109 protein-coding genes, 1 other RNA gene and 1 pseudogene (2 of these 111 running past the window's edge) are annotated in these 110,841 nt (G+C 66.2%); 56 read left to right on the top strand and 55 right to left on the bottom strand.

What is annotated here, in order from left to right:
* Positions 1-1,144 carry the 5' portion of an efflux RND transporter permease subunit gene (locus tag A9513_RS29335; RefSeq protein WP_024766224.1) on the bottom strand. 2,000 nt of this gene lie to the left of the window's left edge, so 1,144 of the gene's 3,144 nt are visible here — the first part of the coding sequence; its start codon is at positions 1,142-1,144; its stop codon lies off the left edge, out of view.
* A 15-nt stretch (positions 1,145-1,159) separates the two neighbouring features.
* A complete protein-coding gene (gene mexA, locus A9513_RS29330) occupies positions 1,160-2,317 on the bottom strand; it encodes a multidrug efflux RND transporter periplasmic adaptor subunit MexA (RefSeq protein ID WP_065086251.1) in 1,158 nt (385 codons plus the stop codon).
* Between the two features lie 270 nt (positions 2,318-2,587).
* On the opposite strand from mexA, the gene A9513_RS29325 reads away from it, so the two are divergent.
* Positions 2,588-3,022 (top strand): MarR family winged helix-turn-helix transcriptional regulator, encoded by a 435-nt coding sequence (locus A9513_RS29325; RefSeq protein WP_037013774.1) that lies wholly within the window; start codon positions 2,588-2,590, stop codon positions 3,020-3,022.
* Positions 3,023-3,073: 51 nt separating this feature from the next.
* Here the strand turns inward: A9513_RS29325 and A9513_RS29320 are convergent, their stop codons facing one another.
* The 3 genes from A9513_RS29320 to A9513_RS29310 form a co-directional block, all read right to left on the bottom strand.
* Positions 3,074-3,649: a YceI family protein gene (locus A9513_RS29320; protein WP_017520144.1), complete on the bottom strand. Its 576-nt coding sequence runs from the start codon at positions 3,647-3,649 to the stop codon at positions 3,074-3,076.
* 28 nt (positions 3,650-3,677) lie between these two features.
* Entirely contained in the window at positions 3,678-4,232 is a 555-nt protein-coding gene (locus tag A9513_RS29315) for a cytochrome b (protein ID WP_024766226.1), read from the bottom strand.
* Between the two features lie 176 nt (positions 4,233-4,408).
* A complete protein-coding gene (locus tag A9513_RS29310) occupies positions 4,409-5,896 on the bottom strand; it encodes a flavin monoamine oxidase family protein (RefSeq protein ID WP_024766227.1) in 1,488 nt (495 codons plus the stop codon).
* A 191-nt stretch (positions 5,897-6,087) separates the two neighbouring features.
* Here A9513_RS29310 and A9513_RS29305 point away from each other — a divergent pair, with 191 nt between their 5' ends.
* A complete protein-coding gene (locus A9513_RS29305) occupies positions 6,088-7,491 on the top strand; it encodes an adenosylmethionine--8-amino-7-oxononanoate transaminase (protein ID WP_065086250.1) in 1,404 nt (467 codons plus the stop codon).
* A gap of 67 nt (positions 7,492-7,558) precedes the next feature.
* Positions 7,559-8,278, top strand: a complete 720-nt coding sequence (locus A9513_RS29300; RefSeq protein WP_065086249.1) for a 16S rRNA (uracil(1498)-N(3))-methyltransferase — start codon at positions 7,559-7,561, stop codon at positions 8,276-8,278.
* Between the two features lie 161 nt (positions 8,279-8,439).
* On the opposite strand, the gene A9513_RS29295 is transcribed toward A9513_RS29300, so the two are convergent.
* The 10 genes from A9513_RS29295 to pilG all read right to left on the bottom strand — a co-directional run bounded on the left by A9513_RS29295 (position 8,440) and on the right by pilG (position 24,377).
* Positions 8,440-9,051, bottom strand: coding sequence for a LysE family translocator (locus A9513_RS29295; RefSeq protein WP_024766230.1), 612 nt, complete (start codon positions 9,049-9,051; stop codon positions 8,440-8,442).
* Positions 9,052-9,125: 74 nt separating this feature from the next.
* Complete coding sequence (locus A9513_RS29290) at positions 9,126-9,926, bottom strand: AraC family transcriptional regulator (RefSeq protein ID WP_065086248.1); 801 nt, start codon at positions 9,924-9,926, stop codon at positions 9,126-9,128.
* Positions 9,927-9,933: 7 nt separating this feature from the next.
* Positions 9,934-10,419, bottom strand: a complete 486-nt coding sequence (locus A9513_RS29285) for a chemotaxis protein CheW (protein WP_065086247.1) — start codon at positions 10,417-10,419, stop codon at positions 9,934-9,936.
* 11 nt (positions 10,420-10,430) lie between these two features.
* On the bottom strand, positions 10,431-11,465 hold the full coding sequence (locus A9513_RS29280; RefSeq protein ID WP_054907836.1) for a chemotaxis protein CheB: 1,035 nt from the start codon (positions 11,463-11,465) through the stop codon (positions 10,431-10,433).
* On the bottom strand, positions 11,458-19,884 hold the full coding sequence (locus tag A9513_RS29275; protein WP_065086246.1) for an Hpt domain-containing protein: 8,427 nt from the start codon (positions 19,882-19,884) through the stop codon (positions 11,458-11,460). Before A9513_RS29275 ends, A9513_RS29280 begins: the two co-directional genes overlap by 8 nt.
* Before the next feature lie 24 nt (positions 19,885-19,908).
* The gene (locus tag A9513_RS29270) at positions 19,909-20,772 is read right to left on the bottom strand and encodes a CheR family methyltransferase (RefSeq protein ID WP_024766235.1); all 864 of its coding nucleotides are present in this window, start codon (positions 20,770-20,772) and stop codon (positions 19,909-19,911) included.
* A gap of 62 nt (positions 20,773-20,834) precedes the next feature.
* Positions 20,835-22,883, bottom strand: coding sequence for a methyl-accepting chemotaxis protein (locus tag A9513_RS29265; RefSeq protein WP_024766236.1), 2,049 nt, complete (start codon positions 22,881-22,883; stop codon positions 20,835-20,837).
* An 83-nt stretch (positions 22,884-22,966) separates the two neighbouring features.
* The gene (locus A9513_RS29260) at positions 22,967-23,503 is read right to left on the bottom strand and encodes a chemotaxis protein CheW (RefSeq protein ID WP_017520132.1); all 537 of its coding nucleotides are present in this window, start codon (positions 23,501-23,503) and stop codon (positions 22,967-22,969) included.
* Positions 23,504-23,557: 54 nt separating this feature from the next.
* Complete coding sequence (gene pilH, locus A9513_RS29255; protein WP_024766237.1) at positions 23,558-23,923, bottom strand: twitching motility response regulator PilH; 366 nt, start codon at positions 23,921-23,923, stop codon at positions 23,558-23,560.
* A 46-nt stretch (positions 23,924-23,969) separates the two neighbouring features.
* Positions 23,970-24,377 (bottom strand): twitching motility response regulator PilG, encoded by a 408-nt coding sequence (gene pilG, locus A9513_RS29250; RefSeq protein WP_015475142.1) that lies wholly within the window; start codon positions 24,375-24,377, stop codon positions 23,970-23,972.
* A 282-nt stretch (positions 24,378-24,659) separates the two neighbouring features.
* On the opposite strand from pilG, the gene gshB reads away from it, so the two are divergent.
* From gshB to A9513_RS29215, 7 genes are all read left to right on the top strand, one after another.
* Positions 24,660-25,622: a glutathione synthase gene (gene gshB / locus A9513_RS29245; RefSeq protein WP_024766238.1), complete on the top strand. Its 963-nt coding sequence runs from the start codon at positions 24,660-24,662 to the stop codon at positions 25,620-25,622.
* A gap of 56 nt (positions 25,623-25,678) precedes the next feature.
* Positions 25,679-26,572 (top strand): energy transducer TonB, encoded by an 894-nt coding sequence (locus tag A9513_RS29240; protein WP_024766239.1) that lies wholly within the window; start codon positions 25,679-25,681, stop codon positions 26,570-26,572.
* Between the two features lie 75 nt (positions 26,573-26,647).
* On the top strand, positions 26,648-27,217 hold the full coding sequence (locus A9513_RS29235) for a YqgE/AlgH family protein (RefSeq protein WP_024766240.1): 570 nt from the start codon (positions 26,648-26,650) through the stop codon (positions 27,215-27,217).
* Positions 27,214-27,651: a Holliday junction resolvase RuvX gene (ruvX, locus tag A9513_RS29230; protein ID WP_089285805.1), complete on the top strand. Its 438-nt coding sequence runs from the start codon at positions 27,214-27,216 to the stop codon at positions 27,649-27,651. The genes A9513_RS29235 and ruvX overlap by 4 nt, the downstream gene beginning before the upstream one ends.
* A gap of 118 nt (positions 27,652-27,769) precedes the next feature.
* The gene (gene pyrR, locus A9513_RS29225) at positions 27,770-28,282 is read left to right on the top strand and encodes a bifunctional pyr operon transcriptional regulator/uracil phosphoribosyltransferase PyrR (protein ID WP_024766241.1); all 513 of its coding nucleotides are present in this window, start codon (positions 27,770-27,772) and stop codon (positions 28,280-28,282) included.
* A gap of 45 nt (positions 28,283-28,327) precedes the next feature.
* A complete protein-coding gene (locus A9513_RS29220; RefSeq protein WP_037013504.1) occupies positions 28,328-29,332 on the top strand; it encodes an aspartate carbamoyltransferase catalytic subunit in 1,005 nt (334 codons plus the stop codon).
* Positions 29,329-30,600, top strand: a complete 1,272-nt coding sequence (locus A9513_RS29215) for a dihydroorotase (RefSeq protein WP_065086245.1) — start codon at positions 29,329-29,331, stop codon at positions 30,598-30,600. Before A9513_RS29220 ends, A9513_RS29215 begins: the two co-directional genes overlap by 4 nt.
* A 218-nt stretch (positions 30,601-30,818) precedes the next feature.
* On the opposite strand, the gene A9513_RS29210 is transcribed toward A9513_RS29215, so the two are convergent.
* From A9513_RS29210 to pilT, 5 genes are all read right to left on the bottom strand, one after another.
* Complete coding sequence (locus tag A9513_RS29210; RefSeq protein WP_065086244.1) at positions 30,819-31,988, bottom strand: PLP-dependent aspartate aminotransferase family protein; 1,170 nt, start codon at positions 31,986-31,988, stop codon at positions 30,819-30,821.
* A complete protein-coding gene (locus A9513_RS29205; RefSeq protein ID WP_065086243.1) occupies positions 31,985-33,358 on the bottom strand; it encodes a cystathionine beta-synthase in 1,374 nt (457 codons plus the stop codon). The genes A9513_RS29210 and A9513_RS29205 overlap by 4 nt, the downstream gene beginning before the upstream one ends.
* A 223-nt stretch (positions 33,359-33,581) precedes the next feature.
* Positions 33,582-33,986, bottom strand: a complete 405-nt coding sequence (locus tag A9513_RS29200) for a TM2 domain-containing protein (protein WP_024766756.1) — start codon at positions 33,984-33,986, stop codon at positions 33,582-33,584.
* A gap of 69 nt (positions 33,987-34,055) precedes the next feature.
* A complete protein-coding gene (gene pilU / locus A9513_RS29195; protein WP_024766757.1) occupies positions 34,056-35,201 on the bottom strand; it encodes a type IV pilus ATPase PilU in 1,146 nt (381 codons plus the stop codon).
* Between the two features lie 104 nt (positions 35,202-35,305).
* Entirely contained in the window at positions 35,306-36,340 is a 1,035-nt protein-coding gene (gene pilT, locus A9513_RS29190) for a type IV pilus twitching motility protein PilT (protein WP_024766758.1), read from the bottom strand.
* 73 nt (positions 36,341-36,413) lie between these two features.
* Here pilT and A9513_RS29185 point away from each other — a divergent pair, with 73 nt between their 5' ends.
* The 13 genes from A9513_RS29185 to A9513_RS29125 all read left to right on the top strand — a co-directional run bounded on the left by A9513_RS29185 (position 36,414) and on the right by A9513_RS29125 (position 46,609).
* Positions 36,414-37,103: a YggS family pyridoxal phosphate-dependent enzyme gene (locus A9513_RS29185; protein ID WP_037013506.1), complete on the top strand. Its 690-nt coding sequence runs from the start codon at positions 36,414-36,416 to the stop codon at positions 37,101-37,103.
* 17 nt (positions 37,104-37,120) lie between these two features.
* Positions 37,121-37,951 carry a pyrroline-5-carboxylate reductase gene (proC, locus tag A9513_RS29180; protein ID WP_024766760.1) on the top strand — a complete coding sequence of 277 codons (831 nt, stop codon included), beginning with the start codon at positions 37,121-37,123 and terminating at the stop codon, positions 37,949-37,951.
* Positions 37,952-37,964: 13 nt separating this feature from the next.
* Positions 37,965-38,558 (top strand): YggT family protein, encoded by a 594-nt coding sequence (locus A9513_RS29175; protein ID WP_024766761.1) that lies wholly within the window; start codon positions 37,965-37,967, stop codon positions 38,556-38,558.
* Between the two features lie 50 nt (positions 38,559-38,608).
* Positions 38,609-38,899, top strand: a complete 291-nt coding sequence (locus A9513_RS29170; protein WP_024766762.1) for a DUF167 domain-containing protein — start codon at positions 38,609-38,611, stop codon at positions 38,897-38,899.
* 118 nt (positions 38,900-39,017) lie between these two features.
* Positions 39,018-40,985, top strand: a complete 1,968-nt coding sequence (locus A9513_RS29165; RefSeq protein WP_065086242.1) for a dynamin-like GTPase family protein — start codon at positions 39,018-39,020, stop codon at positions 40,983-40,985.
* 97 nt (positions 40,986-41,082) lie between these two features.
* Complete coding sequence (locus A9513_RS29160; protein WP_038803496.1) at positions 41,083-42,222, top strand: homoserine O-acetyltransferase; 1,140 nt, start codon at positions 41,083-41,085, stop codon at positions 42,220-42,222.
* A 10-nt stretch (positions 42,223-42,232) separates the two neighbouring features.
* Positions 42,233-42,853 carry a methionine biosynthesis protein MetW gene (gene metW, locus A9513_RS29155; protein WP_024766763.1) on the top strand — a complete coding sequence of 207 codons (621 nt, stop codon included), beginning with the start codon at positions 42,233-42,235 and terminating at the stop codon, positions 42,851-42,853.
* 34 nt (positions 42,854-42,887) lie between these two features.
* Positions 42,888-43,310, top strand: a complete 423-nt coding sequence (locus A9513_RS29150) for a DUF4426 domain-containing protein (RefSeq protein ID WP_037013512.1) — start codon at positions 42,888-42,890, stop codon at positions 43,308-43,310.
* A complete protein-coding gene (gene rdgB, locus A9513_RS29145) occupies positions 43,307-43,900 on the top strand; it encodes an RdgB/HAM1 family non-canonical purine NTP pyrophosphatase (RefSeq protein WP_037013514.1) in 594 nt (197 codons plus the stop codon). The genes A9513_RS29150 and rdgB overlap by 4 nt, the downstream gene beginning before the upstream one ends.
* Positions 43,897-45,087, top strand: coding sequence for a radical SAM family heme chaperone HemW (gene hemW / locus A9513_RS29140; RefSeq protein WP_065086241.1), 1,191 nt, complete (start codon positions 43,897-43,899; stop codon positions 45,085-45,087). The genes rdgB and hemW overlap by 4 nt, the downstream gene beginning before the upstream one ends.
* A 5-nt stretch (positions 45,088-45,092) precedes the next feature.
* Positions 45,093-45,932, top strand: coding sequence for a glycosyltransferase (locus A9513_RS29135; RefSeq protein WP_065086240.1), 840 nt, complete (start codon positions 45,093-45,095; stop codon positions 45,930-45,932).
* A gap of 56 nt (positions 45,933-45,988) precedes the next feature.
* A complete protein-coding gene (locus A9513_RS29130) occupies positions 45,989-46,312 on the top strand; it encodes a DUF3392 domain-containing protein (protein ID WP_017520106.1) in 324 nt (107 codons plus the stop codon).
* Positions 46,313-46,354: 42 nt separating this feature from the next.
* Positions 46,355-46,609: a hypothetical protein gene (locus tag A9513_RS29125; protein ID WP_017520105.1), complete on the top strand. Its 255-nt coding sequence runs from the start codon at positions 46,355-46,357 to the stop codon at positions 46,607-46,609.
* A gap of 145 nt (positions 46,610-46,754) precedes the next feature.
* Here A9513_RS29125 and A9513_RS29120 read toward each other — a convergent pair whose 3' ends face one another.
* The 5 genes from A9513_RS29120 to A9513_RS29100 all read right to left on the bottom strand — a co-directional run bounded on the left by A9513_RS29120 (position 46,755) and on the right by A9513_RS29100 (position 50,744).
* Positions 46,755-48,101, bottom strand: a complete 1,347-nt coding sequence (locus A9513_RS29120) for a DUF1329 domain-containing protein (protein WP_065086239.1) — start codon at positions 48,099-48,101, stop codon at positions 46,755-46,757.
* A 171-nt stretch (positions 48,102-48,272) separates the two neighbouring features.
* Complete coding sequence (gene trmB, locus A9513_RS29115; protein ID WP_217284487.1) at positions 48,273-48,944, bottom strand: tRNA (guanosine(46)-N7)-methyltransferase TrmB; 672 nt, start codon at positions 48,942-48,944, stop codon at positions 48,273-48,275.
* A 263-nt stretch (positions 48,945-49,207) separates the two neighbouring features.
* Entirely contained in the window at positions 49,208-50,014 is an 807-nt protein-coding gene (locus tag A9513_RS29110; RefSeq protein WP_065086238.1) for a thiazole synthase, read from the bottom strand.
* 60 nt (positions 50,015-50,074) lie between these two features.
* Complete coding sequence (thiS, locus tag A9513_RS29105) at positions 50,075-50,275, bottom strand: sulfur carrier protein ThiS (RefSeq protein WP_024766770.1); 201 nt, start codon at positions 50,273-50,275, stop codon at positions 50,075-50,077.
* 100 nt (positions 50,276-50,375) lie between these two features.
* Positions 50,376-50,744 carry a DUF423 domain-containing protein gene (locus A9513_RS29100; RefSeq protein WP_024766771.1) on the bottom strand — a complete coding sequence of 123 codons (369 nt, stop codon included), beginning with the start codon at positions 50,742-50,744 and terminating at the stop codon, positions 50,376-50,378.
* Between the two features lie 32 nt (positions 50,745-50,776).
* Between A9513_RS29100 and mtgA the strand changes: the two are divergent.
* Positions 50,777-51,500 (top strand): annotated as a pseudogene (mtgA, locus tag A9513_RS29095) (monofunctional biosynthetic peptidoglycan transglycosylase).
* On the opposite strand, the gene A9513_RS29090 reads toward mtgA, so the two are convergent.
* The 5 genes from A9513_RS29090 to ftsY form a co-directional block, all read right to left on the bottom strand.
* Positions 51,497-52,114 (bottom strand): hypothetical protein, encoded by a 618-nt coding sequence (locus tag A9513_RS29090; RefSeq protein WP_065086237.1) that lies wholly within the window; start codon positions 52,112-52,114, stop codon positions 51,497-51,499. The pseudogene mtgA and the gene A9513_RS29090 sit on opposite strands and share 4 nt — an antisense overlap.
* 94 nt (positions 52,115-52,208) lie before the next feature.
* On the bottom strand, positions 52,209-53,063 hold the full coding sequence (rpoH, locus tag A9513_RS29085) for an RNA polymerase sigma factor RpoH (RefSeq protein ID WP_024766773.1): 855 nt from the start codon (positions 53,061-53,063) through the stop codon (positions 52,209-52,211).
* A 110-nt stretch (positions 53,064-53,173) separates the two neighbouring features.
* Positions 53,174-54,184 carry a permease-like cell division protein FtsX gene (gene ftsX / locus A9513_RS29080; protein ID WP_024766774.1) on the bottom strand — a complete coding sequence of 337 codons (1,011 nt, stop codon included), beginning with the start codon at positions 54,182-54,184 and terminating at the stop codon, positions 53,174-53,176.
* The gene (ftsE, locus tag A9513_RS29075) at positions 54,184-54,855 is read right to left on the bottom strand and encodes a cell division ATP-binding protein FtsE (RefSeq protein ID WP_017520095.1); all 672 of its coding nucleotides are present in this window, start codon (positions 54,853-54,855) and stop codon (positions 54,184-54,186) included. The genes ftsX and ftsE overlap by 1 nt, the downstream gene beginning before the upstream one ends.
* A complete protein-coding gene (ftsY, locus tag A9513_RS29070) occupies positions 54,852-56,276 on the bottom strand; it encodes a signal recognition particle-docking protein FtsY (RefSeq protein ID WP_065086236.1) in 1,425 nt (474 codons plus the stop codon). Before ftsY ends, ftsE begins: the two co-directional genes overlap by 4 nt.
* Before the next feature lie 191 nt (positions 56,277-56,467).
* Between ftsY and A9513_RS29065 the strand changes: the two genes are divergently transcribed.
* From A9513_RS29065 to rsmD, 3 genes are read left to right on the top strand one after another with little or no spacing between them, the layout of a single operon-like run.
* A complete protein-coding gene (locus A9513_RS29065) occupies positions 56,468-57,838 on the top strand; it encodes a pitrilysin family protein (protein WP_037018245.1) in 1,371 nt (456 codons plus the stop codon).
* The gene (locus tag A9513_RS29060) at positions 57,831-59,348 is read left to right on the top strand and encodes a pitrilysin family protein (protein WP_065086235.1); all 1,518 of its coding nucleotides are present in this window, start codon (positions 57,831-57,833) and stop codon (positions 59,346-59,348) included. The genes A9513_RS29065 and A9513_RS29060 overlap by 8 nt, the downstream gene beginning before the upstream one ends.
* On the top strand, positions 59,348-59,956 hold the full coding sequence (rsmD, locus tag A9513_RS29055; protein WP_065086234.1) for a 16S rRNA (guanine(966)-N(2))-methyltransferase RsmD: 609 nt from the start codon (positions 59,348-59,350) through the stop codon (positions 59,954-59,956). The genes A9513_RS29060 and rsmD overlap by 1 nt, the downstream gene beginning before the upstream one ends.
* A 5-nt stretch (positions 59,957-59,961) precedes the next feature.
* Here rsmD and A9513_RS29050 read toward each other — a convergent pair whose 3' ends face one another.
* On the bottom strand, positions 59,962-60,315 hold the full coding sequence (locus tag A9513_RS29050) for a hypothetical protein (protein ID WP_065086233.1): 354 nt from the start codon (positions 60,313-60,315) through the stop codon (positions 59,962-59,964).
* Positions 60,316-60,422: 107 nt separating this feature from the next.
* On the opposite strand from A9513_RS29050, the gene A9513_RS29045 reads away from it, so the two are divergent.
* Positions 60,423-61,418, top strand: a complete 996-nt coding sequence (locus A9513_RS29045) for a hydrolase (protein WP_176707299.1) — start codon at positions 60,423-60,425, stop codon at positions 61,416-61,418.
* A gap of 82 nt (positions 61,419-61,500) precedes the next feature.
* Positions 61,501-61,917 carry a GNAT family N-acetyltransferase gene (locus A9513_RS29040; protein ID WP_037008099.1) on the top strand — a complete coding sequence of 139 codons (417 nt, stop codon included), beginning with the start codon at positions 61,501-61,503 and terminating at the stop codon, positions 61,915-61,917.
* Positions 61,918-61,924: 7 nt separating this feature from the next.
* Here A9513_RS29040 and A9513_RS29035 read toward each other — a convergent pair whose 3' ends face one another.
* A complete protein-coding gene (locus tag A9513_RS29035; protein WP_024767431.1) occupies positions 61,925-62,578 on the bottom strand; it encodes a TetR/AcrR family transcriptional regulator in 654 nt (217 codons plus the stop codon).
* Between the two features lie 266 nt (positions 62,579-62,844).
* Between A9513_RS29035 and A9513_RS29030 the strand changes: the two genes are divergently transcribed.
* The 6 genes from A9513_RS29030 (at position 62,845) to A9513_RS29005 (ending at position 69,422) form a co-directional block, all read left to right on the top strand.
* Entirely contained in the window at positions 62,845-64,275 is a 1,431-nt protein-coding gene (locus A9513_RS29030; protein ID WP_065086232.1) for a coniferyl aldehyde dehydrogenase, read from the top strand.
* Between the two features lie 35 nt (positions 64,276-64,310).
* Positions 64,311-64,856 carry a twin-arginine translocation pathway signal protein gene (locus tag A9513_RS29025; protein WP_065086231.1) on the top strand — a complete coding sequence of 182 codons (546 nt, stop codon included), beginning with the start codon at positions 64,311-64,313 and terminating at the stop codon, positions 64,854-64,856.
* A 39-nt stretch (positions 64,857-64,895) separates the two neighbouring features.
* On the top strand, positions 64,896-66,485 hold the full coding sequence (locus A9513_RS29020; RefSeq protein ID WP_024767000.1) for a GMC family oxidoreductase: 1,590 nt from the start codon (positions 64,896-64,898) through the stop codon (positions 66,483-66,485).
* Positions 66,486-66,729: 244 nt separating this feature from the next.
* Entirely contained in the window at positions 66,730-67,209 is a 480-nt protein-coding gene (coaD, locus tag A9513_RS29015) for a pantetheine-phosphate adenylyltransferase (protein WP_024767001.1), read from the top strand.
* A 134-nt stretch (positions 67,210-67,343) separates the two neighbouring features.
* Positions 67,344-67,595, top strand: a complete 252-nt coding sequence (locus tag A9513_RS29010) for a YfhL family 4Fe-4S dicluster ferredoxin (RefSeq protein WP_024767002.1) — start codon at positions 67,344-67,346, stop codon at positions 67,593-67,595.
* 123 nt (positions 67,596-67,718) lie between these two features.
* A complete protein-coding gene (locus A9513_RS29005; RefSeq protein ID WP_038803492.1) occupies positions 67,719-69,422 on the top strand; it encodes a gamma-glutamyltransferase family protein in 1,704 nt (567 codons plus the stop codon).
* Positions 69,423-69,433: 11 nt separating this feature from the next.
* Here A9513_RS29005 and A9513_RS29000 read toward each other — a convergent pair whose 3' ends face one another.
* From A9513_RS29000 to nudE, 6 genes are all read right to left on the bottom strand, one after another.
* Complete coding sequence (locus A9513_RS29000) at positions 69,434-71,281, bottom strand: Na/Pi cotransporter family protein (RefSeq protein WP_065086230.1); 1,848 nt, start codon at positions 71,279-71,281, stop codon at positions 69,434-69,436.
* Between the two features lie 73 nt (positions 71,282-71,354).
* Positions 71,355-71,693: a hypothetical protein gene (locus tag A9513_RS28995; RefSeq protein ID WP_024767004.1), complete on the bottom strand. Its 339-nt coding sequence runs from the start codon at positions 71,691-71,693 to the stop codon at positions 71,355-71,357.
* A gap of 83 nt (positions 71,694-71,776) precedes the next feature.
* Positions 71,777-72,355, bottom strand: coding sequence for a lysophospholipid acyltransferase family protein (locus tag A9513_RS28990; protein ID WP_024767005.1), 579 nt, complete (start codon positions 72,353-72,355; stop codon positions 71,777-71,779).
* Positions 72,356-72,450: 95 nt separating this feature from the next.
* Entirely contained in the window at positions 72,451-73,263 is an 813-nt protein-coding gene (mutM, locus tag A9513_RS28985; RefSeq protein WP_054907793.1) for a bifunctional DNA-formamidopyrimidine glycosylase/DNA-(apurinic or apyrimidinic site) lyase, read from the bottom strand.
* 33 nt (positions 73,264-73,296) lie between these two features.
* Positions 73,297-74,115: a 3'(2'),5'-bisphosphate nucleotidase CysQ gene (cysQ, locus tag A9513_RS28980; RefSeq protein WP_141678545.1), complete on the bottom strand. Its 819-nt coding sequence runs from the start codon at positions 74,113-74,115 to the stop codon at positions 73,297-73,299.
* Positions 74,115-74,681: an ADP compounds hydrolase NudE gene (gene nudE, locus A9513_RS28975; RefSeq protein WP_037015903.1), complete on the bottom strand. Its 567-nt coding sequence runs from the start codon at positions 74,679-74,681 to the stop codon at positions 74,115-74,117. The genes cysQ and nudE overlap by 1 nt, the downstream gene beginning before the upstream one ends.
* A gap of 126 nt (positions 74,682-74,807) precedes the next feature.
* Between nudE and yrfG the strand changes: the two genes are divergently transcribed.
* The gene (yrfG, locus tag A9513_RS28970) at positions 74,808-75,470 is read left to right on the top strand and encodes a GMP/IMP nucleotidase (protein WP_065086229.1); all 663 of its coding nucleotides are present in this window, start codon (positions 74,808-74,810) and stop codon (positions 75,468-75,470) included.
* A 46-nt stretch (positions 75,471-75,516) separates the two neighbouring features.
* Here yrfG and lysM read toward each other — a convergent pair whose 3' ends face one another.
* On the bottom strand, positions 75,517-75,954 hold the full coding sequence (lysM, locus tag A9513_RS28965; protein ID WP_065086228.1) for a peptidoglycan-binding protein LysM: 438 nt from the start codon (positions 75,952-75,954) through the stop codon (positions 75,517-75,519).
* Between the two features lie 148 nt (positions 75,955-76,102).
* Between lysM and A9513_RS28960 the strand changes: the two genes are divergently transcribed.
* The 5 genes from A9513_RS28960 to A9513_RS28940 all read left to right on the top strand — a co-directional run bounded on the left by A9513_RS28960 (position 76,103) and on the right by A9513_RS28940 (position 81,768).
* Positions 76,103-77,002: a LysR family transcriptional regulator gene (locus tag A9513_RS28960; RefSeq protein ID WP_065086227.1), complete on the top strand. Its 900-nt coding sequence runs from the start codon at positions 76,103-76,105 to the stop codon at positions 77,000-77,002.
* Between the two features lie 93 nt (positions 77,003-77,095).
* Positions 77,096-77,932, top strand: coding sequence for a formate dehydrogenase accessory sulfurtransferase FdhD (fdhD, locus tag A9513_RS28955; RefSeq protein ID WP_083196249.1), 837 nt, complete (start codon positions 77,096-77,098; stop codon positions 77,930-77,932).
* 14 nt (positions 77,933-77,946) lie between these two features.
* Positions 77,947-80,268 (top strand): FdhF/YdeP family oxidoreductase, encoded by a 2,322-nt coding sequence (locus A9513_RS28950; protein WP_065086226.1) that lies wholly within the window; start codon positions 77,947-77,949, stop codon positions 80,266-80,268.
* A 430-nt stretch (positions 80,269-80,698) separates the two neighbouring features.
* Positions 80,699-81,205 carry a hypothetical protein gene (locus tag A9513_RS28945; protein WP_038803491.1) on the top strand — a complete coding sequence of 169 codons (507 nt, stop codon included), beginning with the start codon at positions 80,699-80,701 and terminating at the stop codon, positions 81,203-81,205.
* Positions 81,206-81,327: 122 nt separating this feature from the next.
* The gene (locus A9513_RS28940; protein ID WP_065086225.1) at positions 81,328-81,768 is read left to right on the top strand and encodes a glycine zipper domain-containing protein; all 441 of its coding nucleotides are present in this window, start codon (positions 81,328-81,330) and stop codon (positions 81,766-81,768) included.
* 59 nt (positions 81,769-81,827) lie between these two features.
* Here the strand turns inward: A9513_RS28940 and A9513_RS28935 are convergent, their stop codons facing one another.
* Complete coding sequence (locus A9513_RS28935) at positions 81,828-82,367, bottom strand: DUF2087 domain-containing protein (RefSeq protein ID WP_024767395.1); 540 nt, start codon at positions 82,365-82,367, stop codon at positions 81,828-81,830.
* A gap of 275 nt (positions 82,368-82,642) precedes the next feature.
* Here A9513_RS28935 and A9513_RS28930 point away from each other — a divergent pair, with 275 nt between their 5' ends.
* Positions 82,643-83,008 carry a hypothetical protein gene (locus A9513_RS28930; RefSeq protein ID WP_024767394.1) on the top strand — a complete coding sequence of 122 codons (366 nt, stop codon included), beginning with the start codon at positions 82,643-82,645 and terminating at the stop codon, positions 83,006-83,008.
* A gap of 97 nt (positions 83,009-83,105) precedes the next feature.
* On the opposite strand, the gene A9513_RS28925 is transcribed toward A9513_RS28930, so the two are convergent.
* The 3 genes from A9513_RS28925 to A9513_RS28915 all read right to left on the bottom strand — a co-directional run bounded on the left by A9513_RS28925 (position 83,106) and on the right by A9513_RS28915 (position 85,809).
* A complete protein-coding gene (locus tag A9513_RS28925; RefSeq protein WP_037016398.1) occupies positions 83,106-83,540 on the bottom strand; it encodes a thioesterase family protein in 435 nt (144 codons plus the stop codon).
* A gap of 7 nt (positions 83,541-83,547) precedes the next feature.
* Positions 83,548-84,705: an iron-containing alcohol dehydrogenase gene (locus A9513_RS28920; RefSeq protein WP_065086224.1), complete on the bottom strand. Its 1,158-nt coding sequence runs from the start codon at positions 84,703-84,705 to the stop codon at positions 83,548-83,550.
* Between the two features lie 309 nt (positions 84,706-85,014).
* Positions 85,015-85,809, bottom strand: coding sequence for a thymidylate synthase (locus tag A9513_RS28915; RefSeq protein ID WP_065086276.1), 795 nt, complete (start codon positions 85,807-85,809; stop codon positions 85,015-85,017).
* Between the two features lie 210 nt (positions 85,810-86,019).
* Here A9513_RS28915 and A9513_RS28910 point away from each other — a divergent pair, with 210 nt between their 5' ends.
* The 7 genes from A9513_RS28910 (at position 86,020) to A9513_RS28880 (ending at position 93,052) form a co-directional block, all read left to right on the top strand.
* Positions 86,020-86,526: a sugar dehydrogenase complex small subunit gene (locus A9513_RS28910; RefSeq protein ID WP_024767390.1), complete on the top strand. Its 507-nt coding sequence runs from the start codon at positions 86,020-86,022 to the stop codon at positions 86,524-86,526.
* Between the two features lie 2 nt (positions 86,527-86,528).
* Positions 86,529-88,118: a GMC family oxidoreductase gene (locus A9513_RS28905; RefSeq protein WP_065086223.1), complete on the top strand. Its 1,590-nt coding sequence runs from the start codon at positions 86,529-86,531 to the stop codon at positions 88,116-88,118.
* Complete coding sequence (locus A9513_RS28900) at positions 88,115-89,395, top strand: cytochrome c (protein WP_065086222.1); 1,281 nt, start codon at positions 88,115-88,117, stop codon at positions 89,393-89,395. Before A9513_RS28905 ends, A9513_RS28900 begins: the two co-directional genes overlap by 4 nt.
* 122 nt (positions 89,396-89,517) lie before the next feature.
* Positions 89,518-91,905 carry a tetratricopeptide repeat protein gene (locus A9513_RS28895; protein ID WP_065086221.1) on the top strand — a complete coding sequence of 796 codons (2,388 nt, stop codon included), beginning with the start codon at positions 89,518-89,520 and terminating at the stop codon, positions 91,903-91,905.
* 74 nt (positions 91,906-91,979) lie between these two features.
* Positions 91,980-92,297, top strand: a complete 318-nt coding sequence (locus A9513_RS28890) for a DUF2388 domain-containing protein (RefSeq protein ID WP_024765732.1) — start codon at positions 91,980-91,982, stop codon at positions 92,295-92,297.
* Between the two features lie 111 nt (positions 92,298-92,408).
* Positions 92,409-92,735 (top strand): DUF2388 domain-containing protein, encoded by a 327-nt coding sequence (locus A9513_RS28885; protein ID WP_024765733.1) that lies wholly within the window; start codon positions 92,409-92,411, stop codon positions 92,733-92,735.
* A 95-nt stretch (positions 92,736-92,830) separates the two neighbouring features.
* Positions 92,831-93,052, top strand: a complete 222-nt coding sequence (locus A9513_RS28880) for a hypothetical protein (protein ID WP_024765734.1) — start codon at positions 92,831-92,833, stop codon at positions 93,050-93,052.
* Between the two features lie 97 nt (positions 93,053-93,149).
* Here the strand turns inward: A9513_RS28880 and gcvP are convergent, their stop codons facing one another.
* From gcvP to A9513_RS28860, 4 genes are all read right to left on the bottom strand, one after another.
* Positions 93,150-96,026 (bottom strand): aminomethyl-transferring glycine dehydrogenase, encoded by a 2,877-nt coding sequence (gcvP, locus tag A9513_RS28875; protein ID WP_065086220.1) that lies wholly within the window; start codon positions 96,024-96,026, stop codon positions 93,150-93,152.
* Positions 96,027-96,101: 75 nt separating this feature from the next.
* Positions 96,102-96,491, bottom strand: coding sequence for a glycine cleavage system protein GcvH (gcvH, locus tag A9513_RS28870; protein ID WP_024765736.1), 390 nt, complete (start codon positions 96,489-96,491; stop codon positions 96,102-96,104).
* Positions 96,492-96,543: 52 nt separating this feature from the next.
* The gene (gcvT, locus tag A9513_RS28865; protein WP_024765737.1) at positions 96,544-97,626 is read right to left on the bottom strand and encodes a glycine cleavage system aminomethyltransferase GcvT; all 1,083 of its coding nucleotides are present in this window, start codon (positions 97,624-97,626) and stop codon (positions 96,544-96,546) included.
* 112 nt (positions 97,627-97,738) lie between these two features.
* Positions 97,739-99,358, bottom strand: coding sequence for an iron ABC transporter permease (locus tag A9513_RS28860; protein WP_065086219.1), 1,620 nt, complete (start codon positions 99,356-99,358; stop codon positions 97,739-97,741).
* Positions 99,359-99,534: 176 nt separating this feature from the next.
* Between A9513_RS28860 and A9513_RS28855 the strand changes: the two genes are divergently transcribed.
* Positions 99,535-99,873 (top strand): hypothetical protein, encoded by a 339-nt coding sequence (locus A9513_RS28855; RefSeq protein WP_024765738.1) that lies wholly within the window; start codon positions 99,535-99,537, stop codon positions 99,871-99,873.
* Between the two features lie 16 nt (positions 99,874-99,889).
* On the opposite strand, the gene A9513_RS28850 is transcribed toward A9513_RS28855, so the two are convergent.
* The 6 genes from A9513_RS28850 to A9513_RS28825 form a co-directional block, all read right to left on the bottom strand.
* Positions 99,890-100,891, bottom strand: a complete 1,002-nt coding sequence (locus A9513_RS28850; protein WP_065086218.1) for an extracellular solute-binding protein — start codon at positions 100,889-100,891, stop codon at positions 99,890-99,892.
* Between the two features lie 293 nt (positions 100,892-101,184).
* Positions 101,185-102,402, bottom strand: coding sequence for a 2-octaprenyl-3-methyl-6-methoxy-1,4-benzoquinol hydroxylase (locus tag A9513_RS28845; protein WP_065086217.1), 1,218 nt, complete (start codon positions 102,400-102,402; stop codon positions 101,185-101,187).
* A gap of 50 nt (positions 102,403-102,452) precedes the next feature.
* On the bottom strand, positions 102,453-102,935 hold the full coding sequence (locus A9513_RS28840; protein WP_024765741.1) for a DUF4442 domain-containing protein: 483 nt from the start codon (positions 102,933-102,935) through the stop codon (positions 102,453-102,455).
* Positions 102,936-102,939: 4 nt separating this feature from the next.
* Positions 102,940-104,124, bottom strand: a complete 1,185-nt coding sequence (ubiH, locus tag A9513_RS28835; RefSeq protein WP_065086216.1) for a 2-octaprenyl-6-methoxyphenyl hydroxylase — start codon at positions 104,122-104,124, stop codon at positions 102,940-102,942.
* A gap of 1 nt (position 104,125) precedes the next feature.
* Positions 104,126-105,460 carry a Xaa-Pro aminopeptidase gene (gene pepP, locus A9513_RS28830; RefSeq protein ID WP_024765742.1) on the bottom strand — a complete coding sequence of 445 codons (1,335 nt, stop codon included), beginning with the start codon at positions 105,458-105,460 and terminating at the stop codon, positions 104,126-104,128.
* An 8-nt stretch (positions 105,461-105,468) separates the two neighbouring features.
* Complete coding sequence (locus tag A9513_RS28825; protein WP_024765743.1) at positions 105,469-106,023, bottom strand: UPF0149 family protein; 555 nt, start codon at positions 106,021-106,023, stop codon at positions 105,469-105,471.
* Between the two features lie 182 nt (positions 106,024-106,205).
* On the opposite strand from A9513_RS28825, the gene A9513_RS28820 reads away from it, so the two are divergent.
* From A9513_RS28820 to A9513_RS28805, 4 genes are all read left to right on the top strand, one after another.
* Positions 106,206-106,415: a TIGR02449 family protein gene (locus A9513_RS28820; RefSeq protein ID WP_017521390.1), complete on the top strand. Its 210-nt coding sequence runs from the start codon at positions 106,206-106,208 to the stop codon at positions 106,413-106,415.
* A complete protein-coding gene (locus A9513_RS28815; RefSeq protein WP_024765744.1) occupies positions 106,412-106,741 on the top strand; it encodes a cell division protein ZapA in 330 nt (109 codons plus the stop codon). The genes A9513_RS28820 and A9513_RS28815 overlap by 4 nt, the downstream gene beginning before the upstream one ends.
* 32 nt (positions 106,742-106,773) lie before the next feature.
* Positions 106,774-106,952, top strand: a non-coding RNA gene (gene ssrS / locus A9513_RS28810) — 6S RNA.
* A 9-nt stretch (positions 106,953-106,961) separates the two neighbouring features.
* Positions 106,962-107,591 carry a 5-formyltetrahydrofolate cyclo-ligase gene (locus A9513_RS28805; RefSeq protein ID WP_065086215.1) on the top strand — a complete coding sequence of 210 codons (630 nt, stop codon included), beginning with the start codon at positions 106,962-106,964 and terminating at the stop codon, positions 107,589-107,591.
* A gap of 24 nt (positions 107,592-107,615) precedes the next feature.
* Here the strand turns inward: A9513_RS28805 and A9513_RS36665 are convergent, their stop codons facing one another.
* Positions 107,616-107,750, bottom strand: coding sequence for a hypothetical protein (locus A9513_RS36665; protein ID WP_141678543.1), 135 nt, complete (start codon positions 107,748-107,750; stop codon positions 107,616-107,618).
* Positions 107,751-108,058: 308 nt separating this feature from the next.
* Here A9513_RS36665 and A9513_RS28800 point away from each other — a divergent pair, with 308 nt between their 5' ends.
* Positions 108,059-108,520: an EVE domain-containing protein gene (locus tag A9513_RS28800; protein WP_037013444.1), complete on the top strand. Its 462-nt coding sequence runs from the start codon at positions 108,059-108,061 to the stop codon at positions 108,518-108,520.
* 44 nt (positions 108,521-108,564) lie between these two features.
* Positions 108,565-110,457 (top strand): diguanylate cyclase, encoded by a 1,893-nt coding sequence (locus A9513_RS28795; protein WP_065086214.1) that lies wholly within the window; start codon positions 108,565-108,567, stop codon positions 110,455-110,457.
* Positions 110,458-110,540: 83 nt separating this feature from the next.
* Here A9513_RS28795 and A9513_RS28790 read toward each other — a convergent pair whose 3' ends face one another.
* On the bottom strand, positions 110,541-110,841 hold the end of the coding sequence (locus A9513_RS28790; RefSeq protein WP_024765748.1) for an ABC transporter permease. 824 nt of this gene lie beyond the right edge of the window; the window shows 301 of its 1,125 coding nt (coding positions 825-1,125); its start codon lies beyond the right edge, outside the window; it ends in the stop codon at positions 110,541-110,543.

The raw sequence follows: 110,841 nt of genomic DNA, 5'->3' as shown, positions 1-110,841 counted from the left end.
CGCCGAAGGTGCCCAGCAGCACCACCGGCACGGCGATCGTCGGGATCAGCGTGGCGCGGAAGTTCTGCAGGAACAGGTACATCACCAGGAACACCAGCAGGATCGCTTCGCCCAGGGTCTTCACCACCTCATGGATGGAGGCGGAGACCACCGGGGTGGTGTCGTACGGGTAGACGATCTTCATGCCCTGCGGGAAGAACGGCTCCAGCGTGGCCAGGGTGGCGCGGATCGACTTGGCGGTGTCCAGCGCGTTGGCGCCGGTGGCCAGCTTGATCGCGATACCGGAGGCCGGCTTGCCGTTGAACTGGGCGTTGATGCTGTAGTCCTGGCCGCCCAGGGCCACGTCGGCAACGTCCTTCAGGCGAACCTGGGAACCGTCGGCGTTGACCTTGAGGAGGATTTCCTTGAACTGCTCGGCGCTCTGCAGGCGGGTCTTGCCGATGATCGTGGCGTTGAGCTGCTGGCCCTTGACCGCGGGCAGGCCGCCCAGCTGGCCGGAGGAGATCTGCACGTTCTGCGCCTGGATCGCCGTCTTCACGTCGCCCGGAGTCATCTGGAAGCTGTTGAGCTTCGCCGGGTCCAGCCAGATACGCATGGCGTACTGCGAACCGAACACCTGGAAGTCGCCCACACCGGCAGTCCGCGACAGCGGGTCCTGGATGTTCGAGACGATGTAGTTCGACAGGTCTTCCTTGGTCATGCTGCCGTCTTCGGAGACGACGCCGACCACCATCAGGAAGTTCTTCACCGCCTTGGTCACGCGGATGCCCTGCTGCTGTACTTCCTGCGGCAGGAGCGGGGTGGCCAGCTGCAACTTGTTCTGCACCTGGACCTGGGCGATGTCAGGGCTGGTGCCCTGGTCGAAGGTCACGGTGATGGTCATGCTGCCGTCGGAGTTGGACTCCGAGGAGATGTAGCGCAGATGGTCGAGACCGTTCATCTGCTGCTCGATCACCTGCACCACGGTGTCCTGCACCGTCTCGGCGGAGGCGCCCGGGTAGCTCACCTGGATGGCGATGGCCGGCGGGGCGATAGCCGGGTACTGGTTCACCGGCAACTTGAGGATCGACAGACCGCCCGCCAGCATGATCACCAGGGCGATTACCCAGGCGAAAATGGGCCGGTCAATGAAAAACTTCGACATGACGAATCCCCTTGATTAACCCTGCTTGGCCGGTTCAGCGGCGGCGGGCTTGTCGGCGGCACCAGCGGTGGGCGCCACGTTCTTCGCGGGTACGGCCTTGGCCTGGGCGCCCGGCTGGACGTACTGCAGGCCTTCGGTGATCAGGCGGTCGCCGGGCTTGAGGCCATCGCTGACCAACCAGTAGGCGCCAACGGTGCGCTCGGCCTTGATGGTGCGCAGCTCGACCTTGTCTTCGCCATTGAGCACCAGGGCAGTCGCCATGCCACGGAAGTCACGGGTGACGCCCTGCTGCGGCGCCAGGATGGCCTGCTTCTTGATGCCCTCCTCCAGCTGCGCATGGACGAACATGCCCGGCAGCAGTTCCTTCTTCGGGTTGGGGAAGATGGCGCGCACGGTCACCGAGCCGGTGCCCTGGTCGACCGAAACCTCGGAGAACTCCAGCTTGCCCTCGATGGGGTATTCGGAGCCGTCTTCCAGGTACAGCTTGACCTTGGCGGCATTGTCGCCGGCCTTCTCCAGTTGCCCGGCGGCCATCTCGCGGCGCAGGCGGATCAGCGCGGTGGAAGACTGCGTGACGTCGACATAGATCGGGTCCAGCTGCTGCACGGTAGCCAGCGCGGTGGCCTGGCCGTTCTGCACCAGGGCGCCCTCGGTCACGCTGGAGCGGCCGATGCGGCCGGAAATCGGCGAATACACCTTGGTGTAGCGCACGTTAATCTTGGCGGTGTCGACGGTGGCCTTGGCCTGCAGATAGGCGGCCTGGGCGTCGGCGTATTGCTGCTTGCTCACCGCCTCGTCTTTCACCAGTTCCTTGTAGCGCTCGGCCTGCTGCTGGGTGGACACCAGGTTGGCCTGGGCACTCTGCAGGGTAACGTCATAGGTGGCCGGGTCGATCTGGTACAGCTGCTGGCCTTCCTTGACGTCGCTGCCTTCCTTGAACAGGCGCTTGAGGATGATGCCGTTCACCTGCGGGCGAACTTCGGCGATGCGATACGCAGTGGTGCGACCCGGCAGTTCGGTGCTCAGGGTCACTTCCTGCGGCTGCAGGGTTACCACACCGACTTCGGGGATCTGCTTCTCCTGCGGGGCCTGGGCTTTGTCGCAGCCGGCAAGAGTGGCCATGGCGACGAGCAGGGCCGGGACCAGGGCGCGCATGGCTGGCTTTCGTTGCATATCGTTGTCCTCGTGAGCAAAGCATCCGGTTTGGCTGTGGGCTTGCCGGTCCGGAAAAGCTGGCAAAAATACTTACATTCAGCTGTGTTTGTAAACGTCCGAAAGCCCTGAGGGAAAACTACTGAAACGTTTTAGCCAAAGGCCGATATCGCAGTAGGTTTCCCGCAAGGCAGTCGCGGCGACGAACAAAGTTGATAACATCAACTAAAATACGAAAAAATGGTTGAGCTGATCAACCTGATTTACACAAGGTTTACCGTGACCGAGCCGATGACCCATACCCTGAATCCCGACCTGCCACAGACCCTGATGAAGGTGCTCGATCATTTGCGTGAGAGCCTCCAGGACGAACTGTGCGCCGAGGGCATCGACCTCACCCCGCCGGACATCCGCCTGCTCGAGCTGATCGGCGCCGATGCGGGCCAGAGCCTGCAGAGCCTGGGGCGCAAGATGTGCCGCGACAAGGCGCTGGTGACCCGCAAGATCCGTGAAATGGAGACGCTCGGCCTGGTTCGCCGCGAGCGCAACCCGGACGATCAGCGCAGCTTCCAGCTGTTCCTCACCGAGGCCGGGAGCCGCATCGACGAGCGCACCCAGGCCATCCTCGCACGAACCCATGACAGTCTGTTCGCGCCGCTGGACGACGAAGAACAGCGCACCCTCACCCAGCTTCTGCGGCAATGCCTGCAAGGCCGGGGAGACTAAGGCCACAAACGAAAACGCCGGCATTCGCCGGCGTTTTCGCAGTCCTGCGTCTTACTGACGCACCCCTTCGACCGACAGGGTCAGCTCGACTTCCTGGGAAGCCGGGCCGAGGTCGCGCTGGATATTGAAGTCCTTCAGCTTGAGGGTGGTGGTGCCGAGGAAGCCGGCGCGGTAGCCGCCCCACGGATCATCGCCCTGGCCGATCAGTTCAGCCTTGATGGTGACCGGCTTGGTCACGCCATTGAGGGTCAGGTTGCCGGTGATCTCGGCATTCTTGCCATCAGCCTTCACGGCGGTGGATTCGAAGGTTGCAGTCGGGTTCTTCGAGACGTTGAGGAAGTCCGGGCTGCGCAGGTGCTTGTCACGCTCGGCGTGGTTGGAGTTCACGCTGTTGGTGTTGATGGTCACCTTGACCTTGTCGGCGGACGGGTTCTTCTCGTCGAAGGTGAAGGCACCGTCGAAATCGTCGAAGCGGCCGTACAGCCAGCTGTAACCCAGGTGCTTGATGCGGAATTCGATGAAGGCATGCTGGCCTTCCTTGTCGATCTTGTAGTCCGCGGCCATGGCCTGGCCAGCGGAGAACAGTGCGGTACCCAGCGCCAGCGCGGCGAACGTCTTCTTCAGCATTGAAGCAATCTCCCTTTGGGGTGAGGTGTTATTTCGCAGCACGACCGAGCATGCGCACCAGCGTGGCATCGCGGTCGAGGAAATGGTGTTTGAACGCCGCCAGGGCGTGCAGCACGGCCAGGACGACCAGGGCCCAGGCCAGGTACAGGTGGATCGCACCGGCGATGTCGGCCTGGTCGGTGATACCGCTCAGGGTGGCGGGCACGTCGAACCAGCCGAACACGCTGATGGGTTTGCCTTCGGCGGTGGAGATCAGGTAGCCGGCGATGATCACGGCGAACAGCAGCGCGTAGAGCGCCAGGTGGCCGAGCTTGGTGGCCAGGCGGGTGAGATTGCCGTGGTTGGACGGGGTCGGCGGCGACGGGCTGATGAAGCGCCAGAGCACACGCACGATCAGTGCGATGGCCAGCAGGATGCCGATGCTTTTGTGGATTTCCGGGGCGCGGTGGTACCAGGTGTCGTAGTAGTCCAGCTCACGCATCCACAGGCCCAGGCCGAACAGGCCGAAGACCACCAGCGCGCTGCCCCAGTGCAGGAACAGGCTGACCAGTCCGTAGCGTGCGGGGGAATTACGCCATTGCATCGATACACATCCTTGAAAATGGGAATTCAAGACTAGCGGCTAATCCATCGAAGAAAAGCAGAAAAATCTGCTTTGAAACATCGACTGACAAGATAGGTCATCTCCTGAAACGGCCGTGCCAGAGCCAGAAACGACAATGCCGGCTTTCGCCGGCATTGTGGATGGAGCGCGCTGGATCAGAACGGCAGCCAGGACATGATGCCCTTCTTCTCGCCCTTCTCGGCCGGTTTGTCGCTGGCCGCCGGCTTGTTGTCGGCAACCAGCGCCGCACCTTCGAGCACCGGAGTCTTGCCGGCGTACAGGTCGCGGACCTGGCTGGCGGCGCGCTTGCCGCTGCGCAGGGCGCCTTCGATGGTGCCCGGATAGAGCGCGTCGGTGTGCTCGCCGGCGAAGGCGACGCGGGAAACCGGGGTTTCCCAGACGCGCCAGAAGCGACTGATCTGGCCCGGACCATAGGCCAGGTAGGAGCCGCCGGTTCCGACGTCGGTGCTGTAGCGGCGCATTTCATAGCCGTCGTACGCGCCGCGCATCTTCGGGTAGTACTTGTTCATGCGGATCAGCACCTGCTCCGACAGCTGGCGGTCACCGAAGGCCTGCATCACGCGGGCATTGTCGCCGGACAGGTTGATCAGCACGTTGGCGCCGCCCTTGGTCGCGGGCTCGACCCAGATCATGCCCAGGCCCTGGTCGCTGTAGATCTCGCCGGACAGGCGCGACTTGTCGTCCCACACCGGGCGCTTGAACTTCATCAGGATCTGGTCGCGCCAGCCGTAGTTGGTGCCCTTGAGCGCCGCCAGCTGCTTCTCGTTCAGGCCCGGGGTCAGGGTGATATTGCCCAGGGCGCGCAGCGGTACGGCCAGTACCAGGTAGTCGGCGCTGTAGCCGGTGGGGCCGACCTTGACGGTCACGCCGTCCTTGTCCTGGCTGATCGCGGTGACCTTGGCGTTGGTCTTGATGGTCTTGATCTGCTTGACGAAGGCCTGGGCCAGCACCTGGCTGCCGCCGGGCAGGCGTGCCGCGCGCAGATCACGGTCGTCGACGCCGCGGTACACACGGCCCTGCTGGGCGAGGTAGAGCAGCGACAGGCGCGACGGTTCGTCGTAATGCGAACGGATGCGCTGGTTGACCAGCAGGCGCGCGGTCGGCGACAGGTTCAGCTTGTCCAGCCAGCGTGCGGCGGTGAGCTGGTCGAGGGCGAACAGGGTCTTGTTCGCCAGCGGGTTGAGCGGGTCGTCGATCGAGGCGGACAGATCGTTCAGCGACTTCTCGAAGCGCTCGAGGTCCGCGGCGACGGCCGGCATCTTGGTCTTCAGGTCGGCGCTGCTGTAGTAGAGGCCGTCGATCAGGTAGCTCGGGGTACGGACGAATTCCGGCGCCGGCACCGAGTTCACTTTCAGGGTGTCCAGGTAGCCGTTGAGGGTCGGCTGGGCCTTCTTGTTGCCGATCCACTCGCTGGTGGCCAGGCCCGAGCGGCCACCCACCTGCGGCTTGGCTTCCAGCAGGGTCACCTGCCAGCCCGCCTGCTGCAGCTCGTAGGCCGCGGAGAGGCCGGCGAGTCCGCCGCCGACCACGATGGCGGTCGGTTGTTTGTCCTTGCCCAGCGCCACTACGCTGAACACGCCCAGAGCGAGCAGCGCGGCAGCGCGCAGCCATCCCATTTTCATCGCCAGACTTCCCCGAATTGGTGCAAAGGCGCGAAGCATACGTCAGCGCCCGAAAGCCGAATAGCTGTCTTGGTCGGCTGCCTACAACATGTGTCGTAGGACGTGTCCTTGTTCATCTCAGGAGCATTGAATAGGCTTGCCGACCAGAGCGAGCCGACCGTCAGAAGAGCCATCAATTTAAGGAGCCGGCCATGGGCCTGAATGCCGAGTGGATGCAGCGCGATCTCGAGGTGCTGTGGCACCCCTGCACCCAGATGAAAGACCACGAGCGCCTGCCGGTCATCCCGATCCGCCGCGGCGAAGGCATCTGGCTGGAGGACTTCGAAGGCAAGCGCTACCTCGACGCCGTCAGCTCCTGGTGGGTCAACGTCTTCGGCCACGCCAACCCGCGCATCAACCAGCGCATCAAGGACCAGGTCGACCAACTGGAACACGTGATTCTCGCCGGTTTCAGCCACCAACCGGTGATCGAGCTGTCCGAGCGCCTGCTGCGCCTGGCGCCATCCGGACTTTCCCGCGTGTTCTACGCCGACAGCGGCTCGGCCGGCATCGAAGTGGCGCTGAAAATGAGCTACCACTACTGGCACAACCTCGGCCAGCCGGAGAAGAAGCGCTTCATCACCCTGACCAACAGCTACCACGGCGAAACCGTGGCGGCGATGTCGGTGGGCGACGTGGCGCTGTTCACCGAGACCTACAAGTCGCTGCTGATGGACACCATCAAGGTGCCGACTCCCGACTGCTACCTGCGCCCCGAGGGCGTGAGCTGGGAAGAGCACTCGCGGACGATGTTTGCCGCGATGGAGCAGGCGCTGGAGCAACACCACAAGGAAGTCGCGGCGGTGATCGTCGAGCCGCTGGTGCAGGGCGCCGGCGGCATGCGCATGTACCATCCGGTCTACCTCAAGCTGCTGCGCGAGGCCTGCGACCGCTACGGCGTGCACCTGATCCACGATGAAATCGCCGTCGGCTTCGGCCGCACCGGCACCATGTTCGCCTGCGAACAGGCTGGTATCACCCCGGACTTCCTCGTCCTCTCCAAGGCGCTGACCGGCGGTTATCTGGCAATGAGCGCGGTGCTGACCACCGACAAGGTCTATCAGGCGTTCTACGACGACTACAGCACCCTGCGCGCCTTCCTCCACTCGCACACCTATACCGGCAACCCGCTGGCCTGCGCCGCCGCCCTGGCGACCCTGGACATCTTCGAGCAGGACAACGTCATCGAGGCCAACAAGGCCCTGGCGGCGAAGATGGCCAGCGCCACCGCGCACCTGGCCGACCACCCACACGTTTCGGAAATCCGCCAGACCGGCATGATCCTCGCCATCGAGATGGTCCAGGACAAGGCGACGAAAACCGCCTATCCCTGGCAGGAGCGTCGCGGCCTGCAGGTCTTCCAGCACGGCCTGGAACGCGGCGCGCTGCTGCGCCCGCTGGGCAGCGTGGTGTACTTCCTGCCGCCGTACATCATCACCCCCGAGCAGATCGACTTCCTTGCCGAGGTCGCCAGCGAAGGCATCGACATCGCCACCCGCGACAGCGTGAGCGTGGCGGTCAGCGAACGCTTCCCCGATCACCGCGATCCGGGCTGATCGGCTACAAGCGGCAGGCCGAAAGCTTTAAGCTTGCCGCTTCCCCCTTTATCTGCCCGATATCGCCATGCGCCTCTCCCGCTTCTTCATCGACGCCCCGCTCTCCCTCGGCCAGCACGAGCTGCCCGAAGCCCAGGCCCATTACATCGGTCGCGTGCTGCGCCACAGTGTCGGCGATGCCGTGCAGCTGTTCGACGGCTCCGGCCAGGAATACCTGGGCGAGTTGATCGAAGTGGGCAAGAAGAACGTCCGCGTGGAGCTGCGCGAAGCCTTCGCCGGCCAGGACGAGTCGCCGCTACGCGTGCACCTCGGCCAGGGCCTGTCCCGTGGCGAGCGCATGGACTGGGCGATCCAGAAGGCCACCGAACTGGGCGCCAGTGAGATCACCCCGATCGTCAGCGAGCGCTGCGAAGTGCGCCTGAAGGACGAACGCGCTGACAAGCGCATGGCCCACTGGCGCCAGGTGGCGATCAGCGCCAGCGAGCAGTGCGGCCGCTCGGTGCTGCCGGTGCTCAATGCACCGGTCACCCTCGCCGAATGGCTGGAGAGCTGCGAAGCGCAGCTCAAGCTGGTGCTGCACCCGGTGGCCGAACCGCTGACCAGCCATGACCGGCCGTCGAGCCTGGCCTTCCTGATCGGCCCAGAAGGTGGGTTGAGCGATGCGGAGGTGGAACAGGCGAAATCGGCTGGATTCCATGCCGCGCGACTGGGGCCGCGCGTGCTGCGGACCGAGACGGCGCCAGTGGTGGCGCTAAGCGTGGCGCAGCAGCTGTGGGGCGACTTCTAGGTCGAGGCTTCGCGCCGGCCCGCTCTCGAAGAGAGAGGGTAAGCCGGCAACTCCGATGCCATGCGGGTTCGCGAGCAAGCTCGCTACTACAGGTGCCGGTAAGCAGGGTGTGCTCTTCGCAGGAGCGAGCTTGCTCGCGAAGAGCCCAGGCGCCCGGCGACTCAGATTCCCCGCAACGCCAATCCCGCCAGCACCAGCAACACCACACCACAAAGCGCATGGCTCACCCGGTGCCAGCGCGGCGAGGCGTTGCGCCGCAACCAGTCGACCAGGCCGGCGCAGAGGAAGCAGCAGAGCACCGAGGCAGTCATGAAGCCGGCGAAGAACACCAGCGAATCCGCCAGAGACGGCACGCCATCGACCAATCCGGCCATGGCGCCGCCGAGGGCGCCCCAGTAGACGATGTTCTTCGGGTTGGACAGCGACAGCATGGCCCCGGACGCGAAAGCCCCGGCGTTGTGCTCGCCGGTATCGCCCTCTTCCACCACGCCGACCTCACGTGCATCGCGCAGGCTCTGCACACCCAGCCAGGCCAGGTACGCGGCGCTGGCCAGGGTCAGCGGCAGGCGCAAGGTTTCATGGCCGAACAACAGCGCCAGCCCGGTCAGGCCGATCAGCGCCCACACCGCATCACCGATCAGCGAGCCGAACTGCACCAGCAGCGCTGGGCGAAAGCCGCCCTTCAGGCCACGGCGCAGGGTTTCGGCGAGCACGGCGCCGGGAGACAGGCAGAAGACGATGCCGAACAGCAACGCGGCGAAGAACAGGGTCATGGATCAGCTCTCGAACAGGGTGACGTTGAGGCAAGTTTGCCTGGGCACCGGCCCTCGCACTTGAACCGGATTGCTCAGCGCAGGGCGCGCTGGAAGCTGCCCGGCGACACACCGTAGGCCGCGCGAAAATGCCGGTTCAGGTGGCTCTGGTCGGCAAAGCCCAGCTCGTGGGCCACTTCGGTGGCCGGCAGGCCAGCACGCAACAATGCCTGGGCCCGGCGAGTGCGCAGTTGCATTGCCCACTGCCGGGGGCTCAGGCCCACCTGCTTCTGGAAGCTGCGCAGCAGGTGGAAACGCGACAGGCCGAGGTAGGTCGCCATCTCGTCGAGGCTGGGTTGCCGCGCCAGGTCGGCCGCCAGCCAGCCCTGCAGGTCCGCGATCCGCCCACCGCTCTCGACAGCAGGCTGCGGCAGGCGCACGCCCATGGCACGGGCGATCTCGGCGATCAGCAGCGTCAGGCGTTCCTCGCCGCGCTGGCGAACGAAGGTGTCGTCGCCCAGCGCACGCGCCACCGCATCGGCCATGGCGCCGGCAAGGGCCGGCAGGCGCCCGGTGGGGCGTTCGAACTCCAGGCGCTGCAGGCCGAGCATCGCCGCCAGCTGGTCGGGGGCCACATAGAGGCTGACGAATTGCCAGGGCTGGTCTTCGGCAACGCCGCCGCCCTGGATCTGTCCGGGGTTGTAGCAGGTCACGCAACCGGGGCCGGCGTCGAAGGTGCGGCCATCCAGCCAGACGCTTTCCTCGCCGCGCAGGTTGGCGCTGATGACGAATTCGTCGTGGCTGTGGCGCTCGAAACGGTGACCGCCAAGGGTGGCGCCGGCGACCTCGAAGCCGGGCTGATCCCCCAGCTGGGCAAGGCGCAGGCCACCGCTCATGGCCGGCTCAGATCAGGCCGGAGTCGGCCAGCTTCTGCTCCAGCGCGATCAGGTCGGGGATGCGCGCCTGGGCGTCGCCCAGGTCAACGGCGTCCAGCTCCAGCGGGGCCAGCGGCACGTCGAGACGCTTGAGGTCGCTGCCGACCTTCAGCGAACGCGGGATGCCCTGCACCAGCAGCGCGAAGAACTTCACATTGGCTCGGCCGCCCAGGGCGTTGACGACGATCACCCGCGCGCCGGAACCGACTTCGGCCTGACCGTCGGAGGCCGCCTCGAAGGACAGCAGCGGCAGACGCAGGTCGCGCCAGGCCACCTGGCCCAGGTACCAGGACGGCAAGCCGTCCACCGGGTGCGGGGCGCGGTAGGTGATCAGCTCGGCCACGGCCACGTTGGGCAGCAGCAGGTTGCGGTCGGCCAGCGGCACCAGCAGGCCGGTCAGGCTGCTGGGGGCGGCATTGGCAACGCCGGCATTGGCGACGGGGAGATCACTCATCGGGCCTTATCTCACTGCGTGACTGCGCCGACGCATTGCTCGGCGAGGTGATTGACCAGCGCCGCCGCGAGTTCGCGCGGGTCGCCGGAGAGGGTGCTGTAGCCGCCTTCGCGCAGGCTGTCGGGCATGCTGGAGCAGGCGCAGCTGTCGGCGCGCTGGGTCCAGATCGGCGCGCCCTGGCGGCGCACGTAGGCCGCGGCGGCGCTGCCGTCGCTGCACATGCCGCTGAACACGATCACGCCGCAGCGCTCACCGTATTGCTGCGCGAGATTGAGCATCATCTGGTCGATGGACGGGCTGTAGGGTTCCGGCCAGCTGCGGTCCTGCACGTGCATGCGCGCCGAATCGTCGAAGCCCAGCTCGCGGGAAATCGGCACCACCACCACTTCGCCGCAGCGCACCGGATCGCCGTCGCGCACGCTGTTGACGTGCCACTGACTGTGGCGACCGACAGCTTGGGGCAGGTTCGCCTCGAACGAGGCATCGATGTGCTGGGCATACAGGAAGCCCACCGGCAGGCCGCCGGGCAGCGCGTCGAGGAAGGTCTTCACCGCCGCCGGGCCGCCCAGCGAGGCGGCGAGCAGCCAGACCTGCGCGGCGGGTTCACCGGCCTTGAGCGGTGAGGCGGCGAGGTCATCGGGCAGCGTCACGCGGGTGGGCCGCTGCGCTTCGTCGAGCAGCGCCGCGAGGCTGCGGCCCACGCCGGCGCTGGGGTCACCCACCAGCTTGCGCAACTTGGACACCAGCCGGCGTTCCCAGCGCGGGTAATGTTCGGAATGCCGCTCCGGCGCGTGGCCTTCGCCGAACAGCACGGGTACGCGCGACTGCTCCAGCAGGTTGTCCACCAGCGGCGAGTCTTCCTGCTGCGCCAGGTCCACCAGCCACAGGTCGGTCTCGCAGGCGTCCAGCTGGTCGCTCTCAAGGCGCGCTGGATCGGCGTTGAGCACCACCTGGTAACCGTGGCCGGCCAACGCCTGTGCCAGCACGTGGCGCTGCAGGGAGGTATCGGCGATCACCGCAATGCGCGGCGTGCTCTGCTCAGACATGGGCCTTCACCAGCTTGTGGATATTCTCCAGCAGCTCGGACTCCTGGTACGGCTTGCCCAGGTACTGGTTGACGCCGATGGCCAGGGCACGGTCGCGGTGCTTCTCGCCGGTACGGGAGGTAATCATGATGATCGGCAAGTCCTTCAGCTGTTCATCGTGGCGCACCAGGGTGGCCACCTCGAAGCCGTCCATGCGCGGCATCTCGATGTCCAGCAGCATGATGTCGGGCTTGTGGTCCTGCAGCTGGGCGATGGCGTCCACCCCGTCCTTGGCGGTGAGCACGTTCATGCCATTGCGTTCCAGCAGGCGGCTGGTGACCTTGCGCACGGTGACCGAGTCGTCCACCACCATGACCAGGGTCGGGCGCTGGTGCTCGATTTCCGCCACGCTCGGGCCCGCCAGCTGGCGGCGCGGCGCGTGCTGGATGAGCTGGGCGTGGAGCACGCGGATGGTCGCCAGCAGGTCGAGAATCACCACCACGCGACCGTCACCGAGGATGGTCGCACCGGAGATGCCGCTGACGCCGGCGAACTGCGCACCGAGGCTCTTCACCACGATCTCGCGCGAGCCGGCCAGGGCGTCCACCTGCACTGCCACGGCGTGGTCCGCCGAGCGCACCAGGATCACCGGCAGCGGCAGCGACTGACCGACCAGCTTGGGATGCTGGCCGTTGTTGAGCAGGTCGCCGAGGTATTTCAGTTCATAGCTCTGGCCGGCGTATTCGAAGCTCGGCGCGGCGCCGGACTCGTCGGCGGCAGCCTGTTCGTAGAGTGCCTCCAGCTCGTACGGGGAGACCCGCACGATGCCTTCGATGGTGTTCAGCGGCAGGGCGTAGAGGTCCTCGCCGGAAAGCACCATCAGCGCGCGGTTCACCGACACGGTGAACGGCAGGCGGATGTCGAACTTCGTCCCCTCGCCAACGCTGGACTGGATGCTCATGGAGCCGCCGAGTTGCTTCACCTCGGAGTTCACCACGTCCATGCCCACGCCGCGGCCGGAAATCTGCGTGACCTTCTCGGCGGTGCTGAAGCCGGCCTCGAGGATGAACTGCAGCACCTCGTGGTCGTTCAGCTCGCTGTCATCGGTCATCAGGCCGCGCTCGATGGCCTTGCGGCGCACCGCTTCCAGGCGGATGCCGGCGCCATCGTCGGCGAGGGTCAGGAGGATGTCGCCACCCTCGCGGCCCAGGGTCAGGCGGATGGTGCCCTGCTCCGGCTTGCCGGCGATGCGGCGCGCCTCGCCGGACTCGATGCCGTGGTCGACCGCGTTGCGCAGCATGTGCTCCAGCGGCGCGACGATGCGTTCGAGCACGCTGCGGTCCATCTCGCCTTCGGCGTTGCTGACCACGAACTCGACCTGCTTGCCCAGCTCGCTCGCCACCTGGCGGACGATCCGCCGCAGGCGCGGCACCAGGCGGTCGAACGGCACCATGCGGGTGCGCATCAGGCCTTCCTGCAACTCCGTGTTGACCCGCGCCTGTTGCAGCAGCAGGGTCTCGGCGTCGCGGTTCTTCGCGGCCAGGGTTTCCTTGAGGTCGAACAGGTCGGAAGCGGACTCGAACAACGCACGGGAGAGCTGCTGCAGCTGCGAGTAGCGGTCCATTTCCAGCGGGTCGAAATCTTCGTAGCCGGCGCGCTCGGCGTCGGCCTGGTGGCGCGAGAGGATCTGCGCCTGGGTTTCGGTATCCAGACGCCGCAACTGGTCGCGGACCCGCTCGATGGTCGCGTCCATCTCGCCCAGGGTCGAACCGACGTCGCTCACCTGCTGCTCGACGCGGCCGCGGAAGATGGAGGTCTCACCGGCGAGGTTGACCAGCCCTTCGAGCAGTTGCGCGGGTACCTTCACCAGTTCCTGCGGCGCACGGCGCGCAGCGGCTTCCTGGGCGGCTTCCTGGGCACGGCGAACGAAGGGCAGCACCACCGGCGCATCGAGGCGCTGCGGTACGGCAGCGGCCATGATGGCTTCCGGCAGCACCGGCAGGTTCACCGGAGCCGGCTGTTCGGCGACCGGTTCTTCATCGATGGCTTCCTCGAACTGGCTTTCGGCACTCTCGACTTCACCCAGGTGCAGGCGCAACTGGTCGACCTCGGCCTGCAGGCCTTCGAAGCCGGACTGCACGTCCAGCAACAGGCTTTCCGGCCAGGGCGCGCCCTGCTGCTGGGCTTCGCCCAGGTGCTGTTCGAGGTCGTGGGCCAGGTCGCCGAGGCTGGTCTGGCCGGCCAGGCGCGCACCACCCTTGAGGGTATGCAGAATGCGCAGCAGCTCATCCAGCGCGCCGTTCTCGCGCTCGGCGTCCCAGCGGCCCAGTGCCTGCTCCATGCCTTCGAGCAGGTCGTCGGCCTCTTCCAGGAAGATATCCAGGATGTCGGCTTCCGGGCCCTCGGGCGCGGCGGGCTGGGAGCTGATCGCGTGCAGGCTGACGCTGCTGGGGATGCTCAGCTGCTCTTCGGGGTTGGCACGAAATCGGTGGATCGCGTCAATCAGCGATTCACCTCCCGGCACCCGGCGGTGCTGTTGGACGGCCTCGAGCATTTCGGCGAGACGGTCGTGGCAACGCTGCAGCAATTCGAAGAGCGTCGGGCTGGCACGCAGGCGCCCGCCGCAGAGGCCCTCGTAGAGGAATTCCAGTTCGTGGGCGAGGTCGCCGATGGGGCGAATCTCGGCCATCCGCGCGCCGCCCTTGAGGGTGTGCAGGTCGCGTTGCAGCGCTTCCAGCTCGACGCTGTTGTCGGGGTTGGCCATCCAGCGCGTCAGTGCGCCGGAGGAGCTTTCGAGGATGTCGAAGCCTTCCTCGAGGAAGATTTCCACCAGTTCCTGGTCGCGGTCCGGGTCAAGCTCGTACTCGCTGTCCTGCACGCCTGTCGCCTCGGGGGCAGACGCCGCGGCGGCGGTGACAGGCTCGATGGCAGCCGGCTCCTCGGCGGGCTCGGCTTCGGCCTCTTCGAGGAAGCTCTGCAGGTCGATCTCTTCGGGCGCAGCGGCCGATTCCGGCTCGGCTTCGGACTGCCGCTCGGTGCCTTCGAGACCGATGCTCTCAAGTTCGGTGCTTTCGAGATCGGTCGCTTGAAGCTCGGCGCTAGCAGCCAACGGCTCGGCCTCGGCGGGCAGTTCCAGCTCGATATCGGCATCGTTCGGGGCAGTAGTTTCCAGTAGCTCCTCGGCCTCGCTCTCATCCGCCACAGCGTCCAGCTGCGGCTGCGCAGCCAGCGCCTGCGGTGCGTCCAGCCCGGCGGCCGGGTTCTGGCGGAAGGTGCGGATGGTCTGCACCAGGTCGGCCGGATCGGTCAGCGCCTGGCCGGCCTGCAGCTGATCGAGCTGGGTCGCCAGGCGGTCGTGGCAGGTGCGCAGCAGGTCGCCCAGCGGCTGGCTGTGCTGGAAGCGATGGTCCAGCAGGCCTTCGTAGAGTGATTCGAGTTCGTGGGACAGATCGCCTATCTCGCGGATTTCCGCCATGCGCGCACCGCCCTTGAGGGTGTGCAGGTCGCGTTGCAGGGTCGAAAGCGCAGCGAGGCCCTCGGGCGAAGCCAGCCATTGGTCCAGCGCCTGGCCGGCGTTGTCGAGGATGTCGACCGCCTCTTCGAGGAAGATCGCCACCATTTCCTCGTCCAGCGCACGCGGCGGTTGCTGCGGGGCGGGATGGGCGTGCGGGGTTTCGGCGGTGATGACGTCATCGTCATCGTCGTCGGCGGCACCACGCGGGGCACCGTCGTTATCGCTGCGCGGCGACCAGCTCAGGCCGTCGGGCAGGTTGTCGTCGTCCACCGGGCGGCTGTCGAGAAGGAATTCCTCGTCTTCGGCGGGGAAGTCATCGGCGGTCAGGCTTTCCAGGTCGACGAACTCGACATCCGGGGCGTCTTCCGATGGCTCGTTCTGGACGGCGGGCACCGGTGCATCCAGCAGGCGGTGCAGCGCTTCGACCTGTTCCGGGCGGGCACTGACCTGCAGCGCTGCAGCCACCTGGTCCATCATGCCGATCAGCGCCTCGTGGGCGGTTTCGGCGGCGGAGAAGAAGGCGTCGCCGGTTTCCAGGCTACCCTGGCGCACGGCGCCATAGACTGCCAGCAGCGCATCGGCGAGTTCCGCCATCTGCGGCAGCTCGGCCATCTGCGCACCACGGCTGAGGGTTTCCAGCTCGTCGTAGAGGGCGCCCAGTTCGTGGCGCTCCTGCGGGTGCTCGCGCCAGCGGCGCAGCAGATCCTCGGCGTCGAGCAGGATGTCCATGCCCTCGGCGAGGAACATGCCGATCAACTGCGGATCGTTGCCGCTGCCCTCGCCGCTTTCACCGCGGCGCTTGGCCTCGGCAGCCTCCAGACGTTCCTGGTGAACCTGCGCGATGCGCGCCAGGAGTTCCGGGCTGCCTTCGATGGGCGCCAGCGGGCGACCTTCGACGAGCTGGTCGAGGCCGACGCGGAACAGACCTTCGGCGGCGTGCAGCAGTTCCGCCTCGCGCAGGTCGACCTGCAGCAGGTTGGTCTTGAATTCCTTCACCAGCCGCTCCAGCGGCGTGGCGATTTCGGCGATCGGCAGGATGCCGGCCATGTGCGCGCTGCCCTTGAGGGTGTGCAGGGCGCGTTGCAGGTCGTCGGTCACCGGTTGCGGCAGCTGCTGCGCGCAATCGGCGAGGAAGCCGACCAGGGTTTCCAGGTGGGCTTCGGCTTCGTTGCGGAAGATCTCCAGCAACTGCGGATCGAGGCTCTCGTCGAGCCCTTCGTTGGCAGCCTGGGCAGCGATCTCCTCGACCTCTGCCAGCTCGGGGGTGATGTCCTCGACCTGCGGCGCCGACTCCGGCAGCCCGCCACCGGGCGGCGGCACCGGCTGCCCCTTGGCCAGGGCATGGGCGGTAGCGGCCAGGCGGTCGACGTCGTCGCGCTGGCGCTGGGCGCTGGCAGCGTACTCCTCGACCAGTTCAGGCATCAGCGCGACCACATCCTGGACCACCTGCAGCACGGCAGGCGAGGCGGCAATGCTGCGGTCGAGCACGCGGTTGAGCAGGTTCTCGATGGACCAGGCCAGCTCGCCGATCACCAGCGCGCGGATCATCCGGCCACTGCCCTTGAGGGTATGGAAGGCACGGCGAATCTCGGTCAGCGAGTCGCGGTCGTCGGTGTTGGCCAGCCAGGTCGGCAGGTGCTCGCCGATGGTTTCCAGCACTTCGCCGGCTTCTTCGATGAAGACTTCGCGCAGCTCTTCGTCGATGGGTTCTTCATCGGCGGGCGGCGGCAGCAGGCTGGGCGGTACGTCCTGGGCCGGCGGGTTGATCGCCGATACCGGGGCGGCCATGACTTCGGCCAGGGACAGCGGCTTGGCCGGTGCCTCGGCGACGACTTCGGGCTCGGCCGGCGGGCTGGGCAGCTCGACTTCCGGCAGGTCCAGCTCGGCGATGTTCTCGTCGCTCCAGGCTTCGGCCTGGACGGCGGGCGCCTGGGGCTCGACCAGCGGTTCCAGCGCTTCCAGCTCAAGTGGCGCGTCGAGGCTGAAGTCGACGCCAGCGTCCAGCGCGGTCGGTTCGCTCAGCTCACCCAGGGTCCAGTTGTCATCGCTGACCAGCGAGGTTTCGGCGCTGGACGGTTCATCGCTGGCAGGCTGGGCGTCGAAGCTCAAGTCGTCCAGGGCTGCCGGCGGTGCGGGTTCGACCGTTTCCAGGCTGGCGAAGCTTTCGTCCAGCTCCAGCGACGGTGCGGGCGACTCGGCAGTCGGCTGGCTCAGGTCGATGCTGAACCAGTCTTCCTCGGCGGGCTTGTCGCCGGCCGGGGTCAGCGACTGCATGTCCCAGGTCAGCTCCTCCACCGGGGCCGGAGTGGCCTCCAGCGTCGGCAGGCTGGCGAAGTCGTCGAGCAGCTCCGGAGTGGCCGGGGCTTCGCTCGGGGTGCCGGACAGGTCCAGCGATTCCCAGGATTGTTCGGTCGTTGCCGGCTCCGCCTGCGCGGGCTCGTCGAGTCGCGGCGTCTCGGCCAGCGGGAGGGCATCGTCCAGGCTCCAGCTCAGCTCAGCGGCCAGCGGTTGCGCGGGCGCCTCTTCCAGCGTTTCGAGAGTGAACTCGATGCTGTCGGCCCTGTGGCTGTCGTCCAGCGACCAGCCTTCATCGGCCAGGGTGGTGTCGGTGATCGGTGCGGCCGGCTCCAGTTCGATATCCCAGCTGAGGCTTTCCGGCTCCAGGGTCGCACCGGGCAGTTCAGCCGAGGCAGCCAGCGGCGTGGCCTCGTCGAGAGTCCAGGCGCCCGGTTCGGCGCTGGGCTCGGCAGCGGGCAGGCCGGAGTCCAGCTCCAGGGGTTCGAAGGTGAAGCTCGCTTCGGCTTCGCCAACAGGCTGGGCTTCGAGTTCAGTCGGGAGGCCGAAGTCGGCCGGCAGTGCGGGCTGCTCCCCGGCGACAGGCTCGACAACGGGCTCCAGCGATTCGAAGGTGAAGCTCTCTTCAGTGTCCGCAACAGGTTGGGGCGTATCGAGGTCGGCAAGGTCCAGGACCGGTTCGTCCACCGGAGCCAGCTCTTCTGTCGGGGCAAGCTCGGCAGGCTGTTCGAACGCCAGCTCCTCGGTCGGGGTGACATCGAGGCTCGCGGGCTCGAAGCTGTCGGCGATTTCCACCGGCGCGGCCAACTCGGGGACGTCTTCCACCGGGACCGCTTCGCTCGGCTCGGCCAGCGGCTGCGCCGCCAGTACGTCGATCTCGTCGAGCGGGTTGTCCAGGGGCGCAGGGACGTGGGCGCTCGGCTCGGCGTCGAGGATCGACGGGCGCGGCTTGAGCGAATAGCCCAGGCTGTCCAGGCTCTCCTCGGCGACGTCGAGGATCATGTCGCCTTGGGTGTTGTGGTCTTCCGACAGGCGCTCTAAGTAGTACTCGACGCTGGTGATGGCGTCGGCCAGGGTGTCGAGGCTGTGCCAGTCCGGCACGGCCTGGCGCACCAGCAGTTGTTCCTGGATGTAGCGGTTGCAGTTTTCCAGCAGTTTCGCCGCGCGTTCCTGGGAGATCATCGCCAGTCCGCCGCGAACCTGGGTCAGCAGCTCCGGCACGCGGGCCAGATGCTCGTGGTTCCATTGCGAGGCGATGAACTCGATGATCGCGTCCTTGGCCAGTTCCAGGCCATTGCGCGCTTCCTTGATCACCACCTGGTGGATCTGCTCGACATCGGTGGTCGGCAGGACGTTTTCTTCGCTGCCCGGCTCTTCGCTCGGGCCGACCATGCCGGCCAGGGTCGCTTCGACATACAGCAGCGCACCGGCGACATCCATCAGGGTGGCGTCGTTGGGCTGGCGCTGGCCGTGGGCGAGCGCGCTGACCACCTCGATCTGGTCGAGGATGACCTTGCGCGGCTGGCCGAAGCCCAGCACGGCGAGGGTGTCGGCGATCTGCTTGAGTGGCGCCAGCAGGCTACCCAGTTCGTTCACGCCGCTGCGGTCGCTGCGCACGAAGAGGTCGAGGCTGTCCTTGACCCGCACCAGCTCCTCGCACAGAGCGCCAACCACCGAGCGCATGGCGTCGCGGTCAGGGCCGGCGAGACGGGCACGCTCCTCGTCCACCAGGGCGGCACCCGGCAGGGCGTCGTCGAGGCGGTACTCGTCCTTCACCGCACGCACGCGCGGCGACTGGTCGGAGGCCTTGGCGACGTAGAACAGCAGGTTCTTGATCAGTTCTTCCGGCGCCGCCTGGTTCATAGCGTCGGCGCCCTGGTCGACCAGGCGCTTGAATTCGCGGTCGACCTGGCGCAGCAGGTTACGTACCGAGGTGCCGTTGGCGATGCTGCCGTTGGCCAGGCCTTCGATCATCGCCGAGGCGATCACCCACAGGCGGCCCAGCGGGGCGTCCTTGCACAGCGATTCCAGGCGGGCGAACACGCGCGCCAGGTAGCCCAGATTGGTCGGCAGGTCCTGGTTGCGGATGACGCCGACCAGGGCGACCTGCAGCATCTGCCGCAGCTTGCGCAGCAGCGCCGGCAGTTCGGCGGTGCGCAGGCGCGCCAGGGCGTCCACCGGCAGCACCGGCGAGGACTGGGAAAGGTCGGGGGAGAACAGGCTGGTTTCCGACAGCAGCTTCTCGCCGCGAGCGGTGCGCAGGTCGTTGAGCAACGGCAGCACGACCAGCGGCAGGTCGCGGCGGGCGCTCTGGATGCGCTCCAGGTACGCCGGCAGCTGCAGGATGGCCTGCATCAGCACTTCCAGCGCTTCGCTCTGGCTGGAGACCTTGCCGTCGATCAGCGCCTGGGTCAGGTACTCCATTTCCTCGGCGAGCAGGGCCGCGCCGTAGAACTCCACCATCTGCAGGGTGCCACGCACCTGGTGGATGTAGGCCAGGCAAAAGCCCATCCGCGTCGGGTCCTGGGGGTTCTCGACGTAGAATTCGAGGGCTTGCCGCGCCTGCTTGAGCGTTTCGGCAATCTCGCCTTTTACCCATTCCAGGGCGACATAATCGTGCCGATCACCCATAGCCACTCCACTCATGTGTCTGTGTCATCCCTTCCGGGTAAAGGCCAGAACGCGCTCATCGGCGACCGGTTCGAGCAGCGGGTGGTGCCAATCGGCCACCTCACCCACTCCGATCACCAGCAGTCCCCCAGGCGCCAGCCGCTCGGCCAGGCGATTGAGGATGTCCCGCCGCCGCCAGCGGCGGAAATAGATCAGCAGGTTCTGGCAAAAAATCACGTCCATGCCGGACATTGGCGCCTTGGCCAGTTCCAGCACATTCAGCCGGGCGCAACAGACGCGCTCGGCGAGATCGGGTATCACTGCGTATCGACCGTCATCCTGCGCGCTGAAGTAGCGCGTGGCCAGTTCCGGGTCGATGTCCTCCAGCTTGCGTGCCGCGTAGCGCGCCTCGCGCGCCCGGGTCAGGGCATTGAGGCTGATGTCGGTGCCGGTCACGCCGAACAGCGGCGCCAGACCTGCGTCTTCGAGTACCTTGGCGGCCACCATGGCGAGGGAGTACGGCTCCTCGCCACTGGAACAGCCGACGCTCCACAAGGCCAGCGGCCGGCTCGGGCCGACCTGTTCGAGGCGCTGACGGAGGAAGCCTTCCAGCACTTCGAATGAAGCCTTGTGACGAAAGAAACGGGTTTCCTGAACGGTGAGGCGGTCCAGCAGGTTCGACCACTCGACGGCGCCGCGCGGGCCATCGGTGACCTGTCGGTAGTAGGTGCCGTAGTCGGCGATGCCCAGTTCGCGCATCCGCGCGCCCAGGCTGGTCTGCAGGAAGGCGCGGCGTTGTTCGTTGACGACGACACCGGTCCGGTCTTCCAACAGTGCCTGCCAATCGCGGAAGTCCGCGGCCGACATGTCGGCCAACGGCTGCAACGACCAGACGCCACTTGCCTGCATGTCGCGCCCCTCGCTCAAGACTGTCATGCGCTACCCGGTGAAGAGCAGCGCACCTCCTCTGCTCAGGCCTGTTCGGCGATGTCCGGCAGTTTGAAGCCGGATACGGAGTGACGCATCTCGCCGGCCATCTTGGCCAGGTTGCCAATGCTGCGCGCGGTGGCGGTGGTACCGGCGGAGGTCTGCGAGGTGATCTCCTGGATCACGTTCATGGTGTTGGAAATGTGGCCGGCGGAGGAGGCCTGCTGACGGGCGGCGTTGGAAATGTTCTGGATCAACGCTGCCAGGGTCTTGGATACCTTCTCGATCTCTTCCAGAGACACACCGGCGTCCTGCGCCAGGCGGGCACCGCGTACCACCTCGGAGGTGGTCTGTTCCATCGAGATCACCGCTTCGTTGGTGTCGGTCTGAATGGTCTTCACCAGCGCTTCGATCTGCTTGGTCGCCGCGGAGGAACGTTCCGCCAGTCGCTGTACTTCGTCCGCTACCACGGCGAAGCCGCGGCCCGCGTCGCCCGCCATGGACGCCTGGATCGCGGCGTTCAGTGCGAGGATGTTGGTCTGGTCGGCAATGTCGTTGATCAGGCTTACGATGTCACCGATCTCCTGGGACGATTCACCCAGGCGCTTGATCCGCTTCGAGGTGTCCTGAATCTGCTCACGGATGTTGTCCATGCCGGTGATGGTGTTGTGCACCACTTCGTTGCCCTTGTTGGCGATGGCTACGGAACGTTCCGCTACCGCCGAGGACTCGGAGGCGTTCGCCGATACCTGGTCAATGGACACGGCCATTTCGTTGATCGCGGCGGAGGCGCCGGCGATTTCCTGGGCCTGGTGCTCGGAAGCCTCGGCCAGGTGCATGGCGGTGGCCTGGGTTTCCTGGGCGGCGGCGGCCACCTGCACGGCTGTCAGGTTGATGGTTTCCACCAGCTCGCGGAGCTGGTCGATGGAGTAGTTGATGGAGTCCGCGATCGCACCGGTGAAGTCCTCGGTCACGGTCGCCGCCACCGTCAGGTCACCGTCGGCGAGGTCGGCGATTTCGTCGAGCAGTCGCAGAATCGCCGCCTGGTTACGTTCGTTCTTCTCGGCGGTCTCGGCCAGTCGGCGGTTGGTTTCACGCACCATCACCAGGCCGATGAGGATGATCGCGCCGAGGGCGAGGATGCCCAGCGCGACGCTGGCGACCTGGTTGAACACACGGCCTTCGGCCAGGTTCTCGAAGCCGTTGGCGAGGTTGGAGGCCTTGTCGAGCAGGGTCTGCGAACCGCCGAAGATGGTGTTGGCGGCCTCACGGACCTGGAACAGTTCCGGGGAGGTCTCGAGGATCTCGTCCACCGAGCCGGAAACGAATTCGAACAGCTCGGCAATCTCGTTGAGGCGGTCAACGGCCTCGGCGTTGGTCACCTTGGAGATGCTCATCGCCGCGTTGCCTTCCTTCATGCCCTTGAGTACGCGACCGAAGAGGCTGGCGTCACGGCCGAAGCTGTCGGCGGCCTGCACGGAGTTCTCGTCACCGGCGAGCACCTTGTTCACCGAGCCGAGGATACGTTCGGCCAGCAGCGACTGGCGCTGGGCTACCGCGACCTGGTCGGCCGGGGCGCCGTTCTCCAGCAGGATGTCGACGACCTCTTCGTACTCCACCTGCAGCTGCGGGATGGTTTCGGCGAGGGTCGCGGCCACCTGGTGCAGGGACAGTACGGTCTGTTCGCTGGCGAGGATGGAGTCGGTGTTCTTGCGCAGGGTGTCCCAGTCCTTCTGCACATCCGCCATCTGCGGTTGTACCGAATCCGGGCTCGGCGGCAGGCCGGTGCTTTCGTCACCCTTGGAAAGGATGTTCCAGCGCTTCTCGAAGTCGTTGCGTGCTTCCTTGAGCAGCTTGAACGCCTCGCCCTTGCCCGCCGCAGCTTCCGTGGCGTTCTTGGCGATACGCTGGGACAGCACGCGCAGTTCGCCGGCATGGCCGATGTACTGCTTGTCGTGGTCCGCCTGCTTGTTCAGGTAAGCGAAGTTGGCGAACAGCAAGACGATCGCCACGATCAGGACCACGAAGAGTCCGAGGATCAGCGAGCTGCTACGCGCCCCCGAGAAAAGACTGCCTGCCTTTATATTTTTCATATTCGGCCCCCGCCTGGACCCACCACGATTACGGTTTCCATGTCACAACAAGGGCCGGCAATGCCGGCCCAACCGGTCAAACTCTAGCTGGCGACATCCAGGAACCCCGGGTGCTGAGCCAGCGCATGCGGGCTGAACACGAGCCAGGGTTGCTCCCGATGGAAGACGCCATGGATAAAGGGCTGCAGGACCGCTTCGAGGGGCGGCAACTGCTCGGAGAAGGTATCCACCGGGAAGTGCTGCATGCCGAACACCTCATCGACGATGAGGCCGGCGAAGACTTCCTGGTGTTCCACGACGAGCACGCGCCGCTGCTTGCGCAGAGGCGACAGCTCCGCGCCGAGGAAGCCGCACAGGTCCATGATCGGCAGCAGGCGGCCGCGCACGTTGGCGACCCCCTTCACCCAGTCACGGACACCGGGCAGCAGTGTGTAGCGCGGCTCATGAAGAACCTCGCCGACCTCCCCCATGGGCGCCACGAACAGGCGCCCAGCCATGCGAAAGCCGATACCGTTCCAGCTCTGCACCACCTCGCGCTGGGCGGGCAGGCCCGCAGCCAGCTGCCGACAGCGCTGATCGATCTGGACGAGAACCTCGAAAGGACTCTGGACTTCCGCCATGCCGGCCCTGGCCTTCTCTAATAATTATGTTCGGTACGTGCAGGTACGGCTGTATCAGCCGGCCAGCACCGAATTGATGGTCTTGAGCAGTGTTTCTTCGTCCACCGGCTTGGTCAGGTAGTCGCGAGCGCCCTGGCGCTTGCCCCAGACCTTGTCGGTTTCCTGGTCCTTGGTGGTGACGATGATCACCGGAATGGCGCTGGTTTCCGGGTCCTTGGACAACTGACGGGTCGCCTGGAAGCCGTTCAGGCCGGGCATGACGATGTCCATCAGGACGACGTCCGGCTTTTCCTGGCGAGCCAGGGCCACGCCGTCGGCGCCGTTTTCGGCCTTGAGTACCTGGTGCGAGTGCTTTTCCAGCATCGCGGTCAGCTTGTACATCTCGGTCGGCGAGTCATCAACAATCAGAATTCGAGCCATTGTGGTCCCCATACGGAATAGGCGTCACCGGCGCTCGCGCCGGACTTCAGGAAGCGTGCTCCACCGGGGTGAAGTCGGGCACATGGGTCTTGATCGCGCCGAGCAGTTCTTCCTTGCTGAAGGGCTTGGTGAGGTACTGATCGGAACCGACGATGCGACCCTTGGCCTTGTCGAACAGGCCGTCCTTGGAGGACAGCATGATCACCGGCGTGGATTTGAAGGCACTATTGTTCTTGATCAGGGCGCAGGTCTGATAGCCATCCAGGCGCGGCATCATGATGTCGACGAAGATGATGCTGGGATGGGTATCGGCGATCTTGGCCAGCGCGTCGAAGCCGTCGATGGCTGTAATGACATCGCAGCCAACCTTCTTCAGCAGGGTTTCAGCCGTGCGACGAATCGTCTTGGAATCGTCGATCACCATTACTTTCAAACCGTCGGAATGCTGTTCCATGTTCGCCCTTACCATCTTCGGTGAGTCGTTTTTCCGCTTTTTATTTCAGTGCGCAAGCGCCCTGCCACCGTCGGGCTGCGACCCAATCGTGGGAACCTTTTACCACAATCGTCAGAATCTTTACCACGCCCAGCAAATTCAGGCCATAAGACCCGGAACACGCAGGCTTTTTCCTTGACCGAGCGCACATCCAGCGCCACCCTGAGCGTCCATTTTCAGCCTTTTCGGCGCGGCTCTGCGTCGCAGCCCCAAGCCCAACAGACTCCCCCAGGAGGACATCCCATGAGCGTACGCCTCGGGATCGTGATGGACCCCATCGCGCAGATCAGTTTCAAGAAGGACAGCTCGCTGGCCATGCTGCTGGCAGCCCAGGCCCGTGGTTGGCAGCTGTTCTATATGGAACAGCAGGATCTTTACCAGAAAGAGAACGTCGCCCGCGGTCGCATGCGCCCGCTCAAGGTGTTCTACGATCCGGCCCACTGGTTCGAACTGGAAGAGGAAGTCGACCAGCCGCTGTCGGAACTGGACGTGATCCTGATGCGCAAGGACCCGCCCTTCGACAACGAGTTCGTCTACTCCACCTACCTGCTGGAACAGGCCGAAGCCGCCGGCACGCTCATCGTCAACAAGCCGCAGAGCCTGCGTGATTGCAACGAGAAGTACTTTGCCACGCTTTTCCCGCAGTGTGCGCCACCGACAGTGGTGAGCCGCCGGTCCGATATTCTGCGCGAGTTCGCGGCGGAGCATCGTGACATCATTCTCAAACCCCTGGATGGCATGGGTGGATCGATGATCTTCCGCCACCGCGAAGGCGACCCTAACCTCTCGGTGATCCTCGAGACCCTGACTCGCCACGGCCAGGAGCAGGTCATGGCGCAACGCTATTTGCCGGCCATCAAGGATGGCGACAAGCGCATCCTGATGATCGACGGCGAGCCGGTGGAGTACTGCCTGGCGCGCATCCCGGCGCAGGGCGAGACCCGCGGCAACCTTGCCGCCGGTGGTCGTGGCGTGGCCCAGCCGCTGACCGAGCGCGACCGCTGGATCGCCGCCCAGGTCGGCCCGGAGCTGCGCAAACGCGGCCTGCTGTTCGTCGGCTTGGACGTCATCGGCGAGAACCTCACCGAGATCAACGTCACCAGCCCGACCTGCATCCGCGAGATCGATGCGGCCTACGACACGCGCATCGGTGAGAGACTGATGGCAGTCATCGACGAAAAGCTCAAGGCGCGCAGTGCGTCATAGACTTTTATAAGCCTCGTCGGCAGACTTCCGCCCCACCCTGGCCTACGCGACCCGCAATGAACGCTGCAACCCACCAAGACTTCCCCGTGTCCTCCGGCGTCCGTCCGGCGGACCGGCTGGGTTTCACCCTGTTCGTTGCGGCCATCCTGCACGTGGCCGTGCTGCTGGGCGTGGGCTTCACCATGCCCATGCCCAGCCAGTTGAGCAAGACGCTGGAAATCACCCTGGCCAGCTTCAAGAGCGACAAGGCGCCGGAGAAAGCCGACTACCTTGCCCAGATGAACCAGCAGGGCAGCGGTACCCTGGAACACAAGGCGGTCCCCAAGACCACCGAGCAGGCGCCGTTCCAGGACACCGAAGTCAAGAAGGTCGCCCCGCCGGCCACTCCGCGCCAGGCCAAAAGCCCGGAAGCGCCCAAGGCCGCCGTCGCCACCCGCACCCCGCGCCCGGACAAGGTGCAGACCAAACAGCAGACGCCCAAGGCCGAGACCGTCGCCAAGCCGGCGCCGCAGTTCGACTCCAGCCAGCTCTCGGCGGAAATCTCCAGCCTCGAAGCCGACCTTGCCCGCGAGCAGCAGGCCTACGCCAAGCGCCCGCGCATCCACCGCCTGAGCGCCGCCTCGACCATGCGCGACAAGGGCGCCTGGTATAAAGAGGAATGGCGCAAGAAGATCGAGCGCATCGGCAACCTCAACTACCCGGACGAAGCCCGCCGCCAGCGCATCTACGGCAGCCTGCGCCTGCTGGTGTCGATCAACCGCGACGGCTCCCTGTATGAAGTCCAGGTGCTCGAGTCCTCCGGTCAGCCCACCCTGGACCAGGCCGCCCAGCGCATCGTGCGCCTGGCCGCACCCTTCGCGCCCTTCTCCGGCGACCTGAACGACATCGACCGCCTGGAAATCATCCGTACCTGGCGCTTCGAGCGCGGCGATCGCCTGTCCAGCAACTGATCCGACGCCCCCGCCGACCTCTGCCGGCGCTTTCAAGTCTTGTCCCTTTGGCCCCCAGGCCTGAAACTAGCCGGCATGAAAAGCACAGCCGCCAGCTACCTCAAGCACCATTTCCTCATCGCCATGCCGCACATGGCGGACTCCAACTTCGCCCAGACGGTCACCTACCTCGTGGAACACAACGAGCAGGGCGCCATGGGCCTGGTCATCAATCGCCCCAGCGGCCTGAACCTCGCCGATGTGCTCGAACAGCTGCGCCCGGACGAATTGCCGCCGGTACGCTGCCAGGGCATGACCATCTACAGCGGCGGGCCGGTGCAGACCGACCGCGGCTTCGTCCTGCACCCCGCCGGACGCAGCTACCAGGCCACCCTGGAGCTGGGCGAGCTGTCGCTGTCCACTTCCCAGGACGTGCTGTTCGCCATCGCCGACGGCAGCGGCCCGGCCCAGCACCTAATCACCCTCGGTTACGCGGGCTGGGAAGCCGGCCAGCTGGAAGCCGAACTGGCCGACAACGCCTGGCTGACCTGCCCGGCCGACCCTGCGGTGCTCTTCGAGGTGCCGGCTGAACAGCGCCTGTCGGCGGCCGCCGAGCGCCTGGGGATCAACCTCAGCCTGCTCACCGCCCAGGCCGGGCACGCCTGATGAGCAGCAAACCCCTGCGCCTGCTCCTGGGCTTCGACTACGGCACCAAGCAGATCGGCGTCGCCGTCGGCCAGGCCATCACCGGCCAGGCCCGCGAGCTCTGCGTGCTCAAGGCACAGAACGGCGTGCCGGACTGGAACCGCGTGGAAGCCCTGATCAAGGAATGGCAACCCGACGCCATCGTCGTCGGCCTGCCGCTGAACATGGATGGCACCCCCAGCGAGATGAGCGAACGCGCCGAAAAGTTCGCCCGCCGCCTGAACGGCCGCTACAACCTGCCGGTGCACACCCATGACGAACGCCTGACCACCTACGCCGCTAAGGGCGAACGCCTGGCCCAGGGCCAGACGGGCGGCTACCGCGAGCGCCCGGTGGACGCCCTGGCCGCCGCCCTGCTGCTGGAGGGCTGGCTGGCGGAGAACACCCCTGCTTGACCTGCGGCAGAGCCCCTTGGGCCAAAGCCGCTAAGCTTGCCGGACCACTCCTTCCCGGAACGGTCCGCCCCGATGGCCGCCCGTGCCGGGTGGCCTCGCCAACCGAACCGGAGACGTCATGACCCTGCCAAGCCCCGCCGAACTCATCCCCCGCATGGCCACCGACCTGCGCAACTACCTCGCGCAGCGCGGCATCGACTCGCCACGCTTCGTCGGCATCCACACCGGCGGCATCTGGGTCGCCCAGGAACTGCTCAAGGCACTGGGCAGCGACGAGATCCTCGGCATCCTCGACGTCTCCTTCTACCGCGACGACTTCACCCGCAGCGGCCTGCACCCGCAGGTCCGTCCGTCGGAACTGCCCTTCGAGATCGACGGCCAGCACCTGATCCTGGTGGACGACGTGCTGATGAGCGGCCGGACCATCCGCGCCGCGCTGAACGAGCTGTTCGACTACGGTCGCCCGGCCAGCGTGACCCTGGTCAGCCTGGTGGACCTGAACAAGCGCGAACTGCCGATTCGCCCGGATGTCGTCGGCGAAACCCTGTCATTGGCACCCAACGAGCGGGTAAAATTGCGCGGTCCCGCACCACTCGTCCTCGAGCGCACGCTTCTCAGCCCCGCGCTGTAACCCCGCGCGCCCGGACATCCACCCCCAACTTTCAGGGCCTGCCACATGCCGACCGACGCCAAGCGCCCGCTGCAGCTCAACGACCTGGGCCAGCTGCGCCACTTCCTCTCGCTCGACGGGTTGTCCCGCGAACTGCTGACTGAAATCCTCGATACCGCCGACTCCTTCCTCGAGGTCGGCGCCCGCGCGGTGAAGAAGGTCCCGCTGCTGCGCGGCAAGACCGTGTGCAACGTGTTCTTCGAGAACTCCACGCGCACCCGCACCACCTTCGAGCTGGCCGCGCAGCGCCTGTCCGCCGACGTCATCTCGCTGAACGTGTCGACCTCATCCACCAGCAAGGGCGAGACGCTCACCGACACCCTGCGCAACCTCGAGGCCATGGCCGCCGACATGTTCGTCGTGCGCCACAGCGACTCGGGCGCCGCGCATTTCATCGCCGAGCACGTCAGCCCCAACGTCGCCGTGATCAACGGTGGCGACGGCCGCCACGGCCACCCGACCCAGGGCATGCTCGACATGCTCACCATCCGCCGCCACAAGGGAGACTTCGAGAACCTCTCGGTGGCCATCGTCGGTGACATCCTGCACTCGCGGGTGGCGCGCTCCGACATGCTGGCGCTGAAGACCCTCGGCTGCCCGGACATCCGTGTGATCGCCCCGCGCACCCTGCTGCCGGTGGGCCTGGAAGAGCAGTACGGGGTGAAGGTCTTCACCAACGCCGACGAAGGCCTGAAGGACGTCGATGTGGTGATCATGCTGCGCCTGCAGCGCGAGCGCATGGCCGGCGGCCTGCTGCCCAGCGAAGGCGAGTTCTTCAAACTCTACGGCCTGACCCAGAAGCGCCTGAAGCTGGCCAAGCCCGATGCCATCGTCATGCACCCCGGCCCGATCAACCGCGGCGTGGAGATCGACTCCGCCGTGGCCGACGGTGAACAGTCGGTGATCCTCAACCAGGTCACCTACGGCATCGCCATCCGCATGGCCGTGCTGTCCATGGCCATGAGCGGCCAGAACGCCCAACGCCAGCTGGAACAGGAGGACGCGCAATGACCGTCAGTATTCGTGGCGCCCACCTGATCGACCCGGCCAGCGGCCTGGACAAGGTCTGCGACCTGCACATCGAGGCCGGCCGCATCATCGCCATCGGCAACGCCCCCGAAGGCTTCCACGCCGCTCAGGAAATCGACGCCGCCGGTCTGATCGCCGCCCCCGGCCTGGTCGATCTGAGCGTCGCCCTGCGCGAGCCGGGCTACAGCCGCAAGGGCAATATCGAAAGCGAAACCCGCGCGGCCGCCGCGGGGGGCGTCACCAGTCTGTGCTTCCCGCCGCAGACCAAGCCGGTGCTGGACACCTCCGCCGTCGCCGAGCTGATCCTCGACCGCGCCCGCGAGGCCGGCAACGCCAAGGTCTTCCCCATCGGCGCGCTGACCAAGGGCCTGGGAGGCGAGCAGCTGTCCGAACTGGTCGCCCTGCGCGACGCCGGCTGCGTGGCCTTCACCAACGGCCTGGCGCCGATGGCGAGCAACCGCGTGCTGCTGCGCTCGCTGGAGTACGCGGCGACCTTCGACCTCACCGTGATCTTCACCTCCCAGGACAATGACCTGGCCGAAGGCGGCATCGCCCACGAAGGCCCGACCGCCAGCTTCCGCGGCCTGGCCGGCATCCCGGAAACCGCCGAGACCGTGGCCCTGGCGCGCAATCTGCTGCTGGTCGAGCAGGCCGGCGTACGCGCGCACTTCAGCCAGCTGACCAGCGCCCGCGGCGTCGAGCTGATCGCCCAGGCCCAGGCCCGCGGCCTGCCGGTGACCGCCGACGTAGCGCTGTACCAGTTGATCCTGACCGACGAAGCACTGGCGGACTTCTCCAGCCTGTACCACGTGCAGCCGCCGCTGCGCTCGCACAAGGACCGCGACGCCCTGCGCGAAGCGGTGAAAAGCGGCGTGATCCAGGCCATCGCCAGCCACCACCAGCCCCACGAAGCGGACGCGAAGAACGCCCCGTTCGCCGCGACCGACCCGGGCATCAGCAGCGTCGAACTGCTGCTGCCGCTAGCCATGACCCTGGTGCAGGACGGCCTGCTCGACCTGCCGACCCTGCTGGCGCGCCTGTCCAGCGGCCCGGCCGCCGCCCTGCGCCTGCCGGCCGGCAAGCTGGCGATCGGCGCCGCCGCCGACGTGGTGCTGTTCGAAGCCGACGGCCAGACCCTGGCAGGCGAAACCTGGCACTCCCGCGGCCAGAACTGCCCGTTCCTCGGCCACTGCCTGCCGGGCGTGGTGCGCTGCACCCTGGTGGACGGGCATATCGTCCACGCGGTGTAACGCTGCGCTGCCCCATGAAAAAGCCCGCCGATTGGCGGGCTTTTTCATGGGCACTCCAGCAGGGAGCCTGGACGTAGGACGGCGCAGGAGTGCGCGGCTTCGCGCCCTTTTAGGAGCGAGCTTGCTCGCGAACCGGCCCAAGTCAGGCGCTCGGGATGTTCGCGAGCAAGGACTGGGCGTCCCCCTCGCTCCAACGAAAAGCGCTCCGGCGCAGGGCGTCAGATCATCGCCAGCGCCTTGGCCAGATCGGCACGCAGGTCCTCCACATCTTCCACCCCCACCGACAGACGAATCAGCGAATCACCGATGCCCAGCGCCGCGCGGTTTTCCGGTGGGATGCTGGCGTGGGTCATGATCGCCGGGTGTTCGATCAGGCTTTCCACCCCGCCCAGGCTTTCCGCCAGGGCAAACAGCCGGACGTTCTCCAGGAAGCGCCGCGAGCCGGCGAGATCAGTGTTCAGGTCCAGCGAGATCATCCCGCCGAAGCCCTTCATCTGCGTGCGCGCCAGTTCGTGCTGCGGGTGCGAGGTCAAGCCGGGGTAATAGACGCGCTTTACCTGCGGCTGCTGCTCCAGCCATTTCGCCAACTCCAGCGCATTGGCGCAGTGCCGTTCCATGCGCAGCGCCAGGGTCTTCACGCCACGCAGGGTGAGGAAGGCGTCGAACGGGCCGGCGATGGCGCCCACCGAGTTCTGCAGGAAGCCCAGTCGTTCGGCCAGATCGGGGTTGTCGCCGACGATGGCGATGCCGCCGATGACGTCCGAGTGGCCGTTCAGGTACTTGGTGGTGGAGTGCACGACGATGTCGAAGCCCAGGTCCAGCGGGCGCTGCACGTAGGGGCTGGCGAAGGTGTTGTCGGCCACGCAGAGGATGCCGCGCGCGCGGCAGGTGCGGGCAATGGCCGCCAGGTCGGTCAGGCGCAGCAACGGGTTGCTCGGGGTTTCCACCCAGACCATGCGCGTCTTGTCGGTGAGCGCTGCTTCCAACGCGCCGGGCTGGGCCAGGTCGGCGAAATGGAAGTCATGCCCGGCGCTGCGCCGACGCACCCGCTCGAACAGGCGGAAGGTGCCGCCGTAGAGGTCGTTGCCGGAGACGATGTGCGAGCCGGCGTCGAGCAGCTCAAGCACCGCCGAAATCGCCGCCAGCCCCGAGGCGAAGGCAAACGCCTTGCTGCCGCCTTCCAGGTCCGCCACGCAGCGCTCCAGCGCCCAGCGTGTGGGGTTGTGCGAGCGGCCGTAGTCCAGCCCCTTGTGCACGCCGGGGCTGTCCTGGCGATAGGTGGAATTGGCATAGATCGGCGGCATGATCGCCCCGGTGGACGGGTCCGGCTCCTGCCCGGCGTGGATCACGCGGGTGGCGAAACCGAGGCGGTCGTCGTGCTGGCTCATGCGAGGGTCCTCCGTAGATGGTTGAGCAGGTCGAAGCGGGTGATCAGGCCGTGGAAACCCGAGGCGTCGGCGATGATCGCCACCAGCCCGCGTGCCAGCACGGCTTCGAGTTCCTTGAGGCTGGCGCCGGGCGCGAGGGTTTCCGGGGCGGTGTTCATGGCGCTGGCGACATCGCTGCGGAAATGCGCCGGGTCGTCATGCACACCCAGCAGGATGTCGGACTCGTCGATGACACCGACCAGCCGCTGGCCGTCGAGCACGGGGAGCTGTGAGATATCCGCCAGGCGCATGCGCTGGAAGGCGGTAAGCAGGGTGTCGCCCGGGCCGACGGCGACCACCCTGCCCTCCTCGAAGCGCCGCGCGACGATGTCGCGCAGGTCGCCGTAGCGCTTGCGCTGCAACAGGCCCTGGTCGGTCATCCACTGGTCGTTGTAGACCTTCGACAGGTAACGCGTGCCGGTGTCGCAGAGCAGGCTGACCACGCGCTTGGGTTCCTTCTGCTCGCGGCAGAAGCGCAGCGCGGCGGCCAGCAGGGTGCCGGTGGACGAACCGGCGGCAATACCCTCATTGCGCAGCAGCTCGCGGGCGGTGCTGAAGCTTTCCTCGTCGCTGATGGAGTAGGCGTGGCGCACGCTGGAGAGGTCGGCGATCGAAGGCACGAAGTCTTCGCCTATGCCTTCCACCGCCCAGGAACCGGGCGTGCCGATGGCCCCGGAGCGCGAGTACTCGGCCATGATCGAGCCCACCGGGTCGGCCAGGACCATTTCCAGTTCCGGCTGGACCTTCTGGAAGAAGCGCGTGAGGCCGGTCAGGGTGCCGGCGGAGCCGACGCCGACCACCACAGCGTCGAGGTCATGGCCGGTCTGTGCCCATATTTCAGGGCCGGTGCCGGTCTCGTGGGCCAGCGGGTTGGCGGGGTTGTTGAACTGGTCGGCGAAGAAGGCGTTCGGCAGGTCTTTCGCCAGGCGCGCGGCAACGTCCTGGTAGTACTCGGGGTGGCCCTTGCCGACATCGGAGCGAGTGATGTGCACCTCGGCGCCCATGGCGCGCAGGTGCAGAACCTTCTCGGTGGACATCTTGTCCGGCACCACCAGCACTACCCGGTAGCCCTTGGCGCGGCCCACCAGTGCCAGGCCCAGGCCGGTGTTGCCGGCGGTGGCTTCGACTATCACGCCACCGGGCTTGAGCCGGCCATCGCGTTCGGCGGCCTCGATCATGGCGACGCCGATGCGGTCCTTGATGGAGCCGCCGGGATTCTGCGATTCGAGCTTGAGGAACAGGGTGCAGGGTCCGGTATCGAAGCGCGTGACGCGGACCATGGGGGTATTGCCGATCAGATCGAGTACGGCGGGGCGGGATTCGTTGCTCATGGCAGCCACTCCTTCTGGGCGCCACGGGGATCGCCCGGCAGCGCCTGCTACTGTCCTCCTGACCTTAGGCGGAGGGCAAAGCTCGCGCCAGGCGGCGCGACGAAAGAGAGCGGCATTGGCTTTTCGTAGGAGCGAGGGGAACGCCCAGTCCTTGCTCGCGAACATCCCGAGCGCCGAGGCTGGGGCGGTTCGCGGGCAAGCTCGCTCCTACATAAAAGAAGGATCAGATGCGCTGCGGCCCGTTGCGCTCGGAAATCTGGCTGTTCAGCGTCCAGAAGTCGTACAGCACGCCGACCAGGAACAGGCCGCCGGTGAACAGGTAGATGATCCCGGTGATCCACTTGCCCATGTACATGCGGTGCACGCCGAACACGCCGAGGAAGGTCAGCAGGATCCAGGCGACGTTGTAGTCGATGCCGCCAGCGCGGTAGCGCTGGTCCGCCGCATCATCCATGGAAGGGATGAGGAACAGGTCGATGATCCAGCCGATGAAGAACAGGCCGAGGGTGAAGAACCAGATGGTGCCGGTAATCGGCCGGCCATAGTAGAAGCGGTGCGAGCCGGTGAAGCCGAAAATCCACAGCAGGTAGCCGATGACCTTGCTGTGAGTATCAGGGTTGGCGGACATGCCTTTCTCCCATTGCGTTGCGTGACAGCCAGAATAAACGAAAAGCCCGCACTAGGCGGGCTCTTCAGGTCAGCGGAAGCGGCGATTGGGATCGTCGTCGCTCATCTCCAGGGTCAGGCCCTGAGTCATGGTGGTCAAGTGGTCGGCGTCGGTTTCCGAACCCAGCTTGATCATCAGGCGCAGGTCGTTCGCCGAGTCGGCATAGGCCAGCGCATCTTCGTAGGTGATCTCGCCCTGGGTGTAGAGCTGGTACAGCGCCTGGTCGAAGGTCTGCATGCCCTGCTCGGTGGAGCGCTTCATCAGCGGCTTGAGCTCATGGACTTCGCCCTTGCGGATCAGGTCGGCGGCCAGCGGGGTGTTCAGCAGCACCTCGATCACCGCGCGGCGGCCCTTGCCGTCCGGGGTCGGTACCAGCTGCTGGGCGACGATGGCCTTGAGGTTGAGCGACAGGTCCATCCACACCTGGCCGTGACGGTCTGCGGGGAAGAAATGGATGATCCGCTCCAGCGCCTGGTTGGCGTTGTTGGCGTGCAGGGTCGCCAGGCACAGGTGGCCGGTTTCGGCGAAGGCCACGGCGTGGTCCATGGTCTCGCGCGAGCGCACCTCGCCGATCATGATCACGTCCGGCGCCTGGCGCAGGGTGTTCTTCAGGGCGACTTCGAAGGTATCGGTATCCAGGCCCACTTCGCGCTGGGTGACGATGCAGCCCTGGTGCTGGTGGATGTACTCGATGGGATCTTCGATGGAGATGATGTGGCCGGTGGAGTTCTTGTTGCGGTAGCCGATCATGGCCGCCAGCGAGGTCGACTTGCCGGTACCGGTGGCGCCGACGAAGATCACCAGGCCGCGCTTGGTCATCGCCAGCTTCTTGAGGATTTCCGGCAGTTTCAGGTCATCGATGGTCGGGATGTTGGTCTCGATGCGACGCAGCACCATGCCCACCAGGTTGCGCTGGTAGAAGGCGCTGACGCGGAAACGGCCGACGCCGCGGGCGCTGATGGCGAAGTTGCACTCGTGGTTCTCGGCGAAGTCGCGACGCTGCTGCTCGTTCATCACCGACAGCACGGTTTCGCGGGTCTGCTCCGGCGACAGCGCGGTCTTGGTCACCGGCAACACCTTGCCGTTGACCTTCATCGACGGTGGTACGCCCGCTGTGATGAACAGGTCGGAGGCTCCCTTTTCCACCATCAGGCGCAACAGCTTCTCGAATTCCATGATCTTTCTCGCCAGGTTCACGCTGACTACGACGGGGCTGTCGGATCACGAAGCGGGTGCGTGTGGCGCGCTCCGTGCGCCGGGCCGGGAACGGCCCGGTGGGATTAGAAGTTTTCCGGGATCTTGGCTTTTTCTTTCGCCGAATCGCGGGTGACCAGGCCCTTGGCGACCAGGCCTTTCAGGCACATGTCCAGGGTCTGCATGCCGAGCGCGCCGCCGGTCTGGATGGCGGAGTACATCTGCGCGACCTTGTCCTCACGGATCAGGTTACGGATCGCCGGGGTGCCGATCATGATCTCGTGGGCCGCGACACGGCCTCCGCCGATCTTCTTCAGCAGGGTCTGGGAGATCACCGCCTGCAGGGACTCGGAGAGCATGGAGCGGACCATGGACTTCTCCTCGGCGGGGAACACGTCGACGATACGGTCGATGGTCTTGGCCGCGGAGGTGGTGTGCAGGGTGCCGAAGACCAGGTGGCCGGTTTCCGCCGCGGTCAGCGCCAGGCGGATGGTCTCCAGGTCACGCATCTCGCCGACCAGGATGATGTCCGGGTCCTCACGCAGGGCCGAGCGCAGTGCCTCGTTGAAGCCCAGGGTGTCGCGGTGCACCTCACGCTGGTTGACCAGGCACTTCTTCGACTCGTGGACGAATTCGATCGGGTCTTCGACAGTGAGAATATGGCTGTACTTGGTGTTGTTCAGGTAGTCGAGCATCGCCGCCAGCGAGGTGGACTTGCCCGAACCGGTCGGGCCGGTGACCAGCACCAGGCCGCGCGGCACGTCTGAAACACGTTTGAACACTTCTCCCATTCCCAGGTCCTCCATCGTGAGTACCTTGGAGGGAATGGTCCGGAACACGGCGCCGGCGCCGCGGTTCTGGTTGAAGGCGTTGACCCGGAAGCGCGCCACGCCCGGCACTTCGAAGGAAAAGTCGGTTTCCAGGAACTCTTCGTAATCCTTGCGCTGCTTGTCGTTCATGATGTCGTAGATCAGCGCGTGAACCTGCTTGTGCTCGAGCGGCGGCAGGTTGATGCGGCGCACATCGCCGTCGACGCGGATCATCGGCGGCAGGCCGGCCGAGAGGTGCAGGTCCGAAGCGCCCTGCTTGGCGCTGAAGGCGAGCAGCTCGGTAATATCCATGGGACTCCCCAATCAAGAGCAAGCAGGTAGAATGCCGCAGAACTCGCAGCAGCCGGGCGGAAAAGCGACGGTAATGTCCACGATAGCAGAGAATATTGCAAAGGTTCGCGTACGAATCCGTGAGGCGGAACAAGCGAAAAATCGCACGCCTGGCTCGGTGCAGTTGCTCGCCGTGAGCAAGACCAAACCCGCCGCCGCCATCCGCGAAGCGTATGCCGAAGGCCTGGCCGATTTCGGCGAAAACTACCTGCAGGAAGCACTGCTCAAGCAGGTCGAGCTGGCCGACCTGCCGCTGACCTGGCACTTCATCGGCCCTATCCAGTCGAACAAGACCCGGCCCATCGCCGAGCACTTCCACTGGGTGCATTCGGTGGACCGCCTGAAGATCGCCCAGCGCCTTTCCGAACAGCGCCCGGCGAACCTGCCGCCGCTGAACGTGCTGCTGCAGGTGAATGTCAGCGGCGAAGACAGCAAATCCGGCTGTTCCCCCGAAGAACTGCCTGCCCTTGCCCAGGCAATTTCGCAACTGCCCCACTTGAAACTGCGCGGTCTGATGGCCATACCTGAGCCAACCGAAGACGTTGCCGCGCAGCACGCTGCATTTGCCCGCCTGCGCGAGCTGATGCACGCCCTGAACCTCGGCCTGGACACCCTGTCCATGGGCATGAGCCACGACCTCGAAGCCGCCATCGGCGAAGGCGCCACCTGGGTACGGATCGGTACCGCCCTGTTCGGCGCCCGCGACTACGGCGCCTCGCACTGAATAAAGGAAGAGACGTAATGAGCACCCGCATTGCCTTCATCGGCGCCGGCAACATGGCCGCCAGTCTCATCGGCGGCCTGCGCGCCAAGGGCGTCGAAGCCAGCCGCATCCGCGCCAGCGACCCGGGTGCCGAGCAGCGCGCGAAGATCGCTGCCGAGCACGGCATCGACGTGGTCGGCGACAACGCCAGCGCCGTGGCCGGCGCCGACGTGGTGGTCCTGGCGGTCAAGCCGCAGGTCATGAAGGACGTCTGCCTGGCGCTGGCGCCGTCCCTGTCCGATAGCGCACTGATCGTCTCCATCGCCGCCGGCATCCCCTGCGCCAGCCTCGAACGCTGGCTGGGCGCCGTGAACGGCCAGCCGCGCGCCATCGTCCGCTGCATGCCCAACACCCCGGCCCTGGTCGGCCTGGGCGCCAGCGGCCTGTACCCCAATTCGAGCGTCAGTGCCACCCAGCGCGAGCAGGCGCAGCAACTGCTGAGCGCCGTGGGCATCGCCCTGTGGCTGGACGAGGAGCGGCAGATCGACGCGGTCACCGCCGTCTCCGGCAGCGGCCCGGCCTACTTCTTCCTGCTGATGGAAGCCATGACCGCCGCCGGCGAGAAGCTCGGCCTGTCCCGCGAAGTCGCCGGCCAGCTGGCCCGCCAGACCGCCCTGGGCGCCGCGCAGATGGCCACCACCAGCGATGTCGATCCCGCCGAACTGCGCCGCCGCGTGACCTCGCCCAAGGGCACTACCGAAGCGGCCATCACCACTTTCCAGGCCAACGGTTTCGAGGCGCTGGTGGAGAAGGCGGTAGGCGCTGCCGACCACCGTTCCGCCGAGCTGGCCGAACAACTGGGTCAATGACGAGGAGCCCTCAATGACCGGAATTTCCACCGCTGCCATTTACGTCATCCAGACGCTGGGCAGCCTGTACCTGCTGATCGTCCTGCTGCGCTTCATCCTGCAACTGGTCCGCGCCGACTTCTACAACCCGCTCAGCCAGTTCATCGTGCGCGCCACCAAGCCGCTGCTGAACCCGCTGCGCCGCGTCATCCCCGGCTTCGGCGGTATCGACTTCGCCTCGCTGGTACTGGCCATCCTGGTCCAGCTGCTGCTGATGGTCATCACCCTGACCCTGATGGGCTATGGCGTCGGCGGCTACATCCTGCAGCTGCTGGTGTGGTCGATCATCGCGGTGACCTCGCTGTTCCTGAAGATCTTCTTCTTTGCCCTGATCATCAGCGTGATTCTCTCCTGGGTCGCCCCGGGCAGCTACAACCCCGGCGCCCAGCTGGTGAACCAGATCTGCGAACCGTTCCTGGCGCCCTTCCGCAAGCTCCTGCCGAACCTCGGCGGCCTGGATATCTCGCCGATCTTCGCCTTCATCGCGCTGAAGCTGATCGACATGCTGGTGATCGGCAACCTGGCCGCGATGACCGGGATGCCGCAGATCCTCAGCCCCTTCATGTAACTGACCAGGGAGCTCGCCCGCGCGGCGAGCTCCGACAGTCCGCAAGACGAATGAGCTTCTATTTCTGGGACGGCGAGGACCTGATCCTCGACTGCCACCTGCAACCCAAGGCGAGCCGCGACGAGTTCGCCGGGCTGCACGGCGAACGCCTGAAGATCCGCCTGACCGCGCCGCCGGTGGAAGGCAAGGCCAATGCCCATCTGCTGGCATTCCTCGGCAAGGCCTTCGGCGTGCCGAAAAGCGCGGTGAAGCTGGAAAGCGGCGAACTGAATCGCCAGAAGCGCGTGCGTATTCCCCGCCCGACGAAATTTCCGGCAGAACTCGGGATAGCCGCTCGGTAACCTTGGCCGACCTTACGTGTAGGAATGTGCTGTAGGCCAATTGCTATTCCTACACTCCGTCGCATAATCCACGCCATCCATTCCCCGCGCAGGACGCGCCAGCCCAAGGAACGCCCGGATGAGCATGGAACGTCTCAGTCAGCAGATCGATGCCTATGTCACCTGGAAGCGCGAGCTGGTCCGTGAGATCACCCGCTATCGCAGCTGGCTGGAGCGCGCCCGGCTGAATACCCCGGAAATCGAGAACCGCCTCGAACGCACCCTGCGCCTGCTGCGCGTCGACCACATCACCCTGGCCTTCGTCGGCGAGTACTCGCGCGGCAAGACCGAGCTGATCAACAGCCTGTTCTTCGCCGGATTCGGCCGCCGCATGCTGCCATCCCAGGCCGGCCGCACCACCATGTGCCCGACCGAGCTATTCTTCGACCCGCGCTCGGAGCGTCCCTACATCCGCCTGCTGCCCATCGAGACCCGCGTCGCCGATGCCAGCGTCGCGCAGTTCAAGCGTATCCCGCGGCACTGGGTGAACATCCCGCTGGATACCTCGGACCCGGCGAACATGGCCGAGGCCTTCGCCCAGGTCGCCAAGACCAAGCCGCTGCCGGTGGAGCAGGCGATCCAGCTGGGCTTCCACCCGGACATGCTCGAAGCCACGGACAAGCCCGGCATCGTCCTGGTGCCGGCGTGGCGCCATGCGCTGGTCAACTTCGACCACCCGCTGCTGCGCCAGGGCCTGCGCATTCTCGACACGCCCGGCCTGAACGCCCTGGGCAGCGAGCCGGAACTGACCCTGTCGATGCTGCCCAGCGCACAATCGATCCTCTTCCTGCTGGCGGCCGATACCGGCGTGACCGCCTCCGACATGGCCATCTGGCGGGACCACGTGCGCCAGCTCGGCGAGGACGGCCACACCAGCCTCTACGCGGTGCTGAACAAGATCGACGTGCTCTGGGACGACCTGGCCGGCGAAGTCTTCGTGCAGAACGCCATCCACCATATCCAGGACGCCACCGCGCGCCAGCTGGGCATCGCCCGCGAAGACGTGCTGCCGCTGTCGGCCAAGCAGGCGCTGCTGGCCAAGGTGCGCGGCGACCGCGACCTGCTCGTGCGCAGCCAGATGGAATCCCTGGAGGAGCTGCTCTGCGAGCGCATCGTCGCGCAGAAGGAGCGCCTGCTGGAGGACGCCGTGGTCGGCCAGGTACTGGCGCTGGTCAACAACAGCCAGCACAGCCTGCGCGTGCGCCTGGACAAGGTGAAGGAGCAGCAGGCGCTGCTCAACGACCAGCAACAGGACAGCGGCCAGCTGCTGTTCGAGCTGACTGCGCGGACCAAGGACGACCACAACCTGCACCACAAGCGCCTGCTCAGCCTGAAGACCAACCAGCGGCTGCTGCGCCACCAGGGCGAACAGCTGCGCGACGCGGTGCGTCCGGAAAGGCTCGAGCAGCATCTGAAGAAGGTCCACGAGAAGCTGCGCGGCAGCTGGACCACGGTCGGCATCCACCAGGCCATCCTGCAGTTCTTCCGCACCGTGGAGACCGACCTGGTCGGCCTGATGCACGAGGCGGAGACGGCCAACCGCATGGTCGCGGCCATCTACCAGCGGCATAACCAGGAAAACCCGCTCAACGCCCTGGATGCCCCGCAACTCCGCGTCCACCGCTACCTGCGCGATCTCGCCAAGCTGCAGGAGAAAGCCGACCGCTTCCGTCTGCACCTCAAGACCCTGCTCACCGAGCAGCGCCTGCTGACCCGGCGCTTCTTCGCCACCGTCGCCCAGGAAGTCATCGGCCTGCACCAGCGCCTGCGCGAAGAGGCCGAGCAATGGGCCGCCGACGCCCTGATGCCGCTGATGCAGTACAGCCTGGAACACAAGCAGATGCTGGAAACCCACATGCTGCGCCTCAAGGCCCTGGCCCAGGAAACCCAGCAGGCGCGTCAGCGCTCGCTGCTGCTGGGGCGCTATACCGAGGAGTTGGAGCAGCAACTGGTCGAGGCCACCGACATTCTTCGCCAGCTGCGCCGCCCGGCTCCGCTGCAGCGCCAGGCCAAGGTCGTCACCCTGCCCACCTCCCAGCGCGCCTGAAACCCGCGCCACACCCGCGCAATACCCGCTCCCGGCGCTTGCCGCAGGGTGCGGTGCTCTTTAGACTGGCCGTCCTTTTTATGCATGAGCTGGGTCGATGCCAACAGTCTTCCCCGAAGATTCCGTCGGTCTGGTCACCCCCCAGACACTGCAGTTCAATGAACCGCTGCCCCTGGCCTGCGGCAAGACGCTGCCCGAATACCAACTGGTGATCGAGACCTACGGCGAGCTGAACGCCACGGCCAGCAACGCCGTGCTGATCTGCCACGCGCTCTCCGGCCATCACCACGCCGCCGGCTACCACAGCGAGGACGAGCGCAAGCCAGGCTGGTGGGACAGCTGCATCGGCCCGGGCAAGCCCATCGACACCCGCAAGTTCTTCGTCGTCGCGCTGAACAACCTCGGCGGCTGCAACGGCTCCACCGGGCCAACCAGCCTCAACCCCGCCACCGGCAGGACCTACGGCGCGGACTTCCCGGTCGTCACCGTGGAAGACTGGGTGCACAGCCAGGCCCGACTGGCTGATCGCCTCGGTATCCAGAGCTGGGCCGCCATCGTCGGCGGAAGCCTGGGCGGCATGCAGGCGCTGCAGTGGACCATCAGCTACCCCGAGCGCGTGCGCCATTGCCTGTGCATCGCCAGTGCGCCGAAGCTGTCGGCGCAGAACATCGCCTTCAACGAAGTGGCGCGCCAGGCGATCCTCTCGGACCCGGAGTTCTTCGGCGGCCACTTCCAGGAACACGACGTGATACCCAAGCGCGGCCTGCGCCTGGCGCGGATGGTCGGCCACATCACCTACCTCTCCGATGACGCCATGGGCGCCAAGTTCGGCCGCGACATGAAGTCGGAGAAGCTCAACTACGACCTGCACAGCGTCGAGTTCCAGGTGGAAAGCTACCTGCGCTACCAGGGCGAGGAGTTCTCCACCCGCTTCGACGCCAATACCTACCTGCTGATGACCAAGGCGCTGGACTACTTCGACCCGGCCGCCGCCTACGGCGACGACCTGGCGCGTACCCTCGCCGGGGTGAAAGCGGACTTCTGCCTGATGTCCTTCACCACCGACTGGCGCTTCTCCCCGGCGCGTTCGCGGGAGATCGTCGACGCCCTGCTGGCGGCGAAGAAGAACGTCAGCTACCTGGAAATCGACGCCCCGCAAGGCCATGACGCCTTCCTGATGCCGATTCCGCGCTACCTGCAAGCTTTCAGCGGTTACATGCACCGCATCAGCGTATAAAAGGACACCCATGCGCGCCGACCTGGAAATCATCCAAGACTGGATCCCCGCCGGCAGCCGCGTGCTCGACCTGGGCTGCGGCGACGGCGAGCTGCTCGCCTGGCTGCGCGACCACAAGCAGGTGGGCGGCTACGGCCTGGAGATCGACCCCGACAAGATCGCCAAATGCATCGAACGTGGCGTCAACGTTATCGAACAGGACCTCGACAAGGGCCTGGGCAACTTTGCCAGCAACAGTTTCGACGTGGTCGTGATGACCCAGTCGCTGCAGGCCCTGCGCTACCCGGACAAGGTGCTGGCGGAGATGCTGCGCGTGGGCAGAACCTGCATCATCACCTTCCCCAACTTCGGCCACTGGCGCTGCCGCTGGTACCTCGCGCGCAATGGCCGCATGCCGGTGTCGGACTTCCTTCCGTACACTTGGTACAACACGCCGAACATCCACTTCTGCACCTTCCGCGATTTCGAGGCGCTCTGCCACGAGCAACACGCAAGGGTGCTGGACCGTCTGGCGGTGGACCACGAGCACCAGCATGGCTGGGCCTCGCGAATCTGGCCTAATCTGTTGGGTGAGATCGGCATCTACCGGATCAGCGGCGCTGGCGTGCAAGACCACCGCATCGCCGTCTGATCGCGGCTATCTGATAGAGCCCGGGAGAAACATCATGCGCCGCCTGCTTACCTTCCTCGCCTGCCTGGTCCTCGCCGTCCCCGCCTTCGCCGAACAGGTGAAGCGCCTGGGTGACCTGCAGGTGCACTACAGCGTGTTCAACTCCAGCTTCCTCCAGCCCAACGTCGCGCAAGCGGTGGGCGTGGTGCGCAGCAAGGCCCAGGGCGTGATCAACATCGTGCCGCTGGACGCCAGCGGCAAACCGGCCAACGCCACCGTCGCCGGCTCCGCCAAGAACCTGATGGGCCAGACCATTCCCCTGACCTTCAAGCGCGTGGTCGAGGAAGGCGCCGTGTACAACCTGGCACAGTTCCCCATCGAAGGCCGCGAGACCCTGACCTTCTCCATCCAGGTCCAGTCCGGAAGCGAAGCGCCGCAAAGCTTCGACTTCATGCAGGAAATCTTCCCCGACGAATGATCAAGCTCGAACAACTGGTGCTGGCCAGTCACAACGCCGGCAAGCTCAAGGAACTCCAGGCCATGCTCGGAGCCCACGTGAAGGTGCGTTCCATCGGCGAGTTCAGCGACGTGGAGCCGGAAGAGACCGGCCTGTCGTTCGTCGAGAACGCCATCCTCAAGGCCCGCAATGCCGCGCGCATCTCCGGCCTGCCGGCGCTGGCCGACGACTCCGGCCTGGCGGTGGACTTCCTCGGCGGAGCGCCGGGCATCTATTCCGCGCGCTACGCCGACGGCAAGGGTGACGCGGCGAACAACGCCAAGCTGCTCGATGCCATGAAGGACGTGCCGGACGAGGCGCGTGGCGCCCAGTTCGTCAGCGTGCTGGCCCTGGTCCGCCATGCCGACGACCCGCTGCCGATCCTCTGCGAGGGCCTCTGGCACGGCAGCATCCTGCGCGAAGCCCGCGGCGAGCACGGCTTCGGCTACGACCCGCTGTTCTGGGTGCCGGAAGCCAACTGCTCCAGCGCCGAACTGCCGCCCGAGCAGAAGAACCAGCTCAGCCACCGCGCCCGCGCCATGGCCTTGCTGAAGCAACGGCTGGGTCTATGAGCCGGGCAGGACGCCACGGGCTCGACGCCGGGCCGGTGGCTTCCGGCTTCCGCCTGCCACCGCTGTCCGCGTACGTCCACATCCCCTGGTGCGTGCGCACATGCCCCTATTGCGACTTCAATTCCCACGCTGCCGGGCCGGAGCTGCCGGAAGACGCCTACGTCGAGGCGCTGCTGGCTGATCTGGCCGCCGACCGCGGGTACGTCCACGGCCGCAAGCTGACCTCGATCTTCTTCGGCGGCGGCACGCCCAGCCTGTTTTCCGCCAAGGCGCTGGGCCGCATCCTCGAAGGGCTGGAAAGGCAGGTCGGTTTCGAAAGCGATATCGAGATCACCCTGGAAGCCAACCCGGGCACCTTCGAGCAGGCCAAGTTCGCCGACTACCGCCAGCTGGGGATCAATCGGCTGTCCATCGGCATCCAGAGCTTCCAGGCCGAAAAGCTCAAGGCGCTGGGTCGCATCCATGACGGCGACGAAGCCGTGCGCGCGGCCGAGATGGCCCGCCGCGCCGGCTTCGACAACTTCAACCTGGACCTGATGCACGGCCTGCCGGAGCAGAGCGTCGCCGACGCGCTGAGCGACCTGCAGCAGGCCATTGCCCTCGCGCCGACGCACCTGTCCTGGTACCAGCTGACCATGGAGCCGAACACGGTGTTCTGGAGCCAGCCGCCGGAGCTGCCCGAGGACGACCAGCTGTGGGAAATCCAGGAGGCCGGCCAGGCGCTGCTCGCCCAGGCGGGCTACCTGCAGTACGAAACCTCCGCCTATGCCCGTGACGGCAAGCGCGCGCGGCACAACCTGAACTACTGGACCTTCGGCGATTTCCTCGGCATCGGCGCCGGCGCCCACGCCAAGTTGAGCACCCCGGCAGGGCGCATCCTGCGCACCTGGAAGACCCGCCTGCCGAAGGACTACCTGAATCCGGAGAAGCCCTTCCAGGCCGGCGAACGCGACCTGGAAGCGGATGACCTGCCCTTCGAGTTCATGATGAACGCCCTGCGCCTGACCGAAGGTGTACCGGCGGCAACCTTCGCCGAGCGCACTGGCCTGCCGCTGGCCACCATCGAGGAAGCCTGCCGGCAGGCGCGCAAGGACGGCCTGTTGCTGGACGATCCGAACCGGCTGGCCCCCACCGAACGTGGCCAGCTGTTCCTCAACGACCTGCTGCAGCGCTTCCTGCCCGAATGATGCCGATGACGAAGGTGCGGGCGACCATCGTTCTGGTGATCTACAAGCAATCCCTGGCCGACTCCGAGAGCTTTCGCAGCCTGCAGGACAACCTGGCGTGGCTGGCCAACCAGGACGTCGAGCTGATCCTCCACGACAACAGCCCGGCCCCCCAGCCATGGCCGTCGTTGGGTGAGGGCCTTGCAGTTCGCTACCACCACGATGCCAGCAACCCGGGGCTTGCCACCGCCTATAACCTCGCGCTGCACTCGGCCTGCGAACGCGGCAGCGACTGGCTGCTGCTTCTGGATCAGGATACCCGCCTGGAGGCGAACTACTTTGCCGAGCTGACGCAAGCGACAACGGACCTGGATGCCTCCTGCGTCTGCCTGGTGCCACGGGTCAGCGATGGGCAGCGGCAGATCTCCCCCATGGACTGCAGCAAGGTCAGGGCCCAGGCGTACAACCGCTCCGGCAGCACCAGCGATCCGATCACGGCGATCAATTCCGGCGCCTGCTGGCGAGTTTCCTGGCTGGCCGCCTCTGGCGGATTCAATCCGGAGTTCCCCCTGGATTATCTGGACCACTGGGCTTTCCACCATGCGAGAAACCAGGGCCGGCAGCTCTACGTAATGGCCAGCGAAGTCCACCAGAACCTCTCGATCAGCGAGCGCAACCGGGTGTCCAGGTCGCGCTACGAGAGCATCTACGAGTCGGAGTACCGCTACTACAGCCGTTATCATACCGACCTTTTCCCCAGCTACCGGCGGCACTTGCCGCTTCGCCTGATCAAGCAGTTGCTGCTGTTCCGCGACAAGGCGATTGCCCTGACGACCTTGAGGCTCATGCTGCGCAAGCCCGACTGACCCAGGCGGCGCACTCAAGTACACTCCCCCGCGACACTCGATCCCAAGGAGCCCCAATGGACTTCGCGCTCGACCTGATTGCCAACGTCTCCCGCTGGTGCCGCGGCCACCTGTCCGACATCGCCCTGGCGATCATGGCCACCGTGCTGGTGCTGTTCGGCCCGGCGATCAACGCCTGGGTACAGCAGCGCATCGGCAGCCTGAACTTCGTCTTCCGCACCCTGCTGTTCGTGCTGATCTGCGCCGTGGGCTACGGCCTGGCGATGGTCTTCGTCACCCCGTGGCTGGCCAAGGGTCTGGGTTATTTCAACAACTACACCCTGGCGCCCGTGCTGCTGCTAGTGTTCTTCGTGATTGGCATGATCGCCGACCGCAGCTGACCTGCGGGCCTCCGGCGGTTGGCCACCACTGCCGGAGGACACATGAAGCCGATCAAGCATCTCTACCTGCACTTCTCCGATGGCCAGCGCCTGGCGCTGCGCTTCCCGCAACAGAGCGACGACCCCGCCGAAGTGGCGCGCGGCATCCGCAAGCAGATGGAGTCGCCGGTCATCAGCATCGAGGTGGACGGCGACCTGCTGATCATCCCGCGCACCAGCATCAAGTACCTGCAGATCAGCCCGGCGCCCATGCGCATGCCGGAGACCACGGTGCTGGGTGCCGAGCTGATCGAGTAACGCAGCAGCTTTTTGTAGGAGCGAGCTTGCTCGCGAACCACCCCAACGTCGGCGTTGTGGGAGAGCACCTTCGCGAGCAAGCTCGCTCCTGCAGATCCATTTGCCTGGATAGACAAAGGCCGCCTCGCGGCGGCCTCTGCTGGACTCAGTTACCCTCGCGACGCAACGCCTGCGGGGTGAAGTCGCGCGGCCCGAGCGGGACCTTGAAGTCGTACATCGGCTCGTTGTTGTCCAGGCCGTCGACGAAATAGCGCTTGCCTTCGAAGTCGTACAGCGCCTCCAGGGTGCTGAGCACCATGGGCACGTCGTAGTAGTTGATCGGGTGCACTTCCTGGGCGCGGATCAGCTTGCCGTCGGCGTTGTAGATGTCCGAGGCGAGGATCTGCCAGCTGTCCTCATCCAGGTAGAAGCGGCGCTTGGCGAACGGATGGCCCATACCCTTGCGCAGGGTCGCCTCGACCACCCAGACGCGGTGCGGCTCGTAGCGCAGCAGCTCGGGGTTGAGGGTCTTGGTCTTGAGGATGTCGGCGTAGGGAATGCCCTTCTGATGCACGGCATAGCTGTTGTATGGCACCAGCATCTCGCGCTTGCCCAGCAGTTGCCACTCGTAGTGATCCGGCGCGCCGTTGTAGACGTCCACGGTGTCGGCAGTAGCCAGGCCGTTGGTGTCCGGCTGCAGGGTGTCGTAGGCCAGGCTCGGCAGGCGGCGCACGCGGCGCTCGCCGCTGTTGAAGCGCCAGGCCTTGCGGATCGACAGCACCTGGTCGATGGTCTCCTGCACCACCAGCGCGGAACCCGCCAGCTTGGCCGGGGCGACGATGTTGTACTTGTAGTAGAACAGCGTGTTGTTCAGGTCCTGCGGGGTCATGCCCTCGCGGCCGTAGTTGAAGTACACGTAGCGGTCGAGCTTGAGCAGGTTGTAGCTGCCGCTGGCGAGCACGGCGGCCTGATTGGTCACCATGTGAATCTGCTCGCCGCGGTAGCGCATGATGTGGTTCCAGATCGCTTCCAGGCCGGTCTTCGGCATCGGGAACGGCACACCGGCGGCGGCGCCCTGCACACCGTTGCCGTCGGCGATCAGCTCGGCGTTCTCGGCGTTGAAGCGGGTGGCGTCATAGATGCGCTGGGGCAAGGATGCGCTGCGGCGGCTGGGGAAGACCCGCAGGTAGTAGTCCGGGTTCTCCTGCAGCAGCGCCTGGGTGCCGGGCGTGAGCAGCGCCTGGTACTGCGCCAGGTTCTTGCTGTCGATCTTGTACTGCACGGCGTCGCCAGCGTACGGATCGAGGTGATGGCCGCCGGGCTGGTATCCCGCCGGCGCGGTGGTGATGCCGCCGGTCCAGGCGGGGATGGTGCCACTGGCGTTGCCGGCCATTTCCGCGCCCATCGGCGTCAGGTCGCGGCCCAGTCGAGCGGCCTCGGTGGCATCGACTTTCGCCTGCGCCGGCAGGGCCAACGCCCCTGCCATCAGCAGTACAGCAAGTTTCTTCAACACAGCAGACTCCTTTGCGACGGACTCCTGTCCGTCACTCTTATTTTCGTCCGCGGCGGATGCCGCTTTTTATTCAGGAGGTGAGGATGGCCTTATTCGGCCTGCCGGGTGGTCCCGGTCTCGAAGGTGCTTTTCGCGTGAAAAAGGCCTGCTGGGCAGGCCTTTTCGGGCGGATCAGTCGACGCGCTCGAACTTCAGGTCCCAGACGCCATGGCCGAGTCGCTCCCCGCGACGTTCGAACTTGGTGACCGGGCGCTCTTCCGGGCGCGGCACGTAGGTATTATCGGCCGAAAGGTTGCGGTAGCCGGGTGCGGCATTCATCACTTCCAGCATGTGCTCGGCGTATTGTTCCCAGTCGGTGGCCATGTGCAGCACGCCGCCGACCTTCAGCTTCTGCCGCACCAGTTCAGCCCAGGCCGGCTGCACGATGCGACGCTTGTGGTGGCGCGACTTGTGCCACGGGTCCGGGAAGAACAGCAACAGGCGATCGAGGCTGGCATCGGCAACGCAGTCGCGCAGCACCTCGATGGCGTCGCAGCTGTAGACGCGGATATTGGTCAGGTCCTGGGTCAGCATGCCATTGAGCAGCGCACCAACGCCCGGCCGGTGCACTTCCACGCCGATGAAATCCTGCTCCGGCGCGGCAGCGGCCATCTCCAGGGTAGCGTGGCCCATGCCGAAGCCGATCTCGAAGGTGCGCGGCGCCTGGCGCCCGAACACTTCATCGAAGTCCCGCGCACCGTCGGCCAGCTCCAGGCCGAACTTCGGCCAGCCCTGGTCGAGGCCACGCTGCTGGCCCTCGGTCATGCGACCGGCACGCATCACGAAGCTCTTGATGGCGCGCATCGGCCGGTTGTCGGCGTCGGGCTGGTTCTCGGGCTGATTTTCGGGAATGTCACTCATGACTCGCACCTTGCGGGTAAATGCACACGCGGGCCGGTTGCTTCTGGCAAACCGGCCCGCGCGTCGGTGTCTATTAAATGCCTGCCAACGATCTCGCGAGCTAAAGCGGAACTAGGCGAAAAGTGGGGCGGGAGCGGAGTTTACACGCAGTAAATGAGCATCCCGAACCACTTTTCAACGACGTTCCGCCGACACGCAGCAGATCGTTAGTTGATCAGGCCCGTCATCGGCGACGACGCGCTCGCGTACAGCTTGCGCGGCATGCGGCCGGCCAGGTAGGCCAGGCGGCCGGCGACGATGGCGTGCTTCATGGCCTCGGCCATCATTACCGGGTTCTGCGCGTGGGCGATGGCGGTGTTCATCAGCACGGCCTCGCAGCCCAGCTCCATGGCGATGGTGGCATCCGACGCAGTACCCACGCCGGCATCCACCAGCACCGGAACGGTGGCTTCTTCGAGGATGATGCGCAGGTTGTACGGGTTGCAGATGCCCAGGCCCGAGCCGATCAGGCCGGCCAGCGGCATCACCGCGATGCAGCCGATCTCGGCCAGCTGGCGGGCGATGATCGGGTCGTCGCTGGTGTACACCATGACGTCGAAGCCGTCCTTGACCAGCACCTCGGCGGCCTTGAGGGTTTCGACGACGTTGGGGAAGAGGGTCTTCTGGTCGGCCAGGACTTCCAGCTTGACCAGGCTGTGGCCATCCAGCAGCTCACGGGCCAGGCGGCAGGTGCGCACGGCCTCGACGGCGTCGTAGCAGCCGGCGGTGTTCGGCAGGATGGTGTAGCGATCCGGCGGGATCACGTCCAGCAGGTTGGGCTCGCCCGGGTTCTGGCCGATATTGGTACGGCGCACCGCTACGGTGACGATCTCGGCGCCCGAGGCCTCGATGGCCACGCGGGTCTCTTCGAGGTCCTTGTACTTGCCGGTGCCGACCAGCAGGCGCGAATGGTAGGTACGGCCAGCCAGGGTGAAGGGCTTGTCGACCGGCAGGTTGGAGGAAGCTTGGCTCATCGGATCACTCCTCAGGAAATGTGAAAGCTTTGCGGGGCCTGAAAGATGTAGCGACGGGCTCTAGCCGCCGCCGATGGCATGCACCACTTCCACCTGGTCGCCTTCGCTCAGGGCGGTGGCGGCGTGCTGGCTGCGCGGCACGATGTCCTGGTTGAGCTCGACCGCGACACGCTTGCCGGTGAGGTCGAGACGCTCGAGCAGGTTGGCGACGGTCTGGCCGGCGGGCAGCTCGAAGGGTTCGCCATTCAACTGAATACGCATGGGCGGGACGGTCGTTGCTGGAGGGGGTCGCATTCTAGCCCGATCGCGGCGGATGACCAAGGTATCCGGGCGTCGCACTCGGGCTTTTCTGACATCCGGGTCAACCCAGCTGGAAGGCCGCCACCAGCAGCAGCGCCCAGCCGATGAGGAAGAACAGTCCGCCGATCGGCGTAATGATGCCCACGCTCAGGCCCGCCAGGGTCAACAGGTAGAGGCTCCCGGAGAACAGCAGGATGCCGACGGTGAATGCCCAGCCGGCAAGGCTGATGAGGGTGCCGCCGATGTGCGCGGTGAGCAGCGCCACGCCGAACAGCGCCAGGGCGTGCAGCATCTGGTAGTGCACGCCGGTCTGGAACACCGCCAGGTACTCGGGCGTAAGCTTGTTCTTCAGGCCGTGGGCGGCGAAGGCGCCAAGGGCGACCCCGGTGAAACCGAAGAACGCGGCGAGCATCAGGAAAGTGCGCAGCATGGGACAGCTCCAGACAGGTGAGTATCGCTATAATGGCCCGCTCATCCGCCCAGGCAAAGCCTCCGCATGCGCAACGCCCTCCGCCGCCTGTCAAAGATCGCGCTCTGGTTCGTCGCCATCAGCGTGGCGCTGGTCATCGTCCTGCGCTGGGTGCCGCCGCCGGGGACCATGGTGATGGTCGAGCGCAAGGTCGAGTCCTGGTTCAACGGCAAGCCCATCGACCTGCAGCGCAGCTGGCGCTCCTGGGACGAACTGCCCGACAGCCTCAAGCTCGCGGTGATCGCCGGCGAGGACCAGAAGTTCGCCGAGCACCACGGCTTCGACCTGCCGGCGATCCAGAAGGCGCTGGCGCACAACGAGCAGGGCGGCAAGGTCCGCGGCGGCAGCACCATCAGCCAGCAGGTGGCGAAGAACGTCTTCCTCTGGACCGGCCGCAGCTGGGTGCGCAAGGGCTTCGAGGCCTGGTTCACCCTGCTGATCGAGACCTTCTGGTCCAAGCAGCGGATTCTCGAGGTCTACCTCAACAGCGTGGAATGGGATGCCGGCGTGTTCGGCGCCCAGGCCGCCGCCCAGCACCACTTCGGCGTGGACGCCAAGCGCCTGTCGCAACAGCAGGCCAGCCTGCTGGCTGCCGTGCTGCCCAACCCGCGCAAGTGGAGCGCCGGCAAGCCCGGCCCCTACGTGCGCCAGCGCGCCTCGTGGATTCGCCAGCAGATGTGGCAGTTGGGCGGTAGCGAGTATCTCGGGCGCCTTTAAGGCGTCGTCTCCGACACCTTGAGGGTGTTGCGCGGGACCACGCGGATCCATTGCAGCGTGCCATCGCGATGCAGCAGCGTCATGCCCTTCTCCGGATAGACCCAGGCCTCGCCACCCTCCACCTGCAGGCGCAGGCGCGGGTCGCCCAGGCTCACCGCCAGGCGCCCGACTGCCAGGTCTTCCTGGGGCGCCAGCGCCAGTTCGGAGACCGGCTTGTTGCCCAGCTGACTCATCAGCTCGGCGCTCAGCGGCTGGTCCTTGCTGGTCGGCTGCATGCCGGTGGCCTTGGCCAGGCTGGCATGCTCGGCCTCGCTCAACGCCAGCTCCGCCTCGACATGCCAGGGCCCTTCGTCCGTCACCAGGCGGCCACGGTAATGCAGTTGCGGGCCGTCCTGGCTGGCAGTCAGCCACAGCTCGCCGGGCTGCAGGCCCTGCAGATCACTCAGGCTCAGGTGGTATTCAGCCAGTGGCTCGAAGACTTTTTCCTTCCAGTCATTGAACCACTGCGGCGGCTTGGGCGGTGCCGACGTGCGGGCGACCCAGGTGCCCAGGCCGAAAGCCAGCAGGGCGATGACCAGGAAAAACATCCCGTGGACGGGACGCAGGCGCGGCATGGGACTCTCCAGACTCTGGACAGAGAATGACCGGACAGAAAAAAACCGCACCAGGGTGCGGTTCTCGGTCTCAACGGGAGCGCATCGAAGCCGGTCAGGCTTCGATGCGGCCCTTGAGTTTGTTCATCGCGTTCTTTTCCAACTGACGAATCCGCTCGGCGGACACGTTGTACTTGGCCGCCAGGTCGTGCAGCGTCGCCTTCTCCTCGGCCAGCCAGCGCTGGTAGAGAATGTCGCGGCTGCGCTCGTCCAGGCCTTCCAGCGCCTCGTGCAGGCTGGCGGTGGAGCTGTCGCTCCAGTCCGCTTCTTCCAGCTGGCGCGCCGGATCGTAGCGATGGTCTTCCAGATAATGCGCCGGGGACTGGTAGGCACTCTCGTCGTCGGCGTCCGCCGCCGGGTCGAAGGCCATGTCCTGCCCGGTGAGACGGCTTTCCATCTCGCGGACTTCGCGGGCCTCGACACCGAGGGTTTCCGCGACGCGGTGCACTTCGTCATTGCTCAGCCAGGCCAGTTTCTTCTTCTGGCTGCGCAGGTTGAAGAACAGCTTGCGCTGCGCCTTGGTGGTCGCGACTTTCACGATCCGCCAGTTGCGCAGGATGAACTCGTGGATTTCCGCCTTGATCCAGTGCACGGCGAACGACACCAGGCGCACACCCATTTCCGGGTTGAAGCGCTTCACGGCCTTCATCAGGCCGACGTTGCCTTCCTGGATCAGATCGGCCTGGGCCAGGCCGTACCCGGAATAACTCCGGGCGATGTGCACAACAAAGCGCAGGTGCGCCAGAACCATTTGCCGTGCCGCTTCCAGATCTTGCTGGTAGAAGAGGCGTTCGGCCAGTTCGCGCTCCTGCTCCGGCGTCAGCAGCGGAATGCTGTTCACCGAGTGCACGTAGGCTTCCAGGTTCGCACCGGGAGCCAGGGCATAGACAGGTTGCAGAGAAGTGGTCATGCGAATCCTCCGATTCACGAAACTCGCGCAGTGTAGCACTGCGAAATCTGACTGCAAGCGGCTGTAAAAGTTCCTTTACACCCGCTTAACCCCAGCAAAATCAGGGGGTTTCAGCGCGGCGCCAGCTCGCGCAGGTGGCGCGCCACGGCCAGCCAGGCGCCGATCCAGCCCAGCAGCACCGCGCCCACGGTCAGCGACAGGCCATCGTCGACCGGAACGCCGGCCAGGCCGAAATCGCTGCCGTACAGCCCGGCCAGGTTGACCACCGAGCTGTTCAGCCAGTCCAGCCCGAAGGCCAGCAGGGCCCAGGACAGGATGCCCGCGCCCAGGCCATACAGCGCGCCCATATAAAGGAAGGGGCGGCGCACATAGCCGTCCGTCCCGCCGACCAGCTTGATGACTTCGATTTCGTTACGGCGATTTTCGATGTGCAGGCGGATGGTGTTGCCGATCACCAGCAACAGCGTCAGCACCAGCAGGATGGTCAGGCCGAAGACGAAGCGATCACCCAGCTTGAGGATCGCCGACAGCCGCTCAACCCAGACCAGGTCCAACTGCGCCTGTTGTACACCGGGCAACTCCGACAACCGTTGACGCAAGGCATCCAGCTGGGCCTTGTCGATCTGCTTGGGCGTCACCGAGATGACCGCCGGCAGCGGGTTGTCCGGCAGCTCCTTGAGCGCCTCGCCAAGCCCGGACTGCTCCTGCAGCTCTTTCAGCGCATCGTCACGGCTGATCAGCTGTGCCTCGATCACATCGGGCATCTTCTCGATCTGCTCGCGTAGGTCCTGACCCTGGGCCTCGCTGGCCTTCAGGTCGAGGAACAGGGAGATCTGTGCGGCGCGCTGCCAGGAGCCGCCGAGGCGCTCGACGTTGTTGAGCAGCAGCGACAGGCCCATGGGCAGGCTCAGGGTAATGCCCATCACCAGGCAGGTGAAGAAGCTGCCGAAGGGGTGGCTGACCAGGCGGTGCAGGCTGTCCATCAGGCTGGCGCGGTGGTTTTCCGCGTAGGCCGAGAGGGAGGCGCTGTGGTCCTGGTGCTCGTTGTCGTCCGGGCGCTCGCGCGTGTTGCGCGTCGGGGTGCCTTCTTCGTCGCCGCGGGGCAGGTCATTGGCGCTCATCAGGCGTTCTCCTCACGGTCGGCGATGATGCGGCCGCGCTGCAGGGTGATCATCCGGTGGCGCATGCGCGCGATCAGCGCCAGGTCGTGGCTGGCGATCAGCACGGTGGTGCCCAGGCGGTTGATATCTTCGAACACGGACATGATTTCCGAGGCCAGGCGCGGGTCGAGGTTACCGGTCGGCTCATCCGCGAGCAGCAGCGCCGGGCGGTGCACCACAGCGCGGGCGATGCCGACGCGCTGCTGCTGGCCGGTGGAAAGGTCGGACGGACGGTCCTCGGCCTTCTCCTTCAGATTTACCCGGTCCAGCGCCGCTTCTACGCGGTAGGCGATGTCCGCCTTGGGCAGGCCGAGGATCTGCATCGGCAGGGCAACGTTCTCGAACACGCTGCGGTCGTCCAGCAGCTGATGGTTCTGGAACACCACGCCGATCTGCCGGCGCAGGAAGGGAATCTGCGCGGTGGAGATGCGCGAGACGTCCTGCCCGCCGAGCAGCAGCTTGCCCGAGGTGGGCCGTTCCATCGCCAGGATCAGGCGCAGCAGGGTGCTCTTGCCGGCGCCGGAGTGGCCGGTGACGAACATGATCTCGCCGCGCGGCACGCGGAACGAAATCTCGTGCAGGCCGACATGGCCGTTGGGGTAGCGCTTGCCAACCTGCTCGAAACGGATCATGCGATTTCCCGGGTCTCGAAGAGTGCACGGACGAAAGCATCGGCTTCGAAGGTTCGAAGATCGTCGATCCCTTCGCCGACACCGATGTAGCGGATCGGCAGCTCGAACTGCTTGGCCAGGGCGAAGATCACCCCGCCCTTGGCGGTGCCGTCCAGCTTGGTCAGGGCCAGGCCGGTCAGCTCAACGGCGTTGTTGAACTGCTTGGCCTGGTTGATGGCGTTCTGCCCGGTGCCGGCATCCAGCACCAGCAGGACTTCGTGGGGGGCCGTCTGGTCCAGCTTGCCGATCACGCGGCGCACCTTCTTCAGCTCTTCCATCAGGTTGTCCTTGGTGTGCAGGCGGCCGGCGGTGTCGGCGATCAGCACGTCCACGCCACGGGCCTTGGCGGCCTGCACGGCGTCGAAGATTACCGAGGCGGAGTCCGCGCCGGTGTGCTGGGCGATCACCGCGATGTTGTTGCGTTCGCCCCAGACCTGCAGCTGCTCGACGGCGGCGGCGCGGAAGGTGTCGCCGGCGGCGAGCATGACTTTCTTGCCGTCCTGCTGCAGCTTCTTGGCCAGCTTGCCGATGGTGGTGGTCTTGCCCACGCCATTGACGCCTACGACCAGGATCACGTAGGGCTGCTTGTCCGCCTTGATGGTCAGCGGCTGCTCGACCGGGCGCAGCAGGGTGGCCAGCTCTTCCTGCAGGGCCTTGTACAGCGCCTCGCTGTCGGCCAGTTCCTTGCGCGCGACGCGCTTGGTCAGGTTCTGCACGATGGCGGTGGTGGCCTCGACGCCGACGTCGGCGGTCAGCAGGCGGGTTTCGATTTCGTCCAGCAGGTCGTCGTCGATGACCTTCTTGCCCAGGAACAGGCTGGCCATGCCCTCGCCGAGGCTGGCGCTGGTCTTCGACAGGCCCTGTTTGAGGCGGGCAAAGAAGCCAAGCTTGGAAGTTTCTGCAGCGGCAGGCCTGGGTTGCGGCTCGGGCTGCGGGGCAGGTTCGGGCTCCGGCTGGGCAACCACGAGGGGCGCTTCGGCGACCGGCTGCGGTTCGGCGGGAGCGGCGGCGGGCGCAGGCTCGACCAGCTGCGGAGCCGGTTCTGGCTCGACCGGCTGCACGGCCGGCTGCGGCGCCTCGGCAATCACCGGCGGCTCGGCTGGCGGCGCAGGCTGGACCAGTGGCTCCACCGGAACGCTGGCCGGCACCACGTCGAGCACCGGCTCGGGGGTCGGCTCGACGCTCGGCGCAAGCGGCTCGGCCTGGGCGGCGGGCGCTGGTTCGGCGGCAGGAGCAGGCTCGGCGACAACCGGTTGCTCTACCGGCTGCTCGGTTTCGGCGGCAGGTTGCTCCGCGGCCTGCGGCTTCTTGCGCAGCCAGCCGAACAGACCCTTCTTCTCCCCGGCTGGCGGGGCCTTCTTGTCGTCGTTGGAACCAAACATGTAGGGATCGAATCTCTAGGGGACGCCACGAAAGACAGGCAGCAAAAAGCCTCGAAACAGCTTTGCGAAGCCCTGAACGTGGCCGCCCGGAAAACGGATGGGTATCCTAGCATCTCCTCGCCCGCCGGGGTTAAGAGGCTGGCCGCCAGCCTGCATAGACCCCGCGGACAGCCCGAAAGGTTCAGTCCACGATGAAAACCCTTGCACGCCGCCACGCCGGCCTGCTGCTCGGTTCCCTGTTGCTGCCGCTGATGGCCGTTGCCGCCGAACCACAGCCCACCCACGAATACACCCTGGACAACGGCCTGAAGGTCGTCGTCCGCGAGGACCACCGCGCGCCCGTGGTGGTCTCCCAACTCTGGTACAAGGTCGGTTCCAGCTACGAGACACCCGGCCTCACCGGCCTCTCCCACGCCCTGGAGCACATGATGTTCAAGGGCAGCCGCAAGCTCGGCCCCGGCCAGGCCTCGCTGGTGCTGCGCGACCTCGGAGCGGAAGAGAACGCCTTCACCACCGACGACTACACCGCTTATTACCAGGTGCTGGCCCGCGACCGCCTGCCGGTAGCGCTGGAGCTGGAAGCCGACCGCATGGCGCACCTCGCCCTGCCGGCCGACCAGTTCAAGAGCGAGATCGAGGTGATCAAGGAAGAACGCCGCCTGCGCACCGAGGACAAGCCCAGCGCGCTGGCCTTCGAGCGCTTCAAGGCCGCCGCCTATCCCGCCAGCGGCTACCGCACGCCGACCATCGGCTGGATGGCCGACCTGCAGCGCATGACCATCGACGACCTGCGCCACTGGTACCAGGCCTGGTACGCGCCGAACAACGCCACCCTGGTGGTGGTCGGCGACGTGACCGGCGATGAAGTCAAAGCGCTTGCGCAGAAGTACTTCGGCGAGATTCCGAAACGCGACCTGCCCGCCGCGCGCAAACCGCTGGAGCTGGCCGAGCCGGGCGAGCGCCGCCTGAAGCTGCATGTGCGCACCCAGCTGCCCAGCCTGATCATGGGCTTCAACGTGCCGACCCTGGGCAGCAGTGAGGACTCCCGGCAGATCAACGCCCTGCGCCTGATCTCGGCGATCCTCGACGGCGGCTACAGCGCCCGCCTGGCTTCGCGCCTGGAGCGCGGCGAGGAAATCGTCGCCGGCGCCTCGGCCTCCTACGACGCTTTCTCCCGCGGCGACGGCCTGTTCTTCCTTTCCGCGACGCCCAATGTGCAGACCGGCAAGACCCTCGACCAGGTCGAAGCCGCGCTGTGGAAGCAGCTGGAAGACCTCAAGCAGAACCCGCCGAGCAAGGAAGAACTGGAGCGCGTCCGCGCCCAGGTCATCGCCGGGCTGGTCTACGAGCGCGACTCCATCGCCGGGCAGGCCAGCACCATAGGCGAACTGGAAAGCGTCGGCCTCGGCTGGCAACTGGCGGACAAGGACCTGGAAGCCATCCAGGCCGTCACCGCCGACGACATCCAGAAAGCCGCCCGCACCTACTTCACCCGCTCCCGCCTGACCCTCGCCCAGGTCCTGCCGGAAGTCGCCACCGACAAGGAGCCGCGCCATGAGTGAACGCAATGGCCTGCGCTACGGCCTGGTCGGGCTGATCGTCATCGCGCTGATCGCCGGACTGGTGCTATTCGTTTCCCGTCCCGCCGCCGAGCCGGAAGCGGCCGCGCCGGCGCCCGCCCCTGCACAACCAGCTGCCGCCGAAAACGCCGCGCCCACCGGCCTGCAATCGCTGGCCGAAGCCGCCGGCAAGGCGCCCAGCCACCGCAAGCTGAACATCCAGCAATGGCAGACCGCCGAAGGCGCCCGCGTGCTCTTCGTCGAAGCCCATGAACTGCCGATGTTCGACCTGCGCCTGACCTTCGCCGCCGGCAGCAGCCAGGACGGCGACACCTACGGCCTGGCCATGCTGACCAACGCCATGCTCAACGAAGGCGTGCCCGGCAAGGACACCAGCGCGATTGCCGCCGGGTTCGACGACCTGGGCGCCAACTTCGGCAACGGCTCCTACCGCGACATGGCGGTGGCCAGCCTGCGCAGCCTGAGCGAGCCGGCCAAGCGCGACGCGGCGCTGGCACTGTTCGACCAGGTGATCGGCCAACCGACCTTCCCCGAAGACGCCCTGGCGCGCATCAAGAACCAGGTCATGGCCGGCTTCGAATACCAGAAACAGAACCCCGGCAAGCTGGCGGGCCTGGAACTGTTCAAGCGGCTCTATGGCGATCATCCGTACGCCCATTCCAGCGACGGCAACGAAAAGTCGGTGCCCAAGATCAGCGTCGCCCAGCTGCGCGCCTTCCACCAGAAGGCCTACGCCGCCGGCAACGTGGTCATTGCGCTGGTCGGCGACCTGACCCGCGAGCAGGCCGAAGCCATCGCCGGCAGCGTCTCCAAGTCGCTGCCCAAGGGCCCCGCCCTGCCGGCGCCGGGCGAGCCGCAGACGCCCAAGGCCGGCGTCACCCATATCGAGTTCCCGTCCAAGCAGACCCAGCTGATGCTGGCGCAGCTGGGCATCACCCGTAACGATCCGGACTACGCCGCGCTCTACCTGGGCAACCAGATCCTCGGTGGCGGCGGCTTCGGCACACGACTGATGGACCAGGTGCGCGAGAAGCGCGGCCTGACCTACGGCGTGTACTCCGGCTTCACCGGCATGCAGTCGCGCGGGCCGTTCACCATCGGCCTGCAGACCCGCGCCGAAATGAGCGAAGGCACCCTCAAGCTGGTGCAGGACATCGTCCGCGACTACCTCGACAAGGGCCCGACGCAGAAGGAACTGGACGACGCCAAGCGCGAGCTGGCCGGCAGCTTCCCGCTGTCCACCGCGAGCAACGCCGACATCGTCGGCCAACTGGGCGCCATCGGCTTCTACAACCTACCGCTGGATTACCTGGAAACCTTCCTCAGCCAGGTCCAGGGCCTGAGCGTGGAGCAGGTGAAGGAAGCGATGCGCCGCCACCTCGACCCGGACGCCTTCGTCATCGTCACCGCCGGCCCCACCGCGCCGCAGCAACCGCTGCCGCCGCCCACCGACAAACCCGCCGCGCAACCCGCCGGCGTACCGGAGCACTGATGAGCAAACGACCCGGCGGCGCCCCGCGCGCCGCACAGAAGCCTCACGGCGGCCAGGGCCAGCTGCGCATCATCGGCGGCGAATGGCGCAGCCGGCGCTTCGCCTTCCCCGACGGCCCGGGCCTGCGCCCGACGCCGGACCGGGTGCGCGAGACGCTGTTCAACTGGCTCGCCGCCTATGTCCCCGGCGCCCGTGTGCTCGACCCCTTCGCCGGCAGCGGTGCGCTGTTCCTCGAAGCGCTATCGCGCGGCGCCAGCGCAGGCCTTGCGCTGGATACCAACGGCGACGCCGTGGCCGCGCTGCGCAGCACGCTCGACACGCTCAAGTGCGGCAACGGCCAACTGTTGATGACCGACTCGCTGCGCTACCTCGATGCCCCGGCTTCGCAAGCCTTCGACCTGGTCTTCCTCGACCCGCCCTTCCACCAGGACCTGCTGCAGAACACCTGCCGCCTGCTGGAAGAGCGCGGCTGGCTGGCCAAGGACGCGTGGATCTACACCGAAAGCGAAGCCGTGCCCTCCAGCCTCGGCCTACCGGGCAACTGGCGGCTGCATCGGGAAAAGACAGCCGGCTCGGTGCATTACGCGCTGTGGCAACGGGAGGACTGAACCAGTCAGATGGATTTGCCGATGTCGACGGAGCTGACGCGGGTCAGCTCCACGCCATCCACCACCATTTTCCACTGGCTGCCATCCCGATAAGGCGGCTTCGACACCTTGAAATGGGTATCGAGGAACCCGACACCCACGGTAAACCCATCGGCGTCATAGCTCTTGATCGGCGCCTCGATGGAGCGCGAGCTGCCACCCGAAAGGCGCTTGTAGGCAACACGCCCATCCGCCGTGATGAGCAAGCTCATTTGGGCCGAGCGCCAATCCCCGACGTACGACTTGTGATCCTGAGGCACCGGCTCGCCACAGGCCACCAGCCAAAACGCCAGGCTCAGCGCCGCGATTTTCTTCCACATGCCTCCCCTCCTTTTCATGGGTGCGCCGCGCCGAGGGAGTGCAAGACATCCATCGCGGGGCTGACTTGGCGTTACTATCGCAGCTTGTCCGCCCCCATTGCTCAATGATGACCATACTCTCCCCGTTCAAACCCGCCTGGTGGCTACCCGGCCCGCACCTGCAGACTCTGTATGGCTCGCTCCTGCGCCAGCTGCCCAGCCTCCAGCGCACCCGCGAGCGCCTGTGGCTGGAAGACGGCGACTTCATCGACCTCGACTGGCACGGCCCGCACGAGGCGGATGCGCCGCTGGTGCTGGCGCTGCATGGGCTGACCGGCTCGTCGTCCTCGCATTACATCCTCGGCCTGCAGCAACAACTCGCCGCGCAGGGCTGGGCCAGCGTGGCGCTGAACTGGCGCGGCTGCTCGGGGGAATCGAACCTGTTGCCGCGTGGTTATCACTCCGGCGTCAGCGAGGATCTCGCCTCGGTAGTCGCCCATGTTCGTGCCAAGCGGCCGATGGCGCCGCTCTATGCGGTGGGTTACTCGCTGGGCGGCAATGTGCTGCTCAAGTACCTGGGCGAATCCTCGGATAGCTGCCCGCTGAAAGGCGCGGTCGCGGTGTCGGTGCCGTTCCGCCTCGACCAGTGTGCGGATCGCATCGGCATCGGCTTCTCCAAGGTCTACCAGGCGCACTTCATGCGCGAACTGGTGGCCTACTTGCAGACCAAGCGCCAGGCCTTCGCCGCCGGCGGCCACGCGGAAAACCTCGCTGCGCTCGAGCGCCTCGGCCCGCTGGACGGCATGCGCACCTTCTGGGACTTCGACGACCGGGTGACCGCGCCGCTGCACGGTTTCGCCGATGTACACGATTACTACCGGCGCGCCTCCAGCCGCTATTACCTGGGCGGCATCCGGGTGCCGACGCTGGTCATCCAGTCCAGCGACGACCCGTTCATCCATGCCGACAGCGTGCCGCAGCCGGACGAGCTTTCCGCGTCGACGCAACTGGAGCTGCTGGCCCACGGCGGCCACGTCGGGTTCATCGGCGGCTCCCCCGCGCGCCCGGACTATTACCTGGAGCGCCGCATCCCGCAGTGGCTGCGCGAACGACGCGAAGCCTGACTGCGCTGGATCAGCCCAGCAGAACGGGAATGAGGCAGACTGAAACTGCACCAGGAAGGAAACGCCAGAAAGGAGCGCCGCCATGCACGACACGCCGCTGACGATCCTGCACAACCCGGCACTGAGCGACGCCCAGTGCGCCGGTATTGCCTCGCTGTACCGCGCCGTGGGCTGGGGCTCCCCCGGCAGCACCGCGGAACTGCGCGATCTCTATGAATTCTCCAGCTACTTCCTGCTGGCCCTGGACGGCGACCAGGTCCTCGGTCTGCTGCGTGCGGAAAGCGAGACGGCGCAGACCACCTGGCTGGCGGAGATCGCCGTGCTGCCAGGCTTCCAGTCGCGCGGGATAGGCCTGGCGCTGATGGCGCGCTTCCTCGCCGACCACCCGAACCGCACGCTCTACACGGACGCCACCGAGGGTGTGGAAGAGTTTTTCCTGCGCCATGGCATCGCCCTGCGCCGACCTCGGGTACCGGGGCCGCGCAAGATCGACGCCTGAACGAAACTCAGTCTTCCAGAGGCACGTACAACCGGTCGAACACCGCCGCCACCGCCTCGCGGAACGCCGGCGAGATGTGGCCGCTTTCCAGCGCCAGCACCTGGTAGATGCCGCGACGCATCAGCGCTTCGCTGAGGTCGCTGGCCACCTCGCGGGTGGTGCACAGGTAGCGCACCCAGGAGGTGAGGATGATCCAGGCGTTCAGGGTCAGCGCTTCGAGCTGCGGTTCGTCCATCTGCAGGATGCCGGCGTCGACGAAGCCTCGGTAGATCGCCTTGGCGTTGTCCATGGCGCGACGGGCAAAGGTGCGGTAGGCAGCGGCCAGCTCCGGGTCGGAGTCCAGCAGGTGCTCCAGGTCGCGGTGCAGGAAGCGGTAGTGCCACATCGCGGCGAGCAGCGCCTCGAGGTAGAAGGTCTTGTCCTCCACCGTCAGTGCGCGGCCCTCGGGCAGATGCAGGAACTGGTCGACGTGGCGTTCGTACTCGGCGAACAGCTGGGCGATGATCACCTGCTTGTTGCGGTAGTGGTAGTAAAGGTTGCCCGGCGAGATGCCCAGGTGCGCGGCGATGTGGTTGGTGGTGACGCTGCGCTCGCCCTGGGCGTTGAACAGCTCCAGGCTGGCCTGGGCGATGCGGTCACGGGTATTGATGCGTGGTGCCATTCGCGAAACTCATCGAAGCGGATTGCAGGGTCGTTTTGCCCGGTGCGGTGGACGCCAAAGGTACACCGATTGCTACCGCGTAACACCCAAGGCGGCCCGCCCAACTTTTCGTTGGCTGGGTCTGATGGCGCGAAAACGGCATGCTGATTGACACTCTAGAGCAATTGCTCTAAAAAACCAGCGACAGTATAAAAACGCGAAGCATCCGAGATTCCTGTGTGAATCCCCGGAGAGCTTCCCCACCCGCTTCCGCCCAGGAGCCCGTCATGGTTGCCGATATCGCCTACCTGCAGCAGACCCAGCAGCAGATCAGCCAGCTGGAAACCCTTCTCGAACGCCAGCGCCAGGCCTATCGCGCGAACCCGATGCCGGACGCCGGCCAGCGCATCCAGTGGCTGAAGAGCCTCGCCAACCTGCTGGTGACCGAGCAGAAGGCGATCATCGACGCCATCAACGCCGACTTCAGCAACCGTTCCGCCGACGAAACCCTGCTCGCCGAAGTGCTGCCCAGCCTGCACGGCGTGCACTACGCCACCAAACGCGTGAGAAAGTGGATGAAGCCCTCGCGCCGCAGCGTGGGCATGCAGTTCATGCCGGCCTCGGCCAAGGTCATCTACCAGCCGCTGGGCGTAGTGGGCGTGATCGTGCCGTGGAACTACCCGCTGTTCCTCGCCATCGGCCCGCTGACCGGGGCGCTGGCCGCCGGCAACCGGGTGATGATCAAGATGAGCGAATCCACCCCGGAATCCGCCCGCGTGCTGAAGGATCTGCTGGCCAAGGTCTTCCCCGAGGACCTGGTCGCCGTGGTGCAGGGCGAAGTGGATGTCGGCGTCGCCTTCTCCAAGCTGCCTTTCGACCACCTGCTGTTCACCGGTGCCACCAGCGTCGGCAAGCACGTGATGCGCGCCGCCGCCGAGAATCTCACCCCGGTGACCCTGGAACTGGGCGGCAAGTCGCCGGCCATCGTCTCGGCCAGCGTGCCGATGAAGGACGCCGCCGAGCGCATCGCCTTCGGCAAGTCGCTCAACGCCGGGCAGACCTGCGTGGCACCGGACTACGTGCTGGTGCCGCAGAACCGCGTCGACGAGTTCGTCGAGAGCTACCGCCAGGTGGTCCAGGGCTTCTTCCCGACACTGGAAAACAACCCGGACTACACCGCGATCATCAACGAGCGCCAGCTGTCGCGCCTGAACGGCTACCTCGCCGACGCCAAGGCGCGCGGCGCCACCGTCATCCCGTTGTTCCCGCAGGCCCAGGGCCGCCGCCTGCCGCAGGCGCTGGTGCTGAACGTGACCGACGAGATGAAGATCATGCAGGAAGAGATCTTCGGCCCGCTGCTGCCGGTGATCCCCTACCAGTCCCTCGACCAGGCGCTCAGCTACGTCAACGAGCGCGATCGGCCGCTGGCCCTGTATTTCTTCGGCTATGACAAGCGCGAGCAGGACCACGTACTGGCGCAGACCCACTCCGGCGGCGTGTGCCTCAACGACACCCTGCTGCACGTCGCCCAGGACGACATGCCCTTCGGCGGCGTCGGCCCCTCCGGCATGGGCCACTACCACGGCCACGAAGGCTTCCTGACCTTCTCCAAGGCCAAGGGCGTATTCAGCAAGCCGCGCTTCAACGCTGCGCGGGTGATCTACCCACCCTACGGTAAATCGCTGCAGAAGCTGGTCTACAAGCTGTTCATTCGCTGACCGGCACCCTCCAAGACACAGGTGAAAAAACAAGAATGACAGACACCTCCCTGAGCGCGCCGGGACTCTCCCGGCGCGGCGTGCTCAAGATCGGCCTGCTGGGCGGGGCCTTCCTCGCCACGGCGGGCGTTACCGCCAGCCTCAGCGGCTGCTCCGCCAGCACTCCGGCCAATGGCTTTGCCGTGCTGCGCGATTCCGACCTGCCGTTCCTGCGCGCGCTGGTCCCGGTGATGCTGGCCGGCGCCGTGCCCGCCGAGCGCATGGCCGAGGCGGTCAAAGGCACCCTCCAGAGCCTGGACAACAACCTCAACCACCTCTCCCCGGAAATGCTCAAGCTCACCGTGCAGCTGTTCGACGTGCTCGCCCTGCCGATCACCCGCGGGCCGCTCACCGGCATCTGGGGCAGCTGGGACAACGCCAGCGCGCAGGATGTGCAGAACTTCCTGAACCGCTGGCAGAACAGCTTCATCTCCCTGCTGAAGATGGGCCACAGCTCGCTGCTGCAACTGGTGATGATGGCCTGGTACAGCCGCCCGGAATCCTGGGGCCACTGCGGCTACCCCGGCCCGCCGAAAATCTGATTTCGCCAGAACAACAAGAATTCGCCTGAGAGATTTCCGATGCCCGTACCCGATCTGTTCGCCGAGGGCCTGGCCCGCGGCTGGAAAGTCCACAACGGCTCGCGCCTGGACAAGGACCTGACCCTGGAGGCCGACGTGGTGATCGTCGGCACCGGCGCCGGCGGCGGCACCACTGCCGAAACCCTCAGCGCCGCCGGCTACAAGGTGCTGCTGGTGGAAGAAGGCCCGCTCAAGACCAGCAGCGACTTCAAGATGCAGGAAGCCGACGCCTACCCGAACCTGTACCAGGAAGGCATCGGCCGGATGAGCAAGGACGGCGCCATCACCATCCTCCAGGGCCGCGCCGTGGGCGGCACCACCCTGGTCAACTGGACGTCCAGCTTCCGCACCCCCGAGCCGACCCTGGAACACTGGGCCAAGGAACACGGCGTGAAGGGCCACAGCGTCGCCGAAATGGCGCCCTGGTTCGAGAAGATGGAACAGCGCCTGGGCGTCGCGCCCTGGATCATGCCGCCCAACGCCAACAACGACGTGATCCGCAACGGCTGCGAGAAGCTCGGCCTGCACTGGAAGGTCATCCCGCGCAACGTCCGCGGCTGCTGGAACATCGGCTACTGCGGCATGGGCTGCCCGACCAATGCCAAGCAATCGATGCTGGTCACCACCATTCCGGCCACCCTGGAGAAAGGCGGCGAACTGCTGTTCCTCGCCCGCGCCGACCGCCTGCTGCTCGACGGCAACAAGGTCAGCGGCCTGGAATGCTCGGCCATGGACGAGCGCTGCGTCGCCCCCACCGGCCGCAAGATCACCATCAAGGCGCGTCACTACGTACTCTCCGGCGGCGGCATCAATACCCCGGCGATCCTCCTGCGCTCCAAGGCGCCGGACCCGAACGGCCGCGTCGGCCAGCGCACCTTCCTGCACACGGTGAACTTCAGCGCCGCCCTGTTCGACGAAGTGATCAACCCGTTCTACGGCGCACCGCAGTCGATCTATTCCGACCACTTCCAATGGGACGACGGCGCCACCGGACGCATGTCCTACAAGCTGGAAGTACCGCCGCTGCAACCGGCGCTCAGCGCCACCCTGCTCGGCCGCTTCGGCGAAGACAATGCGCTGCGCATGGAGCAGTTGCCGCACACCAACGTGATCCTCGCGCTGATGCGCGACGGCTTCCATCCGGACAGCGCAGTGGGCTCGGTCAGCCTGCGCGGTGACGATACCCCGGTGCTCGACTACCAGATGACCGATTACACCTGGGACGGTATCCGCCGCGCCTTCCACACCATGGCCGACATCCAGTTTGCCGCCGGCGCCAAGGCCGTGCTGCCGCTGCACGCCGACGCCGGCTACGTGAAGACTGCCAAGGAAGCACACGAGCTGATCGACAGCCTGAGCCTGGAGCTGTACCGCACCCGCCTGGGCAGTGCCCACGTGATGGGCGGCTGCGCCATGGGCGAGGACCCGAAGCAGTCGGTGTGCGACAGCCTCGGCCGCCACCACCAGCTGGAGAACCTGTCGATCCACGATGGCTCGCTGTTCCCCACCAGCATCGGCGCCAACCCGCAGCTCTCGGTCTACGGCCTCACCGCGCAACTGGCCGACGCCCTGGCCAAGCGGCTGGGTTGACGCTCCCTGCGCAATTGCTCTTCGTAGGAGCGAGCTAGCTCGCTCCTACATGGTTTGCCGCGCAAAAATCCGCGCACGGGCTCTGGCACGGGGCTTGTGCGTGACTCATGGGTCTCTCGCCGCCAATCTCAGGTAGTCCGCTCACAGAAGCACTACCAAGGTCGCTTGGCCCCACGGACATGCTGCGTTACCATCCGCCCGCTATTGCACCCGCCTGCCAACAAGAGCCGACCAGGACGCCGCGATGAATCGAGTGTTGTACCCGGGTACCTTCGACCCCATCACCAAAGGCCATGCCGATCTGGTCGAACGCGCCTCGCGACTGTTCGACCAGGTGATCATTGCCGTCGCCGCCAGCCCCAAGAAGAATCCCCTGTTCCCGCTGGAACAGCGCGTCGAGCTGGCCCGCCAGGTCACCTCGCACCTGCCCAATGTAGAAGTCGTCGGCTTCTCCACGCTGCTCGCGCATTTCGCCAAGGAGCAGAATGCGAACATCCTGCTGCGCGGCCTGCGCGCGGTGTCGGATTTCGAGTACGAGTTCCAGCTGGCCAACATGAACCGCCAGCTCGCACCCGACCTGGAAAGCATGTTCCTCACGCCGTCGGAGAAGTACTCCTTCATCTCCTCCACCCTGGTGCGCGAGATCGCGGCCCTGGGCGGCGACATCACCAAATTCGTCCATCCCGCGGTGGCCAGCGCCCTGGCCGAGCGCTTCAAGCGCTGATCCGCACGCCGCCAAGGAAGGCGGTTTCCGTCAGTTGACTCCCTGACTGCGTGCACTGCGCGCGCCGATACGGCACAATTTCATCCTTGTTGCTACCGATCGCCATGGCAGCCGCCCTGGTTGGAGTTGTATCGATGTCCCTGAAAATCACTGACGATTGCATCAACTGCGACGTCTGCGAACCCGAGTGCCCCAATGCTGCGATCTCCCAGGGCGAGGAGATCTACGTCATCGACCCGAACCTGTGCACCGAATGCGTCGGCCACTATGACGAGCCGCAGTGCCAGCAGGTCTGCCCGGTCGACTGCATTCCCCTCGACGAAACCCATGTCGAGAGCAAGGAAGAGCTGATGGAGAAGTACAAGAAGCTCACCGGCAAGGCCTGACTTCGCGCGATTCGACACTTTTTCATTGAGTTCTCACAAACCTGCGGCGCCGTGGATTGTCTATCCTCCACCTTCGCCCCATTTGGTTTTCCAGCCGGCAATGCCGGCGGTTCGTGAGATGCCATGTCCTCGTTGAACTCCCGCTCCCGCGCCTCCCTGCTCGGCTTCTGCAGCCTGCTGCTGCTCAGCTTCGCGCTGCACGCCGCGGAACACCCGGCCCAGGCCAGCGTCGCCACGGCGCATCCGTCCGCCACTGTCGCGGGCCTTGAAACACTCGCCGACGGCGGCAACGCCTTCGACGCCGCCGTGGCCATCGCCGCCGCGCTGGCGGTGGCCGAACCCTACGGCTCAGGCCTGGGCGGCGGCGGTTTCTTCCTGCTGCGCAAGGCCGGCAGCCCGCCGACCTACCATTTCATCGACGCCCGCGAGCGCGCGCCACTGGCCGCTCACGCGCGGATGTACGAGCGCAACGGCAAGGTCGATCCGCAGCTGTCGCTCAACGGCCCTCTGGCCGCCGGCATCCCCGGCCTGCCCGCCGCCCTGGCGGACATCACCAGCCGCTACGGCCGCAAGACCCTGGCGAACAACCTGGTGCCGGCGATCCGCCTGGCCACCGATGGCGTGTCCATCGACCGTGTCTACATCGACCGCGCCTCCTGGCGTCTCGACGCGATGCGCCAGGACCGTGAGACCGCACGCATTTTCCTCGACCAGGGCAACCTGCCCGAGGAATACAGCCTGATGCGCCAGCCGCAACTGGCCAACACCCTGGAGAAACTCGCGCGCTATGGTCGCATCGGCTTCTACGAAGGCGAGACCGCGCAGAAGCTGGTGGAAGGCGTGCGCGCCGCCGGTGGCGTGTGGAGCCTGGAGGACCTCGCCAGCTACCGCACCGTCGAGCGCCAGGCGCTGCGCTACCCGCTGGCCGACGGCAAGGAACTGATCAGCGCCCCGCCGCCCTCCGCCGGTGGCGTCGCCCTCGCGCAGAGCCTGGGCATGCTGCAGCAGCTGCCCTGGCAGAAGGCCGAACCCGTGCAGCGCGTCCACTACGTCGTCGAAGCCCTGCGCCGCGCCTACCGCGACCGTGGCCTGCTGGGCGACCCGGACCGCGTCGCCAACCCGGTCAACCAACTGCTCGCACCGGATTACCTGAAGCGCCTGGCCGCCGGCATCGATCCGCAACGCGCCACGCCCAGCTCTTCGCTGCCACCCGCGCCCGCCTGGCGCGAGGGCGATCACACCACCCACTTCGTGGTAATGGACGCCGACGGCAACGCCGTTGCTGCCACGCTGTCGGTCAACCTGCCCTTCGGCGCGGCCTTCACCGTGCCCGGCACCGGCGTGCTGCTCAATGACGAGATGGACGACTTCGCCACCGACGTCAGCGGCGCCAACGCCTACCAGTTGGCCGGCAGCCAGGCCAACGCGGTGGCCGCCGGCAAGCGCCCGCTGTCGAGCATGAGCCCGAGCTTCATCGAAAGCCCCACCGAGCTGGCCGCCTTCGGCACGCCCGGCGGCAGCCGAATTCCCAGCATGGTGTTGCTGGCGATGCTCGATTACCTGGACGGCAAGCCGGTGCAGCGCTGGGTGTCTTCGCCGCGCTACCACCACCAGTTCCTACCGGACGTGATCGAGCACGAACCACGCGCCTTCAGCGCTGCCGAAGCGGCCGACCTGCAGCGCCGTGGCTACACGCTCAAGGATGTGGGTCGCGCCTATGGCAACCAGCAGGTCCTGCTGTGGAACAAGAAGTCCGGCGAGGTGCAGTCCGCCAGCGATCCGCGCGGCATCGGCCTGGCCACCGAACTGGCGGCACCGCTGCGCTGACCAGGGATTCCTCAGGGCAGGATGAGGCCGGGCGCTTCGGCCTCGCCCGGCTCGAACAGGCCATGTTCGGTGCCCAGTTGCAGCACATTGCGCAGGCTCTGGATGATGCGGCTGACGTAGCCCAGATCGTTCATCAGCGAGCTCATCTGCAGGCCATCCAGCTCGTGCCGGCGCACCGCAGCGAACAGACGCTGGCGGAAGGCACCGTCGAATTCGGCGGCGCTTTCGTCGAGCAGCTGCAGGCGTGCCGCCAGCGCCTCTTGCGGTAGATCGCCGCCAATCAGCGAACCCAGCGCACGTACTTCCCGCAGCATCGAGATCAGATGCCGGCGCAGCTCGACATAGGTATCGCGCAGCACCGAAGGCTCGCCCTGCAGAGCCTGCCCCAGGTTCTTCTGCAGATGCTTGGCGTCCTTCACGGCATCCACCAGCTGTAGCGCCACCACCTGGCAGGACAGCCAGAAGCGCTGGTGTTCCTCGTCCAGAGGGACTTCGAGGCGCCCCATGAAGCTCAGCAGATCGCCATAAACTCCCTTGATATGGCGCTGGTAGAGCACTTCCGCGCCCAGCGCATGGCGGTCGGGCGCCGCGCGCAGTTCGTTCTCGTCGATGCGCGGCTGGCTGAGCATGTCCACCGGCAGGTAGAGCGCGTGGCAGATCACCTCGATGCTCAACCGACCGAGGTGTCGCAACTCCTGGAGTACCGCGCTGGCAGCGGCATCGGCGGAATCCAGCGCGCGCTCGTTGAGGTAGCGCGCATGGGTGCGCTCGATGCTCGGCATGGCCGGCGCCATGTCGGTGATCAGCACGGCCGGCTCCTCCACTTCCGGCAACCAGCGCACCAGGGCATTGGCCAACGCGCCCTGCAATGGCCAGAACAACGCCACGCCCATGCCATTGAACAGCGTATGGAACAGCGCCAGCTGGATCATCGGGTTGTCCGCCAGGCCCAGCGGCGTCACCAGCCAGTGCACCAGCCAGGTCAAGGGCGACAACAGCAGGAAGGCCAGCACCCCGGTCACGACATTGAACAGTACATGGGCCAGCGCCAGCCGCTGCCCGCTGCGATTGCCGCCCAGGGAGCCGACGAAGGCCGTGGTGACGCTGCTGCCGACGTTCGAGCCGATGGCGATGGCCAGGCTCTGGCCCAGCTCCAGTTGCCCGCCGGCCAGGGCTGCCAGGGTCAGCATCAGCGTGGCGTGGCTGGATTGCAGGACCACGGTGATGAGCAGGCCGAAGGTCACGAACAGCAGTGCGCCGAGCATGCCTTCGGCACGCAGCTCGCTCATGTCCATGGCATCGCCGAAGCTCTGGAAGCCTTCCTTGATCTGGTCGATGCCCAGGAAGATGAAGGCGATCCCCAGCAGGATGCGCCCGGCGGCCTTGCTCTTGGCGCCGTTGAAACCCAGCAGGATGCCGAACACCAGCAATGGCAGCGCCAGCGGACTCAGGCTGAGATTCTGCCCGGCCAGTGCCAGCAGCCAGATACCGCTGGTGGCGCCCAGGTTGGCGCCGAACAGGATCGCGATTCCCCCCGCCAGCTGGATCAGCCCGGTGCTGATGAAGGCGATGGTGAGCAGCGAAACCAGCGTCGAGGACTGCAGCAGGAAGGTGCCGAAGAGGCCGAACAACAGGCTCTTGCCACGCGTCGCGGTGCTCTTTTCCAGCCAGCGCTCGAGTTGGCTGCCGGCAAGATCGCGCAGCCCTTCTTCCAGGCACTGCATGCCGAACAGGAACAGCGCCAGGCCCGCTCCCAACTGCAGCAGGCCGGCACTGGACCAGAAGGTGTAGCCCAGGACTATAGCGACCAGCAGCAGAAGCAGCGGACGCAGGTGCTTCTTCAGGCCGCTCAGGTTCATGGTCTACCCACAGGACTCACCCGGCAAGCCGGGCCGGCGAGGCGGCCAAGCCGCCCCGGAACGGGACGACGGATCAGTCTTTCTTGTAGCCGCTGGTGGTGCAGCCCAGGCAGCGCACGAAGGCGGCCTTGCCCGGATCGACGACCAGCGCCTGGCCAGCTTCCTTGATATTGCCGCCGGCAGCGCTGAATGGCAGGGTCACTACGAAAGCAGCGGTGCCCACCACGGTGGCGGCGATCAGCAGCGGACGAGCGAAAATCAGGTCGCCCATCATCGCGTAGGCCGGCGGGGCCTCTACGGTGTAGGTCGGGTCGCCACTGACGTTGCTCACCGCGTCCTGAGCAACGGCCGGCAGCACCGAGAATGCGCAGGTCAGTGCCATTGCAGTGGCGGTGGTGCGGAACAGGTTCATGGAAGGAAGTCCTTTTTTGTTTAGTTGGGCAGGCAGACTGCCATAACTATAACAGCGCTCCATGACTTGTCGCGTGACAGCCTTCAATCACCGAAGAATGCGTATTCAGGCTTTTTCGGTACGAATGGCCGGTAAAAGGCCTGCATCCGCCGAAGGTCCCCTGACTCGTCGCCGGTGGGCCAGAAAGGTTCGCCGATCACGATGCGCCGGCCGGGATAATCCAGCGCCGCCAGGACGATGGGGACACCCGCGCCACGGGCGATGTGGTAGAAGCCCATTTTCCAGCGCTCGACCTTCCGCCGCGTACCCTCCGGGGAGAGGATCAGCATCATCTCGCGGTTGTCGCGGAAGGCCTGGATTGCCTGGTCCACCGTATTCAGCTTGAGGTGGCGCTGGATCGGGATGCCGCCCCAGCGGCGCATCAGTGCGCCGAAGGGCGCGCGGAAGAGGGTGTGCTTGCCGAACCAGCGGGCGTTCAGGCGCAGCACGAACTTGACCGCGAGAAACAACACGAAATCCCAGTTGGAGGTGTGGTGCGCGCCGATCACCACGAACTTGTCGAGTGGCGGCAGCGCGCCTTCGATACGCCAGCCGGCCACGCGCAGCATGCTGTGGCCGAGTGCCTCGGCGAATGGGTTGCGGGGCAGATAGTTACCGGACATGAATCACCTGTAGCCCCTTCGTCGGGGGCCATTGTTGTTATGGCAGAAGGTGGAGTGGCAGATCGGGACGGCAGCTTAACGGCGGCCCCGCGGCCTCAGCGTTGGCAGCGCGGACAGTAGACGCTGGCGCGCTGGCCGAGGCGCACTTCGCGCAGGGTCGAGCCGCAGACCTTGCAGGGTTCGCCACCGCGCCCGTAGGCGAAGAGTTCCTGCTGGAAGTAGCCGGGCTGGCCGTCGCCGCCGACGAAATCGCGCAGCGTGGTACCGCCGCGCTCGATGGCAATGGCAAGGATTCGCTTGATCTCCTGGGCAAGCTTCACGTAGCGCGCCCGCGAGATGGTCCCCGCCTCGCGGCGCGGGTCGATGCCGGCGGCGAACAGCGCCTCGGTGGCGTAGATGTTGCCCACCCCGACCACCACAGCGTTGTCCATGATGAAGGGCTTCACCGCCATGCTGCGGTTGCGCGACAGCTGGAACAGTCGCTCGCCTTCGAAGGCGTCGGTCAGCGGCTCCGGGCCCAGGTGGCGCAGCAGTTCATGTTCCAGCGGCGTCAGACTCCAGAGCAGCGCACCGAAGCGGCGCGGGTCGGTGTAGCGCAGCGCCATGCCTGATTCCAGCTCGATATCCACATGCTCGTGGCGCGCTGCCGGCGTGCCGCACTCCACCAGGCGCAGGCTGCCGGACATACCCAGGTGGCTAATCAGCGTGCCCACTTCGGCATTGAGCAAGAGGTACTTGGCACGCCGCTCCACCTGCACGATGCGCTGCCCGGACAGACGTACGTCGAGGTCCTCGGGAATCGGCCAGCGCAAACGACGCTCACGGACGACCACGCGGCTGACGCGCTGGCCTTCGAGATGGGGCGCTATGCCCCGGCGGGTGGTTTCGACTTCAGGTAATTCGGGCATGGATCACTACTGCGTAGGAGCTTTTCTGTAGGTTCAGTCCAGCGCGCGGGCCAGCTGGATCAGATCGTCGCGCCATTCGGCCGCCTTGGGCAGCGCCAGGAAGGACTCGTTGAGAAAACCTTCCCGCGCCTCGTAGGTAAAAGGCTCGCCCTTGGTATCCAGCACCTCGCCGCCGGCGCCTTCCAGCACCCCCTGGGCGGCTGCCGTGTCCCACTGGCTGGTTGGCGCCAGGCGCGGGTAGCAGTCCGCCGAGCCTTCGGCGAGCAGGCAGAACTTCAGCGAACTGCCGATGTTGGCCAGGTTCAGGTCGCCAAAGCGCTGCGCGAGGCCGGACAGCAGGCTTTCCTGCTGCGGGCTGGAATGGCGCTTGCTGGCCACCACAGTAAAGACATCTTCCGGGCTGCTGCGTACCTCGATGGCCTCGGGCTCGCCGCCACGCTCTTCGCGCCAGGCGCCAAGGCCGGTACCACCGTAGTAGCAGCGGCCGCTGGCGGGGATACCGACTACGCCGAAGATCACGCGCCCGTGCTCGATGAGCGCGACGTTGACGGTGAATTCGTCACTGCCGGAAATGAACTCCTTGGTGCCGTCCAGCGGGTCCACCAGCCACCAGCGGCTCCACTGGGCCCGTTGCTCCAGGGGAATGTCGCAATCCTCCTCGGACAACACCGGCACATCCGGCGCCAGCGCGCGCAGGCCGTCGGCCAGCAGGCGGTGGGCGGCCAGGTCGGCGGCGGTCACCGGCGATTCGTCGGACTTGCTCTGGACATCCAGGTCGCCCTGCCAGAACGGCAGGATCACATCGCCCGCCTTGTGCACCAGGTCGATCACGGCAGGTAGGAAGGCATTCATCACGGTTGGAACTCCCCTCGTTGGGTCAACAGGTCGCGCACCAGGTAGAGCGCGGCCAGGGCACGCCCTTCACTGAACTGGGCATTCTGCGCGAGGCTGGAGAGCTCGCGCAGGCTGATCCTGTCCACGCCCATGGGCTCGGGTTCGTCGCCGGGCAGCGATTCTTCGTAGAGGTCACGGGCGAGCACCACCTGGATGCGCTGACTCATGTAGCCGGGCGACAGGGACAGCTCGGTGATGTATTCCAGCTGACGGGCGCCGTAACCGGCCTCTTCCTTCAGCTCGCGGTTGGCGGCATCGAGGATGTCCTCACCCGGCTCCACCAGGCCCTTGGGCAACGAAAGCTGGTATTCGTCGACCCCGGCGCAATACTCCTCCACCAGCACGGCGTGCTCGCCGTCGAGCATGGCGATCACCATCACAGCACCGTAGCCCTGCCCCTTGCCAACCAGGCGCTCGTAGGTCCGTTCGACGCCATTGGAGAAGCGCAACTGCAGCTCCTCGACGGCGAAAAGCCGGCTTCTGGCAACGATCTCTCGAGCGAGGACCGTGGGTTTCTGACGCATGGGGCGACTCCTGGGGGTGGCCGGGTCGGCTATGATAACCCGCCTTTTCCGATTCTCCGTGTCAGATATCGCGCTGATTCCGTCCATCGGCGGCGCAATTGCGACACCCTTTTGCGAAAGCCCAGCATGCCACGCCTGCCCTGGAACCAGATCGATACCGTCCTGCTCGACATGGACGGCACCCTGCTCGATCTGCATTTCGACAACCACTTCTGGCTCGAACACCTGCCGCAACGGTACGCCGAGCACCACGGCATCAGCCGCGCCCAGGCCGATGCCGAACTGCTGCCGCTGTTCCGTGACAACGCCGGGCTGCTCAACTGGTATTGCCTGGACTTCTGGAGCCGCGAGCTCAAGCTGTCGATCATGGACCTCAAGCGCGAGGTCGCCCACCTGATCGCACTGCGTCCGGACGCCGATTTCTTCCTTGCGCAACTGCGCGAGCACGGCAGGCGCGCGGTGCTGATCACCAATGCGCACCGCGATTCGCTGTCGCTGAAGATGCAACGAGTGGAGCTGGCGCCCTGGCTCGATCGGTTGATCAGCTCCCATGACTACGGCTTCCCCAAGGAAGACCAGCAGTTCTGGCAGGCACTGCGTGCGGACGTCGACTTCGACCCGGCGCGCAGCCTTTTCATCGACGACAGCCTGCCGATCCTGCGCGCGGCGCGGACCTTCGGCATCGGCCATCTGCTTGCGGTACGCCAGCCCGACAGCCGCCAGGGGCCGAAGGACACCGAGGAATTCGCTGCCCAGGAAGACTACCGGGCACTGCTCGAAGGCTTGTGAGGGGCGCAGAAACAACGAGCCCGGCACTGGGCCGGGCTCGGGGACATCACTCCGGAATCCGCAGCACCTGGCCGGGATAGATCTTGTCCGGATGACTGAGCATCGGCTTGTTCGCCTCGAAAATCTTGTTGTAGAGGTTGGCGTTGCCGTACTCCGCCTTGGCGATGGCGCTGAGCGTATCGCCCTTCTTCACGGTGACGAAACGCGCCTCGCCAGCCGGCGTAGCGACGGTGATGTGGTCTTCCACGCCCGACACGCCCGCGACGTTGCCCAGCGCCAGCAGGATCTTCTCCTTCTCTTCCTGGCTGGCCACTTCACCGGTGGCGATCACCTTGTCACCTTCGACGCTGACCTGGATGTTCGGGTTGCCCAGGCCCACCTTGGCGATGTGGTCCTTGAGCGATTCGGCGGCCTGCGCCTCCTGGCCCACGATGCTTTCCCACAGCTTCTCGCCGGCTTCCTTCACGAACGCAAAAATGCCCATTTCCAACCTCCCTACGGTTACAGTGACAGGCGGCCGGCATTGGGCAGACCGCGCGCCCCTGGAGTCTAGTCGCCGACTTCCGCAGTGCCTGACGGAATACTCCTAATCCCGCCTTAACCCGACAGAACGCCCCGGAGCCTTCCCGCCGATGGACATCAAGCAGCTGAAATTCCTCTGCGCGCTGGACGAGACACGGCACTTCGGCCAGGCGGCGGCACGCTGCCACGTCACTCAGCCAACGCTCTCGATGCGGGTACGCAGCCTGGAGGAGGAACTGGGCCTTGAACTGGTGCGCCGTGGGCAGCGCTTCGAGGGTTTCACCGAGGCCGGCGAGCGCGTACTCGCCTGGGCCCGGAGCCTGCTGGCTGCGCATGACGGGCTCTACGCAGAAGCGGCGGCCTGCCGCGGCCAACTGGTCGGCACCCTGCGCCTGGGCGTGGTGCCGCTGGCAGGCTTCGACCCCATGCAGCTGATCGAGCTGTTCGCCCAGCGCCACCCGGAACTGCGCTTCCAGCTGTTCGCCCTGAGTTCGGAGAACATCCTCGAAGGCCTCGGCCGCAACCAGCTGGACCTTGGCCTGTCGTACCTCGACCGCCTCGACCGCGAACATTTCGAAAGCCTCGAACTGGCCGCTACCCGCATGGGCCTGCTGCACGACCGCCGGCACTTCCAGATCGACGGTCCGAGCCTGAGCTGGGACGCACTGGCGGAGCTGCCGCTGGGCCTGCTCTCGTCCGGCATGCACTTCCGCCAGTCCATCGACCACGGCTTCCGCAGCCGCGGCCTGGCGCCTCGGGCACGCCTGGAAACCGACGCCGTGCATCAGTTGGTGCAAGCCGTCGAGCGCGGGCTGTGCTGCGCGATCATGCCGCTGGGCAGCGGGCTGGACGCCCAGGGTGAGCACTTCGTGCTGACCCCGATCGACGACGCGCGCACCCTGTCGCCACTCGGGCTGATCCTGCGCCGCAGCGAACCACGCTCCGCGCTGGCCGAAGCCTGCTTCCGCGAAGCGGCGGTCCTGCTGGGCAGCGACTCGCCCGACCGATAAACCGCATCTATCACAACATCGACAGCAGCCATTAGACGCTGCCCCGGCATCGGCATAGGCTGGTTGCATTACTAGAACCACAGGGCTCAGCCCATGCCTTGCCTGATCACCCGCCCGGCCAGCGCCGCGGTCCGGGATGCCGTCGTGCCTGCCGACGGCTACAGCTACGTCGAACTCACCCCGCAAGGAGCCGGCGGCCGCGCCGCATTGGCCGGGGAAACCGCCCTGGCCATCGCCTACAACGGCCTCAGCCAGGCCGTGATGATGGTCTCGCCGAACGACCTGGAAGACTTCGTCCACGGTTTCAGCCTCGGTGCCGGCCTCATCGACTCCATCGACGACATCTATGACGTGAGCCTGACCGCACATGGCGAGGCCATTACCGCCGAGGTGCAGGTCAGCAATCGCGCCTTCTGGGCCCTCAAGGACCAGCGCCGGCAACTGGCCGGCAACACCGGCTGCGGCCTGTGCGGCGTCGAGGCCCTGGACCAGGCGCTGCCCGGCCTGCCGGTATTGCCGCGCGCTCCCCTGCCACCCGCCGTCCATTTCGACCACCTGCGCGAGCGGGTCAATGCCGTGCAGGAGATCGGCAGGCGCAGCGGCGCTCTGCATGCGGCGCTGTTCGTCGATGCCGCCGGCGAGATTCGCCTGTGCCGCGAGGATATCGGCCGCCACAACGCCCTCGACAAACTGGTCGGCGCGCTCAAGCGCCAGCGCCTGGAGCTGGCCGGCGGCTTCGCCGTGGTGACCAGCCGCTGCAGCCTGGAACTTATCCACAAGGCCGTGCGCGCCGGGCTCCCCACCCTGGTCAGCCTGTCCGCTCCCACCTCGCTCACCGTGCAGTGGGCCCGCGAGCACAACCTGAACCTGATCCACCTGCCCCATCGCAGCCCGCCCCGGGTCTACAGCCCGGCGCCACCAGCCGCCTGAACGAAAGAGATTCCATGAGCCTGCAGCAAGAAAACCCCCGCTACCAACCCTACAAGGGCGCCGCCGCCGGCTGGGGCGCGCTGATCAGCGTCACGCGCTTCTGGCTGGACAGCAAACAGCCGTTCAAGAACCTGCGTGCCCTGCTCAAGACCAACCAGAACGGTGGCTTCGACTGCCCTGGCTGCGCCTGGGGCGACTCCCCCGAAGACGGGCGGGTGAAGTTCTGCGAGAACGGCGCCAAGGCAGTGAACTGGGAGGCCACCAAGCGCCGCGTGGACCCAGCCTTCTTCGCCCGTCACAGCGTTACTTCGCTGCGCGAGCAGAGCGACTACTGGCTCGAATACCAGGGCCGCCTGACCGAGCCGATGCGCTACGACCCCACCACCGACCGCTACCAGCCAATCGCCTGGGACGACGCCTTCGCCCTGATCGCCCGGCACCTGAATGCGCTGGAAAGCCCCGACCAGGCCGAGTTCTACACCTCCGGTCGGGCCAGCAACGAGGCGGCCTTCCTCTACCAGCTGTTCGTCCGCGCCTTCGGCACCAACAACTTCCCCGACTGCTCGAACATGTGCCACGAGGCCAGCGGCGTAGCCCTGGGCCAGAGCGTCGGCATCGGCAAGGGCACCGTGACCTTCGATGACTTCGAGCACGCCGATGCGATCTTCGTCTTCGGCCAGAACCCCGGCACCAACCACCCGCGCATGCTCGAACCGCTGCGCGAGGCGGTGAAGCGCGGCGCCCAGGTGGTCGCCTTCAACCCGCTCAAGGAGCGCGGCCTGGAGCGCTTCCAGCACCCGCAGCACGCGCTGGAAATGCTCACCAATGGCTCCGAGCCGCTGAACACGGCCTTCTTCCGCCCGGCACTGGGTGGCGACATGGCCGCCGTGCGCGGCATCGCCAAGTTCCTCCTGCAATGGGAACGCGAAGCCCAGGCCAAGGGCGAGCCGGCAGTGTTCGACCACGCCTTCATCGCCGAGCATACCCAGGGCGTCGATGCCTACCTGGCCGTGGTGGACGACACCAGTTGGGAGCACATCGTCCAGCAGTCGGGGCTGAGCCTCGATGAAATCGAGCAGGCGGCGATCATGTACCGCCGCGCCGAGCGAGTGATCGTCTGCTGGGCCATGGGCATCACCCAGCACCATCACTCGGTGCCCACCATCCAGGAACTGGTCAGCCTGCAACTGTTGCGCGGCAATGTCGGCCGCCCAGGCGCCGGCCTGTGCCCGGTACGCGGCCACAGCAATGTGCAGGGCGACCGCACCATGGGCATCAACGACCGACCGCCTGCCGCTCTGCTCGATGCCATCGAACGGCGCTTCCAGTTCAAGGTGCCGCGTGCGAACGGCCACAACACCGTCGAGGCTATCAACGCCATGCTCGACGGGCGGGCCAGGGTCTTCATCGGCCTGGGCGGCAACTTCGCCCAGGCGACCCCGGACAGCCCGCGCACTCATCAATCCTTGCGCAATTGCGCGCTGACCGTGCAGATCAGCACCAAGCTCAACCGCAGCCACCTCACCGTGGGCGGCGACGCGCTGATCCTGCCGTGCCTGGGGCGCACCGACATCGACCGTCAGGCTGAAGGCCCGCAGGCAGTGACCGTGGAAGACTCCTTCAGCATGATCCACGCATCCTTCGGGCAGCTGGAGCCGTCGTCAAAACAGATGCGCTCGGAGCCGGCCATCATCGCCGGCATCGCCAAGGCCACCCTGGGCAACCACCCGGTGGACTGGGACGCGATGATCGCCAACTACGACCGCATCCGCGACCTGATCGCCGACACCATCCCCGGCTTCAACGACTTCAATCGCCGCGTGGCCAACCCCGGCGGCTTCCACCTGGGCAACTCGGCGGGCTCGCGGCGCTGGAACACCGCCAGCGGCAAGGCCAACTTCCACCACCACCCGCTGCCAGCAGACCTGGTCCACGCGAAGATCCGCGAGACCGGCCAGGAGCCCCACCTGATCCTGCAGACGCTGCGCTCCCACGACCAGTACAACACCACCATCTATGGCCTGGACGACCGCTACCGCGGCGTGCGCGGCCATCGCGAGGTAGTGTTCGCCAACGAGGCAGACATCCGCCGCCTGGGCTTCGAGCCGGGCGAGAAAGTGGACATGGTGTCACTCTGGTCCGATGGCGTGGACCGCCGCGTCAGCGGCTTCACCCTGCTGGCCTACGACATTCCCGCCGGCCAGGCGGCGGCGTACTACCCGGAGACCAACCCGCTGGTGCCGCTGGACAGCCACGGGGTCGGCAGCCACACGCCAACCTCCAAGTTCGTCGCCATCCGCTTCGAGAAAGCGCGACCGAGCCAGCGCATCGCGTGATGCCCTTCACGGCGCTCCCACCGGAGCGCCGTCCAACCGCCGTTCGCGAACAAGCCAGCTCCTACAGAAAAGCCGCTGCTCTTTGTAGGAGCGAGCTTGCTCGCGAAGCTTTTCTCGGACGCACCCTTGCCTCGTCTTGCGAAAAATCCGCTAGACGCGCATCAAGTAGGAAAAGGCCGAAGGGTAAACTCGGAGGGGAAAGGACGCTTTCCGTGAAAAGCCATCATTTCAATGGCATTCTGTGATAAAAACACATCAAAAGCGAAACCCTGGAATAACGCTCAGACCGCCCAAAATCGAAAAAGTTCTGACCTAAAATCAAATACTTGCATTATTTGATGAAAGTCGTGTTACTCGTCGGAACCCCCTTGCCAGAGCCTTCGCCCAAACCGAGGATCACCCCCAACATCCCCACAGAGAGATCCTCTCTATGAAGTACTCCTCGATGCTCCTGTTGTCTCTTGCGCTGGTTGGTGGCACCGCCTTCGCGGACGGCGACACCCGTGCCGGCGTCGGTGGCGCCCTGGGCGGGGTATTGGGCACTGCGGTCGGCCAGGCGGTCGGCGGCAGCACCGGCGCCGCCATTGGTGGTGGCCTTGGCGGTGCAGCAGGCGGCGCCATGGGCGCACGCCATGGCAACAAAACAGAAGCCGCCATCGGCGGTGGCCTGGGCGCCGCGGGCGGCCAGGTGCTGGGCAACAAGATGGGCGGCACCACGGGCGGCCTGATCGGCGCGGCCCTGGGTGGTGGCGCCGGTGGCGCACTGGGTAACCACTACGCCGACAGCAACCGCGACGATGACGACGACTACGATGGTCGCCGCGGCTACCGCCATGCGCGCTATGACGATCGTCGCTACGACCGCCACTGGCACGATAACGGTCGTCACCGCGGCTGGTACAAGCACAAACACAAGCACCATCGCGACTGGGATTGATCCGCGGCATAGCTAACCGCGATCAGTCCACGGAAACGACGACTGACAGCCGGGCCTCATTGCCCGGCTGTTTTCTATGCGGGACAATTTCCCCATTCCTTTTCTACTTTCAGGTTCGCAACATGCGTAAGACTCTTTCTGTTCTGGCACTGGCCCTGCTGGCCAGCCACGCCGTCGCCGACGACACCAAATCCGCCATTGGCGGCGGTGTCGGGGGCGCACTGGGCAACGTGGTGGGGGGCGCCCTGGGTGGCTCCACCGGCGCGGCCATCGGTGCTGGCGTAGGCGGTGCAGCTGGCGGCGCGATGGGTGCCAAGAACGGCAACAAGACCGAGGCAGCCATTGGCGGCGGCCTGGGTGCGGCAGGCGGCTCGGTCATCGGCAACAAGGTCGGTGGCTCCACCGGTGGCGCCATTGGCGCGGGCCTGGGCGGCGCGGCGGGCGGCGCGCTGGGCAACCACCTGGCCGACGACAACGATGACCACCACAGCAGTGGTCACAAGAGCGACCGCCACAAGGGCAAAGGCCACTACAAGCACAAACACAAGCATCACGACGACTGACCGATGCCCGTGTGAAAAAGCCCGCCGATTGGCGGGCTTTTTTGTTCATGACCGACCGATTAGGCGCAGGCGGGCAAGCAGGACAACAGCGCACTCAGCTCAGCTGGCGGTCGGCGCTCAACGCGACGGTATTCACCGCCATCGTCGGTGCGCTGCAGCCATCCGCCATCGACCAGGGCGCGCCGAAGCAGCAGGTGGTCACCCAGGCGTTCCTGAGCACGCAGGCGGCCGTTGATGTCCTTTTCACTCCACGTTTGCCGCGCCGGCAAGCGCGACCACAGCACCCAGAGGCAGGCCTCACGGTGGCTGTGTTTCTTCGGCCAGCGTTGCAGGCAGCCGGCCTCATCGAAGTAGCGCCGCCACTGCTCGACGCGGCGAAAATCCACCACGGCTTCGGGCTCTATTTCGCGGGCCAAGCGCGCCTCAGCCTGGTGGCTGGCGCGCAGCGCCTGGTAGTTGCGGAAGCCAACCGCGCGGGCCAGCAGGTTGAGCATCTCCACATGACCGGGACGTTCGGGCGATTCGTCCAATTGTCGCGTCAGGAATTTCGCCAGCACCGACATATCGGGGGCGTGGTAGGGCAAGCGTTGCCTGGACACAGTGCAATCCTCGTTGCGTGCCAAGACCTCGTGCAGGAGGTGATCGGGGGTCGCCGGCTTCCGATGCGGCACTGGGAAAGTGTGTCGGATCGTCAAAGGTGCGGGGAACCGCGTGGCAGGTTTAGCGCTCTCCATACGGAGGCGGCGACGCCTGGGTGAACTGCCGACCGGCGGCCAGCATAGGCCGGGCGCGCCACCCGGGACAAGCCCCATGTCATCCGGCCAGCCTCGTATAGGCTTGTCGGGAAGGGATCACTGGCCACAAGGAGTCATTCGTGAAAGCGCTTGCTGCCGCCGGTCTGCTGCTGTCGCTTGGCGCCGTGCAGACCGCGCACGCCGGGGACTGGCAGGTCTGCCAGATGGAAGTGGAGATCATCGGGGCGCTCAAACTGCCCGTGCGGGGCCTGGAAGGCCGCGTGGAGTCGGTCAAGCCACGGGCCGCCGGCGCGGATTGCCCGAATCGGGGCGCGCTGATCGCCTTCGAGCCGGAAAGCGCCGACTGGCAAAGCATGATCCCGCGTAAGCACTGGCCAGCGCCAGGGCAGCGGGTGTGGATGCGCTACCAGTACCTGGACGGCATCTGCAAGGGCGACGGCAACAGCCGGCCGTGCCGGATCGAGCATTATCCGATGGGGTGGTAGGTAATCGTCGCAGGAGCGAGCTTGCTTGCGAACGGAATTGCTGGCATCGCCGATGCGCGACGTGTTCGCGAGCAGGCTCGCTCCCGCAAAGAGCCCGTCAAACGCGTACCAGCACCTCCATCGCTTCCCGCAACGCAGGAGGAATCGATACCGGCCGGTTGCTCGCGCGGTCGACGAACACATGCACGAACTTGCCCGCCGCGCAGGCCAGGTCCTCGCCCTCGCGGAAGATCGCCAGTTCGTACTGAACCGAGCTGTTGCCCAGCTTGCCGACCCGCAGGCCGACCTCGATGCGCTCGGGGAAGGCCACCGGCGCGAAATAATCACAGCTGGAGCTGACCACGAAGCCCACCACCTCGCCGCCGTGGATATCCAGGCCACCGCGCTCGATCAGGTAGGTGTTCACCGCTGTGTCGAAGAAGCCGTAGTAGGTCACGTTGTTCACGTGGCCGTAGATATCGTTGTCGTGCCAGCGGGTGGTGATCGGCTGGAAGTGCGCGTAGTCGGTGCGGCTGGGGTGCTGTTCGCTCATCGGGTTCTCAGAAGGCGGCTCGGTAGATGGCCAGCGCGTCGCTCTCGCTGACATCGCGGGGATTATTCACCAGCAGGCGCTGCTGCAACATCGCATCGGCGGCCAGGCGCGGCAGGCTGGCCTCCGGTACGCCGGCATCGCGCAGGCGCGACGGCAGGCCGCTGCGCGGGCTGAGGTCGGCCAGCTCGGCGATGAACTGCTCGGTGCGGTCGGCATCGCTGCGCAGGCGCTCGCCCAGCAGCAGTGGCGCGAGCTCGGCGTAGAGCGGCGCGGCGTTGGGCGCATTGAAGCGGACCACCTCGGGCAGCACCAGCGCATTGCTCAGGCCGTGGGGAATGTGGAAGTGCCCGCCCAGCGGATAGGCCAGCGCGTGCACGGCGGCCACCGGGGCGTTGGCGAAGGCCTGACCGGCCAGGCAGGCGCCCAGCAGCATGGCCTGGCGCGCCTCGCGGTTGCCGCCATTGTGCACGGCTTCGTCGAGGTTCAGCGCCAGCAGGCGCAGCGCTTCGCGGGCCAGCAGGTCGGACAGCGGGTTCTTCTTCAGCTTGCTGGTGTAGGCCTCGATGGCGTGCACCATGGCGTCGATGCCGGTGGCGGCGGTGACCGCCGGCGGCAGGCCGAGGGTGAGGTCGGCGTCGAGCACGGCCAGGTCCGGCAGCAGGTACGGGCTGACCACGCCCATCTTGGTGGTCTCGCCGGTGGTGACGATGGCGATGGGTGTCACTTCCGAACCGGTACCCGCGGTGGTCGGCACCTGGATCAGCGGCAGGCGTGGGCCGCGAGCGTTGCCAACGCCGAAGATGTCCTTCAGCCCCTGGGATGCCGACGGATGCGCCAGCAGCGCCACCAGCTTGGCGACGTCCATCGAGCTGCCGCCGCCATAGCCGACCACCAGTTGCGCAGCCATCTTGCGAGCCTGCTCGGCGGCTGCCAGCACGACGCTTTCCGGCGGGTCGGCCACCACCTGATCGAAGACGTCCACCGCCACGCCAGCCGTGGCGAAGCCGGGCAGCACGCCGTCGAGCATGTTCAGGCGGGTGATGCCGGGATCGGTGACGATGAGCACGCGCTGGGCGCCGCGCTCGCGGCAGAGTTCACCCAGGCGGGCGGCGGAGCCACTCTCGCAGAGGATCTGCGCGGTGGTGGCGAAGCTGAAAGGCTGCATGACGGTCCCCGGTCTTGTCGTTGTAGTGCGGAAAATCCGTAGGCCACCGCTCAGTGGCCAGCCCGGGGAGCATAGCAACGCAACACATCAACCTGAAACCCTGTACCGCCAGGCGAAACGCTCATTCACCAGATGAATGGGAAGCCACGGCGCGCAAGGGAACATGGGAGCAAATTCATCCGCGATCGATTTCCGGTGGCTCCGAGCAGGCCGGTAGCACATCGCGGACGGAGCCCGCTCCCACGGGATCAGCCTCGCAGAAACGAAAAAGGCCGGCATTACGCCGGCCTCTTCTTCATCGAGGGCAGGTCAGACAGCGACCGGCGCCTTGATGTGCGGGTGGGCTTCGTAGCCGACCAGTTCGAAGTCCTCGAAGCGGAAGTCGAACAGCTCCTTCACCTCGGGGTTGATCTTCATGGTGGGCAGCGGCAGCGGCTGGCGGGTCAACTGCAGGTCGGTCTGCTCCAGGTGGTTGGCGTACAGGTGGCAGTCGCCGCCAGTCCAGATGAACTCGCCCGGCTCGAAGCCCGCGACCTGCGCGACCATCAGGGTCAGCAGCGCGTAGCTGGCGATGTTGAAGGGCACGCCGAGGAAGATGTCGGCCGAGCGCTGGTACAGCTGGCAGCTGAGCTTGCCGTCGGCGACATAGAACTGGAACAGCGCGTGGCACGGCGGCAGGGCCATTTCGTCGATCAGCGCGGGGTTCCACGCGGAGACGATCAGCCGGCGCGAGTCCGGGTTCTTCTTCAGCATCTCCATCAGGTTGGCGATCTGGTCGATATGGCGGCCGTCCGGGGCCGGCCAGGAGCGCCACTGGTAGCCGTAGACCGGGCCGAGGTCGCCGTTCTCGTCGGCCCATTCGTCCCAGATCGAGACGCCGTTTTCCTTCAGGTAGGCGATGTTGGTCGAACCTTTGAGGAACCACAGCAGTTCATGGACGATCGATCTGAGGTGGCACTTCTTGGTGGTCACCAGCGGGAAGCCTTCGGCGAGGTCGAAGCGCATCTGGTGGCCGAACACACTGTAGGTGCCGGTGCCGGTGCGGTCGCTCTTGAAGGTGCCGTGTTCGCGCACGTGGCGCATGAGGTCGAGGTACTGTTTCATCGCGAAGGTATCACCCAAAAGCCGGTCGGTGCGGCTCTGCGGCGCGGCTCCGGGGTGGGCCGCCGGCAGAACGATTCGCCCGGCAGAATCTGAACAAGCGGCAATACTAAGGGCCTGGGCCCAGTCTCGCCACCCTGGCCGACCAACACCCGATTCAAGCGGCGCCAGACCGCGCTCCCCAACCGTTCGTCTGTTGCAAGAGAGGTCGACATGTCCGAGGCACAGCCGCCCGCCTTTCCTTTTTCGCGCCGTCGCCTGCTGGCAGTGGCGTGCGCCAGTGCCGCTCTGGGCGGTGTACTGCTCAGCCCGGCCGCACGCACCTGGGCCGCGCTGACGCCCCAGGCAGCGACGGAGCTGGACGAGTTCATGACCCTGTCCCAGCGCCTGACCGGCCGCAGCAACCTCGACCCGCGCATCGGCGAACGCCTGTTCGGCGTCCTGGCCCAGCGCGACACGGCGCTGCGGCAGAGTCTCGCGGAACTGCTGGATCGCCTGGGCGACGCGCCGGCCACCTGGACCGAGCGCCAGCAGTGGCTGGCCCGGCAGATTCTCGGCGGCTGGTACCTGGGCCAGATCGGCGATGACACCAGCGCCACAGTGGTCACCTACGAACAGGCGCTGATGTTCCGCGCCGTGGACGACGTGCTGGTGATCCGCAGCTATTGCCCGAACAAGCCCGGCTTCTGGGCGGCACAACCGACCGAGCGGGGGGCCTGAGGATGGCCGATACGCAACGCGCCGATTTCGTGGTGGTCGGCTCCGGCGTCGCCGGCGCGCTGGTCGCCCATCAGCTGGCGCTGGCCGGCAAGGATGTGCTGATCCTCGAAGCCGGACCGCGCATGGGGCGCTGGGAGATCGTCGAGCGCTTCCGCAACCAGGCGGACAAGTCCGACAACCAGGCGCCCTACCCGTCCAGCCCGTACGCGCCGCATCCGCAGTTCAAGCCGGACAACCATTACCTGATCCAGAAAGGCGAACACCCCTACGACGTGCAGTACATTCGCGCCGTGGGCGGGACCACCTGGCACTGGGCGGCGTCGGCCTGGCGCTTCCTGCCCAATGATTTCAAGCTGCTCAGCCTCTACGGCGTGGGCCGCGACTGGCCCATCGAGTACGCCGAACTGGAGCCCTGGTACCAGCGCGCCGAAGAGGAACTGGGCGTCTGGGGACCGGGTGACGAAGAGCTCGATTCGCCGCGCAGCCAGCCCTACCCGATGCCGCCGTTGCCGTTGTCGTGGAACGAGCAGCGCATCAAGACCCTGCTCAACGCCAACGGCTACCGCGTGGTCACCGAGCCGGTGGCGCGCAACAGCCGGCCCTACGATGGCCGGCCGACCTGCTGCGGCAACAACAACTGCATGCCCATCTGCCCCATCGGCGCCATGTACAACGGCATCGTCCACGTCGAGAAGGCCGAGGCCGCCGGCGCCCGGCTGCTCGAGAACGCCGTGGTGTTCAAGCTGGAAAAGGGCGACGGCGGCAAGATAGTCGCGGCGCTGTACAAGGACCCGCAAGGCAACGAGGTGCGCGTCGAGGGCGACACCTTCATCCTCGCTGCCAATGGCATCGAGACGCCCAAGCTGATGCTGATGTCCGACGTCGGCAACAGCTCCGACATGGTCGGCCGCAACCTGATGGACCATCCCGGCACCGCCGTGCAGTTCTATGCCGATGAGAAACTCTGGCCGGGCCGCGGGCCGCAGGAAATGACCTCCATGGTGGGCTTCCGCGACGGCGCGTTCCGCAGCGAGTACGCGTCGAAGAAGATCCACCTGTCCAACCTCTCGCGCACCGACCAGGTGGCCGCCGAACTGATCCGCCACGGGCCGCTGCTGCTGGGCCACGACCTGGAAGCGAAGATCCGCGACCGCGCCGCGCGCTTCGTGCGCTTCGACAGCTTCCACGAAATCCTCCCGCACCCGGAGAACCGCATCGTCCCCAGCGCCACCGAGCGCGACGCCGCCGGCATCCCCAAGCCCGAATTCACCTATGCCATGGACGAGTACGTGCGCAAGAGCGCGGTGCACACCCGCGAGGTCTACGCCCACGCAGCCAAGCTGCTGGGTGGTGAGGAGGTGAAGTTCGACGACAGCTTCGCCAACAACAACCACATCACCGGCACCGTGCTGATGGGTGACGACCCGAAGGATTCGGTGGTGGATGCCCAGTGCCGCTGCCACGACCATCCCAACCTGTTCATCGCCAGCAGTGGCGTGATGCCCACCGTCGGCTCGGTGAACTGCACCCTGACCATCGCCGCCCTGGCCCTGCGCCTGGCCGAACAGCTGAAGCGGGAGGCCAAGGCATGAAGCGTCTGATCCTGCTTGCCCTGCTGGCCGCTCCCCTGGCCTCGCACGCCGCCAAGGCCCTCGATCCCGCCCCGCAGGAGCTGCTGCAGCGCGGCGAATACCTGGCCCGCGCCGGCGACTGCGCAGCCTGCCACACCGCGCCGGGCGGCAAGCCCTTCGCCGGCGGCCTGCCACTGGCCACGCCGCTGGGCGCGGTGTATTCCACCAATATCACCCCCGACCCGAAGACCGGCATCGGCAGCTACAGCTACGACGACTTCGCCCGTGCCCTGCGCGACGGCGTGGCCAAGGGCGGCACCCGCCTCTACCCGGCAATGCCCTACACCGCCTACGCGAAGATCACCGACGAGGATATGAAGGCGCTCTACGCCTGGTTCCTCGAAGGCGGCGTGCAGGCCGTCGCGCAGCCCAACCAGGATTCCGATATCGCCTGGCCGCTGAACATGCGCTGGCCGCTGGCGATCTGGAACCTGCTGTTTCACCAGGATTCGGTCTACCAGCCCAACCCGAAGCAGAGCCCGGCCTGGAACCGCGGCGGCTACCTGGTCCAGGGCCTAGCGCATTGCGGCACCTGCCACACACCGCGCGGCATGGCCTTCCAGGAGAAGGCCGTGGACGAACGCACTACCGGCTTCCTCTCCGGCGCCGCGCTGGGTGGCTGGTATGCCTTCAACATCACCCCCGACACCCACAGCGGCATCGGCGGCTGGAGCGACGCGGAGATCGCCCAGTACCTGAAGACCGGCCGCGTGCCGGGCAAGGCGCAGGCGGCCGGACCCATGGCCGAGGCGGTGCAGCACAGTTTCCAGTACATGACCGACGCCGACCTGCTGGCCATCGCCAGCTACCTGCGCAGCGTGCCGGAGGTCAGCGATGGCGAACGCAAGGCACGCTTTGCCTGGGGCGAGCCGGCGGACGATGTGGTCACCTTGCGCGGCCAGGACTTCGCCGCACAAAAGCACGGCGATGGTGCGCGCCTGTACCTGGGCAATTGCGCCAGCTGCCACTCCTGGAGCGGCGAAGGGGTGAAGGACGGCTACTACCCGATGCTGCTGAAGAACAGCGCCGTGGGCGCCCTGCAGCCGGACAACCTGGTGCAGGTGGTACTGGGCGGCGTGCACCGCAAGGTAGGCGACGAGGAGATGTTCATGCCGGGCTTCGCCGGCACGCTCAATGACGAACAGATCGCCACGCTGGTGAACTATCTCACGGCACAGTTCGGCAATCCGGAGGTAAAGGTCGACAGCGCGCGGGTCGCCGAAATCCGCCAGCCTTGAGCGGGGCTGGCGCCCTTCACCGAAGGGATCACGAGCCGGCCTGATTCGCGTTGACAGGCCGGCAGCCCCTCGTCGAAGCTGCGCCGATTCGTGGAGTTGTCCTGCAGAACAATGGAAGTCGAATGCCCAAGCCGAAGAAGCCTGCTCCACGCCCGGAGATCCTGCCGCGCAAACCCTATCGCGGATGGCTGCTGGCCGCCTGTGCCGGCCTGCTGCTGGTTGCCACCCTCGGTCTGTGGTGGTGGGTGCAGAACAGCAACCCGGCGCTGCCGGTGTCTGCCAGTGCGCCCGCCAAAGCCCCGGCATCGACTCCCGCGCCATTGGCAGTTCCACCGGCACCCACCACGACAATGGTCGACGAAGTGCAATGCCAAGGCTGCCACCAGGCACAGTTCAAGAGCTGGCAGGGTTCCCACCACCAGCAGGCGATGAAGCCAGCTGCCGAGGGCAATGTGCTGGGGGACTTCGCCAACGTCACCTTCAAGGGCGAGACCGAGACCACTCGCTTTTTCCGCAAGGAAGGCGAGTACTGGGTCAATACTCCCGGCGCCGACGGCAAGCCGGCGGACTTCAAGGTGGCCTACACCTTCGGCTTCGAACCGCTGCAGCAGTATCTCCTCGAGTATCCGGGCGGTCGCCTGCAAGCCCTCGGCGTGGCCTGGGATAGCCGCAAGCACCAGTGGTTCCAGCTGATGCCCGGCCAGGGTATCGACCACAAGGACGAGCTGCACTGGACCCGCCCGGCGCAAAACGCCAACTTCATGTGCATCGAATGCCATACCACCGGTTTCAAGCGCAATTACACCGCCACCACCGACAGCTTCGCCAGCCACTGGAACAGCCTCGGCGTCGGCTGCCAGGCCTGCCATGGCCCGGCATCCCGGCACCTTGAATGGGCGCGCAAGCCCGACCGCAGCGCGGACAAGGGGTTCGAAGTGCCGCTGCAGAACGCCAGCCAGGCGACCATCGTCGAGACCTGCGCACGCTGCCACGCGCGCCGCGCACCGCTGGCCGACGGCTTCCAGAACAAGCATCGTTTCATGGACGACTACCTGCCCAGCACGCTGACCCGCGAGCTGTACGAGATCGACGGCAAGATCAAGGACGAAGTCTTCGAATGGGGTTCCTTCACCCAGAGCAAGATGTTCGCCAAAGGGGTCCAGTGCACCGATTGCCACAACCCCCACAGCGGCGAGCTGAAGGCACCGGGCAATGGCGTCTGCCTGCAATGCCACAACACGGCGGGCAAGCCGGTGCGCCCGCAGATCGACGGCAAGGGCCTGCAGGCGAAGAACTACGACTCGCCCGAGCACACACATCACCAACCCGGTACACCGGGCGCGCAATGCACCGCCTGCCACATGCCGGGGCGTTACTACATGGTCAATGACTACCGCCACGACCATGGTTTCACCCTGCCGGACCCCGCCCATGCCCGTCGCATCAGCGCGCCGGATGCCTGCCAGGCCTGCCACCGCGACATGCCCGGCAAGCAGCTCGGCGCGAAGTTCCGCGAGTGGTTCTCCAGCGAGCTGCCGGCCAAACCCAATGCCTCCAGCAACCCAGCGCCGCGCTATGACGACACCCTGTGGAAGGCGCGCAACGGCAAGCCCGGCGCCTCCCGCGCGCTGCACCTGCTGCTGGCGACGACCGACCTGCCGGCGATCCGCCGGGCGACCCTGCTTGCCGAACTGCCCAGCTACCCCAGCCAGCGTTCGCTGGAGCTGGTGGCCCTGGGCCTGAAGGACGCCGACCCGCTGGTACGCAACGCCGCCATCGAGGCTCTGCCGGCCCTCGCGGGCGCCCCACAGCAGGCCATGCTGCTGGCGCCGTTGCTCAATGACCCGATCCGCGCCGTACGCATCGCCGCGGCCTGGCAACTGGCCCAGCTCCCGCCACCGGTTCGCGCCAGCATCGGAGCGGCCCTGGGCAAGGGTCTCGAAGAGTACGAACAGGTCCAGCACGCCCTCGCCGAGCGTGCCGAGGCCAATCTCAACCTCGCCATGCTCTACCAGCAGACCGATCGGGGCGATCAGGTGGAGCCGGCGCTGCGCGCCGCCATTCAGCGCAACCCCGACTTCCTGCCCGCGCGGGTCACGCTGATCCAGTGGCTGGAGGGCAATGGCCGGGCAGCCGAAGCCAGGCAAGCGCTGGATGAAGGCTTGCGCCTGTTCCCCGCTTCCGGCCTGCTGCACCACGTCAATGGCCTCGGCCTGGTGCGCCAGGGGCAACGTACGCAGGCGCTCAAGGAACTGCGCGAAGCGGTGCGCCTGAGCCCGGACGACGACCAGTTCCGCTTCGTCCTGGCCATCGCCCTGCATGACACCGGCGACAGCGACGGCGCCTGCCACGAGCTGGAACAACTGCTGCAGCGCCACCCTGCCAACCGGACGGCGCGCCTGGCGCTGATCGACTACCTGCGCGAAACCGGGCAATTCCAGAAGGTGCAGCAGTTCACTGCGGAACTGGAGCAGCAGAATCCGGACGATCCGGCGCTAAAACGAGAGTGAAAATTCCGACGACAGGCCGGAACCGCTGAAACTTCCAAGGCTCTGATTGGCGCGCAATCATCCAAGGAGACACCATGCGTCGCCGTTTCGCCCCTGTCGTCGTAGCCCTTACCCTTCTCCCCCTCGCCTCGGCCATGGCCGAGGACCGCAGCTTCTGGCGCGGCGTCCTCACCTCCGGCGCCACCACCGCCTCGAGCTACCTGACCAGCCGTGACGATCACAAGCTGATCGGCCCGGCCCAGGACGACGCCGCCAGCTTCATCGCCACCGATGGCGCCATCCGCGGCCCCTACCTGGAAGCCACGCTGCAGCAGATGCGCAGTGCCGACCCGGCCCTGGCGCAAGCCAGCGACGCGGAGCTGGCCTCGGCAATCCTGGCCGCCCAGCGCTGACCCACGCGAGGCGCGCGGGCAACCGCTCGCGCACCTCGCGCGGATAATCTTGGAACTCCCACCAGCCGCTGCGCCTCTCACCTGTACACGGACCTTCCGGAGGTGGAACCGATGCGTACCGCGAAACTGGCCACTGCCTTTGCCCTGCTCGCCCTGCCCGTTGCCTCGGCCATGGCCGACGGCGACTTCTGGCGCGACGTCATCTCATCCGGCGCCACAACCGCGTCGACCTACCTGACCTTCAAGCACGACAAGCTGATCGTCGCCGCCCAGGACGATGCGAGCGCGTTCGTCGCCAGTGACGGTGCGATCCGCGGCCCGTACCTGGAGGCGGCCCTCACCCGCCTGCGCAGCGACGACGCCGCGCTGCAGGACCGCAGCGACATGGAACTGGCCAACGCCATCCTCGTCCGCCGAGATGACGCACCCGCCCAGTGATACCCACCGGCGCGGCCCGTGGCGCTCGCCGCGGGCCAAGCCGGCGGGGCGCGGCTGTGTTCTACTGACACTCCAATTCCGACACGGAGTGTCCCATGAACGATCCCATCCAGCCGCTGAAGATCACCCTGATCCTGCTGATCGTCAGTGAAGGCTTCTGGCTGCTCAGCCGCCTGCTCAGCGTGGTCGGCCTGGAGATCTATTCGCTGCTGCCGTCCGCCGTCTACAACCTGATCGGCATGCTCAGCAATGTGCTGATGATCGTGCTGTTTGCGCTGCTGATCCGCCTGATCGGCCGGTTGCAGCTGAAGCCCTGAGGCCCTCTGCCGGCCCGGTTCGCTCCCACGCCGGAACGAACCCGTACAAAAAACAAGAAAGCCGCCCGAAGGCGGCTTTTTCAGTTCAACGCACCGCTCATTCGCGGTAGTCGTCCACCGGCACGCAGGCGCAGAACAGGTTGCGGTCGCCGTAGACGTTGTCCACACGGTTCACTGCCGGCCAGTACTTGAAGGCACGGGTGTGCTCGGTGGGGGTCACCGCTTCGGCGATCTGGTAGGGGCGATCCCACAGCCCGGTCACATCCGCCAGGGTGTGCGGCGCGCCCTTGAGCGGGTTGGCTTCGGCCGGCCATTCGCCGGTCTCGACCTTGGCGATCTCCGCGCGGATCGACAGCATCGCCTCGATGAAGCGGTCCAGTTCGTGCTTGGACTCGCTCTCGGTGGGCTCGATCATCAGCGTGCCCGGCACCGGGAAGGACATGGTCGGGGCGTGGAAGCCGTAGTCCATCAGGCGCTTGGCCACGTCCTCCTCGCTGATCCCGGTCTGCGCCTTGAGCGGACGCAGGTCGAGGATGCACTCGTGGGCAACGCGCTCGTTGCGGCCACGGTAGAGCACCGGGAAGGCGCCATCGAGCTGCTGGGCCAGGTAGTTGGCGTTGAGGATCGCCACCTCGGTGGCGTCGGCCAGTTGCGGGCCCATCATGGCGATGTACATCCAGCTGATCGGCAGGATGCTGGCGCTGCCCCAGGGCGCGGCGCTGACCGCGCCGTTGAGCGGGTTCGGGCCTTCGATGCGGATCACCGGGTGGTTGGCGACAAAGGGCGCGAGGTGCTTCTTCACGCCGATCGGGCCCATGCCCGGGCCGCCACCACCATGGGGAATGCAGAAGGTCTTGTGCAGGTTCATGTGCGACACGTCGGCACCGATGTCCGCCGGACGCGCCAGGCCGACCTGGGCGTTGAGGTTGGCGCCGTCCATGTAGACCTGGCCGCCGTGGCCGTGGATGACCTCGCAGATTTCGCGGATGCCTTCCTCGTACACCCCGTGGGTGGACGGGTAGGTGATCATCAGGCAGGACAGCTGCTCGCCGGCTTCGGCCGCCTTGCGCTTGAGGTCCTCCATGTCGACGTTGCCGCCCTTGTCGCACTCGACGATGACCACGCGCATGCTCGCCATGATCGCCGAGGCCGGGTTGGTGCCGTGGGCCGAAGACGGGATCAGGCAGATATTGCGGTGCGCATCGCCACGGCTTTCGTGGTACTTGCGGATCGCCAGCAGGCCGGCGTACTCGCCCTGGGCGCCGGAGTTGGGCTGCATGCAGATGGCGTCGAAGCCGGTAATCGCGCAGAGCCAGCTTTCCAGCTCCTCGATCATCAGGCGGTAGCCCTCGGCTTGCTCGCGTGGCACGAAGGGGTGCAGCGTGGCGAATTCCGGCCAGGTGATCGGGATCATCTCGCTGGTGGCGTTGAGCTTCATGGTGCAGGAGCCCAGCGGGATCATCGCCTGGTTCAGCGCCAGGTCCTTGCCCTCGAGCTGGCGCAGGTAGCGCAGCATCTCGGTTTCGCTGTGGTGGCGGTTGAAGACGGGGTGGGTCAGGTAGTCGCTGCTGCGTTGCAGCGCGGCGGGAATGCCGTCAGCGACCTGGCCGGCGTCGAGCTGCGCCACATCCAGGCCATGGCCGGCGCCCAGGAAGATGTCGAACAGGCTGGCGAGGGTCTCGGCGCTGGTGGTTTCGTCCAGGCTCACGCCCAGGCGGTCCTCGCCGACGATGCGCAGGTTCACGCGGGCGGCGCGGGCGCGCTCGACGATGGCCTGCTGCTGCGCGCCGACATCGAAGGTCAGGGTATCGAAGAAGTGCTGATTGACCGGCTTCAGGCCCTTGGCAGCGAGGCCGGCGGCCAGCACGGCAGTCAGGCGGTGCACGCGCTGGGCGATGCGCTTGAGGCCCTGCGGGCCGTGGTAGACGGCGTACAGGCTGGCGATGTTGGCCAGCAGCACCTGCGAGGTGCAGACGTTGGAGTTGGCCTTCTCGCGGCGGATGTGCTGTTCGCGGGTCTGCAACGCCATGCGCAGCGCGGTGTTGCCACGGGCGTCCTTGGACACGCCGATGATCCGGCCCGGCATGGCGCGCTTGTACTCGTCGCGGCAGGCGAAGAAGGCTGCGTGCGGGCCGCCGTAGCCCATCGGCACGCCGAAGCGCTGGGCGCTGCCCAGGACCACGTCGGCACCCAGCTCGCCCGGCGGGGTGAGCAGCAGCAGCGCGAGCAGGTCGCTGGCGACGCAGGCGATCGCCTGCTGGGCGTGCAGCGCGTCGATCAGCGGGCGCAGGTCACGCACCTCGCCACGGGTATCCGGGTACTGCAGCAGCGCGCCGAACACCTGGTGCTGACCGAGGTTGTCCACCTCGTCGACCACCACGTCGAAGCCGAAGGCTTCGGCGCGGGTCTGCACCACGGAGATGGTCTGCGGGTGGCAGTGGCTGTCGACGAAGAACAGGTTGCTCTTCGCCTTGGCCACGCGCTTGGCCAGCGCCATGGCCTCGGCGGCGGCGGTGGCTTCGTCCAGCAGCGAGGCGCTGGCGAGATCGAGGCCGGTGAGGTCGATGGTCATCTGCTGGAAGTTCAGCAGGGATTCGAGACGGCCCTGGGCGATCTCCGGCTGGTACGGGGTGTAGGCGGTGTACCAGCCCGGGTTCTCCAGCACGTTGCGCAGGATCACGGTCGGCGTCAGGGTGCCGTAGTAGCCGGTGCCGATCAGGCTGGTCCACAGCTCGTTCTTCAGCGCGTGGCCCTTCAGCTTGGCCAGTGCACCCTGCTCGTCGAGGGCGGTCGGCAGGTCCAGCGGCCGGTTCAGGCGGATGGCCGGCGGGACCGTCTGCACGATCAGGTCGTCGCGATTTTTCAGTCCCAGGGTGTCGAGCATGGCTTGCTGCTCGGCGGCATCGGGGCCCAGGTGGCGGGCGAGGAAGGCATCAGGCTGGTGCAGCTGGGAAAGCGAAGGGGTGTTCGACATGGCCACGGTCTCGAAAGGGCGTTCCCTGAAAAGAACAGGCCCCGACGAATCGAGGCCTGTGTGTACAGCAGTGTCTTACGCGTCGGCGTCGCTGGCAGCGCGGTAGCCGGCGGCGTCGAGCAGCTTGTCCAGCTCGGCCGGGTTGCTCGGCTTGAGCTTGAAGAACCACGAACCGTACGGATCGTTGTTCACTTCTTCGGGGGTGTCGGCCAGCACGTCGTTGACGGCGATGACTTCACCGCTTACCGGGGCGTAGATGTCCGAGGCGGCCTTCACCGACTCGACCACACCGGCTTCCTGGCCGGCGGCAAGGGTCTTGCCCACTTCCGGCAGTTCGACGAAGACCACGTCGCCCAGGGCTTCCTGGGCGTGGTCGGAGATGCCCACGGTGACGGTACCGTCGGCTTCCAGGCGCGCCCACTCGTGGCTGGCGGCGTAACGCAGGTCGGCGGGGATATTGCTCATCTTGTTGTTCCTCGAGGACTGGGCGACGGGCGGCAATGCCGCCCTATGCAATTTAGATCAGGGCTTTGCCATGACGCACGAAATTCGGCTGAACGACGCGAACCGGGTACCACTTACCACGGATCTCCACCTCGGCGCGATCGCCGGTGGCCGCCGGCACACGGGCCAGGGCGATGGATTTGCCGAGCGTCGGGGAGAAGCTGCCGCTGGTGATCTCGCCTTCGCCGACGCCGGCGACGCGGACCACCTGGTGGGCGCGCAGCACGCCGCGCTCTTCCAGCACCAGGCCGACCAGCTTGGGCGCATCGCCGGCGGCTTTCTGCGCTTCCAGGGCCTTGCGGCCGATGAAGTCGCGGCCTTCGGGTTCCCAGGCGATGGTCCAGCCCATGTTGGCGGCCAGCGGGGTGACGTCTTCGTCCATGTCCTGGCCGTAGAGGTTCATCCCGGCTTCCAGGCGCAGGGTATCGCGCGCGCCCAGGCCTGCCGGGGAAATACCGGCACCGACCAGGTCATTCAGGAAGCCCGGCGCTTCAAGGGCCGGCAGCATGATTTCCAGGCCGTCCTCGCCGGTGTAGCCGGTGCGGGCGATGAACCAGTCACCGTCGGCCTTGCCCTGGAAGGGCTTGAGCTCGCGGATCAGCGCGGCGCGGGCGGGAGTAACCAGCTCGGCAGTCTTCTCGCGGGCGTTGGGGCCCTGGACGGCCAGCATCGCGAGATCGGGACGTTCGGTCAGGGTGACGTCGAAGCCCTCGGTATGCGCCTGCATCCAGGCCATGTCCTTGTCGCGGGTCGAGGCGTTGACCACCACGCGGTAGCCGTACACGCCGAGGTAGACGATCAGGTCGTCGACCACGCCGCCACGCTCGTTGAGCATGCCGCTGTACAGCGCCTTGCCCGGAACCTGCAGTCGTTCGACATCGTTGGCCAGGAGTCGCTGCAGGTATTCCTTGGCCTGCGGACCGGTGACGTCGACCACGGTCATGTGGGAAACGTCGAACACGCCGCAATCGCGACGTACCTGGTGGTGCTCTTCGACTTGCGAACCGTAGTGCAACGGCATGTCCCAACCGCCGAAATCGACGATCTTGGCGCCGAGGGCGACGTGCAAATCATAGAGCGGCGTGCGCTGTCCCATGGGTGTTCTCCTTCCGGGCGAGGCGGGTGCGGAGCGCGAGTACGGCCCGCACGAAACGCGCGCATTGTAGTCGCATGACCGGACTCTGGACAGCTTGTCCGACGGCCGATTCTCAGGGCCGCACAGAACCGGTCGGTCGCGCCGAGCGACGGATCAGCCCGATCACCGGGAACAGTCCCACCAACACCAGCGTCAGCGCCGGCAGCGCGGCGCGCGCCCACTCGCCTTCGCTGGTCATCTCGAAGACGCGCACGGCCAGGGTGTCCCAGCCGAACGGACGCATCAGCAGGGTCGCGGGCATTTCCTTGAGCACGTCGACGAACACCAGTAGCGCGGCACTCAAGGCTCCGGGCACCAGTAGCGGCAGGTAGACGCGGAAGAACAACCCCGCTCCGCCGATGCCCAGGCTGCGGGAAGCTTCCGGTAGCGAAGGTCGAATCCTCGCCAGCGCACCTTCCAACGGGTTGTAGGCCACGGCCATGAAACGGATCAGGTAGGCGACCAGCAGCGCCCCGAGGCTGCCCAACAGCAAGGGCTTGCCGGCGCCGCCCAGGGCGCTGGACAGCGGAATTACCGCATGGTTATCCAGCCAGCTGAACGCCAGCATGATCGCCACCGCCAGCACCGAGCCGGGCAGCGCATAGCCCAGATTGGAGATGCCGATTGCCGAGCGCACCGCGGGCGTTGGCGACAGCCGCCGGGCGAAGGCCAGCAACAGCGCGACGGCCACCGTGATCAGTGCAGCGAAACCACCCAGGTACAGGCTGTGGAGGATCAACCCCCAGTAGCGCTCGTCGAGGTCGAAACGCCCTTTCTGCCAGACCCACACCACCAGTTGCAGCACCGGGATGACGAAGGCGCAGGCGAATACCAGCAGGCACCAGGCGCTGGCGGCGAAGGCCTTCCAGCCACGCAGCCGATACAGCGCCGCACCACGCGGGCGCTCGTTGGGCACACCGCTGCGGCCGCGGCTGTGGCGCTCGCCCAGCAGCACCAGCATGACGAACAGCAACAGCAGGCTGGCCAGCTGGGTGGCGCTGGAGAGGCTGTAGAAGCCGTACCAGGTCTTGTAGACGGCGGTGGTGAAGGTGTCGAAGTTGAACACCGACACGGTACCGAAATCCGCCAGGGTTTCCATGATCGCCAGCGCCAGCCCGGCGCCGATGGCCGGCCGCGCCATGGGCAGGGCGACGCGCCAGAAGGCGGCCAGGGGCGACAGGCCAAGCACCCGCGCCGCCTCCGTCAGGCCGCGCCCCTGGGCGAGGAAGGCGGTGCGCGCGAGCAGATAGACGTAGGGGTAGAAGACCAACACCAGCACGGTGATCACGCCGCCGGTGGAGCGCACGCGCGGCAGCCGCAGGCCGCTGCCGAACCCCTCGCGCAGCAGCGTCTGCACGGGGCCGGAGAAATCCAGCAGGCCGACGAAGACGAACGCCAGCACATAGGCCGGCACCGCGAAGGGCAGCATCAGCGCCCAGTCCAGCCAGCGTCGGCCGGGGAATTCGCAGAGACTGGTGAGCCAGGCAAGGCTGACGCCGAGCACGGTCACGCCCACCCCTACGCCGGCCACCAGCACCAGGGTATTGCCCAGCAGGCGCGTCATCTGGGTTTCCCACAGGTGCGACCAGATTTCGCGGTCGATTTCCGCCCAGCTCAGCAGCAGGACGCTGATGGGCAGCAAAACCAGGGTGGCGACGGCAAAGGTGATGGAGGTCCAGCGGTGGGTGCGCATGCGTTGCGTTATTCCAGGAGATCAGCCGGTGTTCGCAGGAAATGTCACCGAAGAACTGACGGCAACTTCCCTCATTGGTATCGAATTCGCCTGATCCTCATGCGACAGGGATAAAGCTCAAGCTAGTGCGGTCGAATCCGCCACTTTGCCATTCCAACCTGCCAAGGAAAAAGCCCATGTCCTCCCCTCGCTCTCTCTGCGGACTGCTGCTTCTGACACTGTGCGGCGCCGTTCAGGCCGACGAGCCCACTCCCATGGAGGCCTGCCTGCAAATGGCAATGACGCTCCTGGCCGAGAATCCGCAAGTACAGGAGCGCTGGCAGCAGACCTGGGTGGAGCCCTCGTCGATCCGCGAAGAGGCCTACGACGGCGAGGTGGACGGGCAGCACGCCAGCAAGCGCCTGACCGCCCAACTGCGCCGCGGCGACCAGTCGGACGGCCAGTTCATCTGCCTGCTGGCGGAGAACGGCAAGGCGCTTTCAGTGGATCACAAGGGCGACGCCGACAGCCAGTAAGGCGCCAGCGCTTCCATCAGTTCCAGCCGGCGCGGTCCATCAGCTTGATCGCTTCGGCCTGGCGCTTGCCGGCGATCTCCACCGGAATGCTGTCGGCCTTGAACTCACCCCAGGCGGCCACTTCCTGCGACGGTGCAACCTTCGGGTTGGCCGGGAACTCCTGGTTGATGCCGGCGAACAGCGCCTGGGCTTCCGCGCCGGTCATCCATTCCACCAGCTTCTTGGCTTCTTCCGGGTGCGGCGCGTACTTGGTCAGGCCGATGCCCGACAGGTTGACGTGCACGCCCCGGTCGCCCTGGTTCGGCCAGAACAGCTTCACCGGCAGCTGCGGGTTGTCCTTGTGCATGCGCCCGTAGTAGTAGGTGTTGACGATGCCGACGTCGCACTGGCCAGCGGCGATGGCCTGCAGCAGCGCGTTATCGTCGGAGAACACATCGGTAGCCAGGTTGTTCACCCAGCCCTTGAGGATTTCCTCAGTCTTCTCGGCGCCATGGGTCTCGATCAGGGTGGCGGTCAGCGACTGGTTGTAGACCTTCTTCGCGGTCCGCAGGCACAGGCGGCCTTCCCATTTCGCATCAGCCAGTTCCTCATAGGTCGACAGTTCCTCGGGCTTCACCCGCTGGGTCGAATAGGCGATGGTCCGTGCGCGCAGCGACAGGCCGGTCCAGCTGTCGGTGCCGGAGCGGTACTGCGGCGGGATGTTCGCGTCCAGGGTCGGCGAATCGAAGGGCTGCAGGATGCCCATCTTCTCGGCCTGCCAGAGGTTGCCGGCATCCACGGTGAGCAGCAGGTCGGCCGGGGTGTTGGCGCCTTCGGCCTTGATCCGCGCCATCAGTGGCGCTTCCTTGTCGGTGATGAACTTGATCTTCACCCCGGTCTTTTCGGTATAGGCGTCGAACACCGGTTTGATCAGCTCGTCGATGCGCGAGGAATAGACCACCACTTCGTCGGCGGCCTGGGCGGTGCTACCGAGGGCAGCCAGCAGGAGGGTGGCGATAAGACCTTTGCGCGCGAGCATGAGCGTGTCCTTTGCGGAGAAGAAATCCCGCAAATGATAAGGAACCTCATTTGCTACTGAGGGGCGCGTTTGTGTCGGGGTGTTTCGGGAGGGTGTGGTTTGGGGTCGCGGGGCGATCGGGGCGCAAGGCAAGAGCCCCTCACCCCAGCCCTCTCCCAGAGGGAGAGGGAGCCGGCCGACGTCTGCGGGTATCACGGAGCCCGCCGGCGATCTCTGAACGCCCAGCTCGCGCCGATCAGTCCCCTCTCCCTACGGGAGAGGGTTAGGGTGAGGGGGACCGCAGGTCGCCGTGATTAAACCCGCGCCAAGCCCGGCAAATCCCCCGACAGCCCCAGCGCCTGCCGCACAAACACACCTTTCGCCTCATGGTGCTTGTCCACCAGCCGCAACCCGGCGTTGCGCAGCCAGCGTACCGCCAGCGGGTCGGCCTGGAACAGGCGCTGGAAGCCTTCCATCGCCGCCATCATGGCCAGGTTGTGCGGCATACGACGACGTTCGAAGCGGCTCAGCACGCGTTCCTCGGCGATGTTCTCGCCACGGGCGTGGGCATGCTCGATCACCTCGGCGAGCACCGCGGCATCCAGGAAGCCCAGGTTCACGCCCTGCCCGGCCAGTGGGTGGATGGTGTGCGCGGCATCGCCGATCAGCGCCAGCCCCGGCTCCACATAGCGTTTCGCGTGGCGCTGGCGCAGCGGGATGCACAGCCGGCGATCGGCGTGTTCGATGGCGCCCAGGCGGTGCTCGAAGGCGAGCCCGAGCGCCTTGCAGAAGCCGTCGTCGTCCAGCGCCATGAGCTTCTCGGCTTGCTCGGGGGTAGTCGACCAGACAATCGAACACCAGTGCGCGTCGCCCTCCTTCGCCAGCGGCAGGAAGGCCAGCGGGCCGTCGTCGGTGAAGCGCTGCCAGGCGGTGGCCTCGTGCGGCTTCTCGCAACGTACGCTGGTAACGATGGCGTGATGCAGGTAATCCCACTCGCGGGTGGCGCAGCCGGCCAGGCGGCGCACGGCGGAATTCGCACCGTCGGCGGCGACCACCAGCGGCGTGCGGATCTCGCGGCCATCGGCGAGGGTCAGCAGCCAGTCGTCGCCGGAATGGCGCAGTTGCTCCAGGCGCGCGTTAGGCAGCAAGCCGAGTGCGGACTCGTGCAGGCGCTCCAGCAGGGCGTCCTGCACCACGCGGTTCTCGACGATATGGCCAAGCATCTCGGCATGCACGCTGGCGGCGCTGAAGTGGATCTGCCCGGTGCCGGAGCCGTCCCACACCTGCATCTCGCGGTAAGGTTCGGCGCGGCGCGCGGCGATGCCGTCCCAGGCGTGCAGGCGCTGGAGAATCCGCCGGCTGGCCTCGGACAGCGCACTGACACGCGGCTCGAAGGGCGCTTCGCGGTCGAACGGCGCGACGCTCAGCGGCGAGCCGTCCAGCAGCAGGATATCCAGCCCGCTGCCTTCCAGGGCCAGGGCCAGCGCACTGCCGACCATTCCCGCCCCGACGATTACCAGATCCGCGTGCATGTGCGTTCCTTCTTCAGCGGCCCGCGCAGCAAGGGCACGGGCATCGAAATTCAAGCGGCCTGCCGCGCGCGCGGCTTGAGCCGGACGTAGAGGGTCTTCTGCACCCGCGCCACCAGGGTGCCTTCGCCGTCACGCACTTCAGCATGCAGGCGCGGCAGGTACTTCTCACCCCCAGCGGTCTGCGCGCGGATTTCGTCGAGCAGGTGCTGGTCGATGCGGAACTCGGCGTACACCGGCCCCTTGCCGGGGCTGACGAATTCGATGTTGGCAGCCTTGTCCCAGACGATGTACTCGCGCCCCAGGTTCTCCATCAGCATCAGCATGAAGAAGGGGTCAGTCATGCTGTACAGGCTGCCGCCGAACTGGGTTCCAACGTAATTGCGGTTGAACAGGTTCAGGCCCATCTTCACCCGCACCTCGCGAAAGTCCGCGCTGATATGGCGCACCCGCACCCCGGCGCCGAGATACGGCGGGTAAAGGTTCAGGCCGAAACGCAGCAGACGGGCGCGGCGGGCGCTTTTGCGAGAATCCATCGAATCAGACCGGCCGGGCGCCCAGGCCCATGGCCTGGCGGGCGAACCAGCGTTTGGCCGGCGGCAGCAAGTCAAGGCCGAGCAGGCCGATGTTGCGGCCGGTGGCCAGCAACGGCTGGTCGTTGGAGAACAGGCGGGTGACGCGGTCGGAGAAGCCGACGGTCATCTGCTGGTCGAGACGCTGGCCGTCCAGGTAACGCTGCAGTACGGAGAAATCGCCCGGCGCAGCGTCTTCCTGCAGCAGGCGGTCGCCCAGTGCCTTGGCATCGCGCAGCGACAGGTTGAAACCCTGCCCGGCAATGGGATGCAAGCTGTGGGCTGCGTTGCCCAGCACCACGAGGTGCGGGCGAATCTGTTCGTCGGCCTCGGTCAGGCTCAGCGGGTAGCCATGGCGCACGCCAACCTGGCGCAGGGTGCCCAGGCGGTAGCCGAAGGCGTCCTGCAATTCGACGAGAAAGGCCGCGTCGGGTAGCTCGCGCAGGCGCTCGGCGTCACGGCCATTGCGGGTCCAGACCAGCGCGCAGCGGTTTTCCGGCAGCGGCAGCAGGGCCAGCGGGCCGTTTTCGGTGAAGCGTTCGAAGGCTTGGCCACGATGGGCCTCGGACGGGCTGACGTTGGCGATCAGCGCGGTCTGCCCATAGGACGAGGAACGCACGTTGATGCCCAGTTGCTCGCGCAGGCCGGAACGGCCGCCATCGGCCAGCACGGCGAGGTCGCAATCCAGCTGCGAGTCGTCGTCCAGGGTCAGGCGGTAGCCATCGCTCAGGGCGTCCATCCGGCGTACTTCGGCCGGGCAGCGCCAGCTCACCACTTCCGGGTCCAGCGCATGCCACAGGCATTGGCCGAGCCAGGCGTTCTCGACCACGTAGCCCAGCGCCGGAACGCCCTCTTCCACCGCGGTCAGGCGCGCGGCGCCGAAGCGGCCGCGGTCGGACACATGGATCTGGGTGATGGGCTCGGCACGCTGAGCGATCTGCTGCCAGAGCCCCAGGCGCTCGTAGACCTGCCGGCTGCCGAAGGACAGCGCCGAGGAGCGCGCGTCATAGCTCGGCTGGTAGGCGTCGCCAGGGGCGAAGGGCTCGACCAGCACGATCTGCCAGCCGCGCACGCGGGCGCCGGCCTGGAGAATCAGCGCAAGGCTCGCGCCGACGAGTCCGCCACCGATGATGGCCAGTTGCGTACGTTGCATGTCAGGCGGCCTGGGCCTTGGCTTCGGCCATCAGCGCTTCGATCTCGGCAACGGTTTTCGGCACGCCGTTGGTCAGCACTTCGCAGCCGGTCTTGGTCACCACCACGTCGTCCTCGATGCGCACGCCGATGCCGCGCCACTTCTTCGGCACGTCGGTGTTGTCCGGGGCGATGTAGATACCCGGTTCGACGGTCATCGCCATGCCCGGTTCGAGCACGCGCCATTCGCCGCCGACGCGGTATTCGCCGACGTCGTGCACGTCCATGCCCAGCCAATGGCCGGCACGGTGCATGTAGAAGGCCTTGTAGGCTTCGCGCTCGATCAGCTCGTCGACGTCGCCCTTGAGCAGGCCCAGTTCCACCAGTCCGGCGGTGATGACCCGCACGGTGGCCTCGTGGGCTTCGTTCCAGTGGCGGCCGGGGGCGATGTAGTCGAACGCGGCCATGTTCGCGTCCAGCACCAGTTGGTAGATGGCCTTCTGCTCGGGACTGAACACGCCGCTGGCGGGGAAGGTGCGGGTGATGTCGCTGGCGTAGCAGTCGATCTCGCACCCGGCGTCGATCAGGATCAGGTCGCCATCCTTGATCTGTGCGTCGTTCTCCCGGTAATGCAGGATGCAGGCGTTGCGGCCGGCGGCGACGATGGAGCCGTAGGCCGGCATCTTCGCGCCGCCCAGGCGGAAGGCGTATTCCAGCTCGGCTTCCAGGTGGTACTCGTAAAGTCCCGGACGGCAGGCCTGCATGGCGCGGATATGGGCGCCGGCGGAGACTTCCGCGGCGTAGCGCATCACCTTCACCTCACCGGCGCTCTTGTACAGGCGCTGGTCGTGCAGCAGGTGGTCGAGGGCGACGAACTCGTTCGGCGGCTGCGCACCCTGGCGCGCCTTGGAGCGGATCACGTTGATCCAGTCCATCAGACGACGGTCGAACTCCTGGTTGGCGCCCAGCGCGTAATACACGCGGTCGCGGCCTTCGATCAGGCCCGGCAGGATGTCGTCGATATCGCCGATGGGGAAGGCATCGTCGGCGCCGAAGGTGCCGATGGCACCGTCCTGGCCAGCGCGCAGGCCATCCCAGAGTTCACGCTCCGGATCGCGCTCGCGGCAGAACAGCACGTACTCGCCGTGCTCGCGACCGGGAATCAGCGCCAGCACCGCTTCCGGCTCGGGGAAGCCGGTGAGGTACTGGAAGTCGCTGTCCTGGCGGTAGACGTGCTCGACGTCGCGGTTGCGGATGTACATCGGCGCCGCCGGGAGAATGGCGATGCTGTTGGGTTCCATCTGCGCCATCAGCGCCTTGCGACGACGGGCGTATTCCGACTTGGCGATACGGATCATGCGCGACCTCAATGCAGGGAGGGTTTCTCGGCCGGTGCCGGCACCTTGCCGAATTCGGAGAACAGCAGCAGCGGGGCCACGCGCAGGTATTCCTGCACTTCCATGTAGTCGGCCTCGCCATCTTCGGATTCTTCCAGCTGGCCGCCGACCTGGGCGATGGCGGCGATGTCCTGCAGCACTTCGTCGGCTTCGTCCGACAGGCTGGGGGCACGCAGCGCCAGGCCGAAGCCCGCGAGGAAGCCCTGGCACCACTGGCCCAGGGCCACGGCGCGCTCGGCCAGCGGCGCGTCGTCGTTGGGCAGCATCAGCACCACGGCCATCTCGCCCTGGCTGAAGTCCTGCTGGACCATGCCCAGCAGGCCGCCGAGGGCCGCGCTCAGGCGTTCGCCCGGCTCGCCCCCGAGCAGGTCGCTGGCGGCCTGCAGCCATTCTGCCTGGTCGAAGCCACTGCCGGCGCAGACGCGACCGAGCAGGTGGCCGTGCAGTTCGGCAGGGGAAATGGGCAGGGCAGCCTCGGCAAGCAGGGCGGCGAAAGCGGTGTAGGCGGAGCTGGAAGTGGACATGATCGAACCCGGGTGACGGCTAGGCGCCATCAGGCGCCGCGCATAGAATAGGGTCCGTTATCCTAGCACCGGCGCACACCGCAAGACCATGTGACGACTCGTCGGGCCGCCGTGCGTTGACCCACCCCCACGGCAGTCCTATATAGTTCTCGATTACTTAAGCAACTCCCAAGCGAGAGCCCATGGAAGACGCCGACCTGCACGCGCTGATCGCCAAGTTCGACCTGCTGCTCCAGCGCCTGGAACAGCTCAAGGCCGAGAACCGGCTGCTGCGGGCGAACGAGAAAAGCTGGCGGGAAGAACGCGCCCATCTGATCGAGAAGAACGATTTGGCTCGGCAGAAGGTCGAAGCGATGATTTTGCGTCTTAAAGCCCTGGAGCAGGACTCATGAGCCAGTCGAATACCCTGAACGTCCAAATCCTCGACAAGGAGTACTGCATCGCCTGCCCTCCGGACGAGCGCGTCAACCTGGAAAGCGCCGCGCGCTATCTGGACAGCAAGATGCGCGAGATCCGCTCCAGCGGCAAGGTGATCGGTGCCGACCGCGTCGCGGTGATGGCCGCCCTGAACATCACCCACGACCTGCTGCACAAGCAGGAGCGCGTCGAGCAGGACAGCGGTTCCACCCGCGAGCGCGTGCGTGAACTGCTCGAACGCGTGGACCGTGCACTGACGACCGAACCCCTTACCACCGATAAAGAGCAGGGTGAAGTCTGACCCCGGAAATTTCCTTGGGGTATAATCCGTCTCGCTCCCTGGTGTGTTGGCCAGTCGGTGATGTCCCTGAGCCGATAATTGCAACAACGGGGGTTGCCAGTTGGGCTGGTGTGCATGTCCGCACGACGGAAAGCCTTAAAGCCTACTGCAACCACCACCTTGAACTCTCGGGTTCAAGGGCTAACCCGACAGCGGCATGTCCGGGGAGCTTTACCCTTCCATGATCCATTCTGATGGTCTTTCCCGCCCTGCCCTGCGCCGCCAGCTGCGCCAGGCCAGACGCGCACTCACGCCCCTTCAGCAACGCCTCGCCGCCCAGGCCCTGTACCGCCAGCTTGCGCAACATCCGCTGTTTCGCCGGGCCAAGCACATTGCGTTGTATCTGCCGGCTGACGGCGAGATCGACCCGCGTCCCCTGATGAAGGCTGCGCAGCAGCATGGCAAGGCGACCTACCTGCCAGTGCTCTCGGACTGGCCACGCACGCACATGACCTTCCAGCAGGTCGGCATTGGTGAGCGCTGGGTACGCAATCGCTTCGACATCGCCGAACCGCAGGCCGACCGCCGGCGCCAACGCCCGGCCTGGGCGCTGGACCTGCTGTTGCTGCCACTGGTGGGCTTCGATCCGCAAGGCGGCCGGCTGGGCATGGGCAAGGGGTTCTACGACCGGACCCTGGCCTACCTGGGAATGCGCAAAAATTGGCAGAAACCGACGCTTTTGGGCCTGGCGCATGAATGCCAGAAGGTCGATAAGCTGGAGCTGGCGAGCTGGGATGTGCCGCTGATGGGCATTGTGACGGATGGCGGCTGGTATGGCCGTCTCGCTACGGCATCGCGGTCCTTGCGATAGCCGTCTCGATAGCGCCCCGGCGAATCAGGGCTGCTGGGTGACCTTCACCGGGGCGTTGCCCTGGCGTTGTTCCCACAGGCTCTGGGTGTAACCGGTCGTGACGACACCCAGACCGAAAAGTATTACCAACACCCACAAAAGATCAGGCTTGCGCTTCATCGATTGCCTCCCCCTTCCAGGCAATTGTTCATGACGGCCGGCGGTGGTTTTTGGTCCGTCCGGCAGGCCAAGCTAAAAACGGCGGCATTTTCCGACAATGCAGGGCGTCTCGCAATTCTGGCGCCAACCGGTCGTCGGAGGATCGGCCACCCCCGAAACTCCCGGCACTTTCAGGCAATGTTCATGCCGATATTCCTACATATTCGTCCTACATTTTGTTTCCGGCGAGCCGGCAGCTTGTCGCAGGGAAACACCTATCTTTAATAAAAAGCGATCACGACCCGCCACGCACAAGGAGACCCTCGCGGATGGCACGCGCTTACTGGCTGATGAAATCCGAGCCCGACGAACTTTCGATCCACGACCTCCAGCGCCTGAAGTCCGCGCGCTGGGACGGGGTGCGCAACTACCAGGCACGCAACTTCATGCGCAGCATGCAGCCGGGCGATCTGTTCTTCTTCTACCACTCCAGTTGCCCGGAGCCGGGCATTGCCGGCATTGCTGAGATTCAAGGAGAGGCCTACCCGGACCCGACCGCACTGGACCCGAAAAGCCACTACCACGACCCCAAGGCCAGCGAGCAGAAGAATCCGTGGACAGCTCGCGACGTAGGCTTTGTCGAGGCCTTCGCGTCGGTCTTGCCACTGGGCACCCTGAAAGCCCAGGCGGGACTGGAAGAAATGCCCCTGGTGCAGAAGGGCAGCCGCCTGTCGGTGATGCCGGTCACCGCCGAACAGTGGGCGATCGTCGTCGGCCTGGCGCGCAAGTAGAGGCATTGTGCTATTAGGTTACTGAAGCCCCCGGAATTCGCCGTATGCGCCGCCTTCAGTCCTCTCTCGCTACCTATCTCGGGCTTGGCGGTCTGCTCTGCGTGCTCCTGCTCGCCAGCGCCTGGCTGGGCAAGGAGTTGGCGAGCAGCGAACGCCAACGCGTGCAGGAGCGCCTGGTCTACCAGGGGCGCAGCCTGGCGCACCAGCTGGAAGCCAACCTTCACGAGCAGGTCCAAGGCCTGGACCTGCTTGCCCAACTGTGGACCCACCACGGCCGCATGCCCCGTGCCGAATGGGAGTTGGATGCACGCTTCTACGTGCGCAGCTTCCCCGGCTACCAGTCGATTCAGTGGTCAGGGCCGGACCTGCGCATCCGCTGGCTGGAACCCTTGCAAGGCAACGAGGCGGCGCTGGGCTTCCACCTCACCGACCGTCACCCCAACTACGAAACCGCCATCGCTGCCCGCAACAGCGGCAAGCCGCGCCTGAGCGACAGTGTGGAGCTGCTCCAGGGCGGCCGCGGCTTCGTACTGTATACACCGGTATTCATCCGTGGCGCGGACAATGAGCTGCAATTCGACGGGTTCATGCAGGGTGTATTTCGCGTCGGCAACCTCATGGACAACCTGCTGCAACAACTCGACAACCAGCTTTTTTCCGTCCGTCTGCTGGAGCATGGCCGCCCGCTCTACGTGCGCGAGCAGCCCGACAGCGATGCCGAGCAGACCCTGCGCGTACCGCTGCGCCTGCTCAACAACCGCAGCTTCGAACTGGAACTCAGCCCGACGGCGCAACTGGTCAGGTCACTGTCCTCGCCGTTGCCGCTGGTGGTTTTTGGCGGCGGCGTCGCGATCAGCCTCCTGCTGGTGGCAGCGCTGTTCCTCGCTCGAGAGAACGCCCGCCGCGCCACCGCCCTGAGCGCCAGCAACCAGCTGCTCAACCAGGAGGCGGAACAGCGCCAGTCCGTCGAGGCCACCCTGCACGAGAGCCGCGAACGCCTGCAGCTGGCGCTGGACCTCACCGACTCCAGTCGCGACGCGCTATTCATCTTCGATCTGCAGCACCGCGAGCTGCTGCACATGAACCGCGCTACCTACAATGCTCTGGGCTACAGCGCCGATGAGTTCCGCCACCTGCTGCGCGATGACCCCGAACGGCTGATCCCCGGTTTCCACGCCTGGATCCAGCTGGTACAGCAGGCACACCGACTGAATCTGTCGATGATCTTCCAGCGCGAGATGCAGCGCCGCGACGGCAGCCTGCAGCCGGCGGAGATCAATACCCAGCTGATCCACCAGGGCGACCGCGACTACCTGATCGCCGTGGCCCGCGATAACAGCGAGCGCCTGCAGCTCGAGGCACAGTTGCAGAAGCTGTCACAGCAGGACGGGCTGACCGGGTTGTACAACCGCCGCTACTTCGACCGTCAGTTGCAGAGCGAATGGCGCCGCCTGCGCCGGGCCGATGCGCCGCTGGCGGTGCTGATGCTCGACGTTGACCACTTCAAGCGCTTCAACGACTGCCTCGGCCACCTGGCCGGCGACGACGCATTGCGGCGCCTCGCCAGTTGCCTGCAGGAATGTTTGCAGCGCGAGGGCGACGTGGCCTGCCGTTACGGCGGCGAGGAGTTCGTCATCATTCTTACCGACACCGGCCTGGAAGGCGCCAGCCACGTCGCTGCGCGCATTCATCGGCGGGTCGCCGAGATGGGCATCGCACACCCCGCCGCAGAGCTGGGGCGACTGACGATGAGTATCGGCCTGGCCATCGCCACGCCGGGGCAGGACACCGAGCCGGACCAGTTGATCGCGCAGGCCGACCAGGCGTTGTATGCGGCCAAGCACAAGGGGCGGAATCAGACGTGCGTTTGGCCGCTGGAAGAGCCCCTCGCCCTGCCCCTCTCGCTCAGGGAGAGGGGACCGTTCGGCGCAGGATGACCCCTTTGCATCAGCCGCAGCGTACGGCTGCCTCTCCCTGAGGGAGACCAGCCGCTACAGAGAAAGCCGGCTCTGTGACTCCGTCAGGCCATCTGCCCGATGGTCCGGCGGAAGCGCCACAAGGCGCCCGCGAAGAACGCCGCGCCGATACCGACGATGGCCAGCAGCTGTGGCCAGACGATGGACAGGTCGGCCCCACGATAAAGAATCGCCTGGGCCAGACTGACGAAGTGCGTGGTCGGCGCCGCCAGCATGATGGTTTGCACCAGCTCCGGCATGCTCTCGCGTGGCGTGGTGCCGCCGGAGAGGATCTGCAACGGCATCAGGGTGAGGATCACCAGCAACCCCAGCTGCGGCATCGAGCGAGCCACGGTGCCAAGGAAG

This window comes from Pseudomonas sp. AU12215 (assembly GCF_001675465.2).
Taxonomy (GTDB): domain Bacteria; phylum Pseudomonadota; class Gammaproteobacteria; order Pseudomonadales; family Pseudomonadaceae; genus Pseudomonas; species Pseudomonas nitroreducens.
Note: the sequence above shows the minus strand (reverse complement) of the source record. Positions and strands in the feature narration are given on the sequence as shown.

What these genes read in the sequence shown, in the direction of transcription:
- A9513_RS29290 (WP_065086248.1), bottom strand. Translation starts at nt 9,926, where the DNA reads ATGAGCGGTGGCCTGCGCCTTGCCCAGCTGGGGGATCAGCCCGGCTTC.
- A9513_RS29200 (WP_024766756.1), bottom strand. Translation starts at nt 33,986, where the DNA reads ATGTCCGCCAACCCTGATACTCACAGCAAGGTCATCGGCTACCTGCTG.
- A9513_RS28905 (WP_065086223.1), top strand. Translation starts at nt 86,529, where the DNA reads ATGGCCGATACGCAACGCGCCGATTTCGTGGTGGTCGGCTCCGGCGTC.
- A9513_RS29220 (WP_037013504.1), top strand. Translation starts at nt 28,328, where the DNA reads ATGCCGACCGACGCCAAGCGCCCGCTGCAGCTCAACGACCTGGGCCAG.
- A9513_RS29025 (WP_065086231.1), top strand. Translation starts at nt 64,311, where the DNA reads ATGACAGACACCTCCCTGAGCGCGCCGGGACTCTCCCGGCGCGGCGTG.
- A9513_RS29000 (WP_065086230.1), bottom strand. Translation starts at nt 71,281, where the DNA reads ATGAACCTGAGCGGCCTGAAGAAGCACCTGCGTCCGCTGCTTCTGCTG.
- rpoH (WP_024766773.1), bottom strand. Translation starts at nt 53,063, where the DNA reads ATGACCACTTCTCTGCAACCTGTCTATGCCCTGGCTCCCGGTGCGAAC.
- A9513_RS28950 (WP_065086226.1), top strand. Translation starts at nt 77,947, where the DNA reads ATGAGCCTGCAGCAAGAAAACCCCCGCTACCAACCCTACAAGGGCGCC.
- ftsE (WP_017520095.1), bottom strand. Translation starts at nt 54,855, where the DNA reads ATGATCCGTTTCGAGCAGGTTGGCAAGCGCTACCCCAACGGCCATGTC.
- rsmD (WP_065086234.1), top strand. Translation starts at nt 59,348, where the DNA reads ATGAGCAAACGACCCGGCGGCGCCCCGCGCGCCGCACAGAAGCCTCAC.
- A9513_RS28945 (WP_038803491.1), top strand. Translation starts at nt 80,699, where the DNA reads ATGAAGTACTCCTCGATGCTCCTGTTGTCTCTTGCGCTGGTTGGTGGC.
- A9513_RS29030 (WP_065086232.1), top strand. Translation starts at nt 62,845, where the DNA reads ATGGTTGCCGATATCGCCTACCTGCAGCAGACCCAGCAGCAGATCAGC.
- A9513_RS29100 (WP_024766771.1), bottom strand. Translation starts at nt 50,744, where the DNA reads ATGCTGCGCACTTTCCTGATGCTCGCCGCGTTCTTCGGTTTCACCGGG.
- A9513_RS28995 (WP_024767004.1), bottom strand. Translation starts at nt 71,693, where the DNA reads ATGAACCTGTTCCGCACCACCGCCACTGCAATGGCACTGACCTGCGCA.
- A9513_RS28800 (WP_037013444.1), top strand. Translation starts at nt 108,059, where the DNA reads ATGGCACGCGCTTACTGGCTGATGAAATCCGAGCCCGACGAACTTTCG.
- hemW (WP_065086241.1), top strand. Translation starts at nt 43,897, where the DNA reads ATGAGCCGGGCAGGACGCCACGGGCTCGACGCCGGGCCGGTGGCTTCC.
- A9513_RS28925 (WP_037016398.1), bottom strand. Translation starts at nt 83,540, where the DNA reads ATGAGCGAACAGCACCCCAGCCGCACCGACTACGCGCACTTCCAGCCG.
- A9513_RS28855 (WP_024765738.1), top strand. Translation starts at nt 99,535, where the DNA reads ATGTCCTCCCCTCGCTCTCTCTGCGGACTGCTGCTTCTGACACTGTGC.
- gcvT (WP_024765737.1), bottom strand. Translation starts at nt 97,626, where the DNA reads ATGGGACAGCGCACGCCGCTCTATGATTTGCACGTCGCCCTCGGCGCC.
- A9513_RS28845 (WP_065086217.1), bottom strand. Translation starts at nt 102,402, where the DNA reads ATGCACGCGGATCTGGTAATCGTCGGGGCGGGAATGGTCGGCAGTGCG.
- A9513_RS29020 (WP_024767000.1), top strand. Translation starts at nt 64,896, where the DNA reads ATGCCCGTACCCGATCTGTTCGCCGAGGGCCTGGCCCGCGGCTGGAAA.
- proC (WP_024766760.1), top strand. Translation starts at nt 37,121, where the DNA reads ATGAGCACCCGCATTGCCTTCATCGGCGCCGGCAACATGGCCGCCAGT.
- A9513_RS29165 (WP_065086242.1), top strand. Translation starts at nt 39,018, where the DNA reads ATGAGCATGGAACGTCTCAGTCAGCAGATCGATGCCTATGTCACCTGG.
- thiS (WP_024766770.1), bottom strand. Translation starts at nt 50,275, where the DNA reads ATGCGTATTCAGTTGAATGGCGAACCCTTCGAGCTGCCCGCCGGCCAG.
- gshB (WP_024766238.1), top strand. Translation starts at nt 24,660, where the DNA reads ATGAGCGTACGCCTCGGGATCGTGATGGACCCCATCGCGCAGATCAGT.
- A9513_RS29300 (WP_065086249.1), top strand. Translation starts at nt 7,559, where the DNA reads ATGCGCCTCTCCCGCTTCTTCATCGACGCCCCGCTCTCCCTCGGCCAG.
- A9513_RS29325 (WP_037013774.1), top strand. Translation starts at nt 2,588, where the DNA reads ATGACCCATACCCTGAATCCCGACCTGCCACAGACCCTGATGAAGGTG.
- A9513_RS29320 (WP_017520144.1), bottom strand. Translation starts at nt 3,649, where the DNA reads ATGCTGAAGAAGACGTTCGCCGCGCTGGCGCTGGGTACCGCACTGTTC.
- A9513_RS29090 (WP_065086237.1), bottom strand. Translation starts at nt 52,114, where the DNA reads ATGCCGCGCCTGCGTCCCGTCCACGGGATGTTTTTCCTGGTCATCGCC.
- coaD (WP_024767001.1), top strand. Translation starts at nt 66,730, where the DNA reads ATGAATCGAGTGTTGTACCCGGGTACCTTCGACCCCATCACCAAAGGC.
- A9513_RS29315 (WP_024766226.1), bottom strand. Translation starts at nt 4,232, where the DNA reads ATGCAATGGCGTAATTCCCCCGCACGCTACGGACTGGTCAGCCTGTTC.
- pepP (WP_024765742.1), bottom strand. Translation starts at nt 105,460, where the DNA reads ATGATCCGTATCGCCAAGTCGGAATACGCCCGTCGTCGCAAGGCGCTG.
- A9513_RS29060 (WP_065086235.1), top strand. Translation starts at nt 57,831, where the DNA reads ATGAGTGAACGCAATGGCCTGCGCTACGGCCTGGTCGGGCTGATCGTC.
- A9513_RS29280 (WP_054907836.1), bottom strand. Translation starts at nt 11,465, where the DNA reads ATGTCTGAGCAGAGCACGCCGCGCATTGCGGTGATCGCCGATACCTCC.
- A9513_RS28920 (WP_065086224.1), bottom strand. Translation starts at nt 84,705, where the DNA reads ATGCAGCCTTTCAGCTTCGCCACCACCGCGCAGATCCTCTGCGAGAGT.
- A9513_RS29175 (WP_024766761.1), top strand. Translation starts at nt 37,965, where the DNA reads ATGACCGGAATTTCCACCGCTGCCATTTACGTCATCCAGACGCTGGGC.
- ubiH (WP_065086216.1), bottom strand. Translation starts at nt 104,124, where the DNA reads ATGCAACGTACGCAACTGGCCATCATCGGTGGCGGACTCGTCGGCGCG.
- A9513_RS29050 (WP_065086233.1), bottom strand. Translation starts at nt 60,315, where the DNA reads ATGTGGAAGAAAATCGCGGCGCTGAGCCTGGCGTTTTGGCTGGTGGCC.
- rdgB (WP_037013514.1), top strand. Translation starts at nt 43,307, where the DNA reads ATGATCAAGCTCGAACAACTGGTGCTGGCCAGTCACAACGCCGGCAAG.
- A9513_RS29010 (WP_024767002.1), top strand. Translation starts at nt 67,344, where the DNA reads ATGTCCCTGAAAATCACTGACGATTGCATCAACTGCGACGTCTGCGAA.
- A9513_RS28840 (WP_024765741.1), bottom strand. Translation starts at nt 102,935, where the DNA reads ATGGATTCTCGCAAAAGCGCCCGCCGCGCCCGTCTGCTGCGTTTCGGC.
- yrfG (WP_065086229.1), top strand. Translation starts at nt 74,808, where the DNA reads ATGCCACGCCTGCCCTGGAACCAGATCGATACCGTCCTGCTCGACATG.
- fdhD (WP_083196249.1), top strand. Translation starts at nt 77,096, where the DNA reads ATGCCTTGCCTGATCACCCGCCCGGCCAGCGCCGCGGTCCGGGATGCC.
- A9513_RS28850 (WP_065086218.1), bottom strand. Translation starts at nt 100,891, where the DNA reads ATGCTCGCGCGCAAAGGTCTTATCGCCACCCTCCTGCTGGCTGCCCTC.
- A9513_RS28900 (WP_065086222.1), top strand. Translation starts at nt 88,115, where the DNA reads ATGAAGCGTCTGATCCTGCTTGCCCTGCTGGCCGCTCCCCTGGCCTCG.
- A9513_RS28885 (WP_024765733.1), top strand. Translation starts at nt 92,409, where the DNA reads ATGCGTACCGCGAAACTGGCCACTGCCTTTGCCCTGCTCGCCCTGCCC.
- A9513_RS29185 (WP_037013506.1), top strand. Translation starts at nt 36,414, where the DNA reads ATGTCCACGATAGCAGAGAATATTGCAAAGGTTCGCGTACGAATCCGT.
- A9513_RS29305 (WP_065086250.1), top strand. Translation starts at nt 6,088, where the DNA reads ATGGGCCTGAATGCCGAGTGGATGCAGCGCGATCTCGAGGTGCTGTGG.
- A9513_RS29160 (WP_038803496.1), top strand. Translation starts at nt 41,083, where the DNA reads ATGCCAACAGTCTTCCCCGAAGATTCCGTCGGTCTGGTCACCCCCCAG.
- A9513_RS28795 (WP_065086214.1), top strand. Translation starts at nt 108,565, where the DNA reads ATGCGCCGCCTTCAGTCCTCTCTCGCTACCTATCTCGGGCTTGGCGGT.
- A9513_RS29205 (WP_065086243.1), bottom strand. Translation starts at nt 33,358, where the DNA reads ATGAGCAACGAATCCCGCCCCGCCGTACTCGATCTGATCGGCAATACC.
- A9513_RS29170 (WP_024766762.1), top strand. Translation starts at nt 38,609, where the DNA reads ATGAGCTTCTATTTCTGGGACGGCGAGGACCTGATCCTCGACTGCCAC.
- A9513_RS29150 (WP_037013512.1), top strand. Translation starts at nt 42,888, where the DNA reads ATGCGCCGCCTGCTTACCTTCCTCGCCTGCCTGGTCCTCGCCGTCCCC.
- A9513_RS29215 (WP_065086245.1), top strand. Translation starts at nt 29,329, where the DNA reads ATGACCGTCAGTATTCGTGGCGCCCACCTGATCGACCCGGCCAGCGGC.
- nudE (WP_037015903.1), bottom strand. Translation starts at nt 74,681, where the DNA reads ATGCGTCAGAAACCCACGGTCCTCGCTCGAGAGATCGTTGCCAGAAGC.
- A9513_RS28820 (WP_017521390.1), top strand. Translation starts at nt 106,206, where the DNA reads ATGGAAGACGCCGACCTGCACGCGCTGATCGCCAAGTTCGACCTGCTG.
- pilT (WP_024766758.1), bottom strand. Translation starts at nt 36,340, where the DNA reads ATGGATATTACCGAGCTGCTCGCCTTCAGCGCCAAGCAGGGCGCTTCG.
- A9513_RS29265 (WP_024766236.1), bottom strand. Translation starts at nt 22,883, where the DNA reads ATGAAAAATATAAAGGCAGGCAGTCTTTTCTCGGGGGCGCGTAGCAGC.
- A9513_RS29240 (WP_024766239.1), top strand. Translation starts at nt 25,679, where the DNA reads ATGAACGCTGCAACCCACCAAGACTTCCCCGTGTCCTCCGGCGTCCGT.
- pilU (WP_024766757.1), bottom strand. Translation starts at nt 35,201, where the DNA reads ATGGAATTCGAGAAGCTGTTGCGCCTGATGGTGGAAAAGGGAGCCTCC.
- A9513_RS28895 (WP_065086221.1), top strand. Translation starts at nt 89,518, where the DNA reads ATGCCCAAGCCGAAGAAGCCTGCTCCACGCCCGGAGATCCTGCCGCGC.
- A9513_RS28815 (WP_024765744.1), top strand. Translation starts at nt 106,412, where the DNA reads ATGAGCCAGTCGAATACCCTGAACGTCCAAATCCTCGACAAGGAGTAC.
- A9513_RS28880 (WP_024765734.1), top strand. Translation starts at nt 92,831, where the DNA reads ATGAACGATCCCATCCAGCCGCTGAAGATCACCCTGATCCTGCTGATC.
- ftsX (WP_024766774.1), bottom strand. Translation starts at nt 54,184, where the DNA reads ATGAGCGCCAATGACCTGCCCCGCGGCGACGAAGAAGGCACCCCGACG.
- mexA (WP_065086251.1), bottom strand. Translation starts at nt 2,317, where the DNA reads ATGCAACGAAAGCCAGCCATGCGCGCCCTGGTCCCGGCCCTGCTCGTC.
- A9513_RS29275 (WP_065086246.1), bottom strand. Translation starts at nt 19,884, where the DNA reads ATGGGTGATCGGCACGATTATGTCGCCCTGGAATGGGTAAAAGGCGAG.
- A9513_RS29130 (WP_017520106.1), top strand. Translation starts at nt 45,989, where the DNA reads ATGGACTTCGCGCTCGACCTGATTGCCAACGTCTCCCGCTGGTGCCGC.
- A9513_RS29110 (WP_065086238.1), bottom strand. Translation starts at nt 50,014, where the DNA reads ATGAGCCAAGCTTCCTCCAACCTGCCGGTCGACAAGCCCTTCACCCTG.
- gcvH (WP_024765736.1), bottom strand. Translation starts at nt 96,491, where the DNA reads ATGAGCAATATCCCCGCCGACCTGCGTTACGCCGCCAGCCACGAGTGG.
- A9513_RS29040 (WP_037008099.1), top strand. Translation starts at nt 61,501, where the DNA reads ATGCACGACACGCCGCTGACGATCCTGCACAACCCGGCACTGAGCGAC.
- mutM (WP_054907793.1), bottom strand. Translation starts at nt 73,263, where the DNA reads ATGCCCGAATTACCTGAAGTCGAAACCACCCGCCGGGGCATAGCGCCC.
- A9513_RS29065 (WP_037018245.1), top strand. Translation starts at nt 56,468, where the DNA reads ATGAAAACCCTTGCACGCCGCCACGCCGGCCTGCTGCTCGGTTCCCTG.
- A9513_RS29125 (WP_017520105.1), top strand. Translation starts at nt 46,355, where the DNA reads ATGAAGCCGATCAAGCATCTCTACCTGCACTTCTCCGATGGCCAGCGC.
- A9513_RS28825 (WP_024765743.1), bottom strand. Translation starts at nt 106,023, where the DNA reads ATGTCCACTTCCAGCTCCGCCTACACCGCTTTCGCCGCCCTGCTTGCC.
- metW (WP_024766763.1), top strand. Translation starts at nt 42,233, where the DNA reads ATGCGCGCCGACCTGGAAATCATCCAAGACTGGATCCCCGCCGGCAGC.
- A9513_RS29210 (WP_065086244.1), bottom strand. Translation starts at nt 31,988, where the DNA reads ATGAGCCAGCACGACGACCGCCTCGGTTTCGCCACCCGCGTGATCCAC.
- A9513_RS29310 (WP_024766227.1), bottom strand. Translation starts at nt 5,896, where the DNA reads ATGAAAATGGGATGGCTGCGCGCTGCCGCGCTGCTCGCTCTGGGCGTG.
- A9513_RS29295 (WP_024766230.1), bottom strand. Translation starts at nt 9,051, where the DNA reads ATGACCCTGTTCTTCGCCGCGTTGCTGTTCGGCATCGTCTTCTGCCTG.
- A9513_RS29235 (WP_024766240.1), top strand. Translation starts at nt 26,648, where the DNA reads ATGAAAAGCACAGCCGCCAGCTACCTCAAGCACCATTTCCTCATCGCC.
- trmB (WP_217284487.1), bottom strand. Translation starts at nt 48,944, where the DNA reads ATGCGCGCCATCAAGAGCTTCGTGATGCGTGCCGGTCGCATGACCGAG.
- gcvP (WP_065086220.1), bottom strand. Translation starts at nt 96,026, where the DNA reads ATGTCGAACACCCCTTCGCTTTCCCAGCTGCACCAGCCTGATGCCTTC.
- A9513_RS28805 (WP_065086215.1), top strand. Translation starts at nt 106,962, where the DNA reads ATGATCCATTCTGATGGTCTTTCCCGCCCTGCCCTGCGCCGCCAGCTG.
- A9513_RS29005 (WP_038803492.1), top strand. Translation starts at nt 67,719, where the DNA reads ATGTCCTCGTTGAACTCCCGCTCCCGCGCCTCCCTGCTCGGCTTCTGC.
- A9513_RS29285 (WP_065086247.1), bottom strand. Translation starts at nt 10,419, where the DNA reads ATGAGTGATCTCCCCGTCGCCAATGCCGGCGTTGCCAATGCCGCCCCC.
- A9513_RS36665 (WP_141678543.1), bottom strand. Translation starts at nt 107,750, where the DNA reads ATGAAGCGCAAGCCTGATCTTTTGTGGGTGTTGGTAATACTTTTCGGT.
- A9513_RS29045 (WP_176707299.1), top strand. Translation starts at nt 60,423, where the DNA reads ATGACCATACTCTCCCCGTTCAAACCCGCCTGGTGGCTACCCGGCCCG.
- A9513_RS29260 (WP_017520132.1), bottom strand. Translation starts at nt 23,503, where the DNA reads ATGGCGGAAGTCCAGAGTCCTTTCGAGGTTCTCGTCCAGATCGATCAG.
- A9513_RS29135 (WP_065086240.1), top strand. Translation starts at nt 45,093, where the DNA reads ATGACGAAGGTGCGGGCGACCATCGTTCTGGTGATCTACAAGCAATCC.
- A9513_RS28960 (WP_065086227.1), top strand. Translation starts at nt 76,103, where the DNA reads ATGGACATCAAGCAGCTGAAATTCCTCTGCGCGCTGGACGAGACACGG.
- A9513_RS28890 (WP_024765732.1), top strand. Translation starts at nt 91,980, where the DNA reads ATGCGTCGCCGTTTCGCCCCTGTCGTCGTAGCCCTTACCCTTCTCCCC.
- A9513_RS29035 (WP_024767431.1), bottom strand. Translation starts at nt 62,578, where the DNA reads ATGGCACCACGCATCAATACCCGTGACCGCATCGCCCAGGCCAGCCTG.
- A9513_RS28910 (WP_024767390.1), top strand. Translation starts at nt 86,020, where the DNA reads ATGTCCGAGGCACAGCCGCCCGCCTTTCCTTTTTCGCGCCGTCGCCTG.
- A9513_RS29270 (WP_024766235.1), bottom strand. Translation starts at nt 20,772, where the DNA reads ATGCAGGCAAGTGGCGTCTGGTCGTTGCAGCCGTTGGCCGACATGTCG.
- A9513_RS28990 (WP_024767005.1), bottom strand. Translation starts at nt 72,355, where the DNA reads ATGTCCGGTAACTATCTGCCCCGCAACCCATTCGCCGAGGCACTCGGC.
- pyrR (WP_024766241.1), top strand. Translation starts at nt 27,770, where the DNA reads ATGACCCTGCCAAGCCCCGCCGAACTCATCCCCCGCATGGCCACCGAC.
- pilH (WP_024766237.1), bottom strand. Translation starts at nt 23,923, where the DNA reads ATGGCTCGAATTCTGATTGTTGATGACTCGCCGACCGAGATGTACAAG.
- cysQ (WP_141678545.1), bottom strand. Translation starts at nt 74,115, where the DNA reads ATGAATGCCTTCCTACCTGCCGTGATCGACCTGGTGCACAAGGCGGGC.
- A9513_RS28860 (WP_065086219.1), bottom strand. Translation starts at nt 99,358, where the DNA reads ATGCGCACCCACCGCTGGACCTCCATCACCTTTGCCGTCGCCACCCTG.
- ftsY (WP_065086236.1), bottom strand. Translation starts at nt 56,276, where the DNA reads ATGTTTGGTTCCAACGACGACAAGAAGGCCCCGCCAGCCGGGGAGAAG.
- A9513_RS28940 (WP_065086225.1), top strand. Translation starts at nt 81,328, where the DNA reads ATGCGTAAGACTCTTTCTGTTCTGGCACTGGCCCTGCTGGCCAGCCAC.
- lysM (WP_065086228.1), bottom strand. Translation starts at nt 75,954, where the DNA reads ATGGGCATTTTTGCGTTCGTGAAGGAAGCCGGCGAGAAGCTGTGGGAA.
- pilG (WP_015475142.1), bottom strand. Translation starts at nt 24,377, where the DNA reads ATGGAACAGCATTCCGACGGTTTGAAAGTAATGGTGATCGACGATTCC.
- A9513_RS28915 (WP_065086276.1), bottom strand. Translation starts at nt 85,809, where the DNA reads ATGAAACAGTACCTCGACCTCATGCGCCACGTGCGCGAACACGGCACC.